We start from the raw sequence: 92,488 nt of genomic DNA, 5'->3' as shown, positions 1-92,488 counted from the left end.
TTCCTATGTTTTGACTTGAGGGGCGTATGCTTGGTTGTCGCTTGCGCCCTGCACCTGGTCGAGCGGGCTCGCCGATATTCGGGTGTTGTTGCTGTAGCCGGTAATGGGTGATTCGGCAACGCTACAGGTTTTGCTGCTGAATACCGTGTTCGGTGGCAACCGTTTTATTTTGAGCGACGGATTGTCGAATATCGCGATTGCGCTGCCAATCTTCTGGGCTCTCATAACCCCGTGCGTGATCTAAGTGAACGACAACGGCGCTATAGCGTATTTGCTTGCCACGAATGTTCGCATTTTCGAGTCGCTCACCAAATTCTCGGTCCAGCCCGCCGTACCTAAGCCGTTCATCGTATCCGTTAATGGTGAGAGCGTCTTGTTTAAAGCAAGAAGCATTATGCCCGTTCCATGTAGGTTTGGTGGGGGTAAGCGCGTTGAAGATGGCTTCTTTTCGTGGGCCAGCATTTAGCTTCATAAAGCCTTTGGTTTTAGTCATGCCCTGTGACTTGAGCCAGTTGACGTCGAAGCAGTTGCCTTGCTTGATGTCCTCTTGGGTGATCTGTTTGCTCGCTTTCATGGGAAGCTTTAAGTAGCCCCCGGATAGAAAGCGCCCTGCTTCTGCATGCTTCCGGTGGGTGGTAACAAAGTCCCCTCGAGGAATACAGTCGCCATCGGTGAATATTAGGTACTCACCTTTGGCCGCAACAATAGCCTTGTTAAGCACTCGACATTTTTGGAAACCGTCGTCAGGCTGCCAGATATGCTGTACGGCTTTGCTAGATGAGACGGAGAATTTTTCGACAAGTTTACGGGTTTCTTCCCGTGAGCCATCATCGGCAATCACAATTTCAAAATGATCATCATCCTGATAATCAAACCCCCAGAGAACATTCTGTAGCCATTCTGGCGAATTGTAAGTGGTAAAGATAACACTGATTTTCACAAGACGAGCCCTAGCCTTATCATGGTGTAATTGACGTTTTAGCCAACTATTTTTAGGATTAATGATAGCCTATTTTTGGCGCCAATTGCGCTGCGATCTGGCGTATGTCATTCGTTAGTTCAGATGAATAGTCGAGAAACGCTCCCCTATGCCCACTGAACTGAGTGTATGCATTCCTTTCCTGTTGTTCGCCAGTAACGATTTATTTACGCGAGCTTCCGGTTAATTTTAGGCCTTTTTGCTCATTCTCAAATTTGCCTGTAGCCAACGAGGGGGTGTGGCTTAAGTGTTGTTTTTTGGCAATTAACTCGCGGTAGAAGTTAATCATAGCCTTATTGGTGTTTTCTAGGTGGTGGGCACTAAGGTCTGGCCGGTGTCGAGCAGGTTTACTTTTAAGCCAAGTGGCTAGTGTTCGGGTGAGGCTCTCTGTATTGTCGCACTCAAATAGTTGTCCACCGTAATCGTTAACTAGCTCCTTACAGCCGCCTGCGTCCGAGGCAATGACAGGGGTTCCTGCATCCATAGCTTCAAGTATGGCGCGTGGAAGTGGGTCGAACCTTGAGGGGCAGGCGAGTATATCGAATGCTTGGTACAGGTCTTTAATATCATTTCGATAGCCAGCGAGTACGATGCGATTGTCGTCTGCGGCTAGTTTCTTCAGTTGCTCTTCCTGATTCCCACTGCCAAAAATGTGAAGCTTTGTATTGTTGTAGCCGGGCAGTTGTTTAAAGGCTTTTATGAGCGTATCCCACGCTTTACTAGGGTGGTATCGGCCAACACCGCCTATCAATATATCTTCGTGGCTTATGTTTAGAGAGCTTCTTAGTTCAAATATTTCCGCAACACTTAAGCGCCGGTGCGGCGACAGGGAGTTGTTAGCTTTATGGCATTTACCCGTGTAGTTCGCGGGGACTGCTTCCAATTGCCAGCGTGCATTGCACACCAGGCCATCCATTTTTAAGAAGCATTTGCCGTTAATCGCAATGTGAAGCGTCGCTATTTTAGCTGCGTGGGTTTGAATTTTCGAAACTATGCGAGTGGAGCGCCTGAGGTGAGTGTGAATCACGTCAGGCTGGTCCTCTTGAACCAGTTTGCCAAGTTTAAGGCGCGGGAAGACATGGTGAGATATCGTTTTAATCGTAACCCGGCTATCCAGATGGTCGACGATGCTTCTACCGTTTTTGCGGTGATCTTTACGTAAAATGAGCGTTACTTGGTGGTCCTTGCATTGGGCATTACAGGATTCCGCCGTGGATCTCTCTGACCCGGCAAAACCGCGAGACAGGAGAGTATGGTATATATGCAGAGGTTCGGTCATTTTAGTAAAGCATGATGTTGTGTACGAGGTATAATGCCCAGCTGAAATCAAAATAAATATCCAGTGAATAACAGAAGTGGGTCTTATGGTGGAAGAGCATGCTGAAGTAGTGGTGATTTTGGGGAATTCGAATTCCCGCTTTTCGGGTGTTACCTCCACTATGCTGCAAACTATGTCGGTTCAGAGGAGCGTAATTCCCCTAAAGGTATTAGGTAAGTATCACATGCCGGACGCTTCTTTGTCGATTAGCTTTTTTCAGGCAATTCGCCTTTTGCGGTCGCCGTTGACGTGTGGCAAGCCGAGAATCTTTCACGCTCGCCGGAATAATGAAATGATTCAGGCGCTGCTGCTAAAGCATTTGTTTGGCTGCGAGATAAAAATTCTTTTTACCTCTACGGCTCAACGCCATCATTCACGCTTTAGTCGGTGGTTGATGGGTAAAATGGATGCGGTTATATCCACTTGTGAAGCGGCCGCATCTTACCTCCGCTTTAAGCCGCAGGCTATTGTGCCTCATGGTATAGATTCTGAAATCTATCAGCCCCGGGATAATAAACAGGAAGTGCTAAAAAGCATTGGTGTCATCACGCCCAAATGTATTGGTATTTTTGGGCGTGTACGCGCACAAAAAGGCGTGGACCTGTTTGTGGAGGCCTGCCTGCAGGTGCTGCCTAAACTACCGGAATATTCCGCTGTTATTGTTGGCGCTGAAGAGGGGCGTGAGCGTGAATGGCTAGCGTCTTTGGCGTCCAAAGTGCAGGCTGCCGGGTTGTCGGATCGGGTGCTTTTTTTGGGGGAGCAGAAATTTGAGCAGGTGCCTATTATAATGTCTGCAATGACGCTAATAACTGCACTCAGTCGCACGGAGGGATTTGGGTTAACCGTGCTGGAGTCGATGAGTTGCGCTGTGCCGGTGATTGCAACGGAGGCTGGGGCTTGGCCAGAAGTAGTGCGTGAAGGGGTAGATGGCTACGTAATCCCAGTGGGGGGTCTAGCAGCCCTTGTGAGTCGCCTCAGTCACCTGCTTGCTGATGAGGTTAGTCTTGTGGAAATGGGAGCGCAGGCGCGAACGCGTGTGCTTGAGAAGTATACAATTGAACGTGAAGCAACACGCTTGGTTGAAATCTATCGTTCACTTCAATAAAAAATGGCTGATGTCTCAAATAAAGTTCGACAATAAACTATTGCATCCACGCTATCTGATAACTTGGTTACTTATGCTGCTGTGGTGGTTGCTAGTGCAGCTATTCCCAATGGTAGTACAGCGATTCTTCGGGCGTCGTTTGGGGGACTTACTCTATGTTTTGCCCATTAGCCGAAAACGTATTGCGAAGATTAACATTGAAAAATGTTATCCGGAGCTAGGCGAGCGAGAGGTTAATGCGTTGGTTCGATCGACACTTAGATCCACAGGGATTGGGGTGTTTGAAAGTGGTGCGGCTTGGTTTTGGCCGACCTGGAGAGTAAAAAATGCCTTCACTATCAGCGGATTGGAATATTTAGTTGCCGCGCAAAAAACTGAAAGCGGTGTTCTGTTTATGGGGATACATTTTACGGCGATTGAGTTTGGTGCGGCCTGCGTCAATACAGTGACTTCAATAGATGGCTTTTACCGGCCACATAAAAACGCCGTGTATGAGTATGTGCAAGCATGGGGGAGAATTCGGCGAAACAGTAAGAGTGGTGTAATCCCAAATGGGGATGTTCGCAAAATTGTTCGGGCTCTGCGCGAGGGGCGGGCGGTAAATTACGCACCCGATCAGGATTACGGAAAACGACGCAGTGTATTTGTACCTTTCTTTGGTGTTAACACCGCTACTGTCAAGGCGCCAGCGCAATTGGCTAAGGCGGGTCGCGCAGAGGTGATACCCTGGGTGACCACGCGAAAGCCTGACGGTCGTTATCACATTTCTCTTTATCCTTCTATAAAGTCAAAGTTTTCGGGTGATGAGCATGAAGATGCCGTTACAATTAATCAATTTATTGAAGCGCGAGTACGGGAAAACCCTGAACAGTACCTCTGGGTACATAGGCGCTTTAAAACAAGGCCTGAGGGTGAGGCCAGCTTCTATTAGGGTGTTTTATGCCTACCGAGAGCACCTACTTTTCGTCGCCCATTGAACTTACTGAACTTACTGAATTACGCACCTCAGGCCTTATCGGGTAAGCTGCGGGAGCCGAAGGTATTTTTTTACCCTAAAGGCGGGGTAAGCAGCTGTGGTTCTCTTTGTATGAGTTTTTTGGCCTGTCTCTGCGTATTCAGGGTAAAGCTTATTTTGTTGCCCAATTTTTTTAATCGGCTTTTCTTCGCCGCTTTTCTATTTGAGAACTTTTCAATTTCACTACTGCCTTCGCTATTTGACTTAAATGGATAGGGCAGAATACCATGCACCCAGATGTTTTTTTCCCACCAGTACTGGAGGTCAACATCTACAGGGCGACTGAAAGGTTTGGATGAAGCAAGAAGCCGTTTGGCGCCCTCGTTACTTACAATTTGCATGCCTGTTCGGGTTGGCACTTTTTTGAGTAGGCTGAAGGTTAATTCCTTCATCGGGTGGGCGCAAATCTCGTCTGCGCGCTTATGTTTGCCCATAAGTTTTATTAAATGCCAGGGTGTTTGAATTTGATTGACCAGTGTAATGATTTCGCTAATAGACTCTACTTTTGGTAGAAAGTCGTCTTCAAATATCAATGCAAAGTCTAGCTTTCGTTTGATAATTAATTCCCACGTTTTTCTGTGGCTCAGGTAACAGCCTATCTCACCTAGATTGAGTTCTTTGTGATAGCGATTACTTGTGCTAGTGGTGTATGCCTGAGCGACGTCTTCCGCTAGCAAGTCTGCACCGTAGATAGCGGGTACTCTCTCAAACTCTAGCCCTAGCGCATTAAGCATTTCGGTGCTGGCGGCCAGTCGGTCAATGGATTTATCAAGATTGATTAAAAAAGTTTGATAATTCATAGAGTGGTGCGTCGCTTACTTTATGAGAGAGAGGTAACGCTGAGCAACCAGCTGATTGTCGACTTTGGTTAAAACAGCGCACTCTGCTGGGGCAAGCGCCGACTCAAGTGCGGCGTTGACCTTTTCGGCCAGCTGTTGCGGGTTTTTCCTTTCAGAAAGGAATTGCGCCAAAGACCCTGTTAGTATCTCATTTGGGCCATGTGGGCAATCGGTCGATACCGGGAGGGTACCGCAGATGACAGATTCAATGAGTACATTGGAAAAGCCCTCATAATCCGAACTCAGTACCATTGCTTTCGCGTTGGCTATCCAGGGGTAGGGGTTTTTCTGGAATCCAGGGAATATAACGCGATCAGATACGCCGAGTGAGCTGGCTAGAGCGCTCAGCTTTTTTATGTCGTTTGCTAGGCAAACCAGCTTATACTTCGGGTTTATATGTTTAAGGGCCTTGAACAAAACGTCGTGTCGCTTTTGTCGCGCTGCGCGTCCTACGTGGATGATGTAGGGTTCCAGGGGGATACCAGAATCTTTTTCTTGCGCGAGCTTTTGAATGGATTCAACATCGTACGGGTTATAAATTGTTTGAACTGACCTAGCTTGAATTACTTGCGTGTCACGCAGCTCTTGCTCTATCCCTTTCGATACGGTTAACAGGTCTTTACCTTTGAGTTTTCTGAGTATACTTTTTAGATAGAAGTATTTAATGGGGCCGAGTAGCCGAGTCCGTTTGAGGGTTTCGATAATTGAGTTATGTATCACATAATAAATGCGATCGAAATTACAGGCCGATGCGATGCGATAAGTTTCTTCCAGGTTGGCGATAAATAAATCGAACGCGCCACTTTTTTCTTCCAGCTCCGAGACCAAATGTTTTAGCTTTCGTGCGTGCTTTTTTCCTCTAAAGTAACCTTTTAACTTTACTTTTTTATCGTAAAGAGAGTGAACGGTGCAATGCATCGGGATTTCGTAGTCAACATTTTTCGACAGTACGATTATTTGGGCGTCATGGCCTAGCTCAACAAGTGTCGATACCAAAGTAAGCATGACCTTCTCCGCACCTCCGCCATATAGGCTGTCTATAAGGATGGCGATACGCTTTTTTTGTTGAGTTTCTGCTGAGGACAAGAAGGTGTCTCCGAAAGCCTTACCGGCAGGTTACTATGAAGGCGCCCAACACGAGTGGGCGCTCTTCATTGCGTTAGAATCGTTTGCTGAGTACGGCTCCGAGTGAGGTAATATCCATAAACATGTCAGGTTTATCTCCTGGTGGGTCGGTACCTAGCAATCGGTCGCGAGCAAGACCACTGCCGTATCGTAGCTCGGCACCAAAATCGAAAAAGTTAAAAATATTTGTCTGGGTTAGGTGAAAACCTAGGTAATAGCCGTTTTGAGGAAGGCTGTTGTTGATCGATGCAGCCCCAATAAAAGCGCCGACCCGCGTATTTTCTAGAAGGATATATTGATAGTCTATTGCACGGATGCCGAGGTATCGATCCCCGTTAATATTGGACAGATCAATACCTGCTCCCAGCAGATATTTGCCTTTGTACCGCTTGCGAACGACTAGACTTACGGCCTCACTGATACCGTTTTCTGTGTTGCCGTCGACTTGCTCGTTCCCTGTATCTGAATCGATATAATTTTGGGTAATCCCAACGCCAACTTGAAATTCTGCAGCCAATATTTCAGGGGGCAGAATAAGGGCTAGGGCTGCGATAAGACAGATTCTGATATTTACCATTGTACATACCCCGAGAGCTGAGAATAATTTTGGTCAAATACGCTCGTACCTGAGGTCAGCTTCATGCCGAAACGGTAGCGGCTAAAAGCCCTTGAATAATCAAGGGAGAGTTCCTGTCCCGGGCTGTAATCAATCGATGAGTACTGTTCGTTTTGAACTTGTTTTAGCGTGGTAATTAGGCTGTGTTTTTGGGTAGCATAAATAAGCTTAGCGGTATGATTATTGGAGCCCACGGCTGAGCTAAATACACGCTCGTTTGCCCCCCAGTGCCCCAAAATCAAGTTGTCATGTGTTAGGCCGTCACCGTAATTTCCGTTTGTATACCAAGCATTTTGCCACTCGGCGAATTCGTAGCGGAGACTTAAGTGTTCGGTAATCTTCGGGAAGTAGGCACCCAGCATAATGGATGTGTTTCCTAGATGTACGCCAGATGTTTGAGACGTATCTTCACCTGCATATTCCATATATAGCGACAGTGGCGCAGCGCCGCCAAAGGTATAACTGGTATTGATGGAGGACTGCTGATTACCAAAGTCAGTTTTACCGGCGCCTGCATTTTCGTTTGATTTCACGTTAAAAAAGGCTTGGGCCAAGGAACTTATGCTTTCGTCCCTGTCGGCACCACCATATTGAAGTAGACGATTAAAGCCAATAGCGAAGCCTTCCAGTGGGGCAAAGCCAACATGCATACCCAAAAGCTTTGGGTTGCCTGTTAATCGTTGAGTGCCATCTTCGCTTAGGATCGAATCCGACTCGGACAGCTGGCCCCAGAACAGTTCATAGCTGAAGCCCAAAAATGCGTAGGTATCTGGATTTGAAACGGTAATACTCGGGAGTGACGGTGCGTTTGTAGATGCCAGCATATTGCCAAATTGGAATGGGCTGAAGGAGTGTTCCCGATATCCGAGATCGAGCTGAACATTGTATTTTGCTACCGATAAAAATGTTCCGTCCAGTATTGCGTTATTGTCGCGGTTTGCATCCGAGCTATATCGGCCACCTACATTAAGCATGATGGAGTCGTTAACCTTTGCAAAACCGTTCACCCTGAGGTGGTAGTTAGAGTTTGTGCTCTCACCACGATCATTCGCGTAGGTATGGTTGGCTTCGTCATTTGTGCTAAGGCTCAGAGTTGCATGGCTAACATTGATGTTCTGCTTGAAGCGTTGCAAGTATGTTTGAATGCTTTTCGCTAGTGCTGGGTGCCTGTCTTTTACTTTATCGACAGCAGCTTCAACTTTACTCACTGTGTAGGGCCGCTTAACCAATGGTGTATCCGCAAGCACGAAAAGTTGCTCTATTTTGCTTTCCGCTAGCGTGTCGAGGTTAAGAGGTAAATAAAGCTCGGTTGCTTGAGCGCTCGCGCTAAATATACAGGCAACGAGCAGGCTTACTGTCCTGTTACGTGTTTTCATATTGTGCTTATCGTTTCGTATAAAAAGGTTAGTGTTCTTGAGCAAGCTTCATAAGAGGCTTGATTTCGGAGAGCACCATATCAGGGGTTATTTCTGTCATACACTCAAATTGACCTTTGCATATGGGCTTGTTATTACAGGGTGAACAATATCGCTTGAGGAAGATTATTTTACTGGTTTCTACCCCCGCATAGGAATACGGGCATGTTGGCCCAAAAAGACCAATGGTGGGAATGCTAAATGCGTGGCCTATATGCGTCAGCCCGGTATCAATTCCCAGAACGAGTTCCGAGTGGCGAATAACCTCGGTGGCTTCGTTTAGCGACGTATTGCCCGCAAGGGTAATGGCGCCAATGGCGGAAGCGATGCTTTGTCCGTGCTGGGCATCACGTTCGAGCCCCAAGATGACGGTTTTGAGTTTGTATCGGCCGCGAATTCTCAGCGCGATTTGCTTCCAATGTTCATCAGGCCATCGTTTGTCGGGAAAAACGGAAAAAGGACAAATGACCGCATAGCGCTCTTTTGTATAGTTAAAACCGAGTTTTCCCTCGAGTGCTGGCTTGCTTTCTGTGGGGGGCGCAATATAGATATTCCAGGGGCTGTCGGGCATACCTAATTGGCTTAACAGATAGCGGTATTCTGAGCCAAGCTGGGTTTCCTCACCGATATTGCGGGAGATTGTCTTAGTTGCGAACCAGTTGCTGCCCTGTGTCGCGCCTAGCGCAATGCGAATGCGTGAGCCGCTCAGCCAGGCAAAAAAACTGCTTATCATCAGCCCCTGTAAGTCGAGGGCCAACGCATAGTTTCGGCGGCGCAGTAGCCGCCTCAAAATTAGCGCCTCCCGCAGCAGCCCTATGAGTTTCCCTCGCTTTAACAACCACTGCCAGCGCTGCTTGTCCCAAGGGATGATTTTGTCTATGTCTGGGTGCCCTTGCAGTAACCCCAGGTAGCGAGATTCAACTAACCAAGTAAGGTGCACGTTTTCGGCGTGCCCTTTGATTAAATGCGCCATGGGGCTGGCCAGCACCACGTCGGTGACATGGCTCAATCGAATTACAAGAATGGATTTCTGGCGTTTAGGTCTGGTCATTGCGGTTTTTGAGCCGTTTGGCATTGTCTGCAGCGGCATAGCTATTTTGTTGTCGGCCATCTTAACATGGCTTCGAGGCGGCTCGTTTTTTCTCTGATTGGAGTGTGTGGTGTTGGGCGTCAATTGAGTACAAAACCATCATCAAACAGAAGTGCAATATTTCTTTTAAAAACTGCTTGACTCATTTGGATCTGAGTGTAAGATACGCACCCTCTCAACGGCACACGCCGAACGAGAAGTTCTTTAAAAATTTGGAAATGAAAGAAGTTGTAAAACATTGCATTTAAGCGATTACAACAATTCACGACTGGGTATTGGTTTAGGCCAATGCTTGGAAATGAGAGTTTAATTAAGTAGCTTATCCGGTGCAATTGTTGTTATGACAGCATTCAAAACAATGTGTAGAGACACTTAGTTATCGACTGGTGTTAATCGCGGACTAGGGTGTTCTTTGTTGTAATTAAGCCTTATAGCTAGGGTTTATGAAGAGGGCATTAATAGCGTGTTTAGTATCAGAGAGAATTGTAAATAAGTCGACATTAAAAACTTATTCGTGAGTTTATGGCGCAGTTATCTGTGTTATATGGTCAAGTGAATAAGTGCACACGGTGGATGCCTAGGCAGTTGGAGGCGATGAAAGACGTAGGAGCCTGCGATAAGGTTCGGGGAGCTGGCACACAAGCTTTGATCCGAACATTTCTGAATGGGGAAACCCACTCCTTTTAGGAGTATCTTGCACTGAATACATAGGTGTAAGAGGCGAACCCGGGGAACTGAAACATCTAAGTACCCGGAGGAAAAGAAATCAACCGAGATTCCCTTAGTAGCGGCGAGCGAACGGGGAGTAGCCGAGAAATAATGGTCCAGTAGAAGAGTCTGGAAAGTCTAACGATACAGGGTGATAGTCCCGTATACGAAAGGCCATTGTTTCCATATTAAGTAGGTCGGGACACGTGATATCTTGACTGAACATGGGGGGACCATCCTCCAAGGCTAAATACTCCCAACTGACCGATAGTGAACCAGTACCGTGAGGGAAAGGCGAAAAGAACCCCTGTGAGGGGAGTGAAATAGATCCTGAAACCGTGTGCATACAAGCAGTGGGAGCTCTTCGGAGTGACCGCGTACCTTTTGTATAATGGGTCAGCGACTTATTGTATGTGGCAAGGTTAACCGTTTAGGGGAGCCGTAGAGAAATCGAGTCTTAATAGGGCGTCGAGTCGCATGCAATAGACCCGAAACCGGGCGATCTATCCATGGGCAGGTTGAAGGTTAGGTAACACTGACTGGAGGACCGAACTCACTTATGTTGAAAAATGAGGAGATGACCTGTGGATCGGAGTGAAAGGCTAATCAAGCCCGGAGATAGCTGGTTCTCCCCGAAAACTATTTAGGTAGTGCGTCATGTCTCACCCACGGGGGTAGAGCACTGTTTGGGCTAGGGGGTCATCCCGACTTACCAACCCCATGCAAACTCCGAATACCGTGGAGTGCAATCATGGCAGACAGACAGCGGGTGCTAACGTCCGTTGTCAAGAGGGAAACAACCCAGACCGCCAGCTAAGGTCCCAAATACCAGTTAAGTGGGAAACGATGTGGGAAGGCTTAGACAGCTAGGAGGTTGGCTTAGAAGCAGCCATCCTTTAAAGAAAGCGTAATAGCTCACTAGTCGAGTCGGCCTGCGCGGAAGATTTAACGGGGCTCAAACTGGTAACCGAAGCTGCGGATGTCTTAGGACATGGTAGGGGAGCGTTCTGTAAGCCTGTGAAGGTGAACTGAGAAGTTTGCTGGAGGTATCAGAAGTGCGAATGCTGACATGAGTAACGATAAGGGGAGTGAAAAACTCCCCCGCCGGAAGATCAAGGTTTCCTGTCCAACGCTAATCGGGACAGGGTTAGTCGGCCCCTAAGGCGAGGCAGAAATGCGTAGTCGATGGGAAGCGCGTTAATATTCGTGCACCGGCTGTTACTGCGATGGAGAGACGGAGAAGGCTAGACCAGCATGGCGTTGGTTGTCCATGTTTAAGGCTGTAGGCTGAGGGCTTAGGTAAATCCGGGCCCTTAAGGCTGAGAGCTGATGACGAGTCCTGTATTGGACGAAGTGGTTGATGCCCTGCTTCCAAGAAAATCTTCTAAGCTTCAGGTAACAGACGACCGTACTGTAAACCGACACAGGTGATCAGGTAGAGAATACCAAGGCGCTTGAGAGAACTCGGGTGAAGGAACTAGGCAAAATAGTACCGTAACTTCGGGAGAAGGTACGCCGCTGACGGTGAAGGGCTTGCCCCGTAAGCTGTTGGTGGTCGAAGTGACCAGGTGGCTGCGACTGTTTATTAAAAACATAGCACTCTGCAAACACGTAAGTGGACGTATAGGGTGTGACGCCTGCCCGGTGCCGGAAGGTTAATTGATGGGGTTATCTTCGGAGAAGCTCTTGATCGAAGCCCCGGTAAACGGCGGCCGTAACTATAACGGTCCTAAGGTAGCGAAATTCCTTGTCGGGTAAGTTCCGACCTGCACGAATGGCGTAACGATGGCCACGCTGTCTCCACCCGAGACTCAGTGAAATTGAAATCGCAGTTAAGATGCTGTGTACCCGCGGCTAGACGGAAAGACCCCGTGAACCTTTACTACAGCTTTGCACTGAACTTTGAACCTATTTGTGTAGGATAGCTGGGAGGCTTTGAAGCGTAGACGCTAGTCTATGTGGAGCCAACCTTGAAATACCAGCCTGATATGTTTGAGGTTCTAACCTAGGTCCCTTATCGGGATTGGGGACAGTGCATGGTGGGTAGTTTGACTGGGGCGGTCTCCTCCCAAAGAGTAACGGAGGAGCACGAAGGTTGGCTAATCATGGTCGGAAATCATGAGGTTAGTGTAATGGCACAAGCCAGCTTGACTGCGAGACTGACAAGTCGAGCAGGTACGAAAGTAGGTCATAGTGATCCGGTGGTTCTGTATGGAAGGGCCATCGCTCAACGGATAAAAGGTACTCCGGGGATAACAGGCTGATACCGCCCAAGAGTTCACATCGACGGCGGTGTTTGGCACCTCGATGTCGGCTCATCACATCCTGGGGCTGAAGCCGGTCCCAAGGGTATGGCTGTTCGCCATTTAAAGTGGTACGCGAGCTGGGTTTAGAACGTCGTGAGACAGTTCGGTCCCTATCTGCCGTGGGCGTTGGAAAGTTGAGAAGAGTTGCTCCTAGTACGAGAGGACCGGAGTGAACGAACCCCTGGTGTTCGGGTTGTCATGCCAATGGCATTGCCCGGTAGCTACGTTCGGACGGGATAACCGCTGAAAGCATCTAAGCGGGAAGCCTCCTTCAAGATTAGCTTTCCCTGGACTTTAAGTCCCTAAAGGGCCGTTGAAGACTACGACGTTGATAGGCTGGGTGTGGAAGCGTTGTAAGGCGTTGAGCTAACCAGTACTAATTGCCCGTGAGGCTTGACCATATAACAGAGAGAACTGAGCGATCGGTAACTCTGGAATAAGTTAAGTCGACAAGCCGATGAATAAAACATTGGCACGATTGAAAAGTTTAACGACTTTGAGATCGAAAACGTTACGATTCCAAGCGATAACTAAGTCAACACGTTATCGAGTGCTGTTTAACAACAGCTGGATAAGATACTTAAGTAAAGCTTAAGTGCGATGAATAAAACTTCTTTCATTTCCACCTTATTTCACTGAAATTATTTGTCATAATTTCCGCGATGCTGCCTTAGGGTAGCCAGTAGTTAGCCGCTGAAGAGGGTTAAAGTGATACCAGTTTGCCTGACGACAATAGAGCATTGGAACCACCTGATCCCATCCCGAACTCAGACGTGAAACGATGCATCGCCGATGGTAGTGTGGCGCTTCGCCATGTGAGAGTAGGTCATCGTCAGGCTTCTAATTAAAAACCCCAGTACAGAGATGTGCTGGGGTTTTTGCTTTGTGAAGCGCAACTTTTTAGGTGGCGGTTCACTCGGCACATCCCTGTGCCTCACCCTCCGGGCGACCTGAAGTGAAGGTCGTGTAATCGGTTGTCCTGCCGATGGTGCGCCCTGTGAGAGTAGGTTATCGTCAGGCTTCTAATTAAAAACCCCAGTACAGAGATGTGCTGGGGTTTTTGCTTTGCGCAGCGCAACTTTTTAGGTGGCGGTTCACTCGGCACATCCCTGTGCCTTACCCTCCGGGCGACCTGAAGGTCGTGTAATCGGTTGTCCTGCCGATTGTGCGCCATGTGAGAGTAGGTCATCGTCAGGCTTCTAATTAAAAACCCCAGTACAGAGATGTGCTGGGGTTTTTGCTTTGTGAAGCGCAACTTTTTAGGTGGCGGTTCACTCGGCACATCCCTGTGCCTCACCCTTCGGGCGACCTGAAGGTCGTGTAATCGGTTGTCCTGCCGATGGTGCGCCATGTGAGAGTAGGTCATCGTCAGGCTTTTAATTAAAAACCCGAACTGACAATGGTACGGTCTTTTAGTATTTGAACAGTAAGCGACTAAGGCTACGAGCGGTTTTGTGGTGAGCGCTACCTTCCTTTGTTAATGACGCTCGTGTGGTTCATAGGCGCATACGACATTTAACTGTGTTGGATCGTCTTGCCAAGGCTTCGATAGAAAAATAGTGTACTCATACAGGAGTTGTTTACCGCTGTTTATTATATATACGAAGATAAATCACTAAGTTAGTATTTTTAATGGTCCGAAATAGAGCTAAAGAACGGCATATAGTGCTTTTCGGATACTAATTGTAGTGTTTGGAATATTCGAGCGGCATTGTTGTTCAAAAACTGTATTTGTAACCGGTTACTTTACGCGACGAGCCTTCTGAAGTCGAACGAAATAGCCTCCCAAATACAAATTTGGAGAAGATCCCAATGAAAATAACTAAATTTAAAAAGATTTCATCCGTCGCGATTATGGCTTTTTCGGTATTCTTTTGTGCAAACCTATTGGCTCAAGACTATCCCACCTGTAGCAGCTCTTCTGCAGACCCAGATGGTGATGGCTGGGGCTGGGAGAATAATCAAAGCTGTATCGTAGCCTCTAGCGGTAGTGGAGCTTACCCTACTTGTAGTAGCGCATCGTCGGACCCGGATGCTGATGGATGGGGCTGGGAAAACAACCAAAGCTGTGTGGTTGATACCTGTAACAGCGGGAGTTCCAGTGACGGGGCGAGTAACTATCCAACCTGCGGGAGTGCGTCATCTGACCCCGATGGAGACGGTTGGGGCTGGGAAAATAAGCCGGTAGTGGAGCCGGTGCATCTGACAGCAGCGGAAGCTGTGGTACGGGCAGTTGTCCTTCTGCCTTGTCGTGCCCAAGTGGAATGAGCTGCGGTTGTTATACCGTGTCGGGCCTGGGGGCAAATAAGCGTTCATACTAGGATGCTGGTGCTGGCAGCAGTTTCCTTGCATCGGTAATGATGGAAAAGGAATTGATGAATACTAATTATGCCTACGGTGACGACAAGAGTGGTGATGCGTTTAATGCTGGCGCGACAAAACAAAACTGGGGAATGATGCGTCAGTGCCACTCCGCTTGGACGGGCTATGGCTCGGGTGACCATCCCATATCAGACCAAATGAACAGTAATCGCTCGTTGGACGCACAGGTTTTAAATGAGTGCAGGAGTTACTTTGGCGACAACGGGTATACGGGTCACCGTAATGGTTCGTCCGGTTTGAGTAATCCCAATACAGCCGATATTAACAACTTTAAAACCGGCTATAACTGGACCTACAATCAATTATCTGGCCACGAGTGCGATGATGTGCGTTTCTGGGTGGATATACCTGCCATTTAGTCGATGTTGAAAGTTTAATTGAATGAAGTACAGGGATGTGCGGGTTTCACGCAGGCCAATCGAAGATAGCGATTAAAAATCACCTGCTCCATGTAGAGCTGGTTGTTTAATGTGCAGTACAGGTAAGCAGGCTTTATACCAGTGCGAACTCAGGCTATAAATTAAGCGTTACAGCTAAATTGGGGTAAAAATATTTTTGAAGAAATAGGTTTGCACACTTAATAAATGGTATTGCTTTGCTGTTTTAATGCTGTACGTTTTGGGCTAATAGAAAATCATTAGATTCCGATAGTCCCTGGTGCGCTTCTGGTTTTACTGCGTGTCGTTTCGACATTATTAATGTCGAGCAGGTATTTTTTATCCCGCGTATAAAAGTCATCGGGAAGGTTGGTGTTGTCAACATGAAACACTTTTCGGCTGTCAGAATTTAGTAGGTCAATCGATGTCTGGTAGTGTCTATAAAATAGACTATCGGCTTCCCCGGATTCAAAGACTTTGTGCAAACCGTATTCCAGTCGCTTGGCTAGGCGAGGTTGCTTCTTGGTGACGTTGAAATAGAGCGGTAAGTAGGTGTATACGGCAATTCCTTTGGCTACCTCCATCTGCGGCGCTAAATGAGAGAAGGTCTCTAACTCTGGGAGAATTTCATAAACACCGCGCATAAAAAGCGGGAAACGTTCGGCGTTTAGCATTCGGAATAATCCACTATAGGAATCGCTGGTTATTGTTTTGAAACCGTGGTCATTGAGTATTCGATTTGTAGACCAGCCGTAACCTTGACCAACCTTAAATTTCTTCAGGTCATCTAGCGAGTTAACCTTTGATAGTGCTTGTTGATGTTTGGGTAAGGTTAAAAACAATCTGTAGCTTGCAAGGCCTTTTAACGTTGGGAATGGAATGTATATGATTTTATCGGCCCATTCCGCTCTGTACATGGAGGTGCCAACGGTGAGTTTGTCTCCCTTGACCAACTCCTCTAGCAGGCGTTGATTCTCCATAAAGTGCTTGGCTCGTTGCAGTTTATAAGGGCCAAACTTATCCTGAGAAGCGTCTAATGCAATTTGAAATAGTTCGTAATTGTGTTCTTGACGCCTATCGTTGTTATCAACAATAGGTATGGCTATAATTTTCTCGCTAGCGAGAGCAGCGCTGCTAAGGAGAGCTGGTATTAACCAACTTGCAGCGAGAATCAGATAAAAATGAACTGCTTTTATAGATGGCATAAGCGAAAATCGGTGCTAATCTCCCCTTGATTCTAAGTAGTCCAGCCAACTCAATACTATATCATTATAGCTGACAACTCCGATGACTTGCTCGTTCTCAATAACCGGTGCGGAGGATAGGCCAAAGGAGTTAAAAAGCCGGGCGCAATATTTTATGTCCATTTTCGGGCGCACGGAGATTACCGGTTTTGCCATAATTTCGTAGCAGTTGACCCGTTCGGGCGACCTGTCCTTTGCGATGACATGTTTGGCAATATCGGAGAGCAGCACCTGGCCCCATTCATCATTTTCGTCTCGTTTGTTAATAATGACTTTTTTGTAGCTATGATCATTCATTATTTTAAGCGCTTCGGAAATGGTCGTTAGTCCATCGACAATGGCAAAACGTTGGTTCATAACGTCACGGCAGGTGATGACTTTACGGTTCATAATTCGTCCTCAATTATTTCTGACAATTGTTTCGCCTGATGGGCAATGCCGACGGCGTCTTCAACATCAACTTGAATGGCGATTCCAGTTCCTGGAGATGAATCAAACTCGCCTACGTCAGAAATACGTTCTAGTATTGGTCGGCTAAGGTGTTCTTCTACTAAAAAAAGTAGTACGTCACGTTGAGTCTCCAAGGAAAGCCCAAAAAAAGTTTTTTTCTGTTTTAGGCCTTCACCGCGTGCGTTATTGATTACGGTTGCGCCCGTTGCTCCGGCTTCCCGTGCGGCGGCCATAATTACATCTGTTTTGGCATCTTCTGCAAATACCAGTATGAGTTTAAAGCGCATTATTTAAACCTCGCGGGTTAGTCTCTTTGGGTGGTGATTTGTCTTTGTCGTGTTTTGCCCGCCATGCGGATATTTGGGCGTAAGCCATAACCGACATAATGGGGAAAAGGCTTGCGAAGGCGATAAGGCCAAAGCCATCGATTAAAGGGCTTCGCCCCGGAATGTTTTCGGCCAAGCCCAAGCCGAGGGCTGCTACTAGAGGTACAGTAACGGTTGAGGTTGTAACACCACCGGAATCGTAGGCTAATGGCACGATTATTTTGGGTGCGAAGTAGGTTTGAATTACAACAACCGCGTAGCCTGTGATGATGAACCAATGAATGGGGTAGCCGGTTACAATGCGCCAAGAGCCAAGTGTAATGCCGATGGCAACGCCGAGCGCGACAGCTAAGCGCAGCCCCCAGACACCTATCGTGCCGCCCGAGACTTGGTTGGCCTTTATGGCCACAGCAATAAGCGATGGTTCGGCAATGGTGGTACTTGCGCCTATAGCAAAGGCAAAAAGGTACACCCAGAGAAAGCCGGTACTTGAGCCGTTGAGTGCTGTGAGCTGCTCTGCCATTAGTCGGCCAATCGGGAAAAGTGCTTTTTCTAGCCCCAACAAAAAGAAGGCCAGTCCGATTATCACCAGAGTGAAACCGGTTAAGACTTTAGGCAACGCAGGAATAGGGCGGCGAATAACAAAAAATTGAAAGCCAAAAATAATGGCTACAATAGGCACCACATCGCGCGCAGTAGCCAGCAGAACCTGAAAGAAATCTGTAATAAGGGTCATGCTGGGTGCCTGTCTATATGGGCTGTTTTCCTGTTCACAGGGCTATTCCGTATATCATCACAAATATCATAGGCGTTAACGAGGCAAAGGCGATGAGTCCAAAGCCGTCGATCATTGGGTTTCTGCCCTTGATTGAGGACGCAAGGCCAACCCCTAATGCCGTCACCAGCGGCACGGTAATGGTTGAGGTGGTAACACCTCCGCTGTCATAGGCTATTCCTATAATCTCTTTAGGGGCGAACATAGTGACGATGATAACGAGCACGTATCCGCCAATGATCAAATATTGAATTGGCCACCCTTTGAGAATCCGTAAAACCCCTACCAAAATGGCAAAACCCACGCTTCCAGCGACCGTGAGCCGTAAGCCTAGGGCATAGCTGGCTTTGGCTTGCGACGAATCCACAATCATGCCGCCTTCAGCGGCAACCACGGCGGCTTCTGCCGCAACAGCGATCAGTGCTGGTTCAGCAACGGTGGTGCCAAAGCCGAGGCAAAATGCGAAAACCAGTAGCCAGAATAGGCTACCTTTTCGTGCAAAGGCATGTGCTAGGCTTTCGCCTACTGGGAATAGCCCTATTTCAAGGCCGCGGATAAACAGCGTTAAGCCCACCACCACCATGAGCAGGCCCAACAATAGGCCAAACACATCGGGCAAGGTTTGCTGTAAAACAACAGCTTGAAAAAAAGCGATAACGAGCACGATAGGCAATAGATCGCGGGCGCTGCCTAGAAAAGGTGCAATAAACGACTTCATGCGGGGATAAGGGAATTAGTTGAGATATTGACTATCTTAGCGTAAATCGTTGTTGTTGCCATGGAGGCATCTGTATGCTCTGTTAACTTTAGATGAATTTATGGTTGTTCGAATGCGACGTTTAACTCAAATACTTCTGGTCGCTGCGGGTTTGTCCTTTAGTGGTGTTGCCAATAGTCTCGCTAGTGCGTTTATCGAAAAGCCGCATATTCAGGTGCGGCTAGTCACGGCAGTCGAAGCATTGGCCGTGGGTGGTGACGCGTTTGTTGCTCTGGACCTGCAGCCGGAGGAGGGGTGGCATGTCTATTGGCGTAACCCTGGTGACTCCGGAATGCCGCCTAAATTGACCTGGCAGCTCCCCGGGGGCCTGACGGCCTCCGAACCCTTGTGGCCTGCTCCTCACAATATCCCATTTGGGCCATTAGTAAATTATGGTTATGAGCACGTGGTGCTACCGGTAAAGCTCTCACTAGCGAAAGATTTTTCGGGCAAACAAGTCAGCTTGGATCTGCACGCCAGTTGGTTGGTATGCAAGGAACTCTGTATTCCGGGAAGTGCCGAGTTAAACCTTACTCTCCCGGTTGCCGAGAAAGTTAGTGTATCTTCCCATAGCCGTTTAATTTCCTCGGCGCTCGCGAAGGTGCCGAAAAAATTGGCGCTAATGGGGGGGAGCCTGTCTGCCGAGGGGGATTACATTGAGTTCACGCTCTATACCCGCAACCCTCTTTTTGCGGAGGTAGAGCAACTGGTTTTTTTTCCGTTGAATGAACAGCTTGTAATGGCATCGGATCAAACTGAATTTTTTTGGAAAAATAACATGCTGCGGATTCGCCAGCGTAAAGCCGAGGATTTTTACAGGCTTCCTCGTGACGTGGGCGGCATTATAATTCTTGACGGGCAGAGTGCTTGGGAATTCCGTTTTGAGCGCTCGGTTGAATAACGATTAAATCATGTGTGGAGGGTATGAATATGCGAAAAATTATTACACCATTATTGGCGGGTTTACTGTTGAGCTTCGCGCTCCCCATTGCGGCTAAGCCCGTGATTAACCAGCCGGCGCCGGAGTTTGCTGCGAAAGATGCCAATGGCAATATGGTTGCACTGGCAAGCCTTAAAGGTAAAACGGTGATACTCGAGTGGACAAATCATGAGTGTCCGTTTGTGCGTAAACACTACGACAGTAGCAATATGCAGTCTTTGCAAAAGCAATTCGTCAATGACGATACGGTTTGGTTAACGATTATTTCTTCTGCCGAAGGTAAGCAGGGCTTTGTGTCCGGTACTAAAGCAAACGCGCTGGCCAAGGATCGCAGTGCGAGCCCAAGTTATACGCTTATCGACGCCAGTGGTGATGTTGGCCGAGCTTATGCGGCAAAAACCACGCCGCACATGTATATCATTGATGCAGCTGGAGTGTTGCGCTATATGGGCGGTATCGATAGCATTCGCTCCGCCGACCCGGCCGATATACCCAAAGCCACAAATTATATTTCTCAGGCAATGAGTGAGCTGGCAGCGGGTAAGCCGGTGAGTCAGCCGGTGACCAAGGCCTATGGCTGTTCAGTGAAGTATTAATGTGTCCCGGTGTAAACAATTGGTAGCCGTTCGGGTTTTGTTGCCGCCTTTTTGTTAAAGTCTGTAGCTGGTCGTTACTGGCCCAATTTTTCCGTTTTCATCAGGAACCGTTCATGCCGCTAATTCTTGGCGTAGACCCTGGCTCTAGAAAAATGGGCTACGGCATAATCAATGCGCAAGGCTCCCGTTTGGCCTATGTAGCCAGTGGCGTGGTTCGAATTCCCGCGCCGCTGTTGGTGGCCGACTGTTTAGCCGAGCGGCTCAAGGTGATTTTCGATTCTCTGACTGAAATAATTGAACAGTATCAGCCGCAGGAATTTGCTATTGAAAATGTCTTCATGTCGAAAAGTGCAGGTTCGGCGCTGAAGCTCGGGCAGGCCAGAGGTGCGGCCATTGTTGCGGCGGTCAATCAGGATCTGCCGGTGTCGGAATACGCAGCGCGAAAGGTAAAGCAAGCTGTGGTGGGTACAGGGGCGGCCGATAAACTGCAGGTTCAGCATATGGTAAAAACCTTGTTAGCATTACCAGCGTCGCCACCGGAAGATGCCGCCGACGCACTTGCGGTTGCCATTTGCCATGCAAACACCTTTAGTGGCCTGGTGTCGCGGGCAGGCGCGACAAAGTTTCGGCGCGGTCGCTCTAGCTGAACGGATAAATAGAGGAGCCCTAAAGGTTAAAAAATATGATTGGTCGTCTTAACGGTTTATTGGTGGAAAAACAGGCGCCGCAGCTTATGGTCGAATTACAAGGTGTTGGCTATGACTTGCTGGCCCCCATGTCTACTTTTTACCGCCTGCCAGAATTAGAAAAGCCTGTTTTGCTGCATACGCATTTTGCGGTAAGCGAAACGTCGCAGCAGCTATTTGGCTTTATCTCAAAAAAAGATCGGGAATTTTTTCGGCTGTTGATAAAAGTGAATGGCGTTGGCCCAAAGATGGCTGTGGGTATTATGTCGATGGAAACTGACGATATTGTGCGCTGTATTATGGACGACAATGTATCGGCTTTGGTCAAAGTCCCGGGTGTGGGCAAAAAGACCGCCGAGCGCCTAATAATCGAAATGCGAGACAAGCTAAAAGCATGGGTTGTTCCCGCTACTACAAGCGAGGGGGAAGAACCTATTGCGTTAGGTTCGGGCCCTGCATCACAAAATAAGATTATTGCCGACGCCGAAAGTGCGCTTGTGGCTTTGGGCTATAAACCAACAGAGGCAGCCAAGGCTGTTTCAAAAGTGGCCAATGGAGACATAAGCCGCAGCGAAGACCTGATCAAACTGGCATTACGGGGTATGATCCCTGCATAATGAGACCCGTTCCGACTTTCCATCTTAAACCTACTTCATGATTGAACAAGATCGCATCATCGATGGCCACGCTCAACCCCGGGAAGAGCGCCTAGATAGAACCGTACGCCCCAAAACCTTGGTTGAATATGTGGGTCAGCCCGTGGTGAAAGAGCAGATGGAGATTTTTATCGGCGCGGCTAAAAAGCGCGGAGAAGCGTTGGATCACACCTTAATCTTTGGGCCGCCGGGTTTGGGTAAAACCACGCTGGCCAATATTATCGCGACGGAAATGGAGGGCGACCTAAAAACCACATCTGGGCCGGTACTCGATAAAGCCGGTGATCTAGCTGCGTTAATGACTAATCTCGAGCCCGGTGACGTGTTGTTCATAGACGAGATTCATCGCTTAAGTCCCGTAGTGGAAGAAATTTTATACCCGGCCATGGAAGATTTTCAGCTGGATATTATGATAGGTGAAGGGCCCGCGGCCCGGTCTATTAAGTTAGAGTTGCCACAATTTACGTTGGTAGGCGCCACGACTCGAGCAGGGCTGCTTACATCACCGCTGCGAGACCGGTTTGGCATTGTGCAGCGGTTGGAGTTCTATAACGTTAAAGACCTCACCCATATTGTCTCTCGCAGTGCCGATTTACTGGGTATGGCTATTGAGGGGGGTGGTGCTGTTGAAATTGCTCGCCGCGCTCGCGGCACACCGCGCATTGCGAATCGCTTGTTGAGGCGTGTTCGAGATTATGCCGAAGTTAAGGGCGAGGGCGTTATCACAGAAAAAATGGCGGATCTCGCGCTCAACATGCTGAATGTGGATGAGCACGGTTTTGACCATATGGATCGGCGCCTGCTGTTGGCGCTTATCGAAAAATTTGCCGGCGGGCCGGTAGGGGTCGACAGTCTAGCGGCAGCCATTAGCGAGGAGCGCGACACCATAGAAGATGTGCTAGAGCCTTACCTTATTCAGCAGGGCTATATTATGCGTACACCGCGCGGGCGAATGGCGACGCAAAACGCCTATAAGCATTTTGGCTTGATAGCCCCCGACAAAATCCAGGGTGATGCTAAGCAGGGCGACCTTCCCCTAGAGAAATGAATCTTTAAGGTGAATGCCAGTCCATAAGTACATGGCATAACTGTTTTATAATTTTTTAGATTGCCCTGTGGGCGACGTAACATTTGGGGAAAGTTTATCCGATGAATCAGGAACCCTTATCCATTATTTATCTCATCGCAAACGCGAGTTTGTTGGTGCAGATTGTGATGTTGTTATTGTTTATTGCTTCGATTGTCTCCTGGGTGATGATTGTTCAGCGGGGGATTTACCAGAGTAAGGCTGGCGGAGCGTTCAGTGCGTTTGAATCACTGTTCTGGTCGGGTACCGATCTCACGCAGCTATACCGTCAGGGGAATAGCAACGCCAACAAACACACGATAGAGGGTGTGGAAAACATTTTTCGCGCGGGCTTCAAGGAGTATACCCGTTTGCGTCAGCAGGGTAGCACCGACCCCGATGCGATAATGGAGGGTACTCAGCGTGCAATGCGGGTAGCCTTGACGCGGGAGGAAGAAAAGCTAGAAGCCAATTTATCTTTTTTAGCGAGTGTCGCATCGGTAAGCCCCTATATTGGCCTGTTTGGTACCGTGTGGGGAATAATGAATTCCTTCCGCGGTTTGGCGAATGTGCATCAGGCAACGTTGGCTACAGTAGCGCCGGGTATATCGGAAGCGTTGGTGGCCACCGCAATGGGTTTATTTGCGGCAATACCGGCGGTATTAGCTTACAACCGTTTTTCAGCGAACGCGGAACGCTTAACGACGCGTTACGAAACCTTTGCTGAAGAGTTTTCGGCCATCCTTCACCGGCAGGTTCACGCAAAACCGAACTGAGGCGAACCATGGCTAATAAACCTAAGCGCAAACCTATGGCGGAAATCAACGTCGTACCCTATATCGACGTGATGTTGGTTTTGTTGGTGGTATTTATGGTGACCGCGCCGCTATTAATGCAAGGCGTGAAAGTCGATTTACCGCAGGCCCCTTCGTCGCCAATGGAAAATAAAGACAATGAGCCGTTGATAGTATCGGTACGTCCAGACGGCACCTACTACCTGAATCTTGGAGGTGAGCAAAAAACAGCCAAGCCACTTAAAGACATTACCGATACGGTCGCGAAAGTGCTGAGACAAAAGCCCAATACACCGGTACTGGTTTGGGGTGATGCCAAAGTAGAGTACGGTCTGGTGGTCGCGCTGATGACGCATCTGCAGTCTGCAGGCGCACCATCCGTTGGGTTGGTGACAGAGCCGTCGGTTGAGTAATGAGAATACTGCTCTATTACGTTATCCCTATCGCCGTCAGCTTGGCGTTGCACTCGGTGGTCATTGCGGTACTGACGTTAGGCTGGGAGCAGTCGGCAGAGCCAAGGAAAATCAAAGTTCCGCAATATATAGAAGCCAAATTGGTTGAGCTTAAACCCAAATCGAAGAAAAAAGCATCTGCGAAGAAAAAGCCCAAAGTGGTTGATGTGGCAGCTAAGCGTAAAGAGCAGGAAAGAAAAAAGAAGCTAGCCGAGACAAAACGACAACAGGATATAGCCAAAAAGAAAGAGGCCGAAGCTAAGAAAGCGGCAGAAAAGAAAAAGCGTGAGCAGGAGCTGAAGCGTAAGCAAGCACTGGAAGAAGAGCAAAAACAGGCTAAACAACGTCGGCAAGAAGACTTGCAGCAGGAATTTGAGCAGGCCTTACTGGAAGAAGAGGGGCTCTTGCAAGAAGAGGAGTATGTAACAGAAGCTGCGAGCTACGCTGACATGATCCGCCGGCGTATTGAACAGAAATGGAGCCGCCCACCTTCCGCAAGAAACGGCATGCGATGCGAGCTAGCTATTGACCTAGTTCCCAATGGCAGGATTGTAGATGTGAATATTAAAACCAGCAGTGGTAATCTCGCTTTCGATAGGTCGGCAATTGCTGCGGTTAAAAAAGTAGAATCGTTTCCTGAAATTAAAAATATCCCTATTGCCCTTTTTGAGCGGCACTTTCGCAAATTTAGTTTGGGCTTTCAGCCAGAGGACTTGAGACAATGATAAAACGATTGGCGCTGCTGTTATTGGCGTTGCAACTCAGCGCTGTTACAAAGGCAGAGTTGATGATCGAAATCACCCAGGGAATGGACAACCCTGCTCCCATTGCGATTGTGCCCTTTGCCGGCACTGAAGGTCATAGAGAAAATATTCCAGATATTGTTGCCGCCGATTTACAGCGAAGTGGCTTTTTTCGGCCTATCCCTAAGGCCGATATGCTGTCTACTCCGCATTATGAGCGCGATGTTTTTTATCGTGATTGGCGTATTCTGGGTGCAGAATTCTTGGTGATTGGCCGTCTGCAGGCTGGCGTTGCGGCGGGCACTAATCCAGATCAATATGTGCTCGAATATGCCTTGTACGACGTATTGGGCCAGCGTAATCTATTTAAAAAAGTAGCAAAGGGTAGTACCAGCGAACTGCGCGACATTGCTCACGAAGTGAGCGATGCCGTATATGAAGCGATCACAGGAATACGCGGTGCATTTTCTACTAAGATATTGTACATAGAAGATTTGAAGCGAGCGGGAGCGGGGCGCTACCGTTTGGTAACCGCCGATGCCGATGGCGCCAGAGACAAAGTGCTATTCTCTTCGAGCCAACCGCTATTGTCGCCCGCATGGTCGAGCGATCTAAAGCAGGTGGCCTATGTTTCATTCGAAACAACGCGCCCAGCGATATTTAGGCAAAACCTACTGACGGGTGTACGCGAACAATTAACCAACTTTCAGGGGTTGAACGGTGCGCCAGCCTGGTCGCCGGACAATAAAAAATTGGCGCTGGTTTTATCAAAGGATGGAAATCCAGAGGTCTATACGCTAGATCTAGCTACTCGACAATTAACACGTGTAACACGCCATTTTGCAATTGATACGGAACCAAACTGGACAGCAGACGGAAAAGGGTTAATATTTACTTCTAATCGTGGAGGCAACCCACAAATTTACCAAGTGGGGCTTGAAACAGGGCGTATAGAACGCTTAACCTTCGAAGGTGATTACAACGCCAGGCCAAGAGTTTCACCAGACGGTAAAAGTCTTGTCATGGTTAACCGTTACAAAGGTGTGTTCCACATCGCATGGCAAGATATTGTGTCTGGGGACATGCGAATTCTCACAGAGACTTGGCTTGACGAATCGCCAAGCATAGCGCCTAATGGCGCGATGTTGTTGTATGCTACTCAGCACAACAACAAAGGTGTTCTTGCTGCTGTGTCCATGGACGCAGGAGTAAAATTCAGATTACCCTCAAAACAAGGTGATGTTAGGGAGCCTGCGTGGTCTCCTTACGTTAATAAGTAAATGAGGGTGAGGAACGAGGTTAATGCTTTACAAACACTTGGGAGTGATAAAAATGATTAACACATTGAAAACCTTACTTACTATGGTTGCTGTACTGGGTTTATTAGCTGGTTGTACTTCTACCAGTGATAAAGATGATGACGCGGCTGATGTTGCTGCTACTCCAGAGCCCACTATGGAGCCCGTTGTAGAAGCTGATCCATACGAAGCTATACAAAACCTGGCTACTGTTTTCTACTTTGACTTTGACCAGTCCATACTCAAAGCAGAAGCGCGTTCAGCTCTGATGATTTACGCAGAAGTTTTGAATGCAGCGCCTAAGTCTATTCGCTTGGAAGGTCATGCCGATGAGCGTGGTACTCGCGAGTACAACATGGCTCTTGGTGAGCGTCGTGCAAATGCAGTTCGCGATTTCCTCGTTCTGCAAGGTGTAGATGCTTCATACATCGAAACCGTTAGCTATGGCGAAGAAAGCCCAGCGTCTGTTGGTAGCGAAGAAGGTTCTTGGTCTCAGAATCGTCGCGTAGAAATTCAACTGTAATTTAACGGCACAGTTATAGAGTCAATGTTATTTAAAGCTCTCTCGGCCGCCATCTTTATGATGGCGGCTTCTTTCGTTGTCGCTCAGGTAGAGGTCGTAGACCGCTCCCCGGCAGCAAAGCCCCAAACACAAACGCCTCCTCCCCAGCCTGTTGCCAACCCGGCAGCGCAAGCGGGTGAACTCTACTATCAATTACAGGTTTTACAGCAGGAAGTGCTGGAATTGCGTGGTATCGTCGAGCTTCAAACTCACGAATTAAAACGCCTTAAGCAGCAGCGCCTGGACGACTATCTGGATATTGATCGTAGGTTGAGCGCCCTGGGTAAGGGTGGCACAGCCTCTTCGAATACAGCTACTAAGAAGCCTTCCAGTACTGTTTCTAATAAAACAGCGCCAGTACCCGCCGATGAAATAAAACATTATCGCGGCGCGATTGATTTGGTTTTGCGCGAGAAAAAGTACGACCAGGCTATTGTGCAGCTAAAAGAGCATTTGGACACATACCCGAAAGGGCGTTATTCCGCTAATGCTATTTATTGGTTAGGCGAAATCTACCTGCTCAAAAATAATCTCGAGCAGTCTCGCCAATGGTTTAGTCAGTTGCTAGCGGATTACCCCGGCCACCGCAAAGCTCCCGATGGCAAGTTTAAGTTGGCTAGGGTGTATCACCTAATGGGAGATGACGCCCAGTCTAAGGCTTTGCTAAATGAAGTTGCCGATTCCAATACCGATGCGTCGCGATTGGCGAAAAATTATTTACGTGATAATTTCGGCTCATAGCGATAGGCGCTGAAGCTGGGGTATTAACGTCAGTTTTGGGCGTTGAGGGTTTTTTGAGGTCGGTAGCGGAAACGAAACTCTTGGCGATTGTTTAAGCTGGCTTGAAGGCCTAACACGGCTTCGGCTTGAAAGCGTATTGGTCAATGGCAGGCTTATTAGCCTCACACGTTGCTGTAATGCCACCATCTTCATAGGCTATACGTGGCTTATAACTCTGCTGATACCTTTGCTTATAACCCCACTTATAACCCTGCTCTTGTCTTAATTTCCCGGTTTCTGGTTAGCTGTTTGGGTTGGTTTCGGCTAAAATGCCGCCCTTTTGAACCTGCTACTGATGCTTTCATGACCGACTCCAGCCTTAGAATTACCGAAATATTCCACTCTTTACAGGGCGAAGCCGCAACTGTGGGTTGTCCGACCGTATTCGTGCGGCTAACAGGCTGCCCGCTGCGTTGTGTGTATTGTGATTCTGAATACGCGTTCTATGGTGGCGAACGCAAAAATTTCACTGATATTTCCAGCCAAATAGAAGCTTTTGGCCCCGAATATGTGTGTGTAACCGGTGGTGAGCCCCTGGCTCAGCCCAATTGCTTACCGTTGCTCTCTTACCTATGTGAGCTGGGCTACAAGGTGTCGCTGGAAACCAGTGGTGCTATGGATATTTCAGCGGTAGATTCACGGGTTAGTATTGTGATGGACTTGAAGACGCCGGCTTCAGGTGAGCAAGACAAAAACCTTTACGGAAACCTGGGTTATCTAGAAGCTAAGGATCAAGTGAAGTTCGTCATTTGCGACGAGCAAGATTACCAGTGGGCGAAATTCAAATTGGACGAGCACCGGCTGGTGGGGCAGGTGGGTGAGGTATTATTTTCCCCTTGTTTCGGTAAGCTTGAGTCTTCTGACCTCGCTAACTGGATTTTACGAGACAAACTGAAAGTCCGTTTTCAGATGCAGCTTCACAAACAGCTTTGGGGGGATAAGCCCGGTGTTTAAAAAAGCGGTTGTCCTTGTGTCCGGTGGGTTGGACTCCACCACGGTGTTAGCCATGGCCCAGAGCCAGGGCTACGAGTGCCACACCCTTTGTTTCGACTACGGTCAGCGTCACCGCGCCGAGTTGAAAGCGGCCAAGAATGCCTCTGCTGTAATGGGGGCCGTGCAGCACAAAGTGATATCACTTGACCTAAGGGCTATTGGCGGCTCTGCTCTAACCGACGATGATATATCGGTACCCGAGCAGGAGACCATGGGTATACCTGTAACCTATGTGCCCGCCAGAAATACCGTGTTCCTGTCGATTGCCCTAGGCTGGGCGGAAGTGATTGAAGCTGAATCCATTTTTATTGGTGTAAATGCAGTGGATTATTCTGGCTACCCAGATTGTCGGCCTGCGTATATCGAAGCGTTTCAGGCAATGGCCGAGTTGGCGACAAAGGCTGGGGTTGAGGGTAAACCTATTGTGATTAAATCGCCGCTGATACAGCTGTCAAAAGCTGACATTATCGCCGAGGGGCATGCCTTGGGTGTTGACTACGCGCTAACCGTAAGCTGCTATCAAGCGGATGAGGATGGAAGAGCGTGTGGAAAGTGTGATAGTTGCCGGTTGCGACGCAAGGGGTTTGAGGAAGCTGGGGTGCCTGATCCAACCCGTTATTCCTGAGTCGGCAGGGAATATTAAATATATATTAAAAAGCGCTTGAGTTTTCAGGCCAAATCATTAGTATATGCGCCTCTTTCGGGGGCCACTCAAACTGAGTTGTTTTTACCCGAGACCAGAATTTGGGTCGTTAGCTCAGTTGGTAGAGCAGTTGGCTTTTAACCAATTGGTCACTGGTTCGAATCCAGTACGACCCACCATTATATGCCCCGAAAGGGCCAAAAAAAGGGGACTGAAAAGTCCCCTTTTTTTATTTCCGCCCGTTGAAAATATGTCTCAAGCAGGCGTCGCTTGTCTATAGATGCAAAAGGTTTTCACAAATGAGCAGAGAAACCGTTCATAAGCCTACACCGCAGCAAGTTGTAAAATCCTATCTGGATGATGCCCTGTCGCACCCCCATCAAAAGCCGGCCAACACCGATCAGCTGATCGCCAATATCCGAGAAGGCCTAGAGCAAAACCAAGCCGTTCTCGTTGCCCACTATTACACCTCTCCAGACATTCAGGCGTTGGCCGAGGCCACCGGCGGCTGTGTGGCTGATTCCCTTGAGATGGCACGCTTCGGTAAAAATCACCCGGCTAAAACACTCATAGTGGCCGGTGTAAAATTTATGGGCGAAACAGCAAAAATTCTTTCGCCTGAAAAGCGCGTGTATATGCCCACGCTCGAGGCTACCTGTTCTCTCGACCTGGGTTGCCCGGTGGAAGAGTTTTCAGATTTTTGTGATCAGCATTCAGATCGCACTGTGGTGGTGTACGCGAACACCTCCGCCGCTGTAAAGGCGAGGGCCGACTGGGTAGTAACCTCGAGTATTGCGTTGGACGTGGTGGATTACCTTGACCGTCGTGGAGAGAAAATACTGTGGGCGCCGGATAAATACCTCGGTAGCTATGTGCAGGAGAAGACGGGTGCGGATGTTCTTCTGTGGGACGGCTCCTGTATTGTCCATGAGGAGTTTAAAGCCCGCGGTATTGAGGATCTTAAAAAGCTGCACCCCGAGGCGGCGGTGCTGGTTCATCCCGAATCACCAAAACCGGTGGTCGACCTTGCCGATGCGGTTGGCTCTACCAGCCAATTGATAGCCGCTACCCAGCAGCTGCCAAATCCGTCTTTTATTGTGGCAACGGACCAAGGCATTTTTTACAAAATGCAGCAGGTAAGTCCTGATAAAACACTCATTATTGCCCCTACCGGAGGCAGTGGCGCTACCTGCCGTAGTTGTGCCAATTGTCCGTGGATGGCCATGAACGAACTCGACAATCTGTGTCGCTTAGTCTCTAGCCTTGGGTCTTCTTCGGCCTGTGAGGTCCTTGTAGATCAACAATTAGCCGCCGAAGCGATGCTGCCATTACAGCGCATGCTGGACTTTCAAAAAGCTTGAGTGGTTTTATCCTAAGAATTTAACCGTAACGTGATGTATGTTTCGTTAAGGGCGCTAACGGAGGGGCTTTATTGTTATTTTATCCTAATAAGCTTTATATATTAGGACGGTTATTGATGTGGTGTTGTTTCAGCCCTAAACTACAAGCGTATTCCGGCCAATATAGGGGCGTAACGATATGACAACTGTTGTACAACCGAAACCACAACATACCTCCGTTCGTACTCAGCGGACATCGCTGCTGAGCCTACTGCCGCTGTCGCTTTAATTTGCCCCTCATGTAGTTAAATTATTCAGTTACTTCCCGGTGTATCAACGGGTAGTTTTAAGACATTCTCTGGTGATCCCAGCAGAATTCAGGAGACCATAATGAACAAAGAAAAACTTGTCATATTTGACACCACTCTCCGCGATGGTGAGCAAAGCCCCGGCGCGAGTATGACGCGTGAAGAGAAAGTCCGTATCGCCAAAATGTTGGAAAAAATGCGCGTGGACGTTATTGAGGCGGGTTTCGCTATTGCCAGTCCAGGGGATTTTGAGTCGGTTCGTGCGGTAGCACAGGCGGTGAAAGATTCTACGGTTTGCAGCTTGGCTCGCGCTATTGACGGTGATATAGATCGTGCTGCCGAGGCGCTAAAGGGGGCTAATTCTTCGCGTATTCACACGTTTATCGCAACATCGCCTATCCACATGAAGTACAAGCTCAAAATGGAGCCGGAAAGGGTACTTGAGCAAGCGATACACGCGATTAAGCGAGCGCGAAATTACACCGACAACGTCGAATTTTCGTTGGAAGATGGCAGTCGTTCTGAGTTCGATTTTATGTGCCGCATTACCGAGGCCGCAATTGCGTCGGGAGCAACCACCATCAATGTACCCGATACCGTGGGCTATGGTGAGCCCGGTGAGTATGGCGCCATGTTCAAGCGTCTCATTGAGGCCGTACCTAATTCTGACAAGGCCATTTTTTCGACCCATTGTCACAACGACCTTGGGCTCGCGGTAGCCAATTCGTTGTCGGCGGTGATGAACGGCGTTCGTCAGATCGAGTGCACAATCAATGGCCTTGGCGAGCGCGCAGGCAATGCCTCCCTCGAAGAGGTGGTGATGGCCGTGCGCACCCGTAAAGACATCTTTCCGGTTGATACCGGCATTCAGGCAGAGCACATCGTGCCCACCTCACGCTTGGTATCGTCGGTGACTGGTTTTCCTGTGCAGCCGAACAAAGCCATTGTGGGGGCAAATGCTTTTGCCCACGAATCGGGTATTCACCAGGATGGTGTGCTAAAGCATCGTGAAACTTACGAAATTATGCGTGCGGAAGATGTGGGCTGGAATGCCAACAGAATTGTATTGGGTAAACACTCCGGCCGCGCCGCCGTTAAGGCGCGCTTTGAAGATCTCGGTATTACCTTCGATACCCAGGATGCGCTTAACCAAGCTTTCGCAGGTTTTAAAGATCTCGCCGACAAAAAGCACGATATATTTGATGAAGACCTTCATGCGTTAGTGTCGGCCAAGGGCGCAGAAAACATGGAAGAAATCTATCTTCTCGTGGATATGGAGGTCTGCTCGAAAACAGGCGAAACACCGAATGCCAAGATTAATCTGCAGGTGTCCGGAAAAAATGCCAGCGCCCAGGCTGAAGGTGGTGGGCCCGTAGACGCTGCTTATAAAGCTATTGAAAGCGTTGTGAACAGCAAGGCCGATTTACTGCTTTATTCGGTCAACGCTATCACTCAGGGGACCGATTCGCAGGGCGAGGTAACGGTGCGTCTGGAGCGGGATGGACATATTGTGAATGGCATAGGCTCCGATACTGACATCGTTACGGCGTCAGTGAAGGCTTACTTACATGCGCTTAATATGCTTGCTTCACGTAAACAGCGATCTCATCCGCAACGTGACGGTGTGTGAATTCGGTTGGTCGCGAGCCTTCCGTGAGGGTAAACTCCCCGACCATGAATGAGCGCCAACGTATGCAATACTTGGAAGCCATGGGGATCGACATGTTCGTTCCCCGTGTTCTTCTGCCCTCTGCAGCGGCACCAGTACGCTGCTCCTTGCCTTTGGCGCCAGCTAATACGCCTATGGCTGAGGCTGCCGTAGAGCCCAAACCTAGCCGTTCTCATGGCGAGCCGAAGCTGGCGGATATTGGCGAGCTGTTACGTAAAGCCCGTACACCTGCAGTAACGACCGAAGCCTCTCCGGCAGAAAAAAATACACCGGTATTAGTTAAAGATGTACCCGCGCCAGCGGAACCTGAGGGGCTTGTTGAAATCCAACAGGAGGCCCGGTTTTCGCTTGCTATCTGGCGTGTTAGCCGAGATGTGCTGGCTGTGGATACGCGAGAGGTAGGGGCGGGCTTACCGACTGATGCATTACTGGCCAATATGGCCCGCTGTTTAGGGATGGGCTCGGGAAGCCTTGCTGCTGCAGAGGTATTAAATTGGCCTATGGTTGAGCTGCAGAACAAGCCTAAAGACTGGCATGCCGCACGTGAAATGGTCGCCAGCTTATTGGAAGGTAAGTTGTTGTCAGAGCCCGTGAGCCAGATTTTATTGTTCGGCGAGGCCGCCTACAAGGCTGTGGCTGTCACCCACACGGTTCAAGTCCCCGAGCCTAGCTTTGGTGGTCATTTACTCAGCGTCGTCGCTATCGATGCTTTTGCGGCGGATGGTTTGGTTCTGCCGAGTTTGGCGGAAACTTTACGAAACCCAGGGCAAAAGAAAGCAATTTGGCAATTTCTTGCTGGCCAAACGAACAAAAAGTCCTATGGTGAGGAGAGTTCCGCGTAAACCTGTGGTTCTCTAGAGGAGTACTTATTGAGCGATAAGATTAATACCCTGTTACACCGCCGCTTTACGTTAAGCGATGGTACTCCGTGCGAGCTGAAAAATTTTTGCAGGGACGATCTGGACGCTATTTATCAGTTGGAGCAGCGTGCTCACCCATACCCCTGGAGCAAGCAGAACTTTCAAGATTCCATCGCCAATAGCCATGTGTGTGTCGGCATTCAGAACGATGGTGAGTGGATAGCGCAGGCGGTGTTTTCCATTGCTTCGGGGGATGCAGAATTGCTGATTATTTCGGTTGATCCTAGCTGGCAGAGTAAAGGTGTCGCCAAGCAGCTTCTTTCGCTGATGACTGAAGTATTAGAAGATTTCGCCGCTGAATTGTTTTTGGAGGTACGCGCATCCAATAGTCGGGCGATAAAACTGTACGATACCTTAGGTTTCAATTGTGTAGGGACACGGCCAGGGTATTATCCGTCCAAAAATGGCAGGGAAGATGCTCAGATATACGGCATATCCCTGCGCATTGGATGAACTGCTGCACGGTAACTAGAGGTTAACACTGCCTCGTTTTCGGTTTCTGGCGAGAGCTAATAGACCAAGGCTCATCAGCATTAAAACACCACTTGCAGGCTCGGGTACTTCAGTTGCCGGCGGCTGGAAATTAAAGCTATGAAGCTCGTTGGTGGCGTTTGTATTGTAGTTTCTGGCCGCTAGCGCACCATCGAAGTCGAAACCGTTGTTGGTAACATCAGCCTGTGTGGCCAAAACAGAACCTACAAACTTGTTGTTAAGCGTAATACTGGTGGCCTCATGGAAATTCCACAAAATATTGTCGTAGAGTTCGCCAATGTTTCCGAGGAAGTTCATGCCGCCGTGGATGGTTGCAGCATTGCCCGTCACATTAATAATGGCGGTTTCGGCGCTACCTAAGTCAAAGCCAAATCCATATGAATTCTGGAACAAGCTAGCGTCAATATCGAACACTGCAACACTCTCTGTACCTGTGTAGGTAAACCTGCGTCCATTCATATCACCGGCAACGAAACCGTTAGCACTGAGCCCTGCGTAGCCAGCAGAATAGCTTTCCAGCTCACTTTCAACCGCTGCAATGCTTAAACTAAGATCCTGATAAATCGTACCGTTGTGTACGCTGATGTTCGATTCATCGGTATTATCGCCACCGTATACAACATTGCCATTTTGAACCTGGATATTATGGCCATAAATGTTTCCGCCAACACTAACGCTGTTGGAAAACAGTAGTTCGGCATCTGCGCTCAGAACTGAATCGGGGGCTGTCATGTCGCCACCGATAAGTGTTTTTCCTTGAACATGAACAGTGCCGTCAAAGTCGTTGAGAACAATCAAGTTGTACTCGCTCAGGGGCATTGCTGCTGCTTGGGTTCCAGCGAAAACGGTTGCCGCCATCACCAGAGCCCGAAACGCGTTCCTGTACATCGTGTATCTCTCCTTAAAGTGAATAAAAAACAAACAGTTATGAAGATAAGCTATTTGTGATGTTCGTCACAGCAATATTTGAGCCATAAAAAATTATTCATCTAAATCATTGGGTTATATGCCCTGCTATTTTCGTTGGCCGCGTTGTGTAAACGCGGCCGACATCCATTGACCTGTCGGGGTTGGCAAGCATTAACATCTATCTGACAGGATCACTTACGCCAACTCAACGCATAGGGCATAATCGCCACCCTCAATTCATAATGATTTAGCCTGTATTCAATGAGTCTTCAGAAAGAAATCGACAAACGGCGCACCTTTGCCATTATTTCCCACCCAGATGCGGGTAAAACAACCATTACCGAAAAGCTGCTGCTATTTGGCAATGCTATTCAGTTGGCGGGTTCAGTTAAAGGCAAGAGAGGGCCCCATGCGAAGTCAGATTGGATGACCATGGAGCAAGAGCGGGGTATTTCGGTAACCTCCTCGGTGATGCAGTTTCCCTACAAAGGGCGAATCGTAAACTTACTGGATACGCCGGGGCACGAGGACTTTTCTGAAGATACCTACCGTACGCTAACCGCCGTAGATTCGGTGTTAATGATTATTGATGGCGCCAAAGGTGTGGAAGATCGCACGATTAAATTAATGGAAGTTTGCCGGCTACGGGATACACCTATTCTATCGTTCATTAACAAAATGGACCGTGACATGCGCGACCCCATTGAGGTAATGGATGAGGTTGAAGAGGTGCTTAAAATTGCTGCAGCGCCGATTAACTGGCCTTTGGGTATGGGTAAGGAGTTTAAAGGTGTTTATAACCTATATACCGATACCATTCATGTTTATGAGCAGGGCAAAGGGCATACCATTCCCAACGACACCCAAATCAAAGGTTTGGATAGTAATGAAGCTTCTGTGCTGTTGGGGCCATATGCAGACGACATCCGCGAAGAAATCGAACTGGTGCGTGGTGCTACGAACGAATTCGATGTTGATGAGTACTTGGCTGGTCGCTTAACCCCGGTATTTTTTGGCACCGCCTTGGGTAATTTCGGCGTGCGGGAAATGCTGGAGGGCTTTGTAGAGTGGGCACCCAAGCCCTTAGGGCGGCTGACAGCGGCGCGACCTGTGGAACCAGAAGAGGATCAATTCAGTGGTTTTATTTTCAAAATTCAGGCAAACATGGACCCAAAGCACCGGGATCGAATTGCCTTTATGCGGGTATGTTCAGGCAAATATACCCGGGGTATGAAAATGAAACATGTGCGCATTGGCAAAGATGTCAAAATCGCTGATGCGGTTACTTTCCTCGCGGGTGACCGCTCTCAGGTAGAGGAAGCGCTGGCGGGCGACATTATTGGTTTACACAATCACGGCACCATCCAAATAGGCGATACTTTTACAGGTGGTGAGAACCTCAAGTTTAGTGGAATTCCACATTTCGCTCCTGAATTATTTAAGCGCATACGCCTTAAAGACCCGTTGAAAACTAAACAGTTAAAAAAGGGGCTGCAACAGTTATCGGAAGAGGGGTCTACTCAGGTATTTTTCCCGCAGAACAATAATGACATTATTGTTGGTGCGGTGGGCGTGCTACAGTTTGAAGTTGTTGCGTATCGGCTGAAGGATGAATATAAAGTAGAAGCCATTTACGAATCGGTGAATGTGACAACGGCTCGTTGGGTGGAGTGTGAGGACGAAAAGAAATTTGCCGAGTTTAAACGCAAGTGTGGCGACAACCTGGGAATTGATGGTGGTGGTCACTTGACGTACCTTGCCCCCACTCGCGTAAACTTGTCGCTTACCGAAGATCGTTATCCCGATGTTGAATTTAGGTCAACTCGAGAGCACTAAGCCACTGTGTGGGCTATAAAAAATAATAACGAAAAAATTAATGACGTAGCGAGCCTGGTGTAATGACCAATCCACAACACGAATATTCCGACTTGTTTCCGGAAATTCCCCCCAGCATGCCAACGGCTGGTGGGCCGATTAGTCGATGGCTCGGGCGGAAAATACTACGGTTAATCGGATGGCGTATTGAAGGCGAAATTCCTGCAGACCACAAACTGGTAATGGTGGCCGCGCCGCATACATCTAACTGGGATTTCGTGCTGGCAATGCTGGCTATTATGGCGCTTGGCATTCGCGTGTCTTACCTGATGAAAAAAGAGGCATTTGTTTGGCCTTTAGGCGGTCTTTTTAGAAAGTTAGGTGGAATACCCATTGACCGAACGGCTGCCGATGACACCGTCGAGCAAATTGGAGCTTGGTACCGAGACCACGAAAAAGTGTGGGTGGTGATTACACCAGAGGGAACCCGAGCTAAAGTAGACCGTTGGAAAACCGGCTTTTTAAGGATCGCCCAGCGAGCAGATGTGCCCGTTGTTTTGGTTGCCTGGGATTTCCCAAACAAGCGCATGGTTTTAGGTAAGCGTTGGCCCCTTTCGGGGGATCATGTAAAAGATGCCGAGGTAATACGGGAATACGTAAATACCCGCTACGCGGGCAAGCACCCTGAAAATCAATGAAACCTGAAGGATGTGACTAATGGAACAACGTTCACCGATAACCGCTTTTTTAGTTGCACTGGCGGCGTTTATTATTGTTGTTGCCGGCATGCGCACCGCAGAATCCTTGCTGGTCCCATTTCTTCTTTCGTTATTTGTCGCGGTTATATGCACGCCCCCGCTCCTTTGGTTAAAAGCTCGAGGTGTACCTGGGTGGCTGGCGATGTTAATCGTTATACTTAATATTGTGATTGGCGGCACTGTAGTCGGTATAGTCGTCGGTTCAGCCATTGGCGATTTTCGCCAAGATTTACCCGAGTATCAGTTGCGCCTCTCTGAGATTACAGCCGGCTTATTTCAAAAGCTTTCGACGCTCGGAGTATCGGTTGACGCTGAGCTAATACGTTCCAGTTTTAATCCTGGGGCAGCCTTAGCCGTTGCCGGAAACACGCTGGCGGGGCTAGGTAATTTGATGACCAATGCCTTTATGATATTGCTTACAGTAGTCTTTATTTTAGGTGAGGAGGTTGGGTTTTCTGAAAAGTTAAAAAGTACTTCGCGCAATTCAGAAAAAACCATTGAGGCCATTAACCAATTTAGTGCCGGCGTAAATCGCTACATGGCGATCAAGGCGTTGATGAGTTTACTCACAGGCACCATAATACTGGTGTGGCTTTGGATCCTTGGCGTCGACTATTTTGTACTCTGGGGAATGCTGGCATTTTTGCTGAATTTCGTACCTACTTTAGGCTCCATTATTGCGGCTATACCGGCGGTACTATTGGCCGTGGTTCAGCTGGGGGTGGGAGATGCCGTGCTTGTTGGCGTGGGCTTTTTAGCGGTTAATCTTGGTGTGGGTAATATCCTCGAGCCTCGGGTAATGGGGCGGGGATTAGATTTATCTACATTGGTGGTGTTTCTGTCGTTAGTATTTTGGGGGTGGGTACTGGGCCCAGTGGGCATGCTGTTGTCTATTCCACTAACAATTACGGTTAAGATTGCCCTAGAAAGTGTCGATGAAACACGTTGGATCGGTGTTTTACTGAGTTCCGGTCGAGGTCTGGTAAAAACACGTATTTCACTGGACAGGCTAACGAGCGAATAACCGCTATAACTTCTTGCGCTGGTGCACAATCTCCAGCGCTGCTGCGCGATAGGCTTCTGCCAGTGTGGGGAAGTTAAAAATACTTTCGACAAAAATATCGATATCGGCATTAGCGAGCAAGGCCATTTGGCCAATGTGAATGAGCTCGGTTGCCCCCTCACCCACAATCATCACACCCAGTATTTTTTCCCCGTTAGGGTCGGAAACAATTTTGAGCATGCCATCTTGGGTGCCGGAAATCTGGCCCCGCGCAATTTCGTCGAACTTGGCTACGCCTACTAATACGTCGCCGTGCAGTTCGCGGGCTTTGGTTTCGCTGATACCAATTGACGATAATTCAGGTATGGAATAAATACCTACAGGTATGATGTTATGCATTACTCCGCTAGCAACGCCCATGGCATTGCAGGCGGCTCTTCGGCCTTGCTCCATGGAAGCAGAAGCCAAAGAGGGGGGGCCAATGACATCGCCTGCGGCATAAATAGAGGGTACGGCGGTACGCAGGTTTTCGTCGACGCTGATTAAACCGTATTGGTTCAATTCAAGACCTGCGTTGGCAATTTCCAATTCTTTTACATGCGCAATACGGCCGGCGGCGCAGAGTAGTTTTTCGCTGTGAATTTGTTTGCCGTTTTCGGTTTCTACCACCACCGCATCAAAGCCATTCCAGTATGCCTTGGCGATTTTCGTTTCACCCATCCAAGTGCCACCCATATGCTTGAAGCCATTGATAAAGGTTTCGGTAAGGTCATCGTCCAAAAAGCCCAGAGGCCTGGGATATTTATCGATCATGGTGACCTTTACGCCTAGCGCCTGAAATATCGAGGCGTATTCGCTGGCAATAACGCCGCCGCCTAATACTGTGAGGCTTTTGGGTAGATACATCATGGAGAGAATGGAGTCGCTATCAAATAGGTATTCGTGGTCAATCGGAATATTATCGGGGTGCCGAGGATAGGAGCCGCTGGCAATTATTATATTTTTGCTTTCCAGTATCTGTTTCTCGGCTTTTACTGATGTCACCTCCATCTGGTTTGCGCTGAGAAAGCGTGCACGGCCATGAATCATTTCAACACCGTTGCGCTCTAATTGGCGGCGCATATAGGTGTCGTGAGCTAGAAGCACGTCGTTAAGTCTATTGATAAGCGTTGCCAGTTCAACATCTTCGGCTAATTCAAAGTTGGCAAGTGCGGCGTTTAAGCGCATATTTTTAACGCGCAGAGCGTTTTCGCGTAATGTTTTGGAGGGGATGGTCCCTCGGTGTACACAGGAGCCACCCAGTTCGCGTGTTTTTTCAATAAGGGCTACACGAGCGCCCGAACGTTTTGCTTGAACAGCGGCTTTTTGGCCCGCAGGGCCACTACCTACAATAAGCATATCGTAGTTTGTGTTTGTCTCACTCACTTTGTCGCACTCACTTTGTCATAGATTCCATAGCCGAGTTTACGAGGTCTTCCTTTTCCAAAACCTGCAAAATTTCATCCTGATATAGATTGAGTTCCGCCAGTACCGGGTGGGAAACTAACTGGTCGCGAGTGAGGCAACCCTGTGAACCTTGCTCACACATGAAATGGCTTGCGATCTGGGCCCCTGCCACCGCAATCATTGTTTGATTCATCGCTGCACCAGCGGCGGTGAAATCGTCGAAATGTTTGACTACATCAATGACGGCATTGGGCATATCCCATTGCTCTACAACTCTTACCCCAATTTTTCGTTGGTACTTGGTTTCCAACTCCAGAACGGTATCTGTACTTAGCTCAATGCCCTGCTGCGCACTTTTAGCGAGTATGGTCTGTATCGCTACGGGGCGACCTATATCGTGTAATAGCCCGGTTATAAAGGCGGCTTCTACGTTGCGCCTACAGGCGCGTGCGATTTCCTTTGCCCAAAGCCCTGACAGTAGCGAGTAGCGGATTTGATACTGAATATGGGCTTCGTAGCCAGGCGTGTTGAACAAAGTGGAGTTTATCGAGGCAGCCAATGCAATTTCAGCAATGAGCTTCATCCCCAGCCGTGCAGTAGCCTGCTGCAGAGAGACAAGGCTGCTGTTAGGGCTGTATAGCGCTGAGTTTGCGACACGCATAACGTGCCCAGCCAGTGTTTGATCACTTTGAATCAAGCTGGCCAGTTTAGCGGCATCGGAATCTGGGTTTTGTGTGAGCCGCACCACTCTCCCCGCCACTTCGGGCAGCATGGGAACATCGATGTGGTCTGTTTTTATTGACTCCACAATCAGTGCTTCAACGGGTTGAGGTTCTTCTTGGTGGGGTGTTGCTGCTGCCATGTTTTAGCCTTACGAAGTTGATCGAGATAGATAGGCCTGCGTTTAATTGGCCCTAAATACCCGTTGTCGGATAGGGCGATGCAGAGGGGCTGCGAAATACTTAGCTGCCCTCTTAAATTTAGCAGGTGATATTAGCCCGTGATGATTATTTGAAATTCACCAGATCGATGGACAAAACAATAAATATGGCGCCTATCGTTTTATTGCCGCGGCCCAAATTGGTATTGCGGGCAAGCCTGATCTAGATTTATACGGTATGACGTTTGGATATGAGCCTTTCTGGTAACCGGGGGGCTCCCGCAATGGTTTGTTTTCGGAGATAGGCTTGTAATGGCTACAAAGAAAGTAGTACTGCTGTATCTAGAGCAGATTTCGGCGCTTGGCGAGCATATTGCCCAACACTTTGACGCCGAAATTGTGTCTTCGGTAGAGACTGCACTGAATTTACTGGCGACTAGTGACTATGACATAGTCGTGTACGACTGTATTAAAGTGGGGGTGGTGGATATGCGCGGTTGCCAGCAACTGCTGGAGCCGGGTGTTATGGCGGATACGCCACTGGTTGTTATGGCGGAATCTTACGAAGTTGAAGATAAGCTTAGGGCGCTTGAAATTGGCTGTGATGATTTCCTAGACAACTCAATTTTCAAGGAGGAGGCGTGCACACGTATCACCAAAAGTATTTTCAATCAAATTGCCCGTCGCCAGCTAAAATCCCGGCTTCAGGATGCAAACCAGGCTGCACATACAGCATTGACAGGCGCCAGCGATTTGGGAGCCAATATCCAATTTTTGCTTGCGGTACATGAAAGCGATAACCTCGATCAGTTAGGGCAGCAGCTCTTCCACACATTGAGCCGGTATGGCCTACATTGCAGCTTACAGATGCGTAGCTCACTGGGAACTAAAAATATGGAAGCGCACGGGATGGCAAAAGACCTCGAGTCCCAGATGCTGGAGCAGTTGGCCAATAACGGCCGTTACATTGATTTTGGTAGTCGTACTATCATCAATTTTGAGCGCGTTTCGTTATTGATCAAAAACATGCCGGCCGATGATGCCGACAAGTATGGCGCAATCAAAGACAACACTTTTTCGTTGCTTCAGGGGTTAAATGCTCGTATTTTAGTGTTGGAAGACAAGCAAAAGTTGATTGAAGAAAAAGCACATTTAAAAAGAATATCGGAAGACGTTAGCGTGGTAATGGTTACGCTTAAAGAGTCTTACCAGAAAGTAATGTGCGATATTGTCAACGAGGTAGAAAATGTAGCTGAATTAATTCAGTCGAGGGTTCCCACGCTTGCGCTCACCGAAGAAAATGAAGAATTTCTAGAGCATGCCACTATTCGAGCCATCGAAGAGACCAACCGCATTTTTAACGATGGTTTGGTGGTAGATGAAGTCTTTGCAAAACTCGAGATGGCCATAGAGGAGAGCTTGGAGTCATTTGAACCCCATCATTCCGGGGGCGACACTTACACCGACACCCTACTCGTCGCACGCAATATGGACGAATCCGGTGTTGAGTTGTTCTAGGGGTAATAAATAGTCTATAGCAGCGGGGTTTTAGATTTTGCCTGATCAGTGTTAACATCGACGCGTTCTCCACGTGGTAGAGTCTGTTTTGTATGGACAATAAAGATCTTGTTTGGGATTTAGACAATTTTAATAAGCGGCAGAAAGCTCAAGATTTTGTAATGGGATTTGAAAACCAGTTGTGTGTTTACTCTGGTTCAGTCGAGCAGCTCTATACCAATTACAATATTTTTTTCCCAAAAGAAGAAAACAGAAAGCTGGTTATTCTTCCTAACCCCTATGCTCATCACGACACACTGCACGGTATTATCGAAGAGACTGTTCGCCCAACCGGCTTGTTTATTGTACCCGCCGACCCCGAGGGTGAGTCCAATCGTTTGAACATCATATTGCCCTTAAAGTCTGAAGATAGCTGTGGCCGAGCCGTGCCATTGGAAGTGGGGTTGAAGCTAATCAATCAAAAGCGTCCGCAAGATAAGCCTTTTTTGCCGGTGCTTATGAAGGGTGATTTACGTGAACTTAACGCCGATACGCCCTGTTTACACCTACACATGCTGAACTTGGCACATTTGCCAAAGTTATCTGAAATGGACGTAAAGGACATACAGCGCGTAGTGCTGGAGCGCTTAGAAAAATTAGCTGCTCGTCGTTAATATCGCTTTCAAATACACACAAAAAAGCCGCAGCCCAAAAGGCGCGGCTTTTTTTGTGTGGGGCGAAGGTTTATTGCTTAAGCTTGAAAACCACCGGTAGAGTGAAGGTGAAGCTATTACCCGATATCTCTTTAGGCATACCTGGGAAAGGGCTGGCTTTCTTTGTCGCCTTTACGGCGGCCTTGGTTAGAGTGGAGTGCTGAGACTCTTCCACAACGACCACCTCCTGAACGACGCCTGCGCGATTGACAGTAACACTCAGGCGTACGTTACCTTGCCAAGAGCGTTCTAGTGCCCTTCGGGGGTATTCGATGTACTTGTAAGTCCATTTTTTAAGCTTGGCAATGTATAACTGTTGCCCTAGCAGGCTTTCGGCGGTGAAGTCGAAATCGTCTTCTTCTTCCTCTACCAAATCGGCGTTTAACAGCGCTTGCTGAACGGGTACTGGAGTAGGCTTAGGCTTCGCTGGAGCGGGTGTTGGGGTCTGTACAACGGGTTGTGGGGTAGGGGCCTGTATGTCGGGTTTTGCCGCAGCCGCTCCCACGGCTGCCGGCGCAGCAATGGCGGGCGGAGCGGGCACGCCTACGTCTGGAACAACGTCAATGGCCGGTGCAGCCGCCGCAACCTTTGATACCGGCTTGGGTTGAGACTCAACGGCATTTTGCACGGCGGCTATACGCTCGTCGCTCGGCAGGGTTGAGTCGAACTGTGAAAGTAAGGCGTCATCAATGTTACCGGCAACGAGCAAATCGTCTCTAAAGTTTGAAGATAGCGGTACAGGGCCAATCCAGGTGCGTAGCAGCAGGTCGAAAAACACGGTACTGGATATTTCACCTAACTGTGTGCCGTTGAGAATAACGTTTACCGATTCCCCCTGGCGACTAATAGTAAAAATATCTCCCGCAATCAGTTTTATCTTCAGCATGTTACTGAAGTCGGCCATGTTTTGGGCGTTTGCTGTTAGTTCGGCTGAGCTGGAGTTAATGGCCATACCTTCAATCCACATTCGCTTAAAGCTGCGAGCGGATAAGCGGCTGGCTAGAATTCGAACCTGTATCTGCTTGTCTCCAGCGGCTAGTAAAATCTCGCGCGAGTCGGACGACAAGGAAGAGGTTGAAAGCCCGGCAATGAAGCGGTCTTTTCCGAGTTCGGAGTGGATAGCAATACCATTTAACAAAGTGTCGGCGAAGGAATGAGAGGTGAACAAGAGCGCGACAACAATGAATAGTTTGTACTTGAGGTAGCGTAGAATATTTTTTTTACACATATGAGTCTCGTAGCCTGTTTGATACTTACCCTGATGTTTTTTTTTATGGTGTACTGTCCCTGTCGTTCTAAGAAATTACGGGCAGCTTTTGCCGCTTTCTTAGTTGTCTCCGTTGTCACATATCTTATACAGAATTAATCGGGAAACATGCGCCATTAGAAGAGGGCAGCCAATCAATCTGAAACTAAAGTACTACTGTACACCAATTCTTCCTTATCTCAAACCGGGGAGGGTAAAGGAGCCGGTTTTGAGTAATGCATACATGTGCGCCCGGTGGCAGTAGCGGTTATTGAGTAGAGTAGGGTGCCAAAATGGAATTGTTCGAAGTAGAATGGCCGTCCCTGGCGAGTCGGGCGTGATTCAGGCTACAAAAATGGAAAATTGTCAGCCGAAGGGCGCCTAGATTGACTCGTGGCACGGTAAATCGTCTATGTTTCAAGAACAATCCTTCGCTGATCTTTAATTTCGAAAGACCTTAGGCCACTGACTTATGGAAGTTCATCCATTACATAAATATCGTCAGGAATCGCTGGATACACTGTTATCTTCTATTCCTTTCTACAAAGCAATTAAACAGCAGGATCAGTACCAGTACGACTTGCTAATGAGTTATTCGCGCGTCATTGAATACCGACCCGGCGAAGTGTTGATGGAGCAGGGGCAAAACGATCAGTGGCTCTACTTTCTTTTAAGGGGACAGCTAGCGGTAGTTGTCGGCAGTGGTGAAAGCGATCGCAAAGTGGTGAATTACATTACGCCAGGCGAAGTTTTTGGCGACTTGGCTATTCTTATCGATCATCAAAGAACAGCAACCATTGTTGCCGACCCTCATTGCAAATCGGTTATGGTGTTTGGAACCGATTTTACCGTGTTTGGCGAACTGGAAGATGTACACAAAATTTCGGTGAACACTAAGCTTGAGTACTACCGCAACATGGTCCACAACCTGCGTTGGAAGCTTGAAGTTTATCGTATGTCCTACCCCGATCAGGCCTTTGCTTCCAATCATCGAAAAGTAAAACTGTATACCGGGCCGAAAGGTACGCTAGAAGAACTAAAAAGTTTAGACGAGCAGGCTCGTGCCTTGGCTAGGCTACTTGTACACTGGAATTTCGAATTTGACCGCCTTTCAATATCCCCGAGAGAAAAATTAGATTACAACACGTTGATTGCCCTAGGCTAGTCTAACAGCCCTGGGCAAGCGAGCGGCCAAGCTCTCCCCCCTTTCGCGCCTACTTACACTATTATTAACGTGAGATGAAGGCATCGATTTAACTCATCGATGCCTTTCAGTGTCTGTTTTTATTCGTTCTAACCGAGGGGCTCATGATGCAACGTCGCAATATTCTATTCGGTGGAGCGGTCATGCTTTCTGGGTTTATCGGGGGTTCGGCAGTCGCGTTAGATGAATCTCGGCTTTGGCTTCCGACTAAATACCACAAATTATACCTAGACTTAAAAGAATCGGCTCTGGCGGCCGAAAAATTGGATGTGTGTACAGAGATATTGCGGGGTAGCTTGGATCTGGATCAGAGTCAGCCGGGGAAGCCCATTTTTATCATTCGTTGTCGTAAGGCTGATGGTCGCTCATACAATGAAATGGTTGACGGAACAACGAAAGAGACCCTCACCACCAAGCCGGTTGTAATTGAAGTACTGTCAGCAGAGGAAGTGGAGCAAATTAGGCTGGCTGAGGAGCAGCGGCTAGCGGAACAAAGTGAAAAAAGGAAAGTTCGGTTTCGCCACCTTTGCCTGGAAAAATACAAAGAAAAAACAGCACTAATGATACAAATGAAGCCGATAACGCCCGATAACGTAGAACCCATTGCTTATGAAGGAGAAGCAGCTGAGTTTAACTGGGATTTTGATGCGCGGAGTCTTTCGGGGCGTAAGCTACAGTATCGGGCTAACTGCGTAATTTCCGAAGGTGTAGAACCCGCTGTTAAGCTTAAAGCCCGGCCTTAGTGTTTCTGCTTTTAGAGTCTGTGTTGGGGGCTTTAGGCGTGTACGGCCTTGGCAGCCTTATTGCAGCGCTGATTTACTTAGACAGGTAACCACTTCCTTTACGCAAACCACCTTGTACCAACGCTTGCCGGGCCGCGCAGAGGCAAAAATCAATTGTTGGCGGTGTTCTTTTGTTGCTACATAAAAAAACGGCGCCGAATGGCGCCGTTTTTAGTTGTCCGTGAAGCTTTACTTCTTAGGTGGACGACCACGACGCTTTACACCGGCTTTTTTAGCGGCGGCTTTTTTCGGAGCCGCTTTTTTGGCCGCAGGGCGACCTCGCTTACCAGCGGCTTTTTTCGGAGCCGCTTTTTTGGCCGCAGGACGACCTCGCTTACCAGCCGGTTTTTTGGCTGCAGCCTTCTTCTTAGGGGCGGCTTTTTTCGCGGCGGCCTTCTTAGGTGCGGCTTTTTTCGCTTTCGCCTTGGTTACAGCCTTCTTTGCTTTAGCTTTAGCGGCGGCGGCAGCCTTTTTAGCAGCAGCTTTAAGCTTAGCAGCAGCTTTTTTGGTTGCTATTTTAGCTTTGGCAGCGGCTTTTTTAGCAGCGGCTTTCTCACGAATAGCGGCTTTGCGAGCAGCAACGCTCGCGGCGGCGGCTTCTTTCTTGGCGGCGGCTTTCGCGGCTGCTTGAACCTTCTTCAGGTAAGAAGCTTCTTGTTTGGCAACTGCTTTTGCCAGAGTGCTCGCCTGCGCAGCAGCTTTGGCAGCTGCCGCTAGAGTAGCTTTGGCGCTGCTGAGTTCAGCTTTTGCTTGGGTGGCAACGTTGTTGGCAGCACTGGCTACCTTACGAGCTGCGGCAAGTTGCTTGGATTGTGCGGCAGATTTCTTTTTAGCGCGAATGGAAGCAACTTTAGATTTAGCTGAAGAGGCTTTTTTCGCAGCGGCGGAGGCTTTGGTTGTGGCAGATTTAACAGTTGCTTCAGCAGACTTGAGCTGAGCGGCGCGTGCTTTTTCTAATTTGCCTTTAAGCGCAGCGAGTTCCTTTTCGAGCGCGGCTACAGGATCTACCACTTTTGCTTTTTTAGCGGCCATAATTATTACCCTTACCCTATTGTTGGTTGTACTAATGAAAGTTGTAGCACTACATTACGAAATAACAAGAAAAATTCAAGTTTTTTCATCGATTTACGTACAATTACCAGTGTTTTTTTAAAAAAAAACCCAATTTTTTCTAAGAAGCTAAAAAAAATGCACTTACGGCGAAAATTTTTGGAAAAAACTGTTAACAACGCAGCGGCAATTGTGGCTCCCCAAAAGAGAATATTTTTGTGGTTTTAGGCTCCTAAAAAATTTGTAAAAAACAAATAATCAGACGTTTTTCTGTTGCTTCCTGGCCGATATTTTCGTTAATTTTAGTGAGTAAATGACGTTTTTTGTTTCAATGTGCTTAGTTTGCTTTGGTATTTACAAATTAAACCGTTTTTTGATAAAGCTAAAGGCCGTGAACGAGATGTTTACGAGCGGTATGCCGTGAAGTTTTTTGTGTTCATGTGGCGTCGCTCGATGGATTTAAGCGTTAGCCCGCTGAGCTTTTGCACACGGGTTGGCGAAATCGTTGTAATAAGTGGTTTAGCGAGAAAACGATGGCCTAAGCGAGTGCGAAACCAATCGAAAACCCGTTTTAGTCGATATTTAAGTAAGGGCACCGCAATTAATGGCTTATGGCCTCTGTTTTTGTGTGGGGGTTCGTGCCCAAGACAAAATTTACAGACAATCTGTTGGCCTGGCGAAAATTTTTACCGCCGTGCATGAACCGCACACAAAACCCCAAAGGGCACGGCTTAGCAAACCTTATTGCAGCATTGGCCTATTTGGAAAGACGATAAGCCTTTCGCTGCGCCGCCCGCCGTACACCGTACATTAAGGCTTCCCAAGTAGCGCAGAGGCTAAAATCCATTAATAGGTGGGCCCGCAGGCATTTGCTTACAGCGAATAGATACTCAATTCAATAAATCGGGCAAAAATCATTTTTTCACTATTCACGACGGTTTAGCGGCAAAGAGTCCAAAAAGTTTTATCGCATAAATATGGGGAGGCGGGATAGCACCCTGCACATACCACTGTATGTGCAAACAGTTTCGCTGTGGTAAACTTATTAAAACGGTATATTTATCGCCGGTATAGTCTTCTTATCGCTGCCCTACAGTCGTAAACAATGAAAAAAATCATTCATATTGACGCCGATTGCTTTTTTGCGGCCCTAGAAATGAAGGAAAATCCCGATTTAGCGGATATTCCACTTGCCGTGGGTGGAGATCCTAATGGGCGGGGAGTTATTGCCACCTGTAATTATATGGCACGGCAATACGGTGTGCGCTCGGCAATGGCTTCTGCTTATGCAAAAAGGCTTTGCCCCAGCCTACACATTGTAAAACCTAATTTTGAATTGTATCGGCAGGCCTCTGCCCAAATGCTCGATATCTTTTCTCGGTATAGCGAAAAAATGGAACCGCTTTCCCTTGATGAGGCCTACATAGATGTATCGAACAGTGAGCAATGTAAAGGTAGTGCAACCTTGATCGCCGCTGATATTCGCCAGACGGTTGCCCGGGAGCTGGGTATAGCTGTTTCTGCGGGTATCGCACCGGTAAAATTTGTTGCCAAAATCGCGAGTGATTGGAATAAACCCGATGGACTATTTACCGTTTCACCCGCAAATATTGAATCGTTTGTCGGTAATTTATCGCTTTCGCGTCTTCCCGGCGTAGGCAAGGTAACGGCGGACAAGCTGGCAAGGTACGGTTTGTACAACTGCCAAGATATTCGCAATTGTGATACTAATAGGCTGTTGCGTGAGTTTGGTGGTTCGTTTGAGCGATTCATTCGTATGGCTAAAGGTATTGATGAGTCGGAAGTCGCTCCGCGCCAAGAAAGAAAGTCGATCAGTATTGAGCGCACCTTCCCAACCGATTTGGAATCGGCCAGTGATTTGTCCAAATCCCTCCCTGATTTACTCGATGGCCTTAAACAGCGTTACGACAAAATCGCGGGTCGATACTTCGTCAGCAAGAAATTTGTAAAGCTTAAATTCGATAATTTTGAACAGACAACCGTGGAAACCTCCCTGGGGCGAAACTCAGACCTCTTTTCATTTTCCGACTTTCAGCGTTTAATGCAGATTAGCTGGTTACGCCAGAAGAGGTGTGTACGGCTGATAGGGGTTGGTTTTAGGTTGGCACAGCCCAATTCGTGCCCAGAGCAGCTACACTTACCCCTAACCGAGCGTATTTGAAATTAACGAAATTTGGGCCTATATCAACCTAATCTGTAAAGGGGGGGCAGTTGCCAAAAAGTTCGTGTAGAATGCGTTCTTCGCCGATGGCGGCCAATTGCTGTGTTGCAGCAAGCGCGTGCAGCCAAGCTCGCAGCGATATTAACTCGATTTTGGAGAATCTAACGTGAGTCGTAGAAAACATAAACAATCGGCCGAGGACAAGGCTGAGATCGATTTGACACCAATGCTGGACGTGGTGTTTATCATGCTTATCTTCTTCATCGTGACGGCTTCCTTTATTAAAGAAAAGTCTCTCGATGTGAATGTTCCAGAGAATACCGATAACCTGCCACCACCCGAAACTGAAAGTAAGAGTATTCTGGTGCAGATTAACGCCAACGATGAAATTTTCATCGATCAGCGTCGCGTCGATATTCGTTCGGTTCGGTCATTGATTGCACAGAAGAGCGCCGAAAGCCCAGAGGGCGGTGTAGTGGTTATGGCACATGAACATGCTTCAACCTCTAGCTACGTCGCTATTGCTGACGCGGCTCGAGAAGCCAAGGTTTATAACGTATCCCTGATACCACGCAAGAAGTAAATGTAGGGTTCGTTATACGAAAAAAGCCGCATTAAGCGGCTTTTTTTATGTCTGCCGATACGGGGTTATTAGTGAAAGCGACAACGCTAGCGGCTAACCCGTACCCTAATAAAATCAATGATTTAGGTGAGCCTAGTATTCAATCTAGTTGCAGGCTTAGGCTTCATAGGTAGTTCTTTCTCCATAAGTCTTTGTGGCTACCTCGGCCATTCTCCTAGGTTCCGCCCGTTTTCTGGAGCCGTAACCAAAACTTCCGACCGCAACGCTGGTACGCCTAGTTATCTTCCCACGAGGGTGGCTGGACATTCACATAGAGGGTGGCTAGATAGACACATTAGCCAAAAACACGGCGAAAAGGCTATTTGGCAAGCCCGGCTGTTGGCATAATACGGCGCTGAACAGCGCGCTTATGCGTCATTGGCGGGGGCTTCGCGCTATTGCACGCGCGTTGGGGCGGCCGAAAAGAATTAGAATAAAAACACCAAAATCACAGGCTTAACAGCGTTAACCGTGCTCGTACCTTCTCAAAAGCTCTGGGAGTAGGGCAAGCAACGCGAGTTGAACAGAGCAAGGTAATGTTAAACAGCTTAACGGCAGAGGTTTAGGCTTAATCTATTCCATAAAAAGAGCAGTGAAAAAAACACATGTTCATCGCTCAAACCCGAATGGGGCCGCAACATAAAGCGGATAACGAGCGTTAATGGGAAGTAACGCAGTACATAAAGAAGCAAGTAAAACCGTATGCAAAAAGGCTCTGGCTAAAGCCCTTACTAGGGCCCTATTGCACTAAACCTTGCTATACAAAACCCTGCTATACAAAATAACAGCTTTTAACAGTACAACGAACAAACCACTTATGATTACCATTCATTGCACTAAAAAACTCTGGGCCAAATTACCGCTAGCGGAAAACGGATTACTGCCATCATCCAGCGAAAGTAATGCGCCGGTGGCGGGCAACGACCAAGCCTCGCCGTTAGGCGACTGGCACGCTAACCTAATTACCCTGCAGCGCCGCAACTGCGTATTGCTGGTACACAATGCCACACGCTTTCCGGTGTTTATTCCCTGTTTAACCAAGCCCGATTTCGCCAGCCTACAATGGCGCTTTGAAGATGTATTTATGAACGCCTTGCTTAAACTAAACGCCAACCAAACGCAGCTAGACACCGCAGCCGCCGCCATAAATACCCACCTTTACTGCGACACTACAACCGACCGCTCGGTACTGGGTACCCTTAACCAGTTGAAGGCTGATATTGAGCATGTGCTCCATAGCGAAGAGTTACTTGTACCCAACCTGTACCCACCATCGGTGTCGGCCAGCATGGCCGAGCGCCCCTGTAAAGTGAAAGCCCAAAACACGTGGATTATGCCCCACGAAGAAATGTTTACACTGCTAGATAAGCTCGCCACAGCCCCTCAAATAGCAACAACAGCCAAGCCGCTAAACCCTGCGCCAAGCAAAAACGCCACAAAGGTCACCGGCTCAAATATTGTCGATTTCGCCGCATTTAAACAAGCCAACCCAAGGCCCAGCGATGACTAACAAAGAGCCATGGTTAACCCCTACTAACGGCGAGCTGGTCGCATGAAGAGCACATTGCCCATAGCCTTTTTTTACCAGCCCCGATGGTCACATGCAGCTGCAATTAAAATGGTTGATGAAAGCCTATGGCTTACGCAACAACATTTGGCTGGGTTGTACGAAAAGCCGCCTAAGACCATTAGAGAGCACATTAATAATATCTATAGTGACGGTGAGCTGGAGCCAGGAGCCGCTATCCGGCTATTCCGTGTAAAGAGTCGGACAGTTGCCCTAGAAGGTGCGTGGGACCGGGAACGGCTGCTGAACCAATACAATTTAGATAGCGTTTTGGCGGTGGGTTACCGAGTGCGGTCAAATCGGGGTACTCTATTCCGCCAGTGGCCCACACAGCTATAAAAGGGTGCCTAGTGGCTTCTTTAACGTGGCTGTCCACTATATTAGTGTTATCAATGTGTTCTGTGTCATTAGATCAGGGCAGGCAGTTACGGCGTCGGGAAACCAGTAATCGGTTGATTATAAGGTTGGGGTTGAACGTCAAATGTATGGCCTGTCCCCTCAAAAAAAGGTTACCCAAAAATTTATTGGCTGATAAGATATGAGGAGGTTTTAGTGCTTTTAATCTATCTACAGAACCCCTTCCTTGGAATCCATATTGGCCAAGGCTATTAGCGTTTTCTTGTGAAAAATTGTGGTTGAAATCTACTGCGAAATTTTCAATTTTATTTTAGGTGTTGTCAAATTTTATTTTCAATTCAACTATAGAACTTTAATCCACATGACTAAAAAGTATGAAATTTATATGAAGATGCTAGTTGATATCATCCTGCTTAGCTTTTTTATCCCCTTGGATTGTTATTCGTCCGTTGATGGAAAAACGCCTATTGAAAATTTTGTCCGAGAGCCTGCGTGGTCAAACGTCAGAATTTCACCAGAGGGAACAAAACTGTTGGCAAATCGAGGGGAGAATGATATCTCCAGCCTAGTCAGTTATGAGATTGACAAAAAAAAATTCAATGTCATTCTAAAAGATACGGATGATAGTTGGTATTTAACCTGGAGCAAGTGGATTGACGATGAGCATTTTATCCAAGGTACTCGTGTTGCTTCCCGAAACAAAAAATATAACACGTATTCTAAACAACTTTATATCGGGCATTATGCTGGAGAAATGGTTGAACGAATGATCCCGCCTGAGCACGCACTCTACCCGGTACGCCAAATAGTTAATTGGCTGGACACAGACCCTGATCATATTTTATTTTCCAGAGTAGGAGATCCGTCGGTTTATAAATATAACATTGACAGCAAACGTTTAGGGAAGACCAAAAAGAAATTTGGCGTATCTTACGAGAAAGTCATTTCCTACCCAGGATTCAGAACCGATTTAGTCAGTGATGTTACCGGACGATATTTTGCAGCTGTCAACTATGACAGGGATTTACGGCGCATCTACTATCGTGACTACAATAATCCAGCGCAATCACTGGTGTGGAGCTACTCTATGGTGGGGTATGAAACAGTCGACTCTCATCCGAAATTTATCTACCCTCTTGGGTTTGACCCGGGGAAGCCGATTATGTATGTCAGCGGTCTCCACGAGAATCGCACTGCAGTGTACACTATTGATATGTCTAAGGATGAGCATCAATTCGCCTTGCTCGCTGCGCATGATCGTTATGATTTGGATGGTAGCTTAATTACTTCTCCAAAAGATGGAAGGCCTGTGGGTATTTATCATAGCTATGATGGTTTTAGTGCTACCTACTGGGATAAGTCATATGCGTCCCTTAAAAAAATGATAGACACAGCATTGCCAGGATCGAATGCTATTGTAAGCGTCAGCCGAGATGAGACCAAATATGTTGTTTTTCACTCAACACCCGAGTCCCCGGGCGCGTTTTTTTTGGGGGACCGAAAAACTAAAGCCCTAAGCTATATAGGAAGCTCGTACCCTGAGCTTATGGAGGCGAAAACGTCGGAGCGAAAGCGCCATCAAATTAAAGCTCGTGACGACCTTGATCTGGAGGTTTTTGTAACTAGTCCGACTAATGCAGACAGCACTTCGTCTTCATCGGTTGTAGTTATTCCTCATGCTAGCCCATTTGGAAAAGACAGGGAAACTTTCGATTTGATGCCAGCATTTTTGGCGGACCGCGGATTCACGGTGTTACAAGTAAACTATCGAGGTTCATCTGGTTACGGAATAGACTTTTTATTAAAAGCCAAGCATAACTACAATGTGTCGATACAGCATGATATCGAAGATGCAACCCGTTGGTTAATTCAAACTCAGAATGTTGACGCAAGCAGGGTGTGTATTATGGGTAAAGGTTTTGGGGGCTACTCTGCGCTGATGGCTATGGCAAATAAACCGGAATTATATAAGTGCGGTATTAGTGTGGCGGGTATTACTGATCTTGTCGATTGGTCAACTCATAATATGTTTGTATATGGCTACAGTAGTAAGTTCGTGAATATGTTCTTCGGTGGTCGTTGGTCAAATCGGAAAGAACTACATGATTCCTCCCCTGTGAACCTCACTGAAAAAATTACCCAGCCGGTTCTCATTATACACGGAATTAAGGATGTGGAGGTGCCAGTAGCGCAATCAAATAGACTCTATAAAAAATTGAAAAAAAGTAACAAGAACGTATACAGCATACGCTTTAAAGATGGAGATCATTCTATCAGTAAGTATTCTTACCGGAAAAAATATTTTCAGGAGGTAGAGACGTTTTTGGATAAGCATTTGTAGAATGTTTTTGCTGACCGTGATTTAGTGATTTAGAGGGGACACGCACTCATAGAAAAGTTGCGAAAAACCCATTGGGCGAAACACGTAAGATCAAAATCCTAAGGTAATAACTGTAAATACTGGAAGAGTGGCGCGTACGAGCACGAATCACGCTGATTAAACCATCGGCAGAGCCTGGCTAGCGTGAACCCGTTTTAATTGCAGTGAGTTTATTAAAGGACTAAGCGACGTTTTTATCTCGCCGCCTATAATGGAATTTTTTATAGAAGATCGCTTCAAATTTCTGTGTGTTATCCACCCAGTCGTCAGCGTCAATGCCTAGCCGTTGCAGAATGGGTAGAGATTCATTGGCGATGTAACCGCGCTTATCTTTACGCTGAATACGGCCAGTCGTATCCACTAACGTGAGGTAATCTTTGATATCGAATAATACGCCGTGTTGTATATCAGACCGAATATTCCCCTCAAAAACAGCTAATTTTTTAACGGGAAAGCGGCTGAAGTGATGAGGGTTGATATCCGGATTGTGGGTTAAAGCTTGTTTCAGTTCAAAGCGAGGGTTTATTCGCTCTTGAACGCTGGTGTGTTCAGAAGTTTCGGGTGACTCGGCCATTTTTGCGCGTATGGGGTTTAAATCCACGTAGGCCATAGCGGTTAACAGAGCCTCCTCGGTCAATAAGGCTTGAGATTTAAATCGCCCCTCCCAGAATCGGCCAGTGCAGCGTTCTTCTTGGTTCGCTTGGCGTGCGATGACTTGATTTAGTTGCTGCATAAACGCGCTTAAGCTGCCAAGGCGTGTACGCCAATCTTCTACAGTATCTTCGAGTACGCGTTGTTCTGCGGTATCGAGGGTTTCGCCTTTTTGATATTTTTGTACCAAAAAAGGGCCTTTGTACAAGCATAGCCAGCGCTGAATGACTTCGTCAAAGCTCCAGCTTTGCGGTGCTTGGGCATCAATTTTGATTACGATATGGTAATGGTTACTCATTACGGCGTAACTGCAGATATCGATAGCAAAAATGGTGGAGAGTAAGCGAATACGCTCTGCAATCCATTCGCGCCGGTGTTCGTAGCATTGCCCGGTATGAATATCTGTACCACACAGGTAGGAGCGACGAACACAGCGGGACATAACGTGATAATAGGGTGTGTCACTGATGGAGACTTGATGCTTCCGTGCTGTCGTCATAGGGTTACCGTAACTGTGTATAAATACAGTCATTAATCGTAGGGGATGTTCGGTATGATGTCAATGGAGAGTGGGTGTCCTATTGATCCTATCAGAAGATAGCCTAGAGAAAGAGTTGGTTTTTCAAGGTGTCAATTTCGAGGGCGTAAAAACGCAAACTCTAATTGGCTCATATACTGATTCTTTGAAAAAAGAAGCACCCTACTGCCTTTCGGTTTCAGTTGTTTTGGATGCAATAGAGAATGGGCCAATTGAGGAATATCCGTTTACTTTGGGAGGGCTAGAAGACCTTTTGAGCCGAAGGGGGAGCAGTGTCGTTCAACCTTTGAAAGAAACTGTTTTAAAGCATGTTACTGACAAGGGGCTTCAAGTAAAAGAGCAAGGTAGCAAGGAGTTCGTTCTGGTTCTACTTGGTATTCCAAGATCTCGGCTAGGCATTGTTCAGAAGCTAGAAGTTCAGGGGTTTATGGTTGACGCTGGTATTGGCATATTGGGTCAAAGCCTTTCTGTATTGTTTAAGGCTAAAGAGGAGAATAAATGGTATAGGGATGTTATGGGGGGAAGTGAAAGTGATCAGTGGAAGTCGGTTTCAATATTTCCTGTGAATGTCAAATGTTACCCAAATGAAGAGGAGATTAGGCAGTATTCTGATATTACTCCAGATGACGGCGGCCCAGCAGGTATTATTGCTGGAGCAGGTGCGCTTGGAGGAATGTTGGCTGAAATATGGGGAAGGGAATGTTGGGGGGAATGGGCATATGTTGATGATGACACAATTCAGGCTCACAATCTCGTGAGGCATATCTCTTCGAACTCTGCGGTCGGTTTTCCAAAAGCAGTTGTGGTCAATTCGTTGGTCAATAGTATTCATTCAGAAAAAGTTAACTCACAATCTAAAGCATTCGTAACTAGCATTTTGTCTGAAGACAAAGTGCTAAATGATAAAATCGAAAAGTCTCATTTTCTCGTTGATGTTACAACAACATTGCATGTTCCTAGAGTTGTTTCGCGTAGCGATAGTTTCCCACGAACAGTCAGTGCATTTATTACGCCTTCGGGTTCAGCATCTGTAATGCTGCTTGAAGATAAGCATAGAGAGATACGCTGTAATAGTTTGGAAGCACAATACTATCGCGCCATTCTAAATGAAGATTGGGGAGAAGAGCATTTATCAGGCCATGTTGGACGCCATTGGGTTGGGGCTGACTGTCGCGAAGTAACGCTGTCGTTATCGAATGAACTTGTACATATTCATGCAGCTACGTTAGCTCGTCAAATAAGGAAAAAATCGTCGTGTAACGAAGCAAAAATTTGTGTTTGGGATTACCACGATAACTCAGGAGCAATATCTTTTTACGACATTCCTGTGTTCCCTTGTCGTTCAATATTTCTTAATAACTGGGAAGTTATTTGGGATGATGGATTTTTAAAAAAGATTACTGCCTTTCGAAGCGATTCTCTACCTAATGAAACAGGGGGAATTATCTTTGGAATTGTTGATCAGAAGGATAAAACTATAACACTGGTCAACGCTTGTCCTGCACCTGAAAATAGTGAGTCGACTCCGTCTAGTTTTACTAGAGGAGCGTATGATTCAGAAAGCATCCTTGATGATTGTAAAAATAGGACTGCGGGAATTGTCACTTATGTCGGAGAGTGGCATTCTCATCCGCCTAATTGTGGAGCTTTGACAAGTGGTGACGATATAGGGCAATTGAGTTTTTTATCTACTGAATTGCAAGTTGAGGGTTTGCCAGCGCTTATGATTATAGCCTCTGAAAGTGCGATTGGATTCTATTTGAATAAGCATGGCATTGTCGTTAATTTTTAGGAAGTATTTTAAATATAAAATTATTGTGTCCGGTTTTAGTTGACCAGAGCATGAGCTGTTCGTGTACAGGCAGCGCACACAAAAACCTTCAAATGACCAATAGTTTGTCATTTGCAGGTTTGAGGTGCGGCTCCCCATTAGATTTGTCAGTTCCCTACTAGATTAGACCGGTTCCCCACCAGAATAACCATTATCAGTCGCCACCCCCATCTTCATAGCTTTCGAGCTTAATGAGACAGCCATCTTAAGAGGGATATGCTCAAATTGTTGGAAGGTTTTTCGATAAAGGCGTTGTTCTTTTTCCCGTTGAATACGGGGGCCTGTTTTGGCATTAAAAAATAGAGTTTACTGGAATTTAAAGCGAGATTGTTCCCCTCTCGGGGAGAAAGTAGGGCGGGATTTAATGTTGAATGGAAGTGTTAGTGGAATATTGCTTCACAATTGGCGTAAGCCGGTCTTCTTTGCAGCCCTAATGCCTTTGCTGCAAGCATTAGCTTCTCCTTACAGCCAACCAAACTTTTGAATTTGGATTCAAACTGGGTGGTCAGTATAAGCCATTTACGGCTGGAGATATTGAGGCGCTCAAGAATGGGGGGTAAGTTGTTGTCGATAAAGCCACGTTTGTCTTCACGAATAGCCCTTCCGGTAATGTCTACAAGCTGTACGTAATCTTGTAAGTGAAAGGGTAGACCCTGGGGCATGGGTTCTCTTGGGTTTCCCACAAATTCGGCGAGCTTTAACGGTTGTGGGTTATTAGTCTCTTGGTTTTCAATACGGCGTTTTATTGAGGTGTGGTCAGAGCTTTCTGGTGTCTTGGCCATTTTGGCTCGAATGGGGTTTAAATCCACGTAGGCCATACAGGCGGCCAGTGCTTTTTCATCGAGTAAGGCTTGTGATTTAAATCGGCGCTGACCAACATGGATGTTGGAAATGCAGGTTTTGCAGGAGCAAAAACCTGTCCAAAAGCGTCCTGTACATTGGTCTTCGGCGTTTACCATACGGGCAATGGGTTCGTTTAAGGCCCACATCCAGCGGCTGATATTGGCTAGTTCAAGCCGCCAGTGGTCCAGTTTTTCCTTAACGGCAAGCCATTGGGCCTCGTCGAGCGGTTCACTTTTTACGAACTTCTGAGTTAATAGGGTGCCCTTGTAAAGCTTGTGCCAACGTTCGCATACCTCTAAGTCACTTAAATTATGGGCTTGTGCCATATTGATGTGTAATACCACATGATGGTGGTTACTCATTACGGCGTAGGCACACACGTCAATGCAGAAAACCTCCCCCAAAAATAGAATACGGTCTTCAACCCATTGACGGCGGTATTCGTAATTTTTACCGATTAAGGAATCCAGACCACAGAGAAAGGCCCTGCGTACGCAGCGAGAGGTACAATGGTAGTAGGGGGTAGCATCTAGGGAGATTTGTTGCTTCCTTGGGCGGGGCATGGCTCATTCCTTGAGTTTCTGGCTACTGGGATAATGTACAGTGATTTTTTGTTGGGTTCAAGTGTTAGTGTGGGTGTCCTACATTGTTTTCACCAAACCCAAAACGCTTTGCGCCCCATCAAAACCGCCGGTAACCAAGCTATGCTAACATTGGTTAGCTCGTTAACAGAATCACATATTTGAGCGTGAATAAATTGGCGCACATAAAACTATTTTTTGTGCGCCAAAGCGGGTTTATTCTGTTTCATTGGGGCCTGTTACGAAAAATATTGTTAGAGGCTTTGCGGAAAAAACTGCTAGATCTTTCCCAAACCATCAAGGCACGGCAGCAAGATTTGGATATTACTGTAGCTGTCGAGGCGTTAATGTGGTTGCTTTGAAAAACGGCGATATAAACCCCACGCGGACATCGGCAGTACCTCAAATGCTTTTATACTAAATCATCACGGTACGGCAGTAGTAGTTGAGTTCGCACTCTGAATTACGATATTATTTTATTCCAAGCATAATCACCATCTCAACTTTTAGTAAAGGAGCACTATAGATGTTGAAAAAAATATTGAAATATCACAGTTATGTACTTGCTGGCTTAATGTTATCTGCAACGGCGTACGGAGCGGCAGACTGCCCAAATGTTTATACAACAACAAAATACTATGAAGGCACTGTAAATTGTGACGCTACTATATGGTTATTCATAGAAAATGCGTGCCCAGAGCGTGAATTAGAAACTTACCCACTTTCTGACTATGTTAGTAGAACAACAAATACCCGGAAGTATCTCTCTGATGTATTTAGTATTTCAAATGGCGATTGCGTTGAATATGGAGGGAATTACCAATATGTACCAAAAACAGAAGACGTTTGGCTTGGATGCACAGGCAGCATCCCTTTCTTAGAGTCCGTTACTACTTCCACAAGAGTTTGTGATCCGGCCAGCGGTTTAAAACTAGCTGGCAATAGTGTTCCCTTGAATAGTGGACTTGTTAACTCCCAGGTACTTGCATGGAATTTTTATGACCGAAATGACTCTGTAGGTGTTTCATGGACGCATTCAGATGGCTCGGTTGCACTTGAATATAACCTTCAAGTAAACGGTTCGATGAACGGCTGGACCACCGTAGGAAAATTTGCTTCAGGCATTAAAAGTACCAATATAAACTTAAATGCTATCCTTCAATCGTCTGTATCCGGCTTACCTGACTCCCTTTTCCCTGCAGGCTCAGTCAGAGCTAACATTTATTTTAGGCTTCGAACGTTTTCGGCTAGCAGTACCAGCACAAGTGATTGGAAATATTCTGGTGGTGTAGGTTTATTCTATAATGATTGGCTTGATAAGCCTGTTTACAAATTCCCCAATGTTTGGAAGGGCAAAACAGTCAAACACTATAGCAATATGGGAACTTTTCGGGTTGGATGGCCAATGGACAGCACTTATATTTGGCCAGCAATAACGTACCGACGTCATGGCGGTGGATCTACTACCAAATACTTAACTGGTTATGATTCTGATCACACATTTAGAAATCTTGAAACCGGGACTTATTCCATTCGCGTAGAAGCTTGTGATTATGAGCCGGAATTTGACGATCCGGAAATGGATTGCAAATCAAATGGAACTATAATGGAAATCAACGTTGTTAACTAAAGGTCACAGATAAGAAGGCAATCCCAATCGACTTTATTTATCGTGGCTCAGATTTGATCTTTCAGTTCCCAGTTAATTTAGAGGGTGGCTGTCAGCGTAGAACTGAGCTATTTTTTTTAGTAGCTCAGACTTAACCTGAAATTTGCCGCTCCGAATAGCGGGTAAATGTCAGGTCACGTCTGAGCTAAATTCTTCTCAACCCAATTCATTTTTCCATCAAGCAACATTTCCATTAGCGTTCTGCCACAGCACATATATTTAGCCTTAATGAACAGACCAAAGGGTTCAGGGTCGAATGGCACTTACTTAAGACCTTAATCTCAGTAAGTATGGGTGGTTCAAGCCCATCAAGTGTTACTGACAATAATGATGCTTAGTTGTTTTTTGGTTGTTTCCGCAGGACAGAGGTATGTAGAGCAAAGTCTTTCATTCAAAAAATGAGTCGCTGAGCCCTATGGCTGCTGGTTTTAGAGCATAAGTAGGTGCCATTCGGTTCAGGGTCATTGAATTTCCAACGTCCTCTATTGGCCGAAAGCAGAATATAGAACTAACTCAAGAACACGATATGACAAAAAAATAGATCATTGGAAAACGATCAATGTCTCTGACCCCGTTGATCGTTGACCCTATTGATCGTACTTACGTTTTCGCCCATATTATTCAGTTAGCTAGATCTATTTTTTCTAGCGCGCGGTTTAAGCTGGGAGTAAATAGCCCATTTTTTAGGTTCATATCTACATGGGCTTTTGCTGATTTCAAATTTGCAGTTACAGTCAACTTGATTTCGTAACCAATGGCGAGTGGGTGTCCTATTGAGCTCATGGTTATTGAGCTCATGGTTATTGAGCTCATGGTTATTGAGCTCAGCACAACCGATAGCCAGCTTTGCCCCTCCTGAAATTTTAATTCACAAAGAGATCAATAGAAGCGACACTAAAATTGAGAGAATTGACCTAAAGCTATTCCATTTATTCCAGCTCGGCTCGAATTCATTGCGTGCTTTTAATCCCGCAGAATCATCCAAAGCATCAACACGCAAAGATTGAAGTTTGTTGTTCAACGGCACATTAATGATAAAAGTGGGCAATTGGACACCGAAAATATAGACAAGCGTTGCAAACATTAGCTGCAAGTTCACGCCGCCCTCCAATACGCTAAGGCTCAGTAAAAACGACGCCAACAGCGCAACAATAGACCCCACCCAAACGACGATGAATAGCGGCTGGTTATTTTGTATCACGCCATCAATCACTTGAAATGCACGAATAAACTCCCGGTTATTAAGTCGCTTTAAACCTGGCATTACAACCACCGAAAAAGCAAAAAGAAATCCTGCCGTTAGAGAGCACAAAAATGTTGCAAGAAATAATAGTCTTTCAAAAATAACGCCCAGTATCATTGCGACAACTCCTTATTTTTAATCGCGATGTCAGTTAATTCCTTACATCGCTAGAACAATAGGCTTGGTTTATTAAGGCTCTAAGATAAGAAATTAAAGATACCAACTAAGCGTTACTTACTTGTACCTGTGGTGCCCAAGCACCCGCCGCCAAAGCTTTTTTTACATAGTCATTAAAGTCTGTAGCGGGTCGACCCAATGCTTCTTCCACACCATTCACTACCGGCGTGTTTCTGCCATCAAACACCACTGTAAATAGCTCGCGCACTAACCATTGAAAGTCTTCAGGAAAGCCTTGCGATTTCAACGCGTCGATATAGTCTTCGATTGGCACAGGTATGTATTGAATCGTTCGGCAATCAATTGAACTAACGGCTGCGTTAATAGCGAGAATACATTCTTCGAAAGTTATAGACCGCGGGCCGGTAACTTCAAACAATTTATTGCGCAAATTCGTTTTCGTCAGCGCGGCAACGGCGACGTCGGCTATGTCATCGACATCAATAAAAGGCTCGCGTACACGGCACTCCGGTAACACCAATTCACCATTGAGAATGCCCTCTAACATAAAACCTTCACTAAAATTTTGCGCAAACCAACTAGCACGCACAATATTCCAGCTCAAGCCGCTTGCTTTAACCACGTTTTCCGCTCGAATAGCGCCCTCCTCGCCACGACCGGAAAGTAGCACCAGATGCTCTACGCCAGCGTCTCTGGCTGCTGTTACAAATCCATAAATAATTTTTTCCGCAGCAGGAATAGCTAAATCAGGATGGAATGAAACGTAGGCACGGGACACTCCAGACAAAACACCCTGCCATGTCGCCGGTTCATTCCAATCAAAGCGAGGCGTGCTAGAACGCGACGCGCCCCGTGTTGGGTAACCTAGTTTTTCTAAGCGCTGCTGAATACGCACGCCCGTTTTACCGGTGTTGCCAATGATTAATATGGGTTTCTCTTTCATAGTCTTTTCCTCTCATTGCTGTTTAGGGGTACTTATTGTGTGTAGGGGTGTACTATGAAGGCATAGGGTTGGATTATTAATGCCTAAAAATCCATTTATAATTGCATATCGTCCATATTTATTGGGTTATTAGAAAATAAGGTGACAAAATCGCACGATGAAGAAATATCAGAGAGAATTTCCCCGTTTTTCCGACCCGCTTGGTGAAACCCTTTACCAATTGCGGCTAAATGGCAGCCTTTATGCTCTCTCAGATTTGAGTGCCCCTTGGGGTATGGAAATGCCCGTGCTGCCGGGAATGATGATGTTCCACATCATCACGCAAGGGCAATGTTGGTTGCAGTTGGGGGACCGCGAGCCCATTTTAATGCGACAGGGTAGTTTGGCCTTGGTGCCCCACGGCCTTGGACACCGCTTAATGGATGAGCTCGGTTCCGAAGTGAAGAGTTTTTTTGATTTACCCGTACAGCAAATTAGCGAACGATATGAAGTGTTGGAATACGGTGGTGGCGGCACGAAAACAAAATTAACCTGCTGTGTAATGAGCTTTGATCACGTATCCGGCCAACAACTGATTACTCAATTGCCCGAAGTGCTTCATATTGACAGCTGGGATAACGAGATCGATAACTGGCTTCAACAGACCCTGCGCTTTATCGCCCGAGAGGCACATGATCAAAAACCGGGTGGGCAAACCATAATGTCCAACCTAGCGGATATTCTCGTAATTCAGGCAATTCGTACTTGGATCGATACCGCACCCGAAGCTAGCAAAGGCTGGCTAGCTGCACTCAAAGATAAACAGGTGGGTCGTGCGCTAGCCGCGATTCATCGTCAGCCCGAAAAAAATTGGACCATTGCAAACCTCGCCAAAGATGTCGGCTTGTCCCGCTCCGGGCTGGCTGCCAGATTCACCGCTTTCGTCGGCGAACCCGTAATACAATATTTAACGCGCTGGCGAATGCTCATTGCACGTAGCCGGCTGCAAGAAGGCGCGATTAGCCTCGGTGAATTGGCGGGTCAACTGGGTTATCAATCTGAGGCGGCTTTTTCTCGCGCGTTTAAACGCACAATGGGGGTATCGCCAGGATCTGTGCGTAAAAAAGAACAAGCGTTTAAGTACACTAAGTGACTTTTCGTGCCATTCGGGTCCGGCCCTACATTCGGCATTTAGCCATTAGTCACGAATTAACAGACATGAACAAAACCACCTACCCCAGTGCAAAAAGTTTTCATAGCGAATGAAGTTGGAGACACAGGCAATCGAAGCAAGTTTGTGACGGTGAGTTTGAGCAGAAACTGCATGAGTGCTTTGAGCGCGTTAGAAAAAGTATACAACGGGTTTATCCGTGAGCCGAAGTAAAGTGGCCACACTGCGATGAAATCGGCTGAAGTAAACCTCTCTAAGAAGCCGTTGAATATTGCTTCAGCAAAAGCTAGCCAGATTCATGCTTTTGTTGGGGCTTGTTCGGTGAGTGTTGAGCTGTTCGCGTACAGGCAGCGCACACAAAAACTTTCTAATGACCAATAGTTTGTCATTTACAGGTTTGAGGTGCGGCTCCCCAACTAGATTTGTCAGTTCCCCACTAGATTAGACCGGTTCCCCACCAGAATAACCATTATCAGTCGTCACTCCCCTCTTCATAGCTTTCAATAGACGGGCAGCTACAGATCAAGTTACGGTCACCGAAAACGTTATCGATGCGGTTAACCGTGGGCCATACTTTATTACTTTTTAAATAGGATAGTGGGCGCGAGGCTTGTTCTCGGCTGTAGGGGTGTTGCCAGTTTTCATCTAGTATGTCGTCTAGGGTGTGGGGTGCGTTGCACAGCGGGTTGTTTTCTCTTGGCAATTCACCCGACTGCACTTTTTCGGCTTCTTCGCGAATACAGATCATGGCGTCGCAGAAGCGGTCGAGTTCGGGCTTACTCTCCGATTCGGTCGGTTCTATCATTAAGGTGCCGCTTACCGGGAAAGACATGGTAGGGGCGTGAAAGCCAAAGTCCATCAGGCGCTTGGCAATGTCTTCTTCGGTAATGCCACTGGCATCTTTTAGGGGGCGTAAATCCAAAAGGCATTCGTGGGCAACGAAGCCGTTTTTACCGGTGTATAAAATGGGGTAGTGGTTAGCTAACCGCTTGGCAATATAGTTAGCGTTGAGAATGGCGTAGCGCGTTGCTTCACGTACACCGGTACCGCCCATCATACGAATGTACATCCAGCTAATGGGTAATATGCTGGCCGAGCCCCAGGGCGCAGCGGAAATGGTGCCGTTTTCGCGGTTAGTGCCTGCAATGTCTTGTAGGGGGTGAGAGGCAAGGTAAGGTGCGAGGTGCGCCTTAACGCCGATAGGGCCCATACCGGGGCCGCCGCCGCCGTGCGGAATACAAAATGTTTTGTGTAAATTAAGGTGGGACACATCACCACCAAATTCCCCTGGCGCAGCCAAGCCAACGAGTGCGTTCATGTTGGCTCCGTCGATATACACTTGGCCACCCACCGCATGAATTAAGCTGCAGATTTCTTTAATGTTTTCTTCAAATACGCCATGGGTTGAGGGGTAGGTAATCATAATCGCGGCAATGCTATCGCCGTGTTGTTCGATTTTGGTTTTTACATCGTCTACATCTACATTACCCTGTTCGTCGCATTGGGTTACAACTACTTTTAACGAGGCCATTTGTGCGGAGGCGGGGTTGGTACCGTGTGCCGATTGGGGAATAAGGCAAATATTTCGCTGTTGTTCGCCCTTGGCTTCAAAGTATTTTTTAATGGCGACTAAGCCTGCATATTCTCCCTGCGAACCGGCATTGGGTTGAAGGCTTATGGCGTCGTAGCCGGTGCAAATTTTCAGCATATTTTGCAGCTGTTCAAAAAGCTGCGTGTAGCCCTGCGCTTGGTCGATGGGAGCGAAGGGGTGCATTTGCCCAAATTCGGGCCAGGTTACCGGTATCATTTCTGAGGTGGCATTTAGCTTCATGGTGCACGAGCCAAGCGGAATCATGGCATGGTTAAGGGCAATGTCTTTTGCCTCTAGCCGTTTTAAATAGCGCAGCATGTCGGTTTCAGATTGATATTGGCTGAATATTGTATGTTGCAGCGCTTTTTGTGTGCGTAATTGTTCTGTGGGAATGGCGTTTGCGGCGTGCGCCTTTTTTTCCAGGTTGGGGAAATCTAAGGGCGATTCATCTCCGGCAAAAATTTCCAGTAATTGCTGTATGTCGGCGGCGGTTGTGCATTCACTTAGGCTAATGCCCAATGCATTTTTACCCACTTTGCGTAAATTAACCTGGGCGCTTAGGGCGCGGGTATACAGCGCTTTTTGTTGGTCCCCTACTTCAACACACAGGGTGTCGAAGAAGTGCTGGTGGCGAATTTTAAAATTAAGGCTGGTAAGCCCTTGGGCCAGTATTTTGGTGAGTAGGTGAATGCGTTTGGCGATACGTTGTATGCCGTCGCCGCCGTGGTACATAGCATAGAACGCGCTCATAACGGCCAGTAAAACCTGCGACGTGCATATGTTGGAGTTGGCTTTCTCTCGGCGAATATGTTGCTCACGGGTTTGCATAGCCATGCGCAGTGCTTGCTTGCCTCGGGTATCAACGGATACACCAATGATACGTCCGGGCGTTGAGCGTTTGTGCTTTTCTTTAAACGCAAAAAAGGCCGCGTGTGGGCCGCCAAAGCCCATGGGAATACCAAAACGCTGATTGCAACCTATAACAATATCGGCACCTTTTTTTCCGGGTGGGTCCAGCAATACCAGGCTCATAATGTCGGCGGCAATAATGGCCAGCGCATCTTTTTGGTGGATAGCGTCGATGAGCGGTTGAAGCTCTAGTAGGGCGCCGTCGGCACCGGGGTTTTGCAGCAACGCGCCGAAATAATTGTGATTTTCTAGGTCGGTATTGGGGTTGCCGACAATAATATCGAAGCCGAAATGTTCTGCACGTGTGCGTAATACCGCTAGCGTTTGTGGCAGGCAGTTTTGGTCTACAAAAAAGGTGTCCGATTTATTCTTGCGTGCCACACGCTTGGCCATTGCCATGGCTTCGGCAGCGGCTGTTGCTTCATCGAGCATGGAGGCGTTGGCGAGTTCCATACCGGTTAGTTCGGTAATCATTTGTTGGAAGTTCAGTAGGCCTTCCAGGCGCCCCTGGGCAATTTCGGGTTGGTAGGGCGTGTAGGCCGTGTACCAGCCGGGGTTTTCCAATACGTTGCGCTGAATGACGGTGGGCACATACGTACTGTGATAACCGAGGCCAATATAGTTTTTAAAGAGCTGGTTCTGGCTGGCTATTGTTTTCAGCTCTGCCAGGGCCTGTTGTTCTGAAACCGGCGCCGAAAGCTGGGTGGTGGTTTCGGCGCGAATGGCTTCGGGTACCGTTTGATCAATTAATGCATCTAGGCTGTTAAGCCCCAGAAGTTTGAGCATACCAACAGACTGAGCCGTATCGGGGCCTATGTGGCGGTGAATGAATTCACTTGAGTAGGATAAATCTTGTAAAGATTCGGTACCCAATAATGGGCGCTCGGTATGCGGCATAAAGGTATTTCCGTACAATCGATAGTTGGGTGCTAGGGGTTTGGGCTGGTTCCGGTGTGGTCCGCTCTGTGGACACGTGTATTTTAGCTGAAAGGCGTTTTACGTATGCTAGTAAGCTAGCGGAGTAAGCAAAAAGCACTGTACGTGTTTTTGTGTTTTTGCTCAGTGTCGGCGTCCGTGCAGGCTAGGTGTCAGCTTGCTATACCGTCCCAGAAAACCCTGGAAAGAGTAAGCGCGAAATATAGCATATAGCCGCAATAAAAGCGTAATTGCGCCTGACTATCGGCTAGTGAATAAAGCGCTCGGTCTGGCAAGCCTTATGCGCTGTTGATTTGCTTGGCAAGGCCGCCTTGCACTAACGCTTGCCAGCCCCTGTAGAGGCTAATATTCATTATTAGCGGTGCCCTAAATGGCTTTGAGGCTAGCGCTATAGCGCGGGCGGAGTAAATTGAAGGAGTGAGTGAATATGGCCGCTGATATGGCTGGTGTTACATCCAACGTTACATCCACAGTTACATCTATCGTTACGCCCATGTTTATTATCTGGGTTGCCTACAGCCTTTATCGCGGTTATCGCCGGGGGTTATGGCGGGGTTTATTTACACTTGCAGCTCTCGTTGTCGCTTACGTGGGTTGTTACCTTTGGGCTCCCACTATTAGCAACCTATTGCTGGAGCGTGGCTGGAGCCTGTTTGCGAGCTACAGCACGGCGTTTTTTAGCCTGTATGCGTTGCTGTATTTAACCGTAGCAGAGTTGCCCAACTGGGTATTGCGTAAATGGTTGTCTTCGGTTGCTCCGCAGCACTGGTGGGGGGCTGGCTTGGGGGGCTGTGCCGGTATTGTTTCGGGGCTGGTTTTCATCTGGACTTTTTCGCTTTTACAGGCAGCGGTAAGCCTGCAAGCAGAGCCCGTTGGGGCAAGCAACCAAAGCATGGAAATAAAAAAGCCTGCGGTCGTGTCTGTGGCCAATGCGCTTATGGCGGAGGTAACCCGTGCCGGAGCCGGAATTGCGGGGGTAGACCCACTGCAAACTGAGGTAATGGTAACGTTTAGCCGTGAACCTCAAAAAGCACTACAGGATTTACATTCGCTAGGGCAGTCGAAACAGTTACAGGCGTTTCTTTCAGACTCCGACATTCAGCACTATATGGCCACGGAGAACCTTGATGGTTTGATTGAGTCTGCCGCTTTTCAAAACGTTATTACCCTGCCAGCGCTGGAAGGTGTTCGCCAAATGGCTAGGGTAGAAGCGTCTAGTGGTGGCCGAGAGGCTGGCGTACGCGAAGGCGACCTATACCTCGCGGCGCGATATACCGAGGCGCGAAATAGGTTGGATTTAATGCGAGACGACCCTCGATTACAGGCGATTGTGGCCGACCCAGAGGTAAAGGCCATGATCGAAAAGCGCGATATACCGGGCTTGCTGACCAATAGCAAAGTACAAAATTTAATGGCGCTTGTGATGAGCGGTGAGGTGATGAGCGGCGAGATACCGCAAAGCCGTGAGCCACAAACGGAGGTTGGTGTGGGCGCGGGGCTTGAATCGCCACCGAGAGCGCCAGTGAACATACCGGTAGCGCCAGTAAAAATGTACAAATGGCGTGATCAGAGTGGGCAAATACGCTATTCAGATTCACCGCCCGAAAATGACAACGTTGAAATTATCATCCATTAACGGAAGGGGCTTTGCCGAAACGAAAACCAGGTCGAAAGGGAAAACCAGGTCGAAGGGAAAGCTAAGCTCGAAACAGAAAACTGTGCGCAAAGAGAAAACTATGCCGAAAGATAAAGTGGGTGGCTGGAAACAGCTAAGTGTTGAAGAGGTGTATGAAAACCCCTGGATTAAAATTACCCATGAGGAAGTGCAAACACCTTCGGGTACGCCGGGTATTTACGGTGTTGTGCATTTCAAAAATCGCGCGGTGGGGGTTATACCGATTGACGAGGAAGGTAACACTTGGCTTGTTCGTCAGAGTCGTTATACGCTGGATTGTTTTACTTGGGAAATTCCCGAAGGTGGAGCACCCTATGGTGAAAGCATGCTGGAGGCGGCTAAGCGAGAGCTAGAGGAAGAGACGGGTTTGCTTGCGGGCCAGTGGCGGGAGCTTATGACGCTGCACCAGTCTAACTCGGTTAGCGATGAGGTGGCGAAGCTGTATGTAGCCCGTAATTTATCGCAGGGTATACAGCAGTTGGAAGCAACAGAGGATATAACACTAAAAAAAATGCCGATTAAAGAGGCCATTGCCATGGTAAAAAGTGGTGAAATAACCGACGCGTTATCGGTGGCGGGTTTGCAGGCCCTAGCATTAGAAATGTGGGAAAGCGGGGATTAACCCCAGTATTGAATAGCGGTACCCTAGCGTACTAAATAGGATAATAAAAAAACAAATAGAACAATAAATAGAACAATAAAATAATTAGAACAGAAAAAATGGAACAGTAAACGAGAAACGCCCCAGCAATATTACTATTGCTGGGGCGTTAATTACCGCAAAATAAACGCGGTCGACGTCCTGTCTAAAATTCAAGTCCAGTCCCGTACAAACAACCCGTTACCCATCCGTGGTAAGCAGATTTACATCATCCCTGACCGTCCCTGATTCCCTATGCATCACATCATGTGATTAAAGCGCATCCGTTGACCTTACCTGGCCACTTGCACATCCTTGAGTACGTCCTTGTTAGTGCGGTTGGTGCGCGTCCTTTGACCTTTCCTGGCCACCTGTCTCGTCCGTGTGTACGTCCTTGTTGATGAGTATTGTGCTGATTTAGGCCCTTTGGGAATAGTGGCAAGTCTCCCGAGGTTTTGTAGGACATTGACCATAGTGTTTGCGTGACGAAAGCCTACAAGCTTGTCGCCCTAATCTTTTTTAGGGCGTGATAGCGCGCCGTTAGCAGGCTACAGAGCGATTGCGGCCCATGGCTTTGGCCTGGTAGAGCAGGTTGTCTGCACGTTGCAGCAACTGGTCAAAGCGAAGGTCTTGGTCGGCAATGGTAGTTACGCCAACGCTGAGGGTGATGGAGAAGACTTCACCGTCTTCGGTTTTGATTTTTTGTTCTTCGCAACTTTGCCTAATACGTTCCGCCAGCGCGAAGGCGCCTTCGAGGTCGGCGTCTGGGCAGGCGAGCGCAAACTCTTCCCCGCCGATACGCCCCAATACGTCGGACTCACGTGTAGCCAATCGACAGCATTCGGTTAGTACGCGCAGGGCGGTGTCGCCGGAGGCGTGGCCGTAGGTATCGTTAATGGCTTTGAATAGGTCCACATCTATCATTAACACCGACAGTGGGCGGCCATGGCGGCGGGATTTAGAAAACTCGGCTTCCGATAGGGTAAAAAAGTGGCGGCGGTTATAGCTGTCTGTTAGTGGGTCTTGCGTTGCCAGCCTTTCAAGCTCTTCGTTGGCCTTTACTAAGGCGCGGCGAGCGGTTACCAACCTAAGCGCAGAACGCATGCGTGCTGACAATACGGGGTATTCGATGGGTTTGGACACAAAGTCGTGAGCACCGAGATCGAGCGCTCGAACAATACTGTTATCGCCGGTATTGGCTGATACCATAATCACCGGGATTTCCCGTGTACGCTCGTCGGCTTTTAACTGCTCCAGTGTCTCTAGCCCGCTTATCCCCGGCATACGAATGTCGAGGAGTATGATATCGGGCACCACTTCCTGCACCAGCTCTAGGCACTCTCGGCCGTTATGCGCAGCAATTACCTCAAAGCCTTCGTCTTCGAGTTCAAACGTCAGCAGTACGATATTGTCTTCGACGTCGTCAACGACGAGAACTTTAGTCATGTTTGTTTTACATCCACGGATTAATTACCCAAGTATAGGTGAAAGGTGTGAATTTGCAGGCCAATTAGAATAGGTGCGCGCAGGGCTGGGTATTTGTGCTTATAGGGGGCTCACCTTTATTCTCTCGAAGTGCTCTAATGCCTCATTTAAGAAGCTCAGGCTGAGTTCTAGCGGGTGCTCATGGACGGTGGGAAAATGAGCCGGGTCATCACTTGCGGCGTTGGAACAAAAATACTTAAGCCGTTTTAAGCAGTGTAGAAGGTTGGTTGAATAGTCGCCGGGGATTGGTGCTGTGAAATATTTAGCATCGCTATAAAAATAGAAGTCGACCCACTGGCGAATAATCCAAGAACTTGGAGCGATAAGAATGGCATTGTTACGGAGCAGATCTTCGCGTAAATGCCTTAGCGATCGAAACAGATGTTTTTTATGGCGGCTGTCTACCAACGCTAGCGGTTGTTTGATTTTTTTCGGTAAAGCAACGCTTGCGTGCGAAGGTATTCCTTGGCGCTGTATTGGCGTTTCGACTTCCATGAGCTGCCTTTTTTATAGTGTTATGGGTCAGTGAAGTGTCTTAGGTATATCCACTTGCTGATCGGCGAGGTCGGTTTGAAAACGATTAAGTTTTTGCTGTAATTGCTGAACGGCGCGATTGAGGGTAGACATTGCGCAATTTAATGCAAGAACGGCTTCATTGATGTCAGCTTCACTGCTGATATTTTTTCGTCGATCTTTCGATATTGGATGTTTATCTGCGTTTTGTCCCTGTTTTGCCATGATGTGACGCCTCCTGATTTACAATGCCGCCCGCCGATGCGGGCGGCATAACTTTTTATTGATTACCAGCTTAGCGCGCCACCTGTTTGATATTCAATAACGCGTGTTTCGAAGAAATTTTTCTCTTTGCGTAAATCCATAATTTCGCTCATCCAGGGGAATGGATTTTGCGCACCGGCATAGGCTTCTTTTAAGCCCAGCTGCGCCAAGCGACGATTGGCAATAAAGTGCAGGTACTCTTCCATAATCGAAGCGTTCATACCGAGCACCCCTCGCGGCATGGTGTCGCGTGCGTAGGCAATTTCCAGTTCAGCACCTTCCAAAACCATTTGTGTTACTTCTGCCTGAAAATCTTCGGTCCACAGGTGTGGGTTTTCTAATTTAATTTGATTAATAACATCTATGCCAAAATTTAAGTGCATAGATTCGTCGCGCAAAATATATTGGAACTGTTCAGCTACGCCGGTCATTTTATTGCGGCGCCCCATGGAAAGTATTTGCGTAAAGCCGCAATAAAAGAAAATTCCTTCGGTGATAACGTAAAATCCAATCAGATTGCGAAGTAGTTCCTGATCGGTTTCTGGCGTGCCGGTGCGGAAGCTGGGGTCGTTAAAGCCCTGCGTATGGGAGATGCTCCAAGCCGCTTTTTTTGCCACGGAGGGTACTTCGCGGTACATATTAAAAACTTCGCCCTCATCCATGCCTAGCGATTCAATACAGTATTGGTAGGCATGCGTGTGAATGGCCTCCTCAAAAGCTTGACGCAAAAGGTATTGCCTGGCTTCTGGGTTGGTAATGTGGCGATAAATGGCCAGCACTAAATTATTGGCGACTAGCGAGTCGGCTGTGGAAAAATAGCCAAGAGACCGCATAATAATGGTGCGTTCGTCTTCTGTTAGGCCTTCTTTGTTTTTCCACAATGCCACGTCGGCGGTCATATTGACCTCCTGCGGCATCCAGTGGTTCGCGCAGCCGTCCAGGTATTTTTGCCAAGCCCACTCATATTTAAAGGGAACCAATTGGTTGAGGTCGGCGCGGCAATTAATCATTTTTTTATCGTCAACCTGAATTCGGGTTGCGCCCATTTCAAGTTCTTCTAACCCGGGTGCTGGGTCTAGCTCTGTGATCGCCCGCTGGGCTTTTTCAACGCCGCTTAAACTTGTGTTTTGTGCAGCGGCCGGCGGCGGCGTTGTAGCGGCCTGGTATTCGGCGCTGGGCTCAGCAATAGACGCGCTATCAGTGGCGCCCGTTGGAGCCGTTGCCTCTGCAATAACCGGTGCTTCGGGCAATTCAATTGGGTTTGCTGTGGCGTTAAGTGTTTCGGTGTTGCTCATTGCCTGTTGAGCGGCATGGGGGGTGATATCGGTGGCGTCAGTGCGCAACGCATCCATGGCAGACCTGCTGATAGCCTGCAGGGGGTTGCTGTCTTCGGTGTAGTCGTCCCAACTTAGCATGTGTGATTGTCTCTTTTAAAAATAAGTGTTGTTTGTGTGCGGAAGTCTGCGGCGGGGGCTAGCCCCCGCCTATCAGACCCATCTCCCCCTTCAGTTATTTGGGAGAAGGCTTGCGCTTTATTGGCAAGCCTCGCAATCGGGATCGTCCAGTGAACAGGCTTGGGGTACGTCGGCTGCGGCACCTAAATTTGCCGTTGAACCGGAGGCAACAGCGTTCAAGGTGCCTCGATCAATCGTTGACTTCTCGGTTGTTGTTGCTGACAGCGCGCGTAGGTAATAAGTTGTTTTTAGGCCGCGATACCATGCCATACGGTAGGTGATATCCAGTTTTTTACCGTTGGCGCCAGCAATGTAGAGGTTGAGGCTTTGGGCCTGATCAATCCACTTCTGACGACGGCTTGCGGCGTCGACTATCCAGCGGGGTTCCACTTCAAAAGCTGTGGCGTAGAGTAGTTTGAGTTCGTCTGGGATACGGTCAATTTTCAGTACTGAACCTTCGTAATACTTCAGGTCGTTTACCATTACGGAGTCCCACAGGCCACGGTCTTTTAATTCGTGAACAAGGTAAGAGTTTACTACCGTAAATTCGCCAGAAAGGTTCGATTTTACGTAAAGGTTTTGATAGGTGGGCTCAATGGATTGGGAAACCCCGGTGATGTTGGCAATGGTCGCCGTAGGCGCTATGGCCATAACGTTGGAGTTACGCATGCCTTTTGCTTGAACCCGTGCCCGCAGTGTATCCCAGTCGAAGGTTATGGAGCGGTCCTGTTCAATAAATTGCTCGCCACGGTTTTGGGCCAGCAACTGAATTGAGTCAATGGGTAGTATGCCTTTGCTCCACAACGAGCCGTCGAATGTGGAATATTGGCCACGCTCTTCTGCCAGCGCGCTGGAAGCGCCAATAGCGAAGTAACTTACGGCCTCCATTGAGCGGTCGGCGAACTCTACGGCCGCATCGCTGCTATAGGGGATACGCATTTTGTAGAGTGCATCCTGAAAACCCATAATGCCGAGACCGACGGGGCGGTGACGCATATTGGATGTTCGTGCCGATTCAACGGAGTAGTAGTTAATGTCGATAACGTTATCGAGCATGCGTACGGCGGTGTTGATGGTCTGTTCGAGTTTTTGCTGATTGAGTTGGCCATCTTCCACATGCTGTGCGAGATTCACCGAACCCAGATTACACACTGCAATTTCTTCATTGGCCTTGGTGTTAAGGGTGATTTCCGTACACAGGTTGGAGGAGTGTACAACGCCAGTATGTTGTTGTGGGCTACGCAGGTTGCAAGGGTCTTTAAACGTAATCCAGGGGTGGCCGGTTTCGAAAAGCATGCCGAGCATTTTGCGCCAAAGGTCTAAGGCGCGTACTTTTTTAAACGGCTTGATTTTGCCAAGCGAAGCTTCTTTTTCGTAGTGGCAATAACGTTCTTCAAACGGCTGTCCGAATAAGTCGTGGAGGTCGGGCACGGTATTGGGCGTGAACAGTGTCCAGTCTTTATCTTCGAATACCCGCTTCATAAACAGGTCGGGTACCCAGTTGGCGGTATTCATGTCGTGAGTGCGGCGGCGATCGTCACCGGTATTTTTTCGCAGCTCCAGAAATTCTTCTATATCTAAATGCCAGGTTTCGAGATAAGCGCACACCGCGCCCTTTCTTTTGCCGCCTTGGTTGACCGCAACGGCGGTATCGTTGGCCACTTTTAGGAAGGGTACAACGCCCTGTGATTTACCATTGGTGCCCTTAATGTAAGCGCCTAAAGACCGAACGGGGGTCCAGTCGTTGCCTAAACCTCCCGCCCACTTAGACAGCATGGCGTTGTCTTGTACGGCACCGTAAATACCGTGCAAGTCGTCGGGTATGGTGGTGAGGTAGCAGGAACTTAATTGTGGGCGCAAGGTGCCAGCATTGAATAATGTGGGGGTGGAACTCATGTAATCGAATGAACTCAACAAACGATAAAATTCAATAGCGCGCTCGTTTTTCGCTTCTTCTTTTTCCGCTAGGCCCATGGCAACACGCATAAAAAATACCTGCGGTAATTCAATACGAATGTCGTTGCTGTGAATAAAGTAGCGGTCGTAAAGCGTTTGTAGCCCAAGGTAGGCAAATTGGCTGTCTCGTTCGGGTATCAGCGCTTTGCCTAGGGTGTCTAAATCGAACGCCAGTAACCCTGGTGCTAATAGTTCGAGTTCAACGCCACGTTGAATGTATGCCGACAGGGCCTGGGGGTAGTAATGCTCCATTTCAGCCATAGTGGCCTGTGGAGCGATGTTAAGAAAATTCAACGCTTCGGCGCGCAGTTTGTCGAGCAGCAATCGCGCGGTTGCATAGGTGTAATTGGGTTCTTTTTCTACCAGCGTGCGTGCAGAAATAACCAGAGATGTGTTCACATCGTCGGCGGATACACCTTCGTATAGGTTGCGCATTGCTTCCTTCAGAATGGCTTCGGCATTGACATCTTTTAGCCCGGAGCAGGCCTCGGTTACCACGGTTTGCAAGCGCAGGATATCCAGTGGCGCAGAGCTGCCATCGGCATTTACGACGGAAATGTCGGGGTAAGCAACACTGGACTGAGAGAGCTTTTCTTTATCGGCGCGCAGCTTGGCGCGCTCTGCGCGATACAGCACATAGTCGCGGGCAACTTTATGCTCGCCGGCGCGCATGAGCGTGAGCTCTACTTGATCCTGAATCTCTTCAATGTGGATGGTGCCACCGGAGGGCATGCGGCGTTTAAACGTTGCGCTGATTTGCCCGGTAAGGTTTTCCACCGTTTCATGAATGCGGCTGGATGCGGCCGCAGTGCCACCTTCAACAGCGAGAAAAGCCTTGGTAACGGCGATGGAAATTTTATCGTCTGTGTAGGGAACAAGTGTTCCATTTCGCTTGATGACCCTGAGCTGGCCAGGTGCGGTTGAGGCTACAGAGGCGAGAGAGGCATCTGCTCCAAGGGATGATGGAGTAGTGGTTGGTACGTTTACGCTTGAGTTTTCAGTGCTTTGCATAGATGAGCCCGATCTTCCTTTTTGGGAAAATAAGTTTAGTGGTACTTTGATGTAATTCTTGGTGTCAGCCAGGAGACGCTGAACATTACAACCGCCGGTTTTGGTGCAAGCTTTTTATTGTGGATAGGCTTGCTGCAGGTTTGCAGTGTTCTATATTTGCCGTTGTTTTGGCTGATGGCTTCCTGTCCAATAACACCACATGTTGGGGTTGTTTAAGATCTGGATACAAGATAGTGCGTTTTTTCCGGTTTTGCAATATCGAAACGTTGCTGGTTTCCTGTGGGTAAAACGTGGGTAACACTGTGGATAAGTGGGCGCTAACCCCCGGCTCTTAGTTACATAGGCGCTTGGTAATGTTTAGTAAAATTGACTTAAATCTATAATATTTTCCTCTTAATCGTGTAGGTGCTTATGCCTGTTTTTCAATAAAAAAGACGTAGCGCTGTCGATTTTGAATTCAGGAAGGGTTCAGATGCGCGCGCGCAAACTGTTCGTAACGCTGAGTATTAAGTCGTTTACGAGGAGAGGCAAAATGAGAATATTCACCAAGCTTGCATTGATCATCGCCAGCCTGCTAGCGCTCACCGCCTGCGGTGCTGAGTACGCACATACCGGTAGCCATTATCATCAGGTTGACCACCAGGAAGTAGAATACGTTGTGGTGGAGGAGGTGGTGACCGTTATCGATGTGCCCGAGCTGGAATCCTTCGATATGGTGGATAGTTACGGCAACAGTTCGGAGTTCACGCCCAATAAGGCGTTGGCTGTTAGCCCTTATGTCGATAATGGCTGGTTTGAAGTTTACTGGCAGGCTGATAGTTGGGACGACTACTGGGTGGAGTATTATATTAATAATAGCCCCAGCCTTGAAGCAGCCGCGTATGTAGGTTCGCAGCAGTGCGGTATGGGATTGGAATGTGAAGAGGATGGCTTGCAGTTCTGTCAGTACACCTCAGATTTCCAGCTCTGGTGTGATACGGGTGAAGACCAGGTTACCGATATTAGCGAAATGGTTCATGCCATTCCGCAAACGTTCTACTTTATTTTACAGGTGTGCGACCTGTGGTACGAGTACTGTGAGTACAGCTATTACCCGGTATTATTCGAATAAATAAATTGGCATAAACAAAAAGTTGGAACAGAGGGCAGCCCTATTGGCTGCTCTCTTTTAGGAAACACATCAGCGCTTTTTGTGCGTGTAATCGGTTTTCTGCTTCGTCCCACACAACTGAAATTGTGTCGTCTTCCATCAGTTCATGGCTGACTTCTTCGCCGCGGTGTGCCGGGAGGCAGTGCATAAAAATAGCCCCTGGAGCAGCATGCTTCATGAGTTCGTGATTAACTTGATAGCCTTTAAATTGGCTTTCGCGAAGTTGCTGTTCTTGTTCTTGGCCCATACTGGCCCAAACATCTGTCACTACCCAGTCGGCACCTTTTATGGCTTCAGCAGGGTCGCGTACAATCTTTACGCGGGTGTTGTTAGCCGCAACTAAGTCGGCGTCAGGTTCGAAGCCTTCTGGGCAGGCTATGTTAAGCTCGAAATCACACAGGCGCGCAGCGTTAATGTAGGAATGACACATATTGTTGCCATCGCCTATCCATGCCACTTTTTTGCCTTTAGGGCTACCACGGTGCTCTACGTAGGTTTGAATGTCGGCTAGCAATTGGCACGGGTGGTAGCTATCGGTTAACGCGTTAATAACCGGTACTTGTGAATATTGAGCAAAGCGCTCAATATTTTCATGCGCGAAAGTGCGGATCATTATCATGTCGACCATGCGCGAGAGCACTCTGGCTGAATCTTCGATCGGTTCGCCCCGCCCAAGTTGTGTGTCGCGCGACGAAAGGAATATGGCGCTGCCACCGAGCTGGGTCATGCCTGCTTCAAATGAAACCCGCGTACGGGTCGATGATTTTTCGAAAATCATACCCAGTACTTGGTTCTTGAAGGGTTCGAAAACCGCGCCTTTCTTATGCGCCGCTTTTTGTTTAATAGCATTGTCAATAATGCTATTAAGCTCTTCTAGAGAAAGGTCGAGAAGTGTGAGGAAGTGTCTTGTAGCCATAGCATTAAAACTCTGAAATGAGCGCCACAACAGTTTGCACAATGTCTTGTGCCTGTTGGTCAGAAATAATCAGTGGTGGTAGCAACCTTACGGTGCTGCCAGCGGTTACATTTAGAAGAAGGCCTCTTGCTTTGGCTTTTGCTACCAATTCAGGGCAGTCCCTATTTAACTCAATACCTATCATTAGGCCTTTGCCGCGAATATCGACAACATTTTTCGAGCCTGCTAGGGCATCGCTAAAGCTGTTTAGCAGTGTTTCGCCCAAGTGTGCTGCGCGCGCTATCAGCTTGTCTTCAACGAGTGCGGTGGTGGCTGCGAGTGCGGCGTTACACACTAACGGGTTACCGCCAAAGGTGGAGCCATGGTTGCCCGGTTGCAGTATTTCTGCGGCTTTTCCCTGTGCTAGGCAAGCGCCAATGGGTACGCCGTTACCAAGGCCTTTTGCTGTGGTTACAACATCGGGAAGGATGTTGTTGTGTTGATAGGCGAAAAACTTCCCCGTTCTACCGTTGCCCGTTTGTATCTCGTCGAGCATCAGCAACCAATCGTTTTCGTCGCACAGCGCCCGCAACTGATTCAGGTAATCGTCGGCAGGGACATTAACGCCGCCTTCGCCTTGTATAGGCTCGACCAAAATAGCGACGGTGTTTACCGTTGCTGCGGCTTTAATTGCATCAATATCGTTGTAATTGACGTGAGTAAAACCGCTTACCAAGGGTTCAAACCCGGCTTTAACTTTTACGTTGCCGGTCGCCGAGAGGGTTGCCATAGTACGGCCGTGAAAACTATTATCGGCGGTAATGACCTCGGGGTGGCTAATGCCTTTTTGTTGACCGTATTTTCGAGCGATCTTTAATGCGGCTTCATTCGCTTCAGCGCCAGAATTGGAAAAGAAAACTTTTTCCATGCCGGAAAGTTCTACGAGTAGATTACCGAGTTTTTGTTGTGGTTCGATAAGGTACAGGTTAGAGCAGTGCACAAGCTTTTCTGCTTGCTCGCAAATAGCGCGCGTTACGGCAGGGTGGTTGTAGCCGAGCCCGCAAACGGCTATTCCAGATAAAGCATCAAGATAGCGGTTGCCTTCAGTATCCCACAGGTAAGCGCCATCACCCTTAGTGAGGGTCGTGGTTCTTTCTCCATAAGTGTTCATAAGCGTAGACACCGACATTTGTAACTCCCCAAAACAAAACAGGCAGCTACGGCTGCCTGATAAACGAGCATTCTATAAACAAAACTTTGTTTTGTAAAATAGCGAGGTGAAGTGCGTTTTTACGCAGCATAGTGTGAATTTTGGGTGAAAGGCTCGAAGATGAAATTTAACGTTAGTTTTACTGACGAAGATCAGTGAATCGAGTTCTTTGGGAGGTATTCTTACCTACGCACGCAACGTGTGCGGTTTAAGGCGCTGTCTCCTGGCCGGTTGCACCGTGGCAATAGAGGTAGGAAGGCGCGGGCGGCTAGGGTACAATACCCGACTAATTCAGTAGGTTAATAAGCGAGGTTTAAGCCCATGGATGTCATGGAAAGCATCAAAAAGCAGATTGAAGACAATACCGTTATCCTTTTCATGAAGGGCTCGCCCAACGCCCCTCAGTGTGGCTTTTCCATGAAAGCTTCACAAGCGGTTATGGCCTGTGGTCATCGTTTTGCTTATGTCGATGTTCTGTCTAACCCTGAGATTCGTGCGAATCTACCAAAGTATGCCAATTGGCCAACATTTCCCCAGCTTTGGGTGAACGGTGAGTTGGTTGGTGGTTGCGACATTATTACCGAGATGAGCGAAAGCGGTGAGCTTAAGCCGCTGATCGACGCGGCCGCGCCTGCAGAAGAGGCGGGTGAGTAACCCAGCCCTGTGCGATCAAAATGGCCCGGTGTGTCTATGCTCCGGGCCCTTTTAAGCTCAAACCCTCAGCTCTAACTATTTATTCGCTATCGTACATATGACGCTTACCCGCAGACAATTTCTAATTCATGCTGCCGCTGCAACGACTTCCTTTGCATCACTAAAAGCTATTGCTTGGGGAAAAGCTGCGTCGGAGTTTGGGCTGAAAGACCAATTTAAAGATGACTTTTATATTGGTACAGCCTTGAGTGGCCGTAAAATTCGCGAAGCTGAACCCCGCTATATGTCACGTATTGGCCGTGAGTTTAATGCGCTTACCATGGAAAACAGCATGAAGTGGGAGGCGGTGCGGCCCCAAGAGGGCGTATGGCGCTGGGAGAATGTGGACCGATTTGTTGCGCTAGGTGAAAAGCTAAATGCCTATCGCGTGGGGCACGTGTTGGTGTGGCATGCACAAACACCCGAGTGGGTTTTCAGCAAGCCTAATGGCGACCTCCGTTCGCGTAAGGATTTAGCGGGGTTGATGGAGGCTCATATTCAAACCTATGTCGACCGCTATAAAGGGCGCATTCATGCCTGGGATGTGGTTAACGAAGCTATTGATGGCGGCAAAGCGTGGCGGAAAAGCCATTGGTACAATATTTTGGGTGAGGGGTATATCGATAGGGCGTTTAATTGTGCCCATGATGCTGACCCTAAGGCCCATTTAATTTATAACGACTACAATATGGATCAGCCTCATAAACGTGAGCAATTACTGAGCTATATTCGTCGCGCGAAGAAGCGAGGCGTGCCGATTCATGGTGTTGGATTGCAAAGCCATGTTGGTTTATCGTTTCCCAATATTGACCAATTCGAACAAAGTATTGAGGCCTTTGCCGCAGAGGGTATGCGTATCCATATTACCGAGCTGGATATGGATGTATTGCCGGTGGCTTGGGAACATGTTGGTGCAGAAATTTCGACACGGTTTGAATATTCTAAAGAGTTGAACCCTTACCCCAACGGCCTGCCCATGGACGTGGAGCAGCTTATGGTAGAGCGTTATGTGCAATTTTTTAAGCTGTTCTTGAAGCACCGAGATAAAATTGATCGCGTAACTTTTTGGGGCGTTGGTGACGGCGAGAGCTGGAAAAATGATTTCCCCGTTATTGGTAGAACCAATTACCCGCTACTGTTCGACCGCGATTACAAAAAGAAAAAATGCTATCACGCTATTGCTGCCCTCGGACATACCAAACCACAATGATAAGTGTCTAAATTTATTGGGTTGTACGCTATAGGTACGTGTGCGTGTATCAAACGCTAGGAAGGGCGTGGCTTAGTATGCCTTATTGTGGCGTTGGCCTGCTTGAAAAGATGGTCAGCCTTCCTCTATGCCGTCCGTCTTACACTAAAGTTTGCCAGACGACGCAGAGGCTAAAATCAATTATTAGATGTGCCCTTTAGTTTGAATGAATGACATTGTGGTGGTATCTCGGGTTCTACCTTGTAAAGTTTTTCTTTCAGTGCGCCTGGTTCACGTACCACGCGCATTACCTTAATAATACAGCTGTTACCCAAAACGGCGTAAAGCACTTTATAATTTTTGTCTGTTTGTGGCGTGAAGTAAAATTCGGCATCACAGTGCTCAATTTCTTTTAACGTATTTACCCTTTGTGTTGAGCTTGCAAATAAATCGGGTGCAGGGCCTGGGGGCATCATTTTTTTCCATGCCAACTATAACTAATGCCAATGCCGAGTATGTGTTCGGCGTCTACATTCATTTCTTTTGCCACAACAGCTTGCTTCGCATTGGAGGGTTCCAATGTTTAACGTTGGCATTGGCTCACCAGCAATAGCGTCGGTGCCTCTACGGAGTATTGCTTAAAGGCAAGCTTGGCCAAATCTCCACCCTGTGGCTGCTGGTATTGGTTGGTTGAGCAGGAGTGTAGCCCGATTAAACTGATAGGCAATAGCGCCACTTTTTTCATTGGTTGGAACCTTGAGTGAACCGGAAAAAGCGTATGAAATAATTTGTATCGGGTTTATTTTAGGTGATTGAGTTTACGTGGTGAGCAAACAATAACCTCCATAGTAGTGTAAACGAGCCATGTAGAGAAATTTGTCATATGCGAAATATACAGGCTTGATGTTGAGTTAATAGAACGATCGGGTATACGTTTAAATGCATTACTATCTAAAGAGGGGTTGGGCAGCATAATCCTTTCGAAAGCCGAAACGCTAAATTGACGCACATTGCAATCGCTGCACGAGCTTTCAGTAACCAGTAACCAGTTTACGAGAATCGTTGAGCCGATAGTCAATTTAATTGTGGCAGCGGTATTGATTGTTTCGAGGGGTACATCTAAAAGCCCCTCTTCCTGTGAGCCTACCTCCTATTGTTTGTCACCTATTCCTTGTGTTGATGCGAGCGTCACGGGTGGTACGTGGTTTTAATTCTGGCTTTACTAAGCGTGAAAACCATTAGCATATTAACTAGACATTTGTCATTCATGAGATTTATGCTGTTCCCACACGTATGGATACATCGATGGAGGTACACAATGGCGCAGGTATTTCTCAGTTATTCCCGTAGGGATGAAGAAACGGTATTTAAAATAAGGAAATCGTTGGAGCGGCGGGGTATTGATGTCTGGATAGATCAGGACGATATAGGCACTGGTTCGCGTTGGGACATTCAAATCGAACAGGGTATACAGGAAAGCCGTATTATTTTGGTCGTGCTTTCACCCGCTTCAGTAGAATCGCCCAATGTTGGTGACGAGTGGAGTTATGCACTGGATAAGGGTAAACACATTATTCCGGTGATGCTGGAGCTGTGCGAAGTGCCTATGCGCATTGCCAGTTTACAGCGTATTGAATTTTTTGAAAATTTTGAAAAGGGTATGGCAAATTTAGCCGCCGCTATTCTTGAAGACAAAAATGTTGCGCGTGCAGCAGGTAAACGTCGAAAACCGTTTAACGTTGAAAAGTTTTTTTCCGCACTAAAACCTGTGGTTGCTATTGCGTTTGTAGCTGCAATTATTGGTGGCGGTTATTACGGCTACCAAAACTACTGGTCGTGGGTGCAAATGCCAGAACAGCTTGTGGGGCAACCTCTGGATTTGGTGCGCCACCAGTTGAAAGAAAAGCAGGTGTCTGTTGGGTTGGTGTATGTTGAACATGCAGACGGCGAAGCTGGCACGGTACTGAGCATTACCCCCGTCTCTGGCTCCACTACAAAGCGTTTTAGCACGGCGACCGTGCGCGTGGTTGCGGATAAGGTTGGTATCCCCGATGTACTCAAAAAACCCTACCAACAGGCCATGGCCGACCTAGTTGGTAAAGGCTTCAGATTGAACGTTGTGCGCGAAGTGAGAGCTGACGTTGAGGTTGGCTCCGTTTTTAAAATGCTGCCAAGCGCTTCTGAAGCTGTGGAAAAGCACGCGGTTATAACGCTATATGTTGCTGGCAAGGGTGGCTGGATATTTTTGGAAAAAGGAGAGTCGGGCGAAATAGTTACGCTAGATAAAAGCTTCAATCTTCGTGAGTCGCCCGTGAGTACCAAGGGTGCCAAGAAAAATGTTATCGGCAAGCTGGCAAAGGATACCCCTGTGCTCATCAATACAGCACACGCCGACGGTTGGCGTAACGTGCGCGTGATTGACCCTGCTGAGGTTTAAAAAAACAGCGGGTTTCACCGAAAAAGGCGAGCGTGTTGCTCGCCTTTTTTGTGGTTACCCACCCTGCCCTGGTGCATAGGGGAATTGTGCGGCTTTGTACTCCGCCAGAGTACCTTGTGGTTTTTCTAGGCCACTAGGAATAGGTAATCGAGAAAATTGCTGGAAATATAGCACGCAGGCATTGCGCCACCAGATGGCTTCTTGCTCTTGAATCTCAAGGGCCATTTTCACTTGGTTAAACGGGTGAGGGTCTATTTTGCTTTCGAGCTTCAGCCATTCTTTGTGCATCTGTTTTACATTTTCTGCACCTTGGTAATAGTGATGTGTTAATTCATCCCAAAGGCTTTTCCCCGATTTCATTTTGTATTCCCAAGGTAGATGATGGAACCACAATAAAAATTCGTCTGGCGTTGTTTCTGGCTTTGCGTAAAGTTGACGTAGCTCAGGGTGGTATTGCTCAATAGCATTTACGCCAGTGGCCGACCGGTTAAAGCCTATGCCTTGGCTGTCGGCACGATGATAATAAACGGGGTTCCAGTCGTCGCGGCCCAGGTTGTTTACCCAAGGGCCAGGTCCGTAGTGGTGTCCGGTACCCATAATATGGTGGAGCCCGAGAGGGGTCATGTAGTTCACGGTGGTTTCTCGTGAAGCCATCATCATATTTGAAATGGTGTTTACGGTTTCGTGGTCGTTGGTTAATGTCATGCGAATCCAGTCGTTGGCGATATCTTTAGCTGTTTGCTCATGATTCCATGCCAAACGGCCAAACACATACCAGTTGGACTGCAACATAATATGGCCGGTCCAGTTTCGGTCACTGCCAATATTGGCGACACCTGCCATACCTGAAATGGTGTTGTTAAATAGCGAGCCGTCGATAATTTTACCAACGGTGGAACCTTTACCCTTGGCGCCAGTGTCGGTGTTTAATACTTCCTCGTACAGCGGACCTAAATACACAAGGTGAGTACTAAGGCCCAGATATTCCAGGGTGATTTGAAATTCCATCATGATGGGTGTTTGGGGTGTTGCACCAAACAAAGGGCTAATGGGCTCTCGTGGTTGAAAGTCGATGGGACCGTTTTTAGATTGGACCAAAACATTTTTGCGGAACTGGCCATCCAGCGGTTTGAATTCCGAATAAGCCTGTTTGCTGCGTTCTTCATTTTTTTCGTTGGCGTAAACAAAGGCTCGCCACATGACTATGCCACCATGAGGTTCTAGCACGTCAGCAAGCATGTTGGCTCCCTCCGCATGGGTTCGGCCGAAGTCCCCGGGGCCGGGTTGTCCTTCGGAATTGGCTTTTACCAGAAAGCCGCCGAAGTCGGGAATCAGCTGATAAATTTCATCCGCTTTAGATTTCCACCATTGCGCGACTTCTGAATTAAGGGGGTCTGAGGTTTTTAGCCCGCCAATAATGTGTGGCGAACTAAAGTTTATCGAGAGGTACACTTTAATACCGTAAGGGCGGAATACTTCTGCCAGAGCAGCCACCTTCTGCAAATATTCTGGGCGCAAAATATCGGGGTTGGCGTTTACATTGTTTAGTACTGTGCCGTTGATACCAATAGATGCGTTGGCCCGTGCATAGTCGTAGTAGCGCTGGTATTTATAATCGGGTAATTTGTGCCAATCCCAAATCGATTCGCCCGCGTAGCCGCGCTCTACATGGCGATCGAGGTTGTCCCAGTGGTTGAGTACACGAATATCTATTTTGGGGATTTCGGTAATATTCAGCGCTGAAATATTCGTATGCGTTTGGATCAGCCGTAGCAGGTGGTAAGTGCCGTAAAGTATGGCGGTATCGCTATTTCCAATAATGACCGTTAAGTTTTTGCCCTGTACGGTCAGGCTGCGAATTCTATAGCCTTCTTCTCCAAGCTTCTCTAGAGGGTTGAGCTGACTGTAGACCTTTTTCGGTAGTGTTTCAGGAGTACCGATAATGAGCTGTTGGTCTTCAAGCTTTTGACTTAAGCGAGGCGGGTGCCCGAGTAAACCCGTTAGTGCGTACTTTAATTCTTCGCGAATAATCTTTGTTGTGGCGGAATTGCCGCTAATATTCAGCGTTTTGAGCTTTTCGCGCATTTGTTGGCGTGTGACCTTGTCTTCTATGGTGTCGTATTTTTGCCAAAGTCGATAACCATCGTTGTTCTCAAAATAGAATTGCGCACAAGCAAAGTGGCTAACGCAGCAGGCTGCGACAAAAATTAATAGCTGTAAGCGTGTTCGGGTTGCTGTCTTCATTTTTAGTTCACTTCAATCTTGGCTTGGGCAATTTGTGTGGCTGCAACAGTTCCGGGTTGACCGGAACCAATGCTGATGTGCAGTTTTCCTTTGTAGGGTTGTGAAATACCCTCGTTGTCAATGTAACGAAGCTGTTTGGGGCTGACGGTAAAGACTTGTGAGGTTTGGCCCCCTGCGTCGAGTTCCACACGTTTAAAGCGGGTGAGTGATCGAATGGGTGTGTTGACCGGTGCGTCGGGCATACTCAAGTAAAGCTGTATAACGTCTGCTCCTGCCTTTTTACCCGTATTGTGTAACTCAACGCTTAACGTTAAAGCTTTGCTCGAAGAGTGCGTACTCGGTAATTGAAGGTTGCGATATTCGAATTGGGTGTAGCTCAACCCGTGGCCGAATGGGTAGAGCACATCACCTTTAAAGTAGCGATAGGTTCGGTTATTGAAGCTGTAGTCTTTAAAATCGGGTAAATCGTTTACGTTTTTATAGAAGGTAACGGGTAGCCGGCCAGAGGGGTTAAATTCTCCCCAGAGTAAGTTCGCAAGTGCGCTGCCTGTTGCTTCTCCTGGGTAGAACGCTTGAACGATGGCATTCAGGTGTTGATCTTCCCAGTTTAATGCCATGGCACTGCCGCTAAAATTGACCATTACGATGGGTTTGTCGAGTGCGCGTAGTACTTGCAGTAGATTGCGTTGTTCGGCAGGGAGTTGCAGATGGGTACGGTCGCCGCCGTCAAAGCCATTGAGCACAACGGGCATTTCTTCACCTTCTAGCTCAGCGGAAATACCGCCGGTGAAAATAATGACGTCGGCCTTGCGTGCGGCTGTCACCGCATTGGCTAAAAAGTTTTCCGATGTATTTACCCAGCGTAATTGAATTGATGGCTCTATAGGGTTTCCCCATTCTGTTCGTAAGAACGTGCGGTAAACCTGTAGCGTGTATTGTTCATCAGCGTTGAGGTTGATAGGGCCATCAACATGTTCGCCGTTAATAAGAATATTGATACCTTTATCGTTTTTAAATAAGTATTGACCTGATTTGCTTGGCATCAGTAGACCTTGCCAGTTAACGCCAAATTCGCCACGCACCTGATTATCTACCGGTGATCGCTGCCAGAAAAAATCGATGGTTGGATCTATGCGACTGAATGCGGGTTCGCCCACCCGTGCTGCGAGCTGGTCGAATGGTTCACGAAAATCGTCACGAGCCTGTTTGCGGTCAGCCTTGTAGTAATCGGCTTTTAATCCGGGGGTAATTTGGTTTTTTTCGTTTAGATGAAACAGTTGTTTTTCATCTACTACGCTGTAATGGCCATATTGATCGGCGATTAAAGGCGAGCCTGGGGCATAACTAACGTTGTTGGCGCCTGCGAACTGGCGAATGCCTTCGAGGGGTGAAACAGGGTGAATGGGATCTCCGTGATAGTTTCCGACAAGGATAGAAGGGTTAGTGGCGTTAGGGCCAATGACAGCAACGCGGGTACCTTTTTGCAGTGGCAGTACGCCGTCGTTTTTAAGCAGCACCAATGATCGCTCAGCGGCTTTTTGCGTAAGTTGTAAGTGGCTGGCAGCGCCAACGCTGCTAATGGGTGTATTCGACCAAGGCACTTGTTCTGCTGGGTCGAACATGCCGAGTTTAAAGCGAGTGGTAAACAATCGCTTTACCGCGTTATCAATGTCGGCCATGGCAACCATTTCTCGCTGCAGGGCAAAATCCAAATTATGGTAAGTGCTATAGCGCTGAGTCCCGCAATTCAGGTCGGTTCCGCTTTTTAGCGCCCAGGCGGCCGCACCGGCGGGTGAATGAATAACGGCGTGATCTTCGCGCCCATAAAAGTCGGCCAGTGCCCCGCAATCTGAGACTACATGGCCACTAAAACCCCAGTCGCCGCGCAGTATGTCTTTGAGTAACGGGTCGCTGCCGCAGGCGGGCTGTCCATTTACCCGGTTGTATGCACACATAATCGATTCTACTTTGGCTTCTTTAACAGCCGCTTCAAATGCTGGTAGGTAGGTTTCGTACAGGTCTTTTGGCGTTGGTTGGTAGTCGTCGGAATGACGCGATTTTTCCGGGCCACTGTGTACCGCGTAGTGCTTAGCCATGGCCGCCGATTTTAAATACTGAGGGTGTTCGCCCTGCAAACCTTTAATGAATTGGATGGCGAGGCGACCGGTTAGGTAAGGGTCTTCGCCGTAGGTTTCCTGGCCACGTCCCCAGCGTGGATCGCGAAAAATATTCACGTTGGGCGACCAAAATGTGAGGCCTGTATAGCGCACTCGCTGGTTATTCTCTACGAAGTAATGGTGCTTGGCTCGCGCTTCATCGGATATCACCGTAGCAACGTCGTTTAATAGCTGTTCGTCGAAGGTGGCCGCTAGACCAATCGCCTGCGGGAAAACCGTTGCCTTACCGGCTCTGGCCACACCGTGAAGTGCTTCGTTCCACCAATCGTAGGCCGGTACGCCTAATCGTTCTATTGCTGGAGCATCGTTGTAGAGTTGACTAATTTTTTCCGAGAGCGACATTCGGGTCACCAAATCATCTACTCGCTCGGTTACCTCTAGCGCGGTGTTTTGGTAGGGCAGTATGGCCGAGGCAGGCGCCTGAGGCTCCACCTCCGAACATGAGCAAAGTAGCACGAGCATGAGTGCCAAGGGCAAGCGCGAAAATAGGTTGGTCATTATCTTATTGTCCTGTTGACTAAAAGCTGGCAAATAATAAGCAATATAGCAGTAGAATAGCAATCATCCGTTTTAGGGGGGGTGAATGCCGGGCTCGGACTACTCTGGAAATAACCGTAAAAATGGCGGTAAAAGTGTTGTTTTTTACCTGTGAATTCATGCGATGAGCCGGGTTGCCATTTGTAAAGGGATCGGATAGCCTTACGGTAATGAATGTAATCGGTTACAAAAATAGATATGACGATTACTGAAGTAGTACCGAAAGTCTTATGAATTTCATCAAAACCCCCATAATTATTCTTGTGCCAAGCAGGGGTTGTTTTGATGTCGGAATGTAACACGTTACATTCCGTGCCGTGAGTAGGTTCAAATTCTTAATTGGACACCTGAAGATATTTGCGGGTATAGCCGTTATAAACACAAAAACCCCAGTTGAAGCCTGACTAGGAGGTGATGAATGCAAAATATAAAAATGATAAATCTGGTTCGCTGACTATTATTTTCCGCCGCCCTAGCCGGGGTGACTACAGCCTGCGCAGAAGAGGCAAAATTGAATACGGACCAAGTTGAATACACGTTAGAAACAAGGCCGCTGGAGGTTATCGCCGGAGATGGCGGTGAGCTTGTTCCGGGTAGTGAGGTGTCGCTGAATGGCCGTCTTGTTGGCACCGTCGATGGGCAAACGGCCATTTGGGAGCAAACCCGAGGAGCATCGGTTGAGGCCTCCGATTGGACAGCAACACCCTTAACGTTTACAGCGCCCAATGTTGATGGCGAGCTAGGGGGTATGAGTTACCGGGGAAATATTGGCTTTCGGTATATCGAAACTGAGTTTGATATTGTTCAAAGCGAGGCGCTTCAGGGGCAGTCCGCTGTGTTCAATGGCCAGGAATTTCTCATTGGCCCCGGCATTGTGCAGCCAGTGGGTGCGGAAGTGAGTACAGTTAACAAGTACAGCGATTTCCTGCCAGCGATTAACCTTGCGCTGGATTTGTCAGACAACCAGATTCTGCGTACCTCTATTACCAAAACAGTCTCCACTCACAATACCGATATGCTGGGTGGTGGCCTTAGCGTAAACCGGACGGCCAATTGCGATTTACGCGATGCCTCGGGGCACGTATATTTTGTGCTACGGGTGGCGGCCAGCAGGGTAACCCGTTGTTGGAGCCGAACCGTAATACCAATGCAGAGATTTCCTCCGAGTGGTATTTCAGCGACTCCAGCATGTTTAGCGCAGGCGCGTTTTGGATTCAGCAAAATACCGGTTTCGAAACCAGCTTAGTCAACCGTGATGAGATTACCGACAGCGATGGTGAAGTATGTGGGTTTGATCTGGATAGCGAATCTTTTCTGGATTATGTGCCTATTCAAACCACCACTACCCGCCAAGAGGCTTCTCACACTTGGGGCGTAGAGCTTAATTATCGGCAGTCATTTGATTTTGCCGAGGGCTTCTGGGGTGATTTTGGTGTGGATACCAATTATGCCTATTCTCCCAGTACTAGCAGCGACCTCGATTTTTATGGTGAGGCGCTACCCGGTACAGGTAATTCCGAGCATCAAACTAACGTATCTCTGTGGTATGAGGCCGGGGGCATACAGGCGCGTATAGCGCACAATTACCGCGGCAAAATGTTCAATGGTGTTAAGTACGAGGGAGATTACCGTTTCGCGTACTGGACGGCGCCAACGAACTATCTTGATGCCTCATTTTCCTTCGAATTCAGTGAAAGGTATAAAGTGTCTTTGCAGGCAACCAACCTGACTGAAGAGTACATTGAAACCTATCATCAGTGGGAAAAAAATGTAGATGGCACCTATTTTTACGAGCGTCGAGTGACTTTAGGTTTTCAGGCAAATTTATAGCTAAGGTATACGTTTTTTCTGAGTGACCTCCTCGCACGTTTTCATAGCCCATCTCGCGGGGGCCTTTTTTTAGCTAAGAAATTGTGGTCGACGCAATGCTGATAGATGATTTAGAGGTGCCCTTAGGTTCGATTAGATATCTCCTGACTTGTGAGCACAAAAAAAACGGCACCCTGAAGAGCGGTAGGCGCCGCTTACTTGTTTTTACTGAATTAATCAGGTTAGTTCAAGTTAGTGGGGGAAATATGGTGTCAGGCGCTCTTGGCCAGATCCGTTTGAATATTAACAAGCTCATGAAAATGCAGGAGTTGCTGTCGGTCGGGATGCTCATTCACATACTCGAACAGCCTGTCGTAAACGAGTGCTTCACGAGTGTAGTTTCCTTCGTCCGTGGGTAGTATGCGTCCGATTTCGGCTACGCGTTGCGCCTGATCGAATTTTTCTTGATTAAGTAGTAGGCGAATCTCACACAGCAAGCTATTGGCAATAATCAATGCATCTTTGTTTCTCATAATGGTAAGTCCTTTTTCTGGGCATCGGTCTAAGCGTTAATATAAGTGTAGATCTAGTTCGGCCGGGAATATAAAAAAAAGCTTCTAAAGACAAAATTCTTCTATAGGCGGGCGTAGCTTAGTCCGCGTTTTTATAGTTAGTTGATATATGACATTTTATTGAACGAAACTTGGGAATAATGGTTACAAATAATGGTAGCGGTGTTACTGGCGTATGACTTGGGAAGGGAAGCGATGATGTGCGAAAGCAGGGGCTAGCGTAATGTACAGCGTAAATTACATGCTAGAAATGGCGAAAGCACTTAGTTTTACTGGGGGAATTAGGCGCGAGGACTGAATAACGGTAAGGAGGTTTTGAGCGCGGATTGCAGTGGTAACGGTCGATGTGCTCGACTCCGCTAACCCCAAAGGCGAAGGGTGTAGCGGAGTTTCGCAAGAAACTAACGAAGGTGGATTTAGCTTGCCGCTTCGGCCAGCGCTACGTCTTTTTCAGCCTCAATTCTGTCGGTTGCGCGAGCAATGTAGACCTTCATCATGAGAGATACAGCCAGTGCTACGACGAAACATCCAGTAAAGATATACAGAGTTGTTTCATAGGAGCCCGTTACGGTTCTTAGGTAAGCATTGATCTGTGGGCCAGCAAGACCGGCCATTGCCCAAGCGGTTAACACGTAACCGTGTATCGCACCCAACTGCTTAGTACCAAACAGGTCGCCGATGAAGGCTGGCAAAGTCGCAAAGCCACCGCCGTAACAAGTGAGGATGGTGTACAGAACAATCTGGAACAAAATTACGCTAGTGATATTCGGCAGTGCCCAAAATAAAACTATCTGCAGAATAAAGAAGGCCATGTACGTGTTGCCGCGGCCTAAGTAGTCGGAAAGTGACGCCCAACCGATACGGCCTAAACCGTTAAACAAAGACATAAGCCCTACAACCGCAGCGGCTTGAGCAGCTGTTAGACCAATGGATTCCTGTGCCAATGGAGATGCGGAGTAAATAACACCAATACCGCAGGTGATGTTGATAAACATCATTATCCAGAGGCCCCAGAATGGAGCGGTTTTAACGGCTTCGTTGGCGGTTTGCTGAGTAAGGTCGGCGGTAATTTTCTTTGTGCCGGCGGCAACAGCGGCTTTCATGCCTTCTGGCATCCAACCTTCGGGTGGGCGCTCTAGATAAGAGGCGGAAGCAAACATCACAATCAAGTAAACCACACCCATAATGTACCAAGTGTTAGCAATACCGCCGTTCTGAACACCAAAGTGTTCAATAATGGCGTTAAACACCGGGCCACCGATCATGGCACCGAAACCAAAGCCCATAATCGCCAAACCTGTTGCTAAACCGCGACGGTCTGGAAACCATTTAACTAATGTGGATACCGGGGTGATATAGCCAATACCCAAGCCAATGC

76 protein-coding genes, 1 tRNA gene, 2 rRNA genes and 2 pseudogenes (1 of these 81 running past the window's edge) are annotated in these 92,488 nt (G+C 47.8%); 47 read left to right on the top strand and 34 right to left on the bottom strand.

Annotated elements, in window-relative coordinates; all coding sequences use genetic code 11:
• Positions 1-121 precede the first annotated feature (121 nt).
• Both H5336_RS06305 and H5336_RS06300 read right to left on the bottom strand, forming a co-directional pair.
• Positions 122-940 (bottom strand): glycosyltransferase family 2 protein, encoded by an 819-nt coding sequence (locus H5336_RS06305; RefSeq protein WP_185232465.1) that lies wholly within the window; start codon positions 938-940, stop codon positions 122-124.
• A 202-nt stretch (positions 941-1,142) separates the two neighbouring features.
• A complete protein-coding gene (locus H5336_RS06300; protein WP_185232463.1) occupies positions 1,143-2,258 on the bottom strand; it encodes a glycosyltransferase in 1,116 nt (371 codons plus the stop codon).
• A gap of 85 nt (positions 2,259-2,343) precedes the next feature.
• Here H5336_RS06300 and H5336_RS06295 point away from each other — a divergent pair, with 85 nt between their 5' ends.
• Positions 2,344-3,402 carry a glycosyltransferase family 4 protein gene (locus H5336_RS06295; RefSeq protein ID WP_185232461.1) on the top strand — a complete coding sequence of 353 codons (1,059 nt, stop codon included), beginning with the start codon at positions 2,344-2,346 and terminating at the stop codon, positions 3,400-3,402.
• A complete protein-coding gene (gene lpxL / locus H5336_RS06290) occupies positions 3,359-4,333 on the top strand; it encodes an LpxL/LpxP family Kdo(2)-lipid IV(A) lauroyl/palmitoleoyl acyltransferase (RefSeq protein ID WP_313557699.1) in 975 nt (324 codons plus the stop codon). The genes H5336_RS06295 and lpxL overlap by 44 nt, the downstream gene beginning before the upstream one ends.
• Before the next feature lie 116 nt (positions 4,334-4,449).
• On the opposite strand, the gene H5336_RS06285 is transcribed toward lpxL, so the two are convergent.
• From H5336_RS06285 to H5336_RS06265, 5 genes are all read right to left on the bottom strand, one after another.
• Entirely contained in the window at positions 4,450-5,217 is a 768-nt protein-coding gene (locus H5336_RS06285; RefSeq protein WP_185232457.1) for a glycosyltransferase family 25 protein, read from the bottom strand.
• 15 nt (positions 5,218-5,232) lie between these two features.
• The gene (locus H5336_RS06280; RefSeq protein ID WP_185232455.1) at positions 5,233-6,342 is read right to left on the bottom strand and encodes a glycosyltransferase; all 1,110 of its coding nucleotides are present in this window, start codon (positions 6,340-6,342) and stop codon (positions 5,233-5,235) included.
• Between the two features lie 73 nt (positions 6,343-6,415).
• Complete coding sequence (locus H5336_RS06275; RefSeq protein WP_185232453.1) at positions 6,416-6,958, bottom strand: hypothetical protein; 543 nt, start codon at positions 6,956-6,958, stop codon at positions 6,416-6,418.
• The gene (locus tag H5336_RS06270) at positions 6,952-8,373 is read right to left on the bottom strand and encodes a capsule assembly Wzi family protein (RefSeq protein WP_185232451.1); all 1,422 of its coding nucleotides are present in this window, start codon (positions 8,371-8,373) and stop codon (positions 6,952-6,954) included. The genes H5336_RS06275 and H5336_RS06270 overlap by 7 nt, the downstream gene beginning before the upstream one ends.
• Before the next feature lie 28 nt (positions 8,374-8,401).
• Positions 8,402-9,463: a glycosyltransferase family 9 protein gene (locus tag H5336_RS06265; protein WP_185232449.1), complete on the bottom strand. Its 1,062-nt coding sequence runs from the start codon at positions 9,461-9,463 to the stop codon at positions 8,402-8,404.
• 585 nt (positions 9,464-10,048) lie between these two features.
• On the opposite strand from H5336_RS06265, the gene H5336_RS06260 reads away from it, so the two are divergent.
• The 4 genes and pseudogenes from H5336_RS06260 to H5336_RS06245 form a co-directional block, all read left to right on the top strand.
• Positions 10,049-12,917: ribosomal RNA gene (locus H5336_RS06260) — 23S ribosomal RNA — on the top strand.
• 321 nt (positions 12,918-13,238) lie between these two features.
• A 5S ribosomal RNA gene (gene rrf, locus H5336_RS06255) occupies positions 13,239-13,354 on the top strand.
• Between the two features lie 974 nt (positions 13,355-14,328).
• Complete coding sequence (locus tag H5336_RS06250; RefSeq protein WP_185232447.1) at positions 14,329-14,784, top strand: carbohydrate-binding domain-containing protein; 456 nt, start codon at positions 14,329-14,331, stop codon at positions 14,782-14,784.
• Positions 14,785-14,852: 68 nt separating this feature from the next.
• Positions 14,853-15,257 (top strand): annotated as a pseudogene (locus H5336_RS06245) (lysozyme family protein); the annotation flags it as partial.
• A gap of 278 nt (positions 15,258-15,535) precedes the next feature.
• Here H5336_RS06245 and H5336_RS06240 read toward each other — a convergent pair.
• From H5336_RS06240 to H5336_RS06220, 5 genes are read right to left on the bottom strand one after another with little or no spacing between them, the layout of a single operon-like run.
• Entirely contained in the window at positions 15,536-16,480 is a 945-nt protein-coding gene (locus H5336_RS06240) for a transporter substrate-binding domain-containing protein (RefSeq protein WP_185232436.1), read from the bottom strand.
• Between the two features lie 15 nt (positions 16,481-16,495).
• Positions 16,496-16,909 carry a CBS domain-containing protein gene (locus H5336_RS06235; protein WP_185232434.1) on the bottom strand — a complete coding sequence of 138 codons (414 nt, stop codon included), beginning with the start codon at positions 16,907-16,909 and terminating at the stop codon, positions 16,496-16,498.
• On the bottom strand, positions 16,906-17,256 hold the full coding sequence (locus tag H5336_RS06230) for a P-II family nitrogen regulator (protein ID WP_185232432.1): 351 nt from the start codon (positions 17,254-17,256) through the stop codon (positions 16,906-16,908). The genes H5336_RS06235 and H5336_RS06230 overlap by 4 nt, the downstream gene beginning before the upstream one ends.
• The gene (locus H5336_RS06225; protein WP_185232430.1) at positions 17,246-18,031 is read right to left on the bottom strand and encodes a DUF1538 domain-containing protein; all 786 of its coding nucleotides are present in this window, start codon (positions 18,029-18,031) and stop codon (positions 17,246-17,248) included. The genes H5336_RS06230 and H5336_RS06225 overlap by 11 nt, the downstream gene beginning before the upstream one ends.
• Positions 18,032-18,065: 34 nt before the next feature.
• Positions 18,066-18,788 carry a DUF1538 domain-containing protein gene (locus tag H5336_RS06220; RefSeq protein ID WP_185232428.1) on the bottom strand — a complete coding sequence of 241 codons (723 nt, stop codon included), beginning with the start codon at positions 18,786-18,788 and terminating at the stop codon, positions 18,066-18,068.
• Between the two features lie 112 nt (positions 18,789-18,900).
• On the opposite strand from H5336_RS06220, the gene H5336_RS06215 reads away from it, so the two are divergent.
• The 18 genes and pseudogenes from H5336_RS06215 (at position 18,901) to rimI (ending at position 33,726) form a co-directional block, all read left to right on the top strand.
• On the top strand, positions 18,901-19,728 hold the full coding sequence (locus H5336_RS06215; RefSeq protein ID WP_185232426.1) for a protein-disulfide reductase DsbD domain-containing protein: 828 nt from the start codon (positions 18,901-18,903) through the stop codon (positions 19,726-19,728).
• Between the two features lie 29 nt (positions 19,729-19,757).
• Positions 19,758-20,363, top strand: a complete 606-nt coding sequence (locus H5336_RS06210) for a redoxin domain-containing protein (protein ID WP_221627994.1) — start codon at positions 19,758-19,760, stop codon at positions 20,361-20,363.
• Between the two features lie 113 nt (positions 20,364-20,476).
• A complete protein-coding gene (ruvC, locus tag H5336_RS06205; RefSeq protein WP_185232422.1) occupies positions 20,477-21,010 on the top strand; it encodes a crossover junction endodeoxyribonuclease RuvC in 534 nt (177 codons plus the stop codon).
• Between the two features lie 35 nt (positions 21,011-21,045).
• Entirely contained in the window at positions 21,046-21,666 is a 621-nt protein-coding gene (gene ruvA / locus H5336_RS06200; protein WP_185232420.1) for a Holliday junction branch migration protein RuvA, read from the top strand.
• Positions 21,667-21,703: 37 nt separating this feature from the next.
• Positions 21,704-22,753: a Holliday junction branch migration DNA helicase RuvB gene (gene ruvB / locus H5336_RS06195; protein WP_185232418.1), complete on the top strand. Its 1,050-nt coding sequence runs from the start codon at positions 21,704-21,706 to the stop codon at positions 22,751-22,753.
• A gap of 101 nt (positions 22,754-22,854) precedes the next feature.
• Entirely contained in the window at positions 22,855-23,547 is a 693-nt protein-coding gene (gene tolQ, locus H5336_RS06190; protein WP_185232417.1) for a protein TolQ, read from the top strand.
• Positions 23,548-23,555: 8 nt separating this feature from the next.
• The gene (tolR, locus tag H5336_RS06185; protein WP_185232415.1) at positions 23,556-23,978 is read left to right on the top strand and encodes a protein TolR; all 423 of its coding nucleotides are present in this window, start codon (positions 23,556-23,558) and stop codon (positions 23,976-23,978) included.
• Positions 23,978-24,742, top strand: coding sequence for a cell envelope integrity protein TolA (gene tolA / locus H5336_RS06180; protein ID WP_185232413.1), 765 nt, complete (start codon positions 23,978-23,980; stop codon positions 24,740-24,742). The genes tolR and tolA overlap by 1 nt, the downstream gene beginning before the upstream one ends.
• Positions 24,739-26,040 (top strand): Tol-Pal system beta propeller repeat protein TolB, encoded by a 1,302-nt coding sequence (gene tolB / locus H5336_RS06175; RefSeq protein ID WP_185232411.1) that lies wholly within the window; start codon positions 24,739-24,741, stop codon positions 26,038-26,040. The genes tolA and tolB overlap by 4 nt, the downstream gene beginning before the upstream one ends.
• 52 nt (positions 26,041-26,092) lie before the next feature.
• Positions 26,093-26,581 carry a peptidoglycan-associated lipoprotein Pal gene (pal, locus tag H5336_RS06170; protein WP_185232409.1) on the top strand — a complete coding sequence of 163 codons (489 nt, stop codon included), beginning with the start codon at positions 26,093-26,095 and terminating at the stop codon, positions 26,579-26,581.
• Positions 26,582-26,605: 24 nt separating this feature from the next.
• Positions 26,606-27,160 (top strand): annotated as a pseudogene (locus H5336_RS06165) (YbgF trimerization domain-containing protein); the annotation flags it as partial.
• Positions 27,161-27,703: 543 nt separating this feature from the next.
• Positions 27,704-28,354, top strand: coding sequence for a 7-carboxy-7-deazaguanine synthase QueE (queE, locus tag H5336_RS06160; protein WP_185232405.1), 651 nt, complete (start codon positions 27,704-27,706; stop codon positions 28,352-28,354).
• Complete coding sequence (gene queC / locus H5336_RS06155; RefSeq protein WP_185232403.1) at positions 28,347-29,018, top strand: 7-cyano-7-deazaguanine synthase QueC; 672 nt, start codon at positions 28,347-28,349, stop codon at positions 29,016-29,018. Before queE ends, queC begins: the two co-directional genes overlap by 8 nt.
• Before the next feature lie 121 nt (positions 29,019-29,139).
• A tRNA-Lys gene (locus H5336_RS06150) sits at positions 29,140-29,215 on the top strand.
• 120 nt (positions 29,216-29,335) lie between these two features.
• Positions 29,336-30,397 carry a quinolinate synthase NadA gene (nadA, locus tag H5336_RS06145; protein ID WP_185232401.1) on the top strand — a complete coding sequence of 354 codons (1,062 nt, stop codon included), beginning with the start codon at positions 29,336-29,338 and terminating at the stop codon, positions 30,395-30,397.
• A 369-nt stretch (positions 30,398-30,766) separates the two neighbouring features.
• Positions 30,767-32,314 carry a 2-isopropylmalate synthase gene (locus H5336_RS06140; protein WP_185232399.1) on the top strand — a complete coding sequence of 516 codons (1,548 nt, stop codon included), beginning with the start codon at positions 30,767-30,769 and terminating at the stop codon, positions 32,312-32,314.
• Between the two features lie 44 nt (positions 32,315-32,358).
• Positions 32,359-33,195 carry a hypothetical protein gene (locus H5336_RS06135; protein WP_185232397.1) on the top strand — a complete coding sequence of 279 codons (837 nt, stop codon included), beginning with the start codon at positions 32,359-32,361 and terminating at the stop codon, positions 33,193-33,195.
• A gap of 27 nt (positions 33,196-33,222) precedes the next feature.
• A complete protein-coding gene (gene rimI / locus H5336_RS06130; RefSeq protein WP_185232395.1) occupies positions 33,223-33,726 on the top strand; it encodes a ribosomal protein S18-alanine N-acetyltransferase in 504 nt (167 codons plus the stop codon).
• Between the two features lie 15 nt (positions 33,727-33,741).
• On the opposite strand, the gene H5336_RS06125 is transcribed toward rimI, so the two are convergent.
• Positions 33,742-34,653, bottom strand: coding sequence for a choice-of-anchor A family protein (locus tag H5336_RS06125; RefSeq protein WP_185235657.1), 912 nt, complete (start codon positions 34,651-34,653; stop codon positions 33,742-33,744).
• Between the two features lie 282 nt (positions 34,654-34,935).
• Between H5336_RS06125 and prfC the strand changes: the two genes are divergently transcribed.
• The 3 genes from prfC (at position 34,936) to H5336_RS06110 (ending at position 38,271) form a co-directional block, all read left to right on the top strand.
• The gene (prfC, locus tag H5336_RS06120; protein WP_185232393.1) at positions 34,936-36,510 is read left to right on the top strand and encodes a peptide chain release factor 3; all 1,575 of its coding nucleotides are present in this window, start codon (positions 34,936-34,938) and stop codon (positions 36,508-36,510) included.
• A gap of 62 nt (positions 36,511-36,572) precedes the next feature.
• Positions 36,573-37,187 (top strand): lysophospholipid acyltransferase family protein, encoded by a 615-nt coding sequence (locus tag H5336_RS06115; protein WP_246439040.1) that lies wholly within the window; start codon positions 36,573-36,575, stop codon positions 37,185-37,187.
• A gap of 19 nt (positions 37,188-37,206) precedes the next feature.
• Positions 37,207-38,271 (top strand): AI-2E family transporter, encoded by a 1,065-nt coding sequence (locus H5336_RS06110; RefSeq protein ID WP_185232391.1) that lies wholly within the window; start codon positions 37,207-37,209, stop codon positions 38,269-38,271.
• A gap of 3 nt (positions 38,272-38,274) precedes the next feature.
• On the opposite strand, the gene sthA is transcribed toward H5336_RS06110, so the two are convergent.
• Entirely contained in the window at positions 38,275-39,648 is a 1,374-nt protein-coding gene (gene sthA / locus H5336_RS06105) for a Si-specific NAD(P)(+) transhydrogenase (RefSeq protein WP_185235655.1), read from the bottom strand.
• 37 nt (positions 39,649-39,685) lie between these two features.
• A complete protein-coding gene (locus tag H5336_RS06100) occupies positions 39,686-40,558 on the bottom strand; it encodes an HDOD domain-containing protein (RefSeq protein WP_185232389.1) in 873 nt (290 codons plus the stop codon).
• Between the two features lie 330 nt (positions 40,559-40,888).
• Between H5336_RS06100 and H5336_RS06095 the strand changes: the two genes are divergently transcribed.
• Both H5336_RS06095 and H5336_RS06090 read left to right on the top strand, forming a co-directional pair.
• Positions 40,889-42,094, top strand: a complete 1,206-nt coding sequence (locus tag H5336_RS06095; RefSeq protein WP_185232387.1) for a response regulator transcription factor — start codon at positions 40,889-40,891, stop codon at positions 42,092-42,094.
• A gap of 92 nt (positions 42,095-42,186) precedes the next feature.
• Complete coding sequence (locus H5336_RS06090; protein ID WP_185232386.1) at positions 42,187-42,747, top strand: hypothetical protein; 561 nt, start codon at positions 42,187-42,189, stop codon at positions 42,745-42,747.
• 70 nt (positions 42,748-42,817) lie between these two features.
• Here the strand turns inward: H5336_RS06090 and H5336_RS06085 are convergent, their stop codons facing one another.
• Complete coding sequence (locus H5336_RS06085) at positions 42,818-44,014, bottom strand: TonB family protein (protein ID WP_185232384.1); 1,197 nt, start codon at positions 44,012-44,014, stop codon at positions 42,818-42,820.
• A gap of 490 nt (positions 44,015-44,504) precedes the next feature.
• Between H5336_RS06085 and H5336_RS06080 the strand changes: the two genes are divergently transcribed.
• The gene (locus H5336_RS06080; protein ID WP_185232382.1) at positions 44,505-45,197 is read left to right on the top strand and encodes a cyclic nucleotide-binding domain-containing protein; all 693 of its coding nucleotides are present in this window, start codon (positions 44,505-44,507) and stop codon (positions 45,195-45,197) included.
• A gap of 143 nt (positions 45,198-45,340) precedes the next feature.
• Entirely contained in the window at positions 45,341-45,979 is a 639-nt protein-coding gene (locus tag H5336_RS06075; RefSeq protein WP_185232380.1) for a hypothetical protein, read from the top strand.
• A gap of 228 nt (positions 45,980-46,207) precedes the next feature.
• Here H5336_RS06075 and H5336_RS06070 read toward each other — a convergent pair whose 3' ends face one another.
• Positions 46,208-47,050 (bottom strand): hypothetical protein, encoded by an 843-nt coding sequence (locus tag H5336_RS06070; RefSeq protein WP_185232378.1) that lies wholly within the window; start codon positions 47,048-47,050, stop codon positions 46,208-46,210.
• Between the two features lie 1,123 nt (positions 47,051-48,173).
• On the opposite strand from H5336_RS06070, the gene dinB reads away from it, so the two are divergent.
• From dinB to H5336_RS23595, 5 genes are all read left to right on the top strand, one after another.
• Entirely contained in the window at positions 48,174-49,250 is a 1,077-nt protein-coding gene (dinB, locus tag H5336_RS06065) for a DNA polymerase IV (protein WP_185232376.1), read from the top strand.
• A gap of 166 nt (positions 49,251-49,416) precedes the next feature.
• Complete coding sequence (locus tag H5336_RS06060) at positions 49,417-49,833, top strand: ExbD/TolR family protein (RefSeq protein ID WP_185232374.1); 417 nt, start codon at positions 49,417-49,419, stop codon at positions 49,831-49,833.
• Positions 49,834-50,689: 856 nt separating this feature from the next.
• Complete coding sequence (locus tag H5336_RS06055; protein ID WP_185232372.1) at positions 50,690-51,382, top strand: DUF6933 domain-containing protein; 693 nt, start codon at positions 50,690-50,692, stop codon at positions 51,380-51,382.
• A 108-nt stretch (positions 51,383-51,490) separates the two neighbouring features.
• Complete coding sequence (gene rhuM, locus H5336_RS06050) at positions 51,491-51,778, top strand: RhuM family protein (RefSeq protein WP_185232370.1); 288 nt, start codon at positions 51,491-51,493, stop codon at positions 51,776-51,778.
• Between the two features lie 292 nt (positions 51,779-52,070).
• On the top strand, positions 52,071-54,137 hold the full coding sequence (locus H5336_RS23595; protein WP_185232368.1) for an alpha/beta hydrolase family protein: 2,067 nt from the start codon (positions 52,071-52,073) through the stop codon (positions 54,135-54,137).
• A 220-nt stretch (positions 54,138-54,357) separates the two neighbouring features.
• On the opposite strand, the gene H5336_RS06040 is transcribed toward H5336_RS23595, so the two are convergent.
• Positions 54,358-55,326, bottom strand: a complete 969-nt coding sequence (locus H5336_RS06040; RefSeq protein WP_185232366.1) for a transposase — start codon at positions 55,324-55,326, stop codon at positions 54,358-54,360.
• 82 nt (positions 55,327-55,408) lie between these two features.
• Between H5336_RS06040 and cap2-3 the strand changes: the two genes are divergently transcribed.
• Positions 55,409-57,157 carry an anti-phage 6A-MBL system cap2_3 protein gene (gene cap2-3, locus H5336_RS06035; RefSeq protein WP_185232364.1) on the top strand — a complete coding sequence of 583 codons (1,749 nt, stop codon included), beginning with the start codon at positions 55,409-55,411 and terminating at the stop codon, positions 57,155-57,157.
• Positions 57,158-57,576: 419 nt separating this feature from the next.
• On the opposite strand, the gene H5336_RS06030 is transcribed toward cap2-3, so the two are convergent.
• Entirely contained in the window at positions 57,577-58,602 is a 1,026-nt protein-coding gene (locus H5336_RS06030) for a hypothetical protein (protein ID WP_185232362.1), read from the bottom strand.
• Positions 58,603-59,146: 544 nt separating this feature from the next.
• Between H5336_RS06030 and H5336_RS06025 the strand changes: the two genes are divergently transcribed.
• Entirely contained in the window at positions 59,147-60,250 is a 1,104-nt protein-coding gene (locus tag H5336_RS06025) for a hypothetical protein (protein WP_185232359.1), read from the top strand.
• Between the two features lie 907 nt (positions 60,251-61,157).
• On the opposite strand, the gene H5336_RS06020 is transcribed toward H5336_RS06025, so the two are convergent.
• Together H5336_RS06020 and H5336_RS06015 are read right to left on the bottom strand one after the other, a co-directional pair.
• Positions 61,158-61,649, bottom strand: coding sequence for an anthrone oxygenase family protein (locus H5336_RS06020; RefSeq protein ID WP_185232357.1), 492 nt, complete (start codon positions 61,647-61,649; stop codon positions 61,158-61,160).
• A 106-nt stretch (positions 61,650-61,755) separates the two neighbouring features.
• Entirely contained in the window at positions 61,756-62,613 is an 858-nt protein-coding gene (locus H5336_RS06015) for a Rossmann-fold NAD(P)-binding domain-containing protein (protein ID WP_185232355.1), read from the bottom strand.
• Positions 62,614-62,770: 157 nt separating this feature from the next.
• On the opposite strand from H5336_RS06015, the gene H5336_RS06010 reads away from it, so the two are divergent.
• A complete protein-coding gene (locus H5336_RS06010; RefSeq protein ID WP_185232353.1) occupies positions 62,771-63,745 on the top strand; it encodes an AraC family transcriptional regulator in 975 nt (324 codons plus the stop codon).
• Between the two features lie 490 nt (positions 63,746-64,235).
• On the opposite strand, the gene gcvP is transcribed toward H5336_RS06010, so the two are convergent.
• Entirely contained in the window at positions 64,236-67,160 is a 2,925-nt protein-coding gene (gene gcvP, locus H5336_RS06005) for an aminomethyl-transferring glycine dehydrogenase (protein WP_185232351.1), read from the bottom strand.
• A 466-nt stretch (positions 67,161-67,626) separates the two neighbouring features.
• On the opposite strand from gcvP, the gene H5336_RS06000 reads away from it, so the two are divergent.
• Together H5336_RS06000 and H5336_RS05995 are read left to right on the top strand one after the other, a co-directional pair.
• On the top strand, positions 67,627-68,835 hold the full coding sequence (locus tag H5336_RS06000) for a CvpA family protein (protein ID WP_185232349.1): 1,209 nt from the start codon (positions 67,627-67,629) through the stop codon (positions 68,833-68,835).
• Between the two features lie 100 nt (positions 68,836-68,935).
• The gene (locus H5336_RS05995) at positions 68,936-69,496 is read left to right on the top strand and encodes an NUDIX domain-containing protein (RefSeq protein WP_185232347.1); all 561 of its coding nucleotides are present in this window, start codon (positions 68,936-68,938) and stop codon (positions 69,494-69,496) included.
• 558 nt (positions 69,497-70,054) lie between these two features.
• Here H5336_RS05995 and H5336_RS05990 read toward each other — a convergent pair.
• The 5 genes from H5336_RS05990 to H5336_RS05970 form a co-directional block, all read right to left on the bottom strand.
• A complete protein-coding gene (locus H5336_RS05990; protein ID WP_185232345.1) occupies positions 70,055-70,960 on the bottom strand; it encodes a diguanylate cyclase in 906 nt (301 codons plus the stop codon).
• A 99-nt stretch (positions 70,961-71,059) separates the two neighbouring features.
• Positions 71,060-71,494: a hypothetical protein gene (locus tag H5336_RS05985; RefSeq protein WP_185232343.1), complete on the bottom strand. Its 435-nt coding sequence runs from the start codon at positions 71,492-71,494 to the stop codon at positions 71,060-71,062.
• 27 nt (positions 71,495-71,521) lie between these two features.
• Complete coding sequence (locus tag H5336_RS05980; protein ID WP_185232341.1) at positions 71,522-71,737, bottom strand: hypothetical protein; 216 nt, start codon at positions 71,735-71,737, stop codon at positions 71,522-71,524.
• Positions 71,738-71,799: 62 nt separating this feature from the next.
• A complete protein-coding gene (locus H5336_RS05975; RefSeq protein ID WP_221627993.1) occupies positions 71,800-73,191 on the bottom strand; it encodes a ribonucleotide-diphosphate reductase subunit beta in 1,392 nt (463 codons plus the stop codon).
• A 117-nt stretch (positions 73,192-73,308) separates the two neighbouring features.
• On the bottom strand, positions 73,309-76,197 hold the full coding sequence (locus H5336_RS05970; protein WP_185232339.1) for a ribonucleoside-diphosphate reductase subunit alpha: 2,889 nt from the start codon (positions 76,195-76,197) through the stop codon (positions 73,309-73,311).
• 532 nt (positions 76,198-76,729) lie between these two features.
• Here H5336_RS05970 and H5336_RS05965 point away from each other — a divergent pair.
• On the top strand, positions 76,730-77,308 hold the full coding sequence (locus tag H5336_RS05965) for a hypothetical protein (protein ID WP_185232337.1): 579 nt from the start codon (positions 76,730-76,732) through the stop codon (positions 77,306-77,308).
• A gap of 40 nt (positions 77,309-77,348) precedes the next feature.
• Here the strand turns inward: H5336_RS05965 and argF are convergent, their stop codons facing one another.
• Positions 77,349-78,263 (bottom strand): ornithine carbamoyltransferase, encoded by a 915-nt coding sequence (argF, locus tag H5336_RS05960; protein ID WP_185232335.1) that lies wholly within the window; start codon positions 78,261-78,263, stop codon positions 77,349-77,351.
• Between the two features lie 4 nt (positions 78,264-78,267).
• Positions 78,268-79,431: an acetylornithine transaminase gene (locus H5336_RS05955; protein WP_185232333.1), complete on the bottom strand. Its 1,164-nt coding sequence runs from the start codon at positions 79,429-79,431 to the stop codon at positions 78,268-78,270.
• Between the two features lie 342 nt (positions 79,432-79,773).
• Here H5336_RS05955 and grxD point away from each other — a divergent pair, with 342 nt between their 5' ends.
• Both grxD and H5336_RS05945 read left to right on the top strand, forming a co-directional pair.
• Complete coding sequence (gene grxD / locus H5336_RS05950) at positions 79,774-80,106, top strand: Grx4 family monothiol glutaredoxin (protein ID WP_185232331.1); 333 nt, start codon at positions 79,774-79,776, stop codon at positions 80,104-80,106.
• 97 nt (positions 80,107-80,203) lie between these two features.
• Positions 80,204-81,355 (top strand): endo-1,4-beta-xylanase, encoded by a 1,152-nt coding sequence (locus tag H5336_RS05945; protein WP_185232329.1) that lies wholly within the window; start codon positions 80,204-80,206, stop codon positions 81,353-81,355.
• A gap of 562 nt (positions 81,356-81,917) precedes the next feature.
• Here H5336_RS05945 and H5336_RS05940 read toward each other — a convergent pair.
• Positions 81,918-82,079: a hypothetical protein gene (locus tag H5336_RS05940; protein ID WP_185232327.1), complete on the bottom strand. Its 162-nt coding sequence runs from the start codon at positions 82,077-82,079 to the stop codon at positions 81,918-81,920.
• Between the two features lie 573 nt (positions 82,080-82,652).
• Between H5336_RS05940 and H5336_RS05935 the strand changes: the two genes are divergently transcribed.
• Entirely contained in the window at positions 82,653-83,771 is a 1,119-nt protein-coding gene (locus H5336_RS05935; RefSeq protein ID WP_185232325.1) for a TIR domain-containing protein, read from the top strand.
• 54 nt (positions 83,772-83,825) lie between these two features.
• Here H5336_RS05935 and H5336_RS05930 read toward each other — a convergent pair whose 3' ends face one another.
• Together H5336_RS05930 and H5336_RS05925 are read right to left on the bottom strand one after the other, a co-directional pair.
• A complete protein-coding gene (locus H5336_RS05930; RefSeq protein ID WP_185232323.1) occupies positions 83,826-86,015 on the bottom strand; it encodes an alpha-glucuronidase family glycosyl hydrolase in 2,190 nt (729 codons plus the stop codon).
• 2 nt (positions 86,016-86,017) lie between these two features.
• A complete protein-coding gene (locus H5336_RS05925; protein WP_185232321.1) occupies positions 86,018-88,690 on the bottom strand; it encodes a glycoside hydrolase family 3 C-terminal domain-containing protein in 2,673 nt (890 codons plus the stop codon).
• 550 nt (positions 88,691-89,240) lie between these two features.
• Between H5336_RS05925 and H5336_RS05920 the strand changes: the two genes are divergently transcribed.
• Both H5336_RS05920 and H5336_RS05915 read left to right on the top strand, forming a co-directional pair.
• The gene (locus H5336_RS05920) at positions 89,241-89,975 is read left to right on the top strand and encodes a hypothetical protein (RefSeq protein WP_185232319.1); all 735 of its coding nucleotides are present in this window, start codon (positions 89,241-89,243) and stop codon (positions 89,973-89,975) included.
• Positions 89,918-90,559: a hypothetical protein gene (locus tag H5336_RS05915; RefSeq protein ID WP_185232317.1), complete on the top strand. Its 642-nt coding sequence runs from the start codon at positions 89,918-89,920 to the stop codon at positions 90,557-90,559. The genes H5336_RS05920 and H5336_RS05915 overlap by 58 nt, the downstream gene beginning before the upstream one ends.
• Before the next feature lie 251 nt (positions 90,560-90,810).
• Here the strand turns inward: H5336_RS05915 and H5336_RS05910 are convergent, their stop codons facing one another.
• Positions 90,811-91,071 (bottom strand): hypothetical protein, encoded by a 261-nt coding sequence (locus tag H5336_RS05910; RefSeq protein WP_246439039.1) that lies wholly within the window; start codon positions 91,069-91,071, stop codon positions 90,811-90,813.
• Positions 91,072-91,526: 455 nt separating this feature from the next.
• Positions 91,527-92,488 carry the 3' portion of an L-lactate MFS transporter gene (locus tag H5336_RS05905; protein ID WP_185232315.1) on the bottom strand. The gene runs 325 nt beyond the window's last position, so only the last 962 of its 1,287 coding nucleotides appear in the window; the start codon falls outside the window, past its right edge; the stop codon is at positions 91,527-91,529.

This window comes from Teredinibacter franksiae (assembly GCF_014218805.1).
Classification (GTDB): Bacteria; Pseudomonadota; Gammaproteobacteria; order Pseudomonadales; family Cellvibrionaceae; genus Teredinibacter; species Teredinibacter franksiae.
The sequence above is the reverse complement of the archived record's forward strand: the minus strand, read 5'-3'. Positions and strand labels throughout refer to the sequence as shown.

Bases quoted from the DNA above. Each gene is read 5' to 3' on its own strand.
- H5336_RS06300 (WP_185232463.1), bottom strand. From the start codon at position 2,258: ATGACCGAACCTCTGCATATATACCATACTCTCCTGTCTCGCGGTTTT.
- H5336_RS06115 (WP_246439040.1), top strand. From the start codon at position 36,573: ATGACCAATCCACAACACGAATATTCCGACTTGTTTCCGGAAATTCCC.
- tolA (WP_185232413.1), top strand. From the start codon at position 23,978: ATGAGAATACTGCTCTATTACGTTATCCCTATCGCCGTCAGCTTGGCG.
- H5336_RS06220 (WP_185232428.1), bottom strand. From the start codon at position 18,788: ATGAAGTCGTTTATTGCACCTTTTCTAGGCAGCGCCCGCGATCTATTG.
- H5336_RS06030 (WP_185232362.1), bottom strand. From the start codon at position 58,602: ATGCCCCGCCCAAGGAAGCAACAAATCTCCCTAGATGCTACCCCCTAC.
- ruvB (WP_185232418.1), top strand. From the start codon at position 21,704: ATGATTGAACAAGATCGCATCATCGATGGCCACGCTCAACCCCGGGAA.
- H5336_RS05985 (WP_185232343.1), bottom strand. From the start codon at position 71,494: ATGGAAGTCGAAACGCCAATACAGCGCCAAGGAATACCTTCGCACGCA.
- H5336_RS06080 (WP_185232382.1), top strand. From the start codon at position 44,505: ATGGAAGTTCATCCATTACATAAATATCGTCAGGAATCGCTGGATACA.
- tolQ (WP_185232417.1), top strand. From the start codon at position 22,855: ATGAATCAGGAACCCTTATCCATTATTTATCTCATCGCAAACGCGAGT.
- rhuM (WP_185232370.1), top strand. From the start codon at position 51,491: ATGGTTGATGAAAGCCTATGGCTTACGCAACAACATTTGGCTGGGTTG.
- H5336_RS05965 (WP_185232337.1), top strand. From the start codon at position 76,730: ATGAGAATATTCACCAAGCTTGCATTGATCATCGCCAGCCTGCTAGCG.
- H5336_RS05980 (WP_185232341.1), bottom strand. From the start codon at position 71,737: ATGGCAAAACAGGGACAAAACGCAGATAAACATCCAATATCGAAAGAT.
- H5336_RS06025 (WP_185232359.1), top strand. From the start codon at position 59,147: ATGTTGAAAAAAATATTGAAATATCACAGTTATGTACTTGCTGGCTTA.
- H5336_RS06125 (WP_185235657.1), bottom strand. From the start codon at position 34,653: ATGTACAGGAACGCGTTTCGGGCTCTGGTGATGGCGGCAACCGTTTTC.
- H5336_RS05930 (WP_185232323.1), bottom strand. From the start codon at position 86,015: ATGAAGACAGCAACCCGAACACGCTTACAGCTATTAATTTTTGTCGCA.
- H5336_RS05935 (WP_185232325.1), top strand. From the start codon at position 82,653: ATGGCGCAGGTATTTCTCAGTTATTCCCGTAGGGATGAAGAAACGGTA.
- ruvC (WP_185232422.1), top strand. From the start codon at position 20,477: ATGCCGCTAATTCTTGGCGTAGACCCTGGCTCTAGAAAAATGGGCTAC.
- H5336_RS05995 (WP_185232347.1), top strand. From the start codon at position 68,936: ATGCCGAAAGATAAAGTGGGTGGCTGGAAACAGCTAAGTGTTGAAGAG.
- H5336_RS06040 (WP_185232366.1), bottom strand. From the start codon at position 55,326: ATGACGACAGCACGGAAGCATCAAGTCTCCATCAGTGACACACCCTAT.
- nadA (WP_185232401.1), top strand. From the start codon at position 29,336: ATGAGCAGAGAAACCGTTCATAAGCCTACACCGCAGCAAGTTGTAAAA.
- H5336_RS06270 (WP_185232451.1), bottom strand. From the start codon at position 8,373: ATGAAAACACGTAACAGGACAGTAAGCCTGCTCGTTGCCTGTATATTT.
- H5336_RS06250 (WP_185232447.1), top strand. From the start codon at position 14,329: ATGAAAATAACTAAATTTAAAAAGATTTCATCCGTCGCGATTATGGCT.
- H5336_RS06265 (WP_185232449.1), bottom strand. From the start codon at position 9,463: ATGACCAGACCTAAACGCCAGAAATCCATTCTTGTAATTCGATTGAGC.
- H5336_RS06225 (WP_185232430.1), bottom strand. From the start codon at position 18,031: ATGACCCTTATTACAGATTTCTTTCAGGTTCTGCTGGCTACTGCGCGC.
- H5336_RS06135 (WP_185232397.1), top strand. From the start codon at position 32,359: ATGAATGAGCGCCAACGTATGCAATACTTGGAAGCCATGGGGATCGAC.
- H5336_RS06275 (WP_185232453.1), bottom strand. From the start codon at position 6,958: ATGGTAAATATCAGAATCTGTCTTATCGCAGCCCTAGCCCTTATTCTG.
- H5336_RS06230 (WP_185232432.1), bottom strand. From the start codon at position 17,256: ATGCGCTTTAAACTCATACTGGTATTTGCAGAAGATGCCAAAACAGAT.
- H5336_RS06095 (WP_185232387.1), top strand. From the start codon at position 40,889: ATGGCTACAAAGAAAGTAGTACTGCTGTATCTAGAGCAGATTTCGGCG.
- H5336_RS05910 (WP_246439039.1), bottom strand. From the start codon at position 91,071: ATGAGAAACAAAGATGCATTGATTATTGCCAATAGCTTGCTGTGTGAG.
- H5336_RS06140 (WP_185232399.1), top strand. From the start codon at position 30,767: ATGAACAAAGAAAAACTTGTCATATTTGACACCACTCTCCGCGATGGT.
- H5336_RS06090 (WP_185232386.1), top strand. From the start codon at position 42,187: ATGGACAATAAAGATCTTGTTTGGGATTTAGACAATTTTAATAAGCGG.
- tolB (WP_185232411.1), top strand. From the start codon at position 24,739: ATGATAAAACGATTGGCGCTGCTGTTATTGGCGTTGCAACTCAGCGCT.
- H5336_RS05970 (WP_185232339.1), bottom strand. From the start codon at position 76,197: ATGCAAAGCACTGAAAACTCAAGCGTAAACGTACCAACCACTACTCCA.
- tolR (WP_185232415.1), top strand. From the start codon at position 23,556: ATGGCTAATAAACCTAAGCGCAAACCTATGGCGGAAATCAACGTCGTA.
- sthA (WP_185235655.1), bottom strand. From the start codon at position 39,648: ATGCTTATTGTAGGTAGTGGCCCTGCGGGCCAAAAAGCCGCTGTTCAA.
- H5336_RS06015 (WP_185232355.1), bottom strand. From the start codon at position 62,613: ATGAAAGAGAAACCCATATTAATCATTGGCAACACCGGTAAAACGGGC.
- pal (WP_185232409.1), top strand. From the start codon at position 26,093: ATGATTAACACATTGAAAACCTTACTTACTATGGTTGCTGTACTGGGT.
- H5336_RS06070 (WP_185232378.1), bottom strand. From the start codon at position 47,050: ATGGCCGCTAAAAAAGCAAAAGTGGTAGATCCTGTAGCCGCGCTCGAA.
- argF (WP_185232335.1), bottom strand. From the start codon at position 78,263: ATGGCTACAAGACACTTCCTCACACTTCTCGACCTTTCTCTAGAAGAG.
- ruvA (WP_185232420.1), top strand. From the start codon at position 21,046: ATGATTGGTCGTCTTAACGGTTTATTGGTGGAAAAACAGGCGCCGCAG.
- H5336_RS06285 (WP_185232457.1), bottom strand. From the start codon at position 5,217: ATGAATTATCAAACTTTTTTAATCAATCTTGATAAATCCATTGACCGA.
- H5336_RS06240 (WP_185232436.1), bottom strand. From the start codon at position 16,480: ATGCCATCTATAAAAGCAGTTCATTTTTATCTGATTCTCGCTGCAAGT.
- H5336_RS06055 (WP_185232372.1), top strand. From the start codon at position 50,690: ATGATTACCATTCATTGCACTAAAAAACTCTGGGCCAAATTACCGCTA.
- H5336_RS06010 (WP_185232353.1), top strand. From the start codon at position 62,771: ATGAAGAAATATCAGAGAGAATTTCCCCGTTTTTCCGACCCGCTTGGT.
- H5336_RS06215 (WP_185232426.1), top strand. From the start codon at position 18,901: ATGCGACGTTTAACTCAAATACTTCTGGTCGCTGCGGGTTTGTCCTTT.
- H5336_RS05975 (WP_221627993.1), bottom strand. From the start codon at position 73,191: ATGCTAAGTTGGGACGACTACACCGAAGACAGCAACCCCCTGCAGGCT.
- H5336_RS06085 (WP_185232384.1), bottom strand. From the start codon at position 44,014: ATGTGTAAAAAAAATATTCTACGCTACCTCAAGTACAAACTATTCATT.
- gcvP (WP_185232351.1), bottom strand. From the start codon at position 67,160: ATGCCGCATACCGAGCGCCCATTATTGGGTACCGAATCTTTACAAGAT.
- H5336_RS05925 (WP_185232321.1), bottom strand. From the start codon at position 88,690: ATGACCAACCTATTTTCGCGCTTGCCCTTGGCACTCATGCTCGTGCTA.
- H5336_RS05945 (WP_185232329.1), top strand. From the start codon at position 80,204: ATGACGCTTACCCGCAGACAATTTCTAATTCATGCTGCCGCTGCAACG.
- queE (WP_185232405.1), top strand. From the start codon at position 27,704: ATGACCGACTCCAGCCTTAGAATTACCGAAATATTCCACTCTTTACAG.
- H5336_RS06210 (WP_221627994.1), top strand. From the start codon at position 19,758: ATGCGAAAAATTATTACACCATTATTGGCGGGTTTACTGTTGAGCTTC.
- H5336_RS05955 (WP_185232333.1), bottom strand. From the start codon at position 79,431: ATGTCGGTGTCTACGCTTATGAACACTTATGGAGAAAGAACCACGACC.
- H5336_RS05915 (WP_185232317.1), top strand. From the start codon at position 89,918: ATGTTTAGCGCAGGCGCGTTTTGGATTCAGCAAAATACCGGTTTCGAA.
- H5336_RS06075 (WP_185232380.1), top strand. From the start codon at position 45,341: ATGATGCAACGTCGCAATATTCTATTCGGTGGAGCGGTCATGCTTTCT.
- H5336_RS05940 (WP_185232327.1), bottom strand. From the start codon at position 82,079: ATGAAAAAAGTGGCGCTATTGCCTATCAGTTTAATCGGGCTACACTCC.
- dinB (WP_185232376.1), top strand. From the start codon at position 48,174: ATGAAAAAAATCATTCATATTGACGCCGATTGCTTTTTTGCGGCCCTA.
- H5336_RS06235 (WP_185232434.1), bottom strand. From the start codon at position 16,909: ATGAACCGTAAAGTCATCACCTGCCGTGACGTTATGAACCAACGTTTT.
- H5336_RS06110 (WP_185232391.1), top strand. From the start codon at position 37,207: ATGGAACAACGTTCACCGATAACCGCTTTTTTAGTTGCACTGGCGGCG.
- H5336_RS06100 (WP_185232389.1), bottom strand. From the start codon at position 40,558: ATGGCAGCAGCAACACCCCACCAAGAAGAACCTCAACCCGTTGAAGCA.
- grxD (WP_185232331.1), top strand. From the start codon at position 79,774: ATGGATGTCATGGAAAGCATCAAAAAGCAGATTGAAGACAATACCGTT.
- prfC (WP_185232393.1), top strand. From the start codon at position 34,936: ATGAGTCTTCAGAAAGAAATCGACAAACGGCGCACCTTTGCCATTATT.
- H5336_RS06000 (WP_185232349.1), top strand. From the start codon at position 67,627: ATGGCCGCTGATATGGCTGGTGTTACATCCAACGTTACATCCACAGTT.
- H5336_RS05990 (WP_185232345.1), bottom strand. From the start codon at position 70,960: ATGACTAAAGTTCTCGTCGTTGACGACGTCGAAGACAATATCGTACTG.
- H5336_RS06020 (WP_185232357.1), bottom strand. From the start codon at position 61,649: ATGATACTGGGCGTTATTTTTGAAAGACTATTATTTCTTGCAACATTT.
- H5336_RS06295 (WP_185232461.1), top strand. From the start codon at position 2,344: ATGGTGGAAGAGCATGCTGAAGTAGTGGTGATTTTGGGGAATTCGAAT.